This window comes from Roseovarius arcticus, from assembly GCF_006125015.1.
In the GTDB taxonomy this organism is placed as follows: domain Bacteria; phylum Pseudomonadota; class Alphaproteobacteria; order Rhodobacterales; family Rhodobacteraceae; genus Roseovarius; species Roseovarius arcticus.
On record NZ_SZZN01000001.1, the window covers coordinates 1,778,470 to 1,890,550 of the forward strand.

The 112,081-nt window shown below is 61.2% G+C and carries 108 protein-coding genes, 1 tRNA gene, 1 other RNA gene, 2 pseudogenes and 1 riboswitch (2 of these 113 running past the window's edge); of the genes and pseudogenes, 50 read left to right on the top strand and 62 right to left on the bottom strand.

Annotated elements, in window-relative coordinates:
• Positions 1-893: the 5' portion of a sensor histidine kinase gene (locus tag MK6180000_RS08385; RefSeq protein ID WP_138934314.1), read on the bottom strand. Its footprint begins 484 nt before the window's first position; only the first 893 of its 1,377 coding nucleotides appear in the window; it begins with the start codon at positions 891-893; its stop codon lies off the left edge, out of view.
• Positions 880-1,557, bottom strand: coding sequence for a response regulator (locus MK6180000_RS08390; protein ID WP_138934315.1), 678 nt, complete (start codon positions 1,555-1,557; stop codon positions 880-882). Before MK6180000_RS08390 ends, MK6180000_RS08385 begins: the two co-directional genes overlap by 14 nt.
• A gap of 168 nt (positions 1,558-1,725) precedes the next feature.
• Between MK6180000_RS08390 and MK6180000_RS08395 the strand changes: the two genes are divergently transcribed.
• From MK6180000_RS08395 to MK6180000_RS08420, 6 genes are read left to right on the top strand one after another with little or no spacing between them, the layout of a single operon-like run.
• Complete coding sequence (locus MK6180000_RS08395) at positions 1,726-2,286, top strand: HdeD family acid-resistance protein (RefSeq protein WP_138934316.1); 561 nt, start codon at positions 1,726-1,728, stop codon at positions 2,284-2,286.
• 1 nt (position 2,287) lies between these two features.
• Positions 2,288-3,007 (top strand): DUF1003 domain-containing protein, encoded by a 720-nt coding sequence (locus MK6180000_RS08400; RefSeq protein ID WP_171054581.1) that lies wholly within the window; start codon positions 2,288-2,290, stop codon positions 3,005-3,007.
• Positions 2,994-5,582, top strand: a complete 2,589-nt coding sequence (gene mprF / locus MK6180000_RS08405; RefSeq protein WP_138934317.1) for a bifunctional lysylphosphatidylglycerol flippase/synthetase MprF — start codon at positions 2,994-2,996, stop codon at positions 5,580-5,582. Before MK6180000_RS08400 ends, mprF begins: the two co-directional genes overlap by 14 nt.
• A 9-nt stretch (positions 5,583-5,591) precedes the next feature.
• On the top strand, positions 5,592-5,912 hold the full coding sequence (locus MK6180000_RS08410) for a YidH family protein (protein WP_138934318.1): 321 nt from the start codon (positions 5,592-5,594) through the stop codon (positions 5,910-5,912).
• Complete coding sequence (locus tag MK6180000_RS08415) at positions 5,902-6,549, top strand: hypothetical protein (RefSeq protein WP_138934319.1); 648 nt, start codon at positions 5,902-5,904, stop codon at positions 6,547-6,549. The genes MK6180000_RS08410 and MK6180000_RS08415 overlap by 11 nt, the downstream gene beginning before the upstream one ends.
• On the top strand, positions 6,539-7,846 hold the full coding sequence (locus tag MK6180000_RS08420; RefSeq protein ID WP_138934320.1) for a patatin-like phospholipase family protein: 1,308 nt from the start codon (positions 6,539-6,541) through the stop codon (positions 7,844-7,846). Before MK6180000_RS08415 ends, MK6180000_RS08420 begins: the two co-directional genes overlap by 11 nt.
• Here the strand turns inward: MK6180000_RS08420 and MK6180000_RS08425 are convergent.
• Entirely contained in the window at positions 7,808-8,434 is a 627-nt protein-coding gene (locus tag MK6180000_RS08425) for a hypothetical protein (RefSeq protein ID WP_138934321.1), read from the bottom strand. The genes MK6180000_RS08420 and MK6180000_RS08425 overlap by 39 nt on opposite strands.
• Before the next feature lie 268 nt (positions 8,435-8,702).
• Here MK6180000_RS08425 and MK6180000_RS08430 point away from each other — a divergent pair, with 268 nt between their 5' ends.
• The 6 genes from MK6180000_RS08430 (at position 8,703) to MK6180000_RS08455 (ending at position 13,867) form a co-directional block, all read left to right on the top strand.
• Positions 8,703-9,743 (top strand): NAD(P)H-dependent flavin oxidoreductase, encoded by a 1,041-nt coding sequence (locus MK6180000_RS08430; protein WP_138934322.1) that lies wholly within the window; start codon positions 8,703-8,705, stop codon positions 9,741-9,743.
• The gene (locus MK6180000_RS08435) at positions 9,740-10,435 is read left to right on the top strand and encodes a 5-formyltetrahydrofolate cyclo-ligase (protein WP_138934323.1); all 696 of its coding nucleotides are present in this window, start codon (positions 9,740-9,742) and stop codon (positions 10,433-10,435) included. Before MK6180000_RS08430 ends, MK6180000_RS08435 begins: the two co-directional genes overlap by 4 nt.
• A gap of 188 nt (positions 10,436-10,623) precedes the next feature.
• Positions 10,624-11,433 carry a transporter substrate-binding domain-containing protein gene (locus MK6180000_RS08440; protein ID WP_138934324.1) on the top strand — a complete coding sequence of 270 codons (810 nt, stop codon included), beginning with the start codon at positions 10,624-10,626 and terminating at the stop codon, positions 11,431-11,433.
• A gap of 69 nt (positions 11,434-11,502) precedes the next feature.
• The gene (locus MK6180000_RS08445) at positions 11,503-12,246 is read left to right on the top strand and encodes an amino acid ABC transporter permease (RefSeq protein WP_138934325.1); all 744 of its coding nucleotides are present in this window, start codon (positions 11,503-11,505) and stop codon (positions 12,244-12,246) included.
• A 2-nt stretch (positions 12,247-12,248) separates the two neighbouring features.
• Entirely contained in the window at positions 12,249-13,109 is an 861-nt protein-coding gene (locus MK6180000_RS08450; protein ID WP_138934326.1) for an amino acid ABC transporter permease, read from the top strand.
• Positions 13,110-13,120: 11 nt separating this feature from the next.
• Complete coding sequence (locus MK6180000_RS08455; RefSeq protein WP_138934327.1) at positions 13,121-13,867, top strand: amino acid ABC transporter ATP-binding protein; 747 nt, start codon at positions 13,121-13,123, stop codon at positions 13,865-13,867.
• 104 nt (positions 13,868-13,971) lie between these two features.
• On the opposite strand, the gene cobO is transcribed toward MK6180000_RS08455, so the two are convergent.
• Positions 13,972-14,580 carry a cob(I)yrinic acid a,c-diamide adenosyltransferase gene (cobO, locus tag MK6180000_RS08460; protein ID WP_138934328.1) on the bottom strand — a complete coding sequence of 203 codons (609 nt, stop codon included), beginning with the start codon at positions 14,578-14,580 and terminating at the stop codon, positions 13,972-13,974.
• Positions 14,581-14,662: 82 nt separating this feature from the next.
• Positions 14,663-16,255 (bottom strand): ABC transporter substrate-binding protein, encoded by a 1,593-nt coding sequence (locus MK6180000_RS08465; RefSeq protein WP_138934329.1) that lies wholly within the window; start codon positions 16,253-16,255, stop codon positions 14,663-14,665.
• Positions 16,256-16,531: 276 nt separating this feature from the next.
• On the opposite strand from MK6180000_RS08465, the gene MK6180000_RS08470 reads away from it, so the two are divergent.
• The 12 genes and pseudogenes from MK6180000_RS08470 (at position 16,532) to MK6180000_RS08525 (ending at position 26,323) form a co-directional block, all read left to right on the top strand.
• Positions 16,532-16,870 (top strand): P-II family nitrogen regulator, encoded by a 339-nt coding sequence (locus MK6180000_RS08470; RefSeq protein ID WP_138934330.1) that lies wholly within the window; start codon positions 16,532-16,534, stop codon positions 16,868-16,870.
• Positions 16,871-16,911: 41 nt separating this feature from the next.
• Positions 16,912-18,243, top strand: coding sequence for an ammonium transporter (locus MK6180000_RS08475; RefSeq protein WP_138934331.1), 1,332 nt, complete (start codon positions 16,912-16,914; stop codon positions 18,241-18,243).
• 94 nt (positions 18,244-18,337) lie between these two features.
• Positions 18,338-18,690: a transfer-messenger RNA gene (gene ssrA / locus MK6180000_RS08480) on the top strand.
• A 317-nt stretch (positions 18,691-19,007) separates the two neighbouring features.
• A pseudogene (locus MK6180000_RS08485) lies at positions 19,008-19,163 on the top strand (sulfurtransferase); the annotation flags it as partial.
• A 1-nt stretch (position 19,164) separates the two neighbouring features.
• Positions 19,165-20,412 carry a chromate efflux transporter gene (gene chrA, locus MK6180000_RS08490; protein WP_138934332.1) on the top strand — a complete coding sequence of 416 codons (1,248 nt, stop codon included), beginning with the start codon at positions 19,165-19,167 and terminating at the stop codon, positions 20,410-20,412.
• Between the two features lie 68 nt (positions 20,413-20,480).
• Positions 20,481-20,930 (top strand): SspB family protein, encoded by a 450-nt coding sequence (locus tag MK6180000_RS08495; RefSeq protein WP_138934333.1) that lies wholly within the window; start codon positions 20,481-20,483, stop codon positions 20,928-20,930.
• A 73-nt stretch (positions 20,931-21,003) separates the two neighbouring features.
• Positions 21,004-22,407 carry a class II fumarate hydratase gene (fumC, locus tag MK6180000_RS08500; RefSeq protein ID WP_138934334.1) on the top strand — a complete coding sequence of 468 codons (1,404 nt, stop codon included), beginning with the start codon at positions 21,004-21,006 and terminating at the stop codon, positions 22,405-22,407.
• Positions 22,404-22,583, top strand: coding sequence for a DUF4169 family protein (locus MK6180000_RS08505; RefSeq protein WP_138934335.1), 180 nt, complete (start codon positions 22,404-22,406; stop codon positions 22,581-22,583). The genes fumC and MK6180000_RS08505 overlap by 4 nt, the downstream gene beginning before the upstream one ends.
• 7 nt (positions 22,584-22,590) lie before the next feature.
• The gene (locus MK6180000_RS08510) at positions 22,591-22,836 is read left to right on the top strand and encodes a ribbon-helix-helix domain-containing protein (RefSeq protein ID WP_138934336.1); all 246 of its coding nucleotides are present in this window, start codon (positions 22,591-22,593) and stop codon (positions 22,834-22,836) included.
• A 65-nt stretch (positions 22,837-22,901) separates the two neighbouring features.
• Entirely contained in the window at positions 22,902-23,348 is a 447-nt protein-coding gene (locus MK6180000_RS08515; protein WP_171054582.1) for a GNAT family N-acetyltransferase, read from the top strand.
• A gap of 156 nt (positions 23,349-23,504) precedes the next feature.
• Entirely contained in the window at positions 23,505-24,926 is a 1,422-nt protein-coding gene (locus MK6180000_RS08520) for a protein adenylyltransferase SelO (RefSeq protein ID WP_138934337.1), read from the top strand.
• A gap of 149 nt (positions 24,927-25,075) precedes the next feature.
• Positions 25,076-26,323, top strand: coding sequence for a cation:proton antiporter (locus tag MK6180000_RS08525; RefSeq protein WP_138934338.1), 1,248 nt, complete (start codon positions 25,076-25,078; stop codon positions 26,321-26,323).
• A gap of 77 nt (positions 26,324-26,400) precedes the next feature.
• Here MK6180000_RS08525 and MK6180000_RS08530 read toward each other — a convergent pair whose 3' ends face one another.
• A complete protein-coding gene (locus tag MK6180000_RS08530; RefSeq protein ID WP_246040465.1) occupies positions 26,401-27,702 on the bottom strand; it encodes a DEAD/DEAH box helicase in 1,302 nt (433 codons plus the stop codon).
• Positions 27,703-28,123: 421 nt separating this feature from the next.
• Between MK6180000_RS08530 and MK6180000_RS08535 the strand changes: the two genes are divergently transcribed.
• The gene (locus MK6180000_RS08535) at positions 28,124-28,537 is read left to right on the top strand and encodes a Fur family transcriptional regulator (RefSeq protein WP_138934339.1); all 414 of its coding nucleotides are present in this window, start codon (positions 28,124-28,126) and stop codon (positions 28,535-28,537) included.
• A 3-nt stretch (positions 28,538-28,540) separates the two neighbouring features.
• On the opposite strand, the gene MK6180000_RS08540 is transcribed toward MK6180000_RS08535, so the two are convergent.
• Both MK6180000_RS08540 and dksA read right to left on the bottom strand, forming a co-directional pair.
• Positions 28,541-29,677 (bottom strand): FAD-dependent monooxygenase, encoded by a 1,137-nt coding sequence (locus MK6180000_RS08540; protein WP_138936414.1) that lies wholly within the window; start codon positions 29,675-29,677, stop codon positions 28,541-28,543.
• Between the two features lie 74 nt (positions 29,678-29,751).
• Entirely contained in the window at positions 29,752-30,225 is a 474-nt protein-coding gene (dksA, locus tag MK6180000_RS08545; protein WP_138934340.1) for an RNA polymerase-binding protein DksA, read from the bottom strand.
• 143 nt (positions 30,226-30,368) lie between these two features.
• On the opposite strand from dksA, the gene MK6180000_RS08550 reads away from it, so the two are divergent.
• From MK6180000_RS08550 to MK6180000_RS08560, 4 genes are all read left to right on the top strand, one after another.
• Complete coding sequence (locus MK6180000_RS08550) at positions 30,369-31,208, top strand: AAA family ATPase (protein ID WP_138934341.1); 840 nt, start codon at positions 30,369-30,371, stop codon at positions 31,206-31,208.
• A gap of 240 nt (positions 31,209-31,448) precedes the next feature.
• The gene (locus MK6180000_RS08555; protein ID WP_138934342.1) at positions 31,449-32,804 is read left to right on the top strand and encodes a DUF2927 domain-containing protein; all 1,356 of its coding nucleotides are present in this window, start codon (positions 31,449-31,451) and stop codon (positions 32,802-32,804) included.
• Positions 32,805-32,820: 16 nt separating this feature from the next.
• Positions 32,821-32,988: a hypothetical protein gene (locus MK6180000_RS20295; RefSeq protein ID WP_171054583.1), complete on the top strand. Its 168-nt coding sequence runs from the start codon at positions 32,821-32,823 to the stop codon at positions 32,986-32,988.
• A 7-nt stretch (positions 32,989-32,995) separates the two neighbouring features.
• Positions 32,996-34,180 (top strand): vWA domain-containing protein, encoded by a 1,185-nt coding sequence (locus tag MK6180000_RS08560; RefSeq protein WP_138934343.1) that lies wholly within the window; start codon positions 32,996-32,998, stop codon positions 34,178-34,180.
• Positions 34,181-34,240: 60 nt separating this feature from the next.
• Here MK6180000_RS08560 and MK6180000_RS08565 read toward each other — a convergent pair whose 3' ends face one another.
• The 4 genes from MK6180000_RS08565 to MK6180000_RS08580 form a co-directional block, all read right to left on the bottom strand.
• Positions 34,241-35,017: a COG3904 family protein gene (locus MK6180000_RS08565; protein WP_138934344.1), complete on the bottom strand. Its 777-nt coding sequence runs from the start codon at positions 35,015-35,017 to the stop codon at positions 34,241-34,243.
• Positions 35,014-36,324 (bottom strand): hypothetical protein, encoded by a 1,311-nt coding sequence (locus tag MK6180000_RS08570; RefSeq protein WP_138934345.1) that lies wholly within the window; start codon positions 36,322-36,324, stop codon positions 35,014-35,016. The genes MK6180000_RS08565 and MK6180000_RS08570 overlap by 4 nt, the downstream gene beginning before the upstream one ends.
• Before the next feature lie 65 nt (positions 36,325-36,389).
• Positions 36,390-37,121 (bottom strand): maleate cis-trans isomerase family protein, encoded by a 732-nt coding sequence (locus MK6180000_RS08575; protein ID WP_138934346.1) that lies wholly within the window; start codon positions 37,119-37,121, stop codon positions 36,390-36,392.
• Positions 37,121-38,230 carry an anhydro-N-acetylmuramic acid kinase gene (locus MK6180000_RS08580; RefSeq protein ID WP_138934347.1) on the bottom strand — a complete coding sequence of 370 codons (1,110 nt, stop codon included), beginning with the start codon at positions 38,228-38,230 and terminating at the stop codon, positions 37,121-37,123. The genes MK6180000_RS08575 and MK6180000_RS08580 overlap by 1 nt, the downstream gene beginning before the upstream one ends.
• A 63-nt stretch (positions 38,231-38,293) precedes the next feature.
• Here MK6180000_RS08580 and tyrS point away from each other — a divergent pair, with 63 nt between their 5' ends.
• Positions 38,294-39,544 carry a tyrosine--tRNA ligase gene (tyrS, locus tag MK6180000_RS08585; protein WP_138934348.1) on the top strand — a complete coding sequence of 417 codons (1,251 nt, stop codon included), beginning with the start codon at positions 38,294-38,296 and terminating at the stop codon, positions 39,542-39,544.
• 70 nt (positions 39,545-39,614) lie between these two features.
• Here tyrS and aroB read toward each other — a convergent pair whose 3' ends face one another.
• Both aroB and MK6180000_RS08595 read right to left on the bottom strand, forming a co-directional pair.
• A complete protein-coding gene (gene aroB / locus MK6180000_RS08590; RefSeq protein WP_138934349.1) occupies positions 39,615-40,727 on the bottom strand; it encodes a 3-dehydroquinate synthase in 1,113 nt (370 codons plus the stop codon).
• Complete coding sequence (locus MK6180000_RS08595; RefSeq protein ID WP_246040604.1) at positions 40,724-41,230, bottom strand: shikimate kinase; 507 nt, start codon at positions 41,228-41,230, stop codon at positions 40,724-40,726. Before MK6180000_RS08595 ends, aroB begins: the two co-directional genes overlap by 4 nt.
• A 186-nt stretch (positions 41,231-41,416) precedes the next feature.
• Here MK6180000_RS08595 and MK6180000_RS20300 point away from each other — a divergent pair, with 186 nt between their 5' ends.
• The 4 genes from MK6180000_RS20300 to MK6180000_RS08610 all read left to right on the top strand — a co-directional run bounded on the left by MK6180000_RS20300 (position 41,417) and on the right by MK6180000_RS08610 (position 45,538).
• Positions 41,417-41,566: a hypothetical protein gene (locus tag MK6180000_RS20300; RefSeq protein ID WP_171054584.1), complete on the top strand. Its 150-nt coding sequence runs from the start codon at positions 41,417-41,419 to the stop codon at positions 41,564-41,566.
• On the top strand, positions 41,556-43,100 hold the full coding sequence (locus MK6180000_RS08600; protein ID WP_246040467.1) for a hypothetical protein: 1,545 nt from the start codon (positions 41,556-41,558) through the stop codon (positions 43,098-43,100). Before MK6180000_RS20300 ends, MK6180000_RS08600 begins: the two co-directional genes overlap by 11 nt.
• A complete protein-coding gene (locus MK6180000_RS08605; RefSeq protein ID WP_138934350.1) occupies positions 43,097-44,068 on the top strand; it encodes a tyrosine recombinase in 972 nt (323 codons plus the stop codon). The genes MK6180000_RS08600 and MK6180000_RS08605 overlap by 4 nt, the downstream gene beginning before the upstream one ends.
• 162 nt (positions 44,069-44,230) lie before the next feature.
• Positions 44,231-45,538 carry an HlyC/CorC family transporter gene (locus MK6180000_RS08610; RefSeq protein WP_138934351.1) on the top strand — a complete coding sequence of 436 codons (1,308 nt, stop codon included), beginning with the start codon at positions 44,231-44,233 and terminating at the stop codon, positions 45,536-45,538.
• Between the two features lie 14 nt (positions 45,539-45,552).
• On the opposite strand, the gene MK6180000_RS08615 is transcribed toward MK6180000_RS08610, so the two are convergent.
• From MK6180000_RS08615 to MK6180000_RS08625, 3 genes are all read right to left on the bottom strand, one after another.
• Positions 45,553-47,037 carry an inorganic phosphate transporter gene (locus MK6180000_RS08615; protein ID WP_138934352.1) on the bottom strand — a complete coding sequence of 495 codons (1,485 nt, stop codon included), beginning with the start codon at positions 47,035-47,037 and terminating at the stop codon, positions 45,553-45,555.
• 116 nt (positions 47,038-47,153) lie between these two features.
• Positions 47,154-49,574 (bottom strand): GcvT family protein, encoded by a 2,421-nt coding sequence (locus MK6180000_RS08620; protein WP_138934353.1) that lies wholly within the window; start codon positions 49,572-49,574, stop codon positions 47,154-47,156.
• A gap of 122 nt (positions 49,575-49,696) precedes the next feature.
• Positions 49,697-51,034 carry a DUF2254 domain-containing protein gene (locus MK6180000_RS08625; RefSeq protein WP_138934354.1) on the bottom strand — a complete coding sequence of 446 codons (1,338 nt, stop codon included), beginning with the start codon at positions 51,032-51,034 and terminating at the stop codon, positions 49,697-49,699.
• A 148-nt stretch (positions 51,035-51,182) separates the two neighbouring features.
• On the opposite strand from MK6180000_RS08625, the gene MK6180000_RS08630 reads away from it, so the two are divergent.
• A complete protein-coding gene (locus MK6180000_RS08630) occupies positions 51,183-53,591 on the top strand; it encodes a GcvT family protein (protein ID WP_138934355.1) in 2,409 nt (802 codons plus the stop codon).
• Here MK6180000_RS08630 and MK6180000_RS08635 read toward each other — a convergent pair.
• The 3 genes from MK6180000_RS08635 to MK6180000_RS08645 all read right to left on the bottom strand — a co-directional run bounded on the left by MK6180000_RS08635 (position 53,588) and on the right by MK6180000_RS08645 (position 57,118).
• Positions 53,588-54,949: a cytochrome P450 gene (locus MK6180000_RS08635; RefSeq protein WP_138936417.1), complete on the bottom strand. Its 1,362-nt coding sequence runs from the start codon at positions 54,947-54,949 to the stop codon at positions 53,588-53,590. The two genes, MK6180000_RS08630 and MK6180000_RS08635, sit on opposite strands and share 4 nt — an antisense overlap.
• Positions 54,949-56,268, bottom strand: coding sequence for a hypothetical protein (locus MK6180000_RS08640; protein ID WP_246040468.1), 1,320 nt, complete (start codon positions 56,266-56,268; stop codon positions 54,949-54,951). Before MK6180000_RS08640 ends, MK6180000_RS08635 begins: the two co-directional genes overlap by 1 nt.
• A 97-nt stretch (positions 56,269-56,365) precedes the next feature.
• Positions 56,366-57,118: a cytochrome c biogenesis CcdA family protein gene (locus tag MK6180000_RS08645; protein WP_138934356.1), complete on the bottom strand. Its 753-nt coding sequence runs from the start codon at positions 57,116-57,118 to the stop codon at positions 56,366-56,368.
• Between the two features lie 94 nt (positions 57,119-57,212).
• On the opposite strand from MK6180000_RS08645, the gene MK6180000_RS08650 reads away from it, so the two are divergent.
• Positions 57,213-57,434: a sulfurtransferase TusA family protein gene (locus MK6180000_RS08650; protein ID WP_138936419.1), complete on the top strand. Its 222-nt coding sequence runs from the start codon at positions 57,213-57,215 to the stop codon at positions 57,432-57,434.
• Between the two features lie 153 nt (positions 57,435-57,587).
• On the opposite strand, the gene MK6180000_RS08655 is transcribed toward MK6180000_RS08650, so the two are convergent.
• The 6 genes from MK6180000_RS08655 to purC all read right to left on the bottom strand — a co-directional run bounded on the left by MK6180000_RS08655 (position 57,588) and on the right by purC (position 65,806).
• Positions 57,588-60,431, bottom strand: a complete 2,844-nt coding sequence (locus tag MK6180000_RS08655) for an Rne/Rng family ribonuclease (protein ID WP_138934357.1) — start codon at positions 60,429-60,431, stop codon at positions 57,588-57,590.
• A 482-nt stretch (positions 60,432-60,913) separates the two neighbouring features.
• Positions 60,914-62,248, bottom strand: coding sequence for a sigma-54-dependent transcriptional regulator (locus tag MK6180000_RS08660; RefSeq protein ID WP_138934358.1), 1,335 nt, complete (start codon positions 62,246-62,248; stop codon positions 60,914-60,916).
• Positions 62,249-62,254: 6 nt separating this feature from the next.
• Positions 62,255-64,054, bottom strand: coding sequence for a sensor histidine kinase (locus MK6180000_RS08665; RefSeq protein ID WP_138934359.1), 1,800 nt, complete (start codon positions 64,052-64,054; stop codon positions 62,255-62,257).
• Between the two features lie 60 nt (positions 64,055-64,114).
• Positions 64,115-64,783 (bottom strand): phosphoribosylformylglycinamidine synthase subunit PurQ, encoded by a 669-nt coding sequence (gene purQ / locus MK6180000_RS08670; protein WP_138934360.1) that lies wholly within the window; start codon positions 64,781-64,783, stop codon positions 64,115-64,117.
• On the bottom strand, positions 64,783-65,013 hold the full coding sequence (gene purS, locus MK6180000_RS08675; protein ID WP_138934361.1) for a phosphoribosylformylglycinamidine synthase subunit PurS: 231 nt from the start codon (positions 65,011-65,013) through the stop codon (positions 64,783-64,785). The genes purQ and purS overlap by 1 nt, the downstream gene beginning before the upstream one ends.
• A 31-nt stretch (positions 65,014-65,044) precedes the next feature.
• Positions 65,045-65,806: a phosphoribosylaminoimidazolesuccinocarboxamide synthase gene (purC, locus tag MK6180000_RS08680; RefSeq protein ID WP_138936420.1), complete on the bottom strand. Its 762-nt coding sequence runs from the start codon at positions 65,804-65,806 to the stop codon at positions 65,045-65,047.
• Positions 65,807-65,972: 166 nt separating this feature from the next.
• On the opposite strand from purC, the gene MK6180000_RS08685 reads away from it, so the two are divergent.
• Positions 65,973-66,287 (top strand): DUF1476 domain-containing protein, encoded by a 315-nt coding sequence (locus MK6180000_RS08685; protein WP_138934362.1) that lies wholly within the window; start codon positions 65,973-65,975, stop codon positions 66,285-66,287.
• 115 nt (positions 66,288-66,402) lie between these two features.
• Positions 66,403-67,413 (top strand): betaine--homocysteine S-methyltransferase, encoded by a 1,011-nt coding sequence (gene bmt / locus MK6180000_RS08690; protein WP_138934363.1) that lies wholly within the window; start codon positions 66,403-66,405, stop codon positions 67,411-67,413.
• Positions 67,414-67,419: 6 nt separating this feature from the next.
• Here bmt and MK6180000_RS08695 read toward each other — a convergent pair whose 3' ends face one another.
• On the bottom strand, positions 67,420-68,505 hold the full coding sequence (locus MK6180000_RS08695) for a PA0069 family radical SAM protein (RefSeq protein WP_246040469.1): 1,086 nt from the start codon (positions 68,503-68,505) through the stop codon (positions 67,420-67,422).
• Between the two features lie 213 nt (positions 68,506-68,718).
• Between MK6180000_RS08695 and MK6180000_RS08700 the strand changes: the two genes are divergently transcribed.
• Positions 68,719-69,423 carry a corrinoid protein gene (locus tag MK6180000_RS08700; RefSeq protein WP_138934364.1) on the top strand — a complete coding sequence of 235 codons (705 nt, stop codon included), beginning with the start codon at positions 68,719-68,721 and terminating at the stop codon, positions 69,421-69,423.
• Positions 69,424-69,807: 384 nt separating this feature from the next.
• Complete coding sequence (locus tag MK6180000_RS08705; RefSeq protein ID WP_138934365.1) at positions 69,808-70,455, top strand: DUF1638 domain-containing protein; 648 nt, start codon at positions 69,808-69,810, stop codon at positions 70,453-70,455.
• A gap of 85 nt (positions 70,456-70,540) precedes the next feature.
• Here the strand turns inward: MK6180000_RS08705 and grxD are convergent, their stop codons facing one another.
• Together grxD and MK6180000_RS08715 are read right to left on the bottom strand one after the other, a co-directional pair.
• Positions 70,541-70,903, bottom strand: a complete 363-nt coding sequence (grxD, locus tag MK6180000_RS08710) for a Grx4 family monothiol glutaredoxin (RefSeq protein WP_138934366.1) — start codon at positions 70,901-70,903, stop codon at positions 70,541-70,543.
• 64 nt (positions 70,904-70,967) lie between these two features.
• On the bottom strand, positions 70,968-71,204 hold the full coding sequence (locus tag MK6180000_RS08715) for a BolA family protein (RefSeq protein WP_138934367.1): 237 nt from the start codon (positions 71,202-71,204) through the stop codon (positions 70,968-70,970).
• A 187-nt stretch (positions 71,205-71,391) separates the two neighbouring features.
• Between MK6180000_RS08715 and MK6180000_RS08720 the strand changes: the two genes are divergently transcribed.
• The gene (locus tag MK6180000_RS08720; protein WP_138934368.1) at positions 71,392-72,336 is read left to right on the top strand and encodes a glycosyltransferase family 2 protein; all 945 of its coding nucleotides are present in this window, start codon (positions 71,392-71,394) and stop codon (positions 72,334-72,336) included.
• Positions 72,337-72,469: 133 nt separating this feature from the next.
• On the opposite strand, the gene trmB is transcribed toward MK6180000_RS08720, so the two are convergent.
• The 9 genes from trmB to miaB form a co-directional block, all read right to left on the bottom strand.
• Positions 72,470-73,183: a tRNA (guanine(46)-N(7))-methyltransferase TrmB gene (gene trmB / locus MK6180000_RS08725; protein WP_138934369.1), complete on the bottom strand. Its 714-nt coding sequence runs from the start codon at positions 73,181-73,183 to the stop codon at positions 72,470-72,472.
• Between the two features lie 171 nt (positions 73,184-73,354).
• Complete coding sequence (gene metK / locus MK6180000_RS08730; protein ID WP_138934370.1) at positions 73,355-74,536, bottom strand: methionine adenosyltransferase; 1,182 nt, start codon at positions 74,534-74,536, stop codon at positions 73,355-73,357.
• A 6-nt stretch (positions 74,537-74,542) separates the two neighbouring features.
• A riboswitch (SAM-SAH riboswitch) is annotated at positions 74,543-74,590 on the bottom strand.
• A 38-nt stretch (positions 74,591-74,628) separates the two neighbouring features.
• Positions 74,629-76,152, bottom strand: coding sequence for an apolipoprotein N-acyltransferase (gene lnt / locus MK6180000_RS08735; RefSeq protein ID WP_138934371.1), 1,524 nt, complete (start codon positions 76,150-76,152; stop codon positions 74,629-74,631).
• Positions 76,145-77,062, bottom strand: coding sequence for a hemolysin family protein (locus tag MK6180000_RS08740; protein ID WP_425466835.1), 918 nt, complete (start codon positions 77,060-77,062; stop codon positions 76,145-76,147). Before MK6180000_RS08740 ends, lnt begins: the two co-directional genes overlap by 8 nt.
• Before the next feature lie 57 nt (positions 77,063-77,119).
• Positions 77,120-77,608 (bottom strand): rRNA maturation RNase YbeY, encoded by a 489-nt coding sequence (gene ybeY / locus MK6180000_RS08745; RefSeq protein ID WP_138934372.1) that lies wholly within the window; start codon positions 77,606-77,608, stop codon positions 77,120-77,122.
• A 24-nt stretch (positions 77,609-77,632) separates the two neighbouring features.
• Positions 77,633-78,637: a PhoH family protein gene (locus MK6180000_RS08750; protein ID WP_138934373.1), complete on the bottom strand. Its 1,005-nt coding sequence runs from the start codon at positions 78,635-78,637 to the stop codon at positions 77,633-77,635.
• Positions 78,638-78,815: 178 nt separating this feature from the next.
• Positions 78,816-79,115 carry a hypothetical protein gene (locus tag MK6180000_RS08755; RefSeq protein WP_138934374.1) on the bottom strand — a complete coding sequence of 100 codons (300 nt, stop codon included), beginning with the start codon at positions 79,113-79,115 and terminating at the stop codon, positions 78,816-78,818.
• 12 nt (positions 79,116-79,127) lie between these two features.
• Positions 79,128-79,625: an OmpA family protein gene (locus tag MK6180000_RS08760; RefSeq protein ID WP_246040606.1), complete on the bottom strand. Its 498-nt coding sequence runs from the start codon at positions 79,623-79,625 to the stop codon at positions 79,128-79,130.
• Between the two features lie 317 nt (positions 79,626-79,942).
• Positions 79,943-81,265 (bottom strand): tRNA (N6-isopentenyl adenosine(37)-C2)-methylthiotransferase MiaB, encoded by a 1,323-nt coding sequence (gene miaB, locus MK6180000_RS08765; RefSeq protein WP_138934375.1) that lies wholly within the window; start codon positions 81,263-81,265, stop codon positions 79,943-79,945.
• Between the two features lie 112 nt (positions 81,266-81,377).
• Between miaB and MK6180000_RS08770 the strand changes: the two genes are divergently transcribed.
• Positions 81,378-82,247, top strand: coding sequence for a glycosyltransferase family 2 protein (locus MK6180000_RS08770; protein ID WP_138934376.1), 870 nt, complete (start codon positions 81,378-81,380; stop codon positions 82,245-82,247).
• A gap of 44 nt (positions 82,248-82,291) precedes the next feature.
• Here MK6180000_RS08770 and MK6180000_RS08775 read toward each other — a convergent pair whose 3' ends face one another.
• The 3 genes from MK6180000_RS08775 to fabA all read right to left on the bottom strand — a co-directional run bounded on the left by MK6180000_RS08775 (position 82,292) and on the right by fabA (position 84,958).
• Complete coding sequence (locus MK6180000_RS08775) at positions 82,292-83,110, bottom strand: enoyl-ACP reductase FabI (protein ID WP_246040470.1); 819 nt, start codon at positions 83,108-83,110, stop codon at positions 82,292-82,294.
• 6 nt (positions 83,111-83,116) lie between these two features.
• Positions 83,117-84,346 carry a beta-ketoacyl synthase N-terminal-like domain-containing protein gene (locus tag MK6180000_RS08780; RefSeq protein WP_138934377.1) on the bottom strand — a complete coding sequence of 410 codons (1,230 nt, stop codon included), beginning with the start codon at positions 84,344-84,346 and terminating at the stop codon, positions 83,117-83,119.
• Between the two features lie 102 nt (positions 84,347-84,448).
• Positions 84,449-84,958, bottom strand: coding sequence for a bifunctional 3-hydroxydecanoyl-ACP dehydratase/trans-2-decenoyl-ACP isomerase (gene fabA / locus MK6180000_RS08785; protein WP_138934378.1), 510 nt, complete (start codon positions 84,956-84,958; stop codon positions 84,449-84,451).
• Positions 84,959-85,189: 231 nt separating this feature from the next.
• On the opposite strand from fabA, the gene irrA reads away from it, so the two are divergent.
• Together irrA and MK6180000_RS08795 are read left to right on the top strand one after the other, a co-directional pair.
• Positions 85,190-85,627 (top strand): iron response transcriptional regulator IrrA, encoded by a 438-nt coding sequence (gene irrA / locus MK6180000_RS08790; protein ID WP_138934379.1) that lies wholly within the window; start codon positions 85,190-85,192, stop codon positions 85,625-85,627.
• The gene (locus MK6180000_RS08795; RefSeq protein ID WP_138934380.1) at positions 85,627-86,607 is read left to right on the top strand and encodes an NADPH:quinone reductase; all 981 of its coding nucleotides are present in this window, start codon (positions 85,627-85,629) and stop codon (positions 86,605-86,607) included. The genes irrA and MK6180000_RS08795 overlap by 1 nt, the downstream gene beginning before the upstream one ends.
• 53 nt (positions 86,608-86,660) lie before the next feature.
• Here the strand turns inward: MK6180000_RS08795 and MK6180000_RS08800 are convergent, their stop codons facing one another.
• Entirely contained in the window at positions 86,661-87,089 is a 429-nt protein-coding gene (locus tag MK6180000_RS08800; protein WP_138934381.1) for an FKBP-type peptidyl-prolyl cis-trans isomerase, read from the bottom strand.
• Between the two features lie 293 nt (positions 87,090-87,382).
• On the opposite strand from MK6180000_RS08800, the gene MK6180000_RS08805 reads away from it, so the two are divergent.
• Genes MK6180000_RS08805 through MK6180000_RS08820 form a run of 4 tightly spaced genes read left to right on the top strand, consistent with a single transcriptional unit; the run spans position 87,383 to position 91,137 of the window.
• On the top strand, positions 87,383-88,066 hold the full coding sequence (locus MK6180000_RS08805; RefSeq protein WP_138934382.1) for a haloacid dehalogenase type II: 684 nt from the start codon (positions 87,383-87,385) through the stop codon (positions 88,064-88,066).
• Positions 88,066-88,896: an alpha/beta fold hydrolase gene (locus MK6180000_RS08810; RefSeq protein ID WP_138934383.1), complete on the top strand. Its 831-nt coding sequence runs from the start codon at positions 88,066-88,068 to the stop codon at positions 88,894-88,896. The genes MK6180000_RS08805 and MK6180000_RS08810 overlap by 1 nt, the downstream gene beginning before the upstream one ends.
• On the top strand, positions 88,893-89,879 hold the full coding sequence (locus tag MK6180000_RS08815; protein ID WP_138934384.1) for a threonine ammonia-lyase: 987 nt from the start codon (positions 88,893-88,895) through the stop codon (positions 89,877-89,879). The genes MK6180000_RS08810 and MK6180000_RS08815 overlap by 4 nt, the downstream gene beginning before the upstream one ends.
• 31 nt (positions 89,880-89,910) lie before the next feature.
• A complete protein-coding gene (locus MK6180000_RS08820) occupies positions 89,911-91,137 on the top strand; it encodes a mandelate racemase/muconate lactonizing enzyme family protein (RefSeq protein ID WP_138934385.1) in 1,227 nt (408 codons plus the stop codon).
• Here the strand turns inward: MK6180000_RS08820 and MK6180000_RS08825 are convergent.
• The 8 genes from MK6180000_RS08825 to MK6180000_RS08860 all read right to left on the bottom strand — a co-directional run bounded on the left by MK6180000_RS08825 (position 91,134) and on the right by MK6180000_RS08860 (position 98,157).
• Positions 91,134-91,568 (bottom strand): PACE efflux transporter, encoded by a 435-nt coding sequence (locus tag MK6180000_RS08825; RefSeq protein WP_138934386.1) that lies wholly within the window; start codon positions 91,566-91,568, stop codon positions 91,134-91,136. The two genes, MK6180000_RS08820 and MK6180000_RS08825, sit on opposite strands and share 4 nt — an antisense overlap.
• A 65-nt stretch (positions 91,569-91,633) precedes the next feature.
• Positions 91,634-92,563 (bottom strand): AEC family transporter, encoded by a 930-nt coding sequence (locus MK6180000_RS08830; protein WP_138934387.1) that lies wholly within the window; start codon positions 92,561-92,563, stop codon positions 91,634-91,636.
• Positions 92,564-92,567: 4 nt separating this feature from the next.
• Positions 92,568-93,380, bottom strand: a complete 813-nt coding sequence (locus MK6180000_RS08835; protein ID WP_138934388.1) for an MBL fold metallo-hydrolase — start codon at positions 93,378-93,380, stop codon at positions 92,568-92,570.
• Positions 93,380-94,213 carry a TatD family hydrolase gene (locus tag MK6180000_RS08840; RefSeq protein WP_138934389.1) on the bottom strand — a complete coding sequence of 278 codons (834 nt, stop codon included), beginning with the start codon at positions 94,211-94,213 and terminating at the stop codon, positions 93,380-93,382. The genes MK6180000_RS08835 and MK6180000_RS08840 overlap by 1 nt, the downstream gene beginning before the upstream one ends.
• Before the next feature lie 9 nt (positions 94,214-94,222).
• Complete coding sequence (locus tag MK6180000_RS08845) at positions 94,223-95,341, bottom strand: DNA polymerase III subunit delta' (protein WP_138934390.1); 1,119 nt, start codon at positions 95,339-95,341, stop codon at positions 94,223-94,225.
• Positions 95,338-95,973: a dTMP kinase gene (gene tmk, locus MK6180000_RS08850; RefSeq protein WP_138934391.1), complete on the bottom strand. Its 636-nt coding sequence runs from the start codon at positions 95,971-95,973 to the stop codon at positions 95,338-95,340. The genes MK6180000_RS08845 and tmk overlap by 4 nt, the downstream gene beginning before the upstream one ends.
• Positions 95,970-97,151: a D-alanyl-D-alanine carboxypeptidase family protein gene (locus MK6180000_RS08855; protein WP_138934392.1), complete on the bottom strand. Its 1,182-nt coding sequence runs from the start codon at positions 97,149-97,151 to the stop codon at positions 95,970-95,972. The genes tmk and MK6180000_RS08855 overlap by 4 nt, the downstream gene beginning before the upstream one ends.
• Positions 97,152-97,269: 118 nt before the next feature.
• Positions 97,270-98,157 carry an SPOR domain-containing protein gene (locus tag MK6180000_RS08860; RefSeq protein ID WP_246040471.1) on the bottom strand — a complete coding sequence of 296 codons (888 nt, stop codon included), beginning with the start codon at positions 98,155-98,157 and terminating at the stop codon, positions 97,270-97,272.
• 244 nt (positions 98,158-98,401) lie between these two features.
• Here MK6180000_RS08860 and MK6180000_RS08865 point away from each other — a divergent pair.
• Positions 98,402-98,491: transfer RNA gene (locus MK6180000_RS08865), tRNA-Ser, on the top strand.
• Positions 98,492-98,752: 261 nt separating this feature from the next.
• Here MK6180000_RS08865 and MK6180000_RS20640 read toward each other — a convergent pair.
• The 11 genes and pseudogenes from MK6180000_RS20640 to MK6180000_RS08920 form a co-directional block, all read right to left on the bottom strand.
• Positions 98,753-99,250: pseudogene (locus tag MK6180000_RS20640) on the bottom strand (IS66 family transposase); the annotation flags it as partial.
• 95 nt (positions 99,251-99,345) lie between these two features.
• The gene (locus MK6180000_RS08880; protein WP_138934395.1) at positions 99,346-100,653 is read right to left on the bottom strand and encodes an NAD(P)/FAD-dependent oxidoreductase; all 1,308 of its coding nucleotides are present in this window, start codon (positions 100,651-100,653) and stop codon (positions 99,346-99,348) included.
• Positions 100,650-101,678, bottom strand: coding sequence for an ABC transporter ATP-binding protein (locus tag MK6180000_RS08885; protein WP_138934396.1), 1,029 nt, complete (start codon positions 101,676-101,678; stop codon positions 100,650-100,652). The genes MK6180000_RS08880 and MK6180000_RS08885 overlap by 4 nt, the downstream gene beginning before the upstream one ends.
• Complete coding sequence (locus MK6180000_RS08890; RefSeq protein WP_138934397.1) at positions 101,675-102,682, bottom strand: ABC transporter ATP-binding protein; 1,008 nt, start codon at positions 102,680-102,682, stop codon at positions 101,675-101,677. Before MK6180000_RS08890 ends, MK6180000_RS08885 begins: the two co-directional genes overlap by 4 nt.
• A complete protein-coding gene (locus tag MK6180000_RS08895) occupies positions 102,679-103,566 on the bottom strand; it encodes an ABC transporter permease (RefSeq protein WP_212751944.1) in 888 nt (295 codons plus the stop codon). Before MK6180000_RS08895 ends, MK6180000_RS08890 begins: the two co-directional genes overlap by 4 nt.
• Positions 103,566-104,516, bottom strand: coding sequence for an ABC transporter permease (locus tag MK6180000_RS08900; protein ID WP_138934399.1), 951 nt, complete (start codon positions 104,514-104,516; stop codon positions 103,566-103,568). Before MK6180000_RS08900 ends, MK6180000_RS08895 begins: the two co-directional genes overlap by 1 nt.
• Before the next feature lie 60 nt (positions 104,517-104,576).
• Complete coding sequence (locus MK6180000_RS08905; protein WP_138934400.1) at positions 104,577-106,229, bottom strand: peptide ABC transporter substrate-binding protein; 1,653 nt, start codon at positions 106,227-106,229, stop codon at positions 104,577-104,579.
• A gap of 76 nt (positions 106,230-106,305) precedes the next feature.
• Positions 106,306-107,637 carry an NAD(P)/FAD-dependent oxidoreductase gene (locus tag MK6180000_RS08910; RefSeq protein ID WP_138934401.1) on the bottom strand — a complete coding sequence of 444 codons (1,332 nt, stop codon included), beginning with the start codon at positions 107,635-107,637 and terminating at the stop codon, positions 106,306-106,308.
• Entirely contained in the window at positions 107,637-107,762 is a 126-nt protein-coding gene (locus tag MK6180000_RS20865; RefSeq protein WP_281284391.1) for a hypothetical protein, read from the bottom strand. The genes MK6180000_RS08910 and MK6180000_RS20865 overlap by 1 nt, the downstream gene beginning before the upstream one ends.
• Positions 107,759-108,265, bottom strand: coding sequence for a MarR family winged helix-turn-helix transcriptional regulator (locus MK6180000_RS08915; protein WP_246040472.1), 507 nt, complete (start codon positions 108,263-108,265; stop codon positions 107,759-107,761). Before MK6180000_RS08915 ends, MK6180000_RS20865 begins: the two co-directional genes overlap by 4 nt.
• A gap of 74 nt (positions 108,266-108,339) precedes the next feature.
• On the bottom strand, positions 108,340-108,558 hold the full coding sequence (locus MK6180000_RS08920; RefSeq protein ID WP_212751889.1) for a hypothetical protein: 219 nt from the start codon (positions 108,556-108,558) through the stop codon (positions 108,340-108,342).
• Between MK6180000_RS08920 and MK6180000_RS08925 the strand changes: the two genes are divergently transcribed.
• Complete coding sequence (locus MK6180000_RS08925) at positions 108,530-111,043, top strand: cation:proton antiporter (protein WP_138934404.1); 2,514 nt, start codon at positions 108,530-108,532, stop codon at positions 111,041-111,043. The genes MK6180000_RS08920 and MK6180000_RS08925 overlap by 29 nt on opposite strands.
• A gap of 46 nt (positions 111,044-111,089) precedes the next feature.
• Here MK6180000_RS08925 and MK6180000_RS08930 read toward each other — a convergent pair whose 3' ends face one another.
• Positions 111,090-112,081, bottom strand: the 3' portion of a protein-coding gene (locus tag MK6180000_RS08930) for a hypothetical protein (protein WP_138934405.1). The gene runs 370 nt beyond the window's last position; the window shows 992 of its 1,362 coding nt (coding positions 371-1,362); the start codon falls outside the window, past its right edge — the gene reads right to left on this strand; the stop codon is at positions 111,090-111,092.

Sequence of the window (112,081 nt, forward strand, 5' to 3'; positions counted from 1 at the left end):
AGTCGCATGAAGGTGTTAAAAATTGCGCTCATCTGTTCCAGCTCGGCCTGCGTGTCTTCGATTTCGGCGCGCGGGTCGTTGCCTGCATCGACCTGCGCCAATGCCCGCCCCAGCCCCAGATAGGCCCGCGCCAGTGGCGACTTCAGATCATGCGCCACAGCAGCAGCCGTACTGCGCGTTGAGCTCATCAGTTGCGAAAGGCTATCAAGATGGGTGTTCATGCGTCCGGCGATCCGGTCAATCTGGTCGTTATGCGGTGACACAGCAATCCGCGCCGACATATCCCCATCAGACACCCGCTGCAGTGCCTTTTCGAGACGCTCCAGTTTGTGCAGGCTTTCGCGGCTAAGAAGGTACCCCGCGCTAAGCATTGCCAAAACGACGATAAATCCGGTGATCGACAGCGTCCGAAACACCGTGCGATCTGTCAGAAACATCCGGTCCAGCCGCTGGCCAACGACAACCGTGTAGTCATCTACCCGATCGCTCCGATAAAAATAGTCGATGTCGTGCTCATCCGCCGGGGTCTGGCTTGCAATTGGCACCAAATCGAGCGCGCCATGGTGCCAACCATCCGCCTTGGGCCGGGCCAGAATATTACCTGCCACCGACTTGCCATCCGCATCGAACAGGCCAATCGCCCGCTGCCCCTGCGCGGAGAAAGACGCAGCGTTGTCAATCAACTCCATCAAAGGCTCAATTCCTTCGTCGCGATAATCCGCGGCGAACAGGCTCCAACGCGCTTGAATATCCTCGCGCAATTCGCCCGTCATCGTGCGCTCAACATAGCTGTTCGTCAGAAAACCAACCGTTATCAACACAACCAGAAAAACCACCGCCGATTGCAGAACTGCCGTAAACGCAGCGCCTGAGAGGACGTTACCGCGGTCCATGTAGCGAATACCCGGTATTGCGTATCGTGTGGATCAGATGGATGTCGAACGGCTTGTCGATCTTTGCACGCAGGCGGCTCATATGCGTCTCAACCACGGTTGTGTTAGGCTCAAAGTTAAAGTTCCAGACCCGTTCTAGCAACATGGTGCGCGTCACCACGCGGCCCGCATTGCGCATCAGGATTTCCAGCATCGCGAATTCTTTGGCGTGAAGCTCGATCAACGTGCCTTGGCGGGTCGCGGTGCGCGCCAGCAGATCTAGATGCAAGCCATCAACATCCAGCGCTGTCGTCTCGGCAGTGTCCTGTTGGCGCCGCGTGATCGCGACGATCCGCGCCAAAAGCTCGGAGAAATGAAACGGTTTGACAAGATAATCATCGCCCCCTGCCGACAGCCCTTCGACGCGGTCATCCACCTGTCCCATCGCCGTCAGGAACAAGACCGGCAGATCCTTTCCGGCGGCCCTCATCGCCTTGAGCACTGACAGGCCGTCCATACCCGGCATCATCCGGTCCAGAATGGCTATGTCGCAGTCATTATATAGGCAATAGCTCAGCGCATCGCGCCCGTCGGTGACGTGATCAACGCTATGCCCACTCTCGACCAGGCCAGAGGTCAGATAGTCGGCCATTTTCTGATCGTCCTCGGCGAGCAGGATCTTCATAGGTCGCTCCGCTTTTCCTGGAAGGTTAAGCCAAGTGGCTAGCCTACAGCCAGAAAATCCATCAACCTTGCAAAAATGTAAGTTTCAAGAGAGCCCCGTGGGTATTGGAGCGCATAGAAAAACCTGTGAGACTATCGCAATGACAAACAACTATCGGAGGCACTGAAAATGAACATCACAAACAATTCGCCTCAACGCGCGGACCTCGGCACGACCGTATCAAACCGACTAAAAGTCGTGGGCGTCGTCTTTGTCGTGATTGGGGTGCTCGCCATTCTCCTGCCGGCTTGGGCGACACTTGCGGGCGCGCTTCTTGTTGCGTGGATGCTGACGCTTTGGGGCATTGTGGGTCTGTGGTTCGCTTGGGAAATGCGCCCGGCCAAGGAATGGCGCTATGCCGCTGTCGGGTTCGGGATCACCCTTGGGCTGGGCCTGGTATTCCTGCTGTTTCCCGGTATCGGAATTCAGACGCTGACCATCGTAATGATGGTGGTTTTCCTGATGGAAGGCATCGTGTCGATCCTTCTAGGCTTGCGGTTGAGCGGGCAACGGACAAACTGGGGCTGGATGATTTTCAGCGGTGCCTGCTCGCTGATCGTCGGGGCCATAATCCTGTTCGGCTGGCCCGAAACTGCGACTTGGACGCTAGGCATGCTGCTTGGGGTGAATTTCCTGTCGACGGGCATATCTCTTGTCATGCTGGGCAAAGCGGCAAAAGGCACCGTCTGAGATGGCCAAGGCAGCGGCCATTGCCGGCAAAGCGCAGCCTGTCTGCCATATATGCGGTCAGACCTTTCCCGCGTCCAAAATGCGGCCGTGGATCTCGGTGCGGCCGGGTGTGTCGGATCTGATCACGCGTGATGCCCCCGGCTGGTCGGATGGCAAGCTGATCTGCAAGCCCGACCTCATCCGGTTTAGGCGTCAATATGTCGAGCAGCTGCTGGCGGATGAACGCGGCGAACTGGACGAGCTGGACCGTCAGGTAATCGAGAGCTTGGAAGCCGGAGAGTTCGTATCGCGAAATCCCGAAGACGAAATTGAGAAAAAGTCCACCTTTGGCGAGCGCGTCGCAGACAAGGTCGCGGAATTCGGCGGCAGCTGGACGTTTATCATCTCCTTCGCATCGGTTTTGGTCGCTTGGATCACGCTAAACGTTGTCGCGCTTAGTGCCAAACCGTTCGACCCCTACCCGTTCATCCTGCTCAATCTGGTCCTGTCTTGCGTCGCGGCGATGCAGGCTCCTGTCATAATGATGAGCCAGCGCAGGCAGGAAACCAAGGACAGGTTTCGCGCCGAGAACGACTACCGCGTCAATCTGAAGGCCGAGCTGGAGATCCGCCAGCTGCATGAAAAAATCGACCATCAGCTTGCCCATCAATGGGAGAAACTAGCCGAATTGCAGCAGATTCAGATCGAACTGCTAGAGGAGAACGCGGATGGCCGTCGCTGAAAACATACGTCCTAAAGGCTGGCTGGTGCGCATCGTTGAACACCCCGCGTTCAAGATCGCGATCCCGCTCATCGTCGTCGCAATTGCCATTTTCGTCCTGCACGAACTAGCCTCACATGTGAAGTGGATCGACGTTAAGGCAGATCTTGCTGCGGCTTCCCGCGTATCATTGCTGAAGGCGGTCGGCTGCGCAGCGCTCAGTTTTACTGGGATCGCTCTTTATGATGCGCTGGCCGTTCGCTCGGTCGCGCGGGGCAGAGTGCCGCTGCGCATCGCGGCAATGGCCGGGTCCGCAGGCTACGCAGTATCGGGCCTACTGGGTGTGTCCTATCTGACTGGCACCGCGGTTCGCTACCGGGTCTACTCCGCCTTCGGACTGGATCTGGCGCTGATCACAGGCATTATAGCGGTTTCGTGGACGGGATTTCTGTCTGGGCTGGCGCTGGTATTTGGTGCCCTTTTGACCTTCCATCCGACGGGCCTCAGTACCGTGCTGCCGATTTCGCCACATGTCGAGACGGCTATCGGCATCGCAATTTTGATCGTGCTGGCGTCATATCTCATCTGGCTTGCGACAGGCAAACGCAGGCTGAAGGCGGGCGGCTTCAGGCTGGCCTTGCCGAATGCCATCGCGGGGGTGACACTGACCGGTGCGGGCGTTCTGGATCTGACCGGCGCGGCGCTGACGCTCTATGTTCTGATGCCCGGCGATATGGCGCAAAACCTGCCGTATTTCTTCACCATTTTCTTTGGCGCCGTCGGTCTTGGGATGCTCAGCCATTCGCCCGGTGGGCTTGGCGTTTTTGAGGCGACAATCATCGCTGGCTTGGGCGCGGCCGGCCGGTCCGACGTACTGGCCGCGCTTCTTATCTACCGTCTCGTTTACACGATCCTTCCTTTCCTTGTGGCTGTGGCAGGGCTAAGCCTGACGATGGGATTGGCGCGGCGCAATGCGCTGACCGGCAGGGCGCGCGTTGCTTGGAGCGCCTTTCGCCCGCTTGTGCCACCGCTTGCGTCGGGTATCGCGCTGCTGGCTGGTGTCATCCTTTTGGTGTCGGGCAACCTGCCGGCCGAGCAATCACATCTCGGCGTTTTGCGCGATATACTTCCGCTGCCCTTCATCGAGGCCTCGCATCTGATCGGAAGCGTCGTGGGCGTGCTGCTGCTGGTCGTGGCGCGCGGTCTTTACCGCAAACTTTACCGCGCTTGGGTCGCCGCGATGGTCCTGCTTGCTGTCGGTCTGGTCGCATCCCTTCTCAAGGGGCTGGACTGGCAAGAGTCCCTATCGATGCTCGCGACCTTTGCGGTCCTCGGGCTGTTCCGGCCTGCATTCTACCGCGCCGAGGGCGCATCACTTCTTCGCCTCGACGCACAGTGGTTAGTGAGTATCATTGCGCTGTCGGGCGCCGTGTTCTGGATCGGCCTTTTTGCACATTCCCACGTGCCCTATCAAAACGCGCTTTGGTGGGATTTCAGCTGGCATGGGGATGCGCCGCGCTTTCTTCGCGCAAGCCTTGCGGGCGCTGTGGTCCTCAGCGTAATCGCCTTTAACTCGCTGCTCAGCGCAAAGTCCGCGAGAGCGCCAGCGCAGCCGATTCCGGACGTTGTCCGCGCGATCGTCGCGAGTAGCGAGGATACCGAAGCCGGCATCGCGCTGACGGGCGACAAGGCGTTCCTGATCTCAGAGGACAAGTGCGCGTTCGTCGCCTACGCCGACACTGGCCGCTCGCTGATTGCCAACGGTGACCCAATCGGTGACGCGAAATCAGGCAAGCAACTGATCTGGCAACTACGCGAATTGGCAGACCGCCAAGGACGGCGATGCGCCTTTTATTCAGTGTCGCCGGCCTACCTGCCAATCTATCTGGATCTGGGCCTGACAATCCTGAAAATCGGTGAGGTCGCCCGCGTCGATCTGCAAGGTTTCAATCTGGACGGCCCGGCCCGCAAGGATCTGCGCCAGGCCCGCAACCGCGCGGCGCGCGATGGATTTGTGTTTGAGGTCATTCCGGCAGCAGACCTCGCACCCTTGATGGCTGAGTTGCGCGTCATTTCCGATGCCTGGCTCGAGAACAAGCAAGGCGAGGAAAAGGGTTTCTCTCTTGGTGCGTTCGAGGAGGCATATATCGCCAATTTCGACGTCGCCGTGCTGCGCGATCCTACGGGCAGGATCGCGGCCTTCGCTAATCTATTTACGGGTGCCAACCTGCACGAGCTATCGCTGGATTTAATGCGCTACCGGCCAGACGGCCCCGGGTTCGCTATGGATGCGCTTTTTGCCGAACTGATGCTTTGGGGCGCGGCCAAGGGGTATCACCGGTTCTCGCTGGGCGCCGCACCCTTTTCGGGCATCGAAAGCCGCCAGCTTGCACCGATCTGGAACCGTATCGGAGGCTTCGTCTTTGAGCATGGCGAACACTTCTACAATTTCGAAGGGCTGCGCAGCTTTAAGGAGAAATTCAGCCCCGAGTGGACGCCGAACTATCTGGCCTGTCCCGGCGGGCTGGCCGCACCGCAAATCCTTTATGAGGTGAATGTCCTGATTTCGGGCGGTTTTCGCGGGTTAGGAAAATAGGAGCGTGCCATGATCGTCAATTTTGAGACCCACGCATCGAACGAGCGTACTTTCCTCTCTTGGGTGCGAACGGCTGTTGCAATCGTCGGTTTCGGGCTGGCGACAGCCCGGCTGGGCAACCAGCATTCGCCGCTCTGGTCCGAAATCCTGATGCTGGGCGCCGGCGCGGCCGTCATTATTATCGCATGGATCAGGATGCATCACGTGCGCAAGCGGATCGACCACGCAGACCGTCTGCCTGATGACGGAGCGGCAGCAGAGCTATTCTTGCTGCTTTTGATTGTCGCCCTCTTCTTGCTTTTAGGGAGCTTCGCAATCCATGTCACGTAGGACAGCCAAAACCAGTTCTGCGATGCATTCCGGCAGGTCCGTCCTCATCCGGCTGCGCTTCACCATCCTGTTTCTGCTCGCGATGCTGATTGCCAATTTACTGGCCGGCAGCCTTTGGCATGACTTGCCGGGCGAGGTCCTTGCGAACTGGGGAATCGGACATGACACCGTATTTTCAGGCGAGGTGTTTCGCGTGTTCACCGGTATTTTCCTGTCACATGATGCCGACATGCTGGCTCGGCAGCTTGCCTTCGCCGCCGCGGTCATCGGTTATGCCGAATGGACCTACGGAACCGGCACCACCGCCCTTCTATTCTTTGGCCTAGATTTCGCTGGCAGCTTGATGCTTCTCGCATGTGTAGGATGGGCTGAGGGCTGGGTCGATTTGACGGCTATGAACGACGTGGGCATGTCTATCGGTGGATTCGGCCTGATCGGCGTCGCAATTGCGGATTTTCAGCGTAAGTGGTTGCTCTTTTTCGCGATACTGCTCGCGATCGCAGTAAAATATGGGCTGGGGCCTGATGCCCTCGCAGATGGTGGGCATGTACTGGCGCTGCTGCTTGGGTTTGGCGTGAACAGAATTTTGCCGTCTCGGGCACCAATCCGGCTGAGGGGGGGCCGCCATGCGCGATAGGGGCATCACGCCGGGAAAAGCCGTCCCTACCGCAGCAGCGGCAGCCGCGCGGCGCGGGATGCTGCCATCGCTACTAGCATTCCTTGCCCGGTTCATGGCGCCTGCCCGCATTCCCTATTCGCTGGCCGACCTGATGCAAGCAACCGTTCCCGGATACGACAACATCAGATTTTATGCCGACATGTCCCAAGCCGAACTGAACGCGAAACGCCAGCAATTCCTGCCGCAGAGCAGCGGGCCGGATGGACGGGCAAGCTGGCTAGCGCTGTCATCGGGCGGTGCTGGCGGCGCCTTTGGGGCGGGCATTCTCACCGGTTGGTCTGAACGCGGCGACAGGCCCAAGTTTGATCTGGTGACAGGCGTCAGCGCAGGCGCCTTGATCGCACCTTTTGCGTTTATCGGATCGAAAGCTGACAGAGAACTGGCAAGCCTTTTTACGGGCGTGTCCGTCGCCAAACTGAACCACAGCCGGTCGCTGCTGTCCGGCATATTCGGGCAAAGCGCGATTCCTGCCAAACCGCTCAGGACTTTGATTGACGCCCACGTCGACGCCGATCTCATCCAGATAATCGCAGCGCGCCACCGCGCCGGGGCGCGGCTGCTGGTGGTAACGACCAACCTCGATGCACAGCGCAGCGTCGTGTGGGATATCGGTGCCATTGCTTGTTCTGATAGGCCGAACGGGCTGCAACTGATCGGCGATGTGCTGGAGGCGTCCGCCAGCCTTCCCGCGATATTCCCGCCGGTCAAAATTGCGGTGTCTGGGAATGGTAAGGTGTTTGATGAATTGCACGCGGATGGCGGTACTATTCGCCAGATCTACCTTTTGCCAGACGCATTTCTAGATGTCGCCATATCATGCAAAGCACCCCCTGATATCTATTGTATCGTAAATTCCGAACTCGCCCCAAGGTTCAGCGTGGTGCCGCAGCAATCCATTCAGATTGCTGAGCGGGCGTTATCCTCGCTTGAGAAATCAGGCGCGGCGCGCAGTGTCGCAGAGCTAGCCACGTTCGCCCGTCAGGCCAAAGCGACCTTCCGGCTAGCATTCATTGACCGCACAATTCCCGTCGACCGGCGCGTTCCGTTCGATCCCGGTTTCATGCAGCGCGCCTATGCGCTCGGACAGTCCAAGGGGCGCGCGGGAATTTGGGCATTCGGCCCGCCTGTGGGAACGGATCTGTTAGAAGACAACGGGGCAAGGTATCGCTGCCTGATTAAGCGGGCGGCGTCGATGTTACCGCGCAGCGCGGCCTTATCAGAAACCCAGCCATCCGTAGGGGTCGAACATCGGTAATACATTGCGATCAAACACCTCATACCGCGTCAGCGTGTGTGCAGTAACATCCGCGCCGCCCGCTTGCTTGAGAACATCAATGACCATTTCCTCCTCCTCGTCAGACACTTCGACCAGAACCAAAAGCGCGCCCTTCTTGAGTTGTTTCGCCAAAAGATGGGCGTGGTGTTCCCCAATTGCGTGCGCGATCAGGCCCCCGATGCCGGCCCCGACGGCCGCACCTGCTGCGGCGATCAGGGCAGCAAAGGCCAGTGTGCCGCCCGTCGCAACCACCGCGAGCCCCGCGCTGGCACCGCCGATATAGACCGGCATCCCGACAGCCAAACGCTTGTCGTTTTCGATCTCCTGGCGATCCTCGTATATTGGCTGGGGCAGATCATCGTCCTTGGACACGTCGGACGCCGTCTTGAAATGATGGTGCAACTTTCTCTTCACGGCGTCGTGGCTGGCCATCATATTGATCGCCCCGCGCTTGATGCCGCGATCCTCAAGGGTCTGCACCGCAGTCTCAAACAGATCGGCATCATGAAAGCTCGCGACGATCTCACGAACTTCATAGCTATGGATGGAATCGTCGCTGAGTGACATAGGACCAATCCTCTGAAAGAACTTCAACGGTCCGTAGTATACAGCGGTGAGTTGATGCTTTGCTGTCTCAAATCATACATCCATGCAAGTTTCAGACACCGCCGCCAGAACGGCTGACTACGGTCACTGCGCGGCAAATTCCCGGGTTAACCGCACCATACCCCTGCCCTAGGCTGGTAGTTGACCAAGCAGACGTTAAGAAGCACTCTGCACCCATTGCCCGAGGGAAAGAATCCTCTAGCCTGATGGAATCGTCAGGAGGTTCACAATGGCCGCAGACGCAAAGTGCAGAACTATTCATACGCCGCTGTGTTCGTTGCTCGGATGTGACGTTCCTATTTTGCTAGCCGGCATGGGCGGCGTCGCCCGTTGGGAGCTATCGGCAGCTGTGGCAAACGCGGGAGGGTTTCCGTCACTGGGAATGGTCCGCGAAAGCCCTGAACTCATCACATCCGAAGTTACCGCGCTTCGAGCCGCGACAGATCGTCCATTCGCGGTGAACCTGATCCCGGCGGCAACCGACCCCGCGCTGCTGGATGCACAAATTACCCGGTGCCTCGAGCTTGGCGTTACAGCCTTTTCGTTCTTTTGGGATGTGATGCCAAATGTTGTCGGACGCATCAAAAACGAGGGCGCTTTGGTTCTACATCAGGTTGGCACAGCCGATCAGGCCCGCAAGGCCGAAGCCGCCGGCGCCGATGTCATTATCGCCCAAGGGATCGAGGCCGGCGGCCATGTACATGGCCGGATGGGATCATTTGCATTGGCAGAGGCAATCCTGGCGCGGACGAGATTACCAGTCGTTGTGTCAGGGGGCATCTCGACCGGCAGAGGGCTGGCATCGGCGCTCGCGCTTGGGGCGCAAGGCGTTCAATGCGGCACCGCATTTTTGGCTACGAACGAGTCGTTCGCGCATACTGATCACAAGCAGCGCGTCGTCGATGCAGACGGCGATGACACGGTGCTGACGGATGTGTTTGTCCTGAACTGGCCCAAAGGGGCGGCAGTGCGCGTCATAGCCAACAGCGTGACAAGTGCGCTTGATGGCAGGCTTTTGGGCCATGATCCAGACCAACTGCCGCGGGATGTGATCGCTTGGGACGACGATCAGGGGCGCTACCGGTTCAGCACGGATTCGCCGCTGCGCACGACGACCGGTGATCTGGAAGCTATGCCCAATTATGCAGGGCAAGGGGCCGGACTAATCGCGGATGTTGTTCCGGCTGGTGTGCGCATTGAGCAGATAATGCGGCAGGCCTCGTTTTGCCTGAACGGCAAGCCGGAATTTTCAGAAAGGGGCCAACTTTGACCGATGATAAAGCCGAGAAAACGTCAGCGGGTTCCTATGCATCGCCGCCCTGCCTAGCGCATGAAATTGACCCGACCTATTTTGACGCATCAAACGTCGATCCAGAGCAGGCGCGTGACGTCGCACGCTGGCGCAAGGGCAAGCGGGAGGAGCTGAGGGCCGCCCGCAAGACACTTCGCGTCGAAGAACATGCCTCGGTTTCGGCCCGAATAGCAGACGCGTTAGAGAACGTTCTGAGCAGCAAGTTCAATGGTGCAAAAGGGCTTACGCTCTCTATGTACTGGCCCATTAAAGGTGAGCCGGATTTACGCTCCCTCATGGCCAAGCTTCACAGCGCAGGCGTGGTGATCGCGCTGCCGATCGTTGAGATCAAAGCGGCACCGCTCGTCTTTCGCCTCTGGACGCCCGAGACGAAAATGGTCCGGGGCGATTGGAACATTCCCGTTCCGCCCGCTGACGCGAGGATTCTCACCCCGGACATATCGCTGGCGCCCCTCGTCGGCTGGGATGATAAGGCGTACCGGCTGGGCTATGGTGGCGGCTATTTCGACCGGACGCTGGCATCGCTAGACCCGCGGCCGTTCAAGATCGGCATCGGGTATGGATCGGCCAAACTTGCGACGATTTTCCCGCAGCCCCATGACATCGCCATGGACCTGATTTTGACAGAGGACGGTGTCCAGGCCCTATGATGCCAGTGGTCCGCGATATGGCCCAACGCAGCCTAAGGTTTTTGGCGCCAGATGACCCGGATCGTCGTTTGTCTCACGGCGACAACGACAGACTGAATATGGTCTAGACTCGGGTGCGATGAAGCCCCATCGTTCCGCCAACCGGCGCGCTTTGCACAGCCGGACATGAATACCAACAGGAGACCGCAATGAATAATTACATCAAGACTGCAATCGCCGCCGCCGTCGCCGCCGTCATCGGCAGTAGCGCATTTGCCGACACTCTGCAGGACATCAAAGATGCAGGCAAAATCGTTGTCGGCGTCAAGCAGGACTACAAGCCTTGGGGCTACCTTACCTCGGACGGCGAGCTGAAAGGCCTCGAAATTGACCTGGCGCGCGACGTGGCCAAACGCCTCGGCGTCGAAGTTGAGCTGGTGCCTGTCGTCGCATCCAATCGCATGGAATTTCTGCAGCAGGGCCGCATCAACCTGATCATCGCGACCATGGGCGACAATCCCCAGCGCCGCGAAGTCGTCGGCATGATCGAGCCCGCCTATTATGCGGGCGGCACGAACGTGATCGCCCCCAAGGCCGCCGGGCTGAACACTTGGGAGGACCTGCGCGGCAAGGATGTTTGCGCGCTACAAGGCTCCTACTACAACAAGCGGGTGACGCAGCTCTACGGGCCGAACCTCGTGGCATTCGCAGGCATCCCAGAGGTGTCATCGGCGCTGCAAAACGGCAGCTGCGTGGCGTTTCTGTATGACAACACATGGATTGAATCGCAGATTGCCTCAGACGATCAGTGGGCCGATTACGTGATGCCCTTTGAGACCGAGGACCCGCAGGCATGGGCCATTGCCGTCCCGCTGGACGATCTGGATAGCGCCTATGGCAAACAGATGAGCGAGATCGTCACCGATTGGCACAAATCCGGCTACCTGCTAGAGCGCAACGCCGAGAACGGCATCGCCCCCAGCCCCTTCTTGCAGGAGCAGCACGATAAACTGCAATAAACCCAGACCCCGGCCCGGCAGCGATCCTGCCGGGCCAAATCTCCTTAGTTTGATAGGCCGCACACACGCATGGAATTTGCGAATACGTTGATAGATTGGCTGCGGCCTGATTGGTTTTTGAACCTTGTCGTCATCAGTGACGATTATAATCGCGCCCGCTATCTTGCGGGTCTGTGGATGACGGTCAAACTGTCGGTGCTGTCGATCTTCTTTTCCCTGATCATCGGTATTCTTGGCGCTGCTGTTCAGGGTGCACCATCGCGCGCGCTGCGCGTCTTGGTCGGTGCATTCGTCGCGTTTTTTCGGAACACACCGCCGCTGGTGCAGCTCTATTTCTTTTATTTCGCCATCGGCACCATTCTGCGCATCACTGGCGAGAATGGCCTGCCTCAGCCACTGATCAGCAATTTTGGCTGGGCAATTATCGCACTGTCGCTCTTTGCCGGTGCGCTCAATGTCGAGATCTTTCGCGCGGGCATTGAGGCTGTGCCGCGCTCAACTGTCGAGGCGGCCGAAGCGCTCGGATACACCCGCCTGCAAATCTACCGCGACATCGTATTGCCGCTGGCGATCCGCATTTCCCTGCCTGCGCTGGGGACGAACCTGGTCAATCTCGTAAAGACTACGACGCTTGCCTACGCGATTGCCGTGCCTGAGCTGCTATATATCTCGGCCCAGATATGGTCCGAGGATCTGAACGTGCGCGAGATGATGAATGTGCTTCTGGTCTCCTACGTCGGCCTCGTCGCGATCCTCGTGTGGGTACTGCACCGCTGGGAAAAAACGCTGCGCATACCGGGGTACGGAGAATGACGATGCGCCCAACCCCTCCGGTTCGCGGCCATATGGCTGTGCTGCACCTCATGCGTATCCGCAGCGATGCGCTGCCGCTGGCCGACCGGATGCTCAACGTTTGGACATTTGCCGCGCTGATGCTGGCCTTTGCCGCCGTGCTGATCGCGCCCGCTTTTGCCCAAGTCGCCGCACCCGAAAAGCGCAGCATCACCGCGATCTTGCTAGAGTGGACGCCGACGCTAGCAGGCGGTTTTGGCTTTAACGTGCTGATCTCGATCATGTCGATGGCCATCGGCACAATTTTGGGCGTTGGACTTGGCGTGCTGCAAGTGTCGCCTATCAGGCCGATCCGCAGTGTTGCATGGCTGATCACGCAGTTCTTTCGCAACTCGCCTTGGCTGGTGCTGCTATTTTACTGCATCCTCCTGATACCGTTCCAGATCGAAATCTTTGGAACGAAAATCCCCTTCCCCGGCTGGATCAAGGCGGTGATTGGCCTGTCGCTGCCCGTTATGGCCTACATGTCCGAATACATGCGCGGCGCAATCCTCTCTATCCCGACCGGCCAATGGGAATCGGCGGAATCGCTGGGCTTTTCACGCCGCCAAATCATGACGGGGATCATCCTGCCCCAGACTGTGAAACGCGTGCTGCCAAGCTGGATGAACCTCTACGCCGTCCTCACCATGGCGACCCCGCTGGTGTCGATCATCGGCGTGAGCGACGTGATGGCGCTAACGCGCGCGGCCCTCAGCGCCGAAGGGCGCGTCGACCTGCTGATCCCGATGTATCTATATATCCTCAGCTGGTTCTTCATATATTGCTACCCGATCAGCGCGGTAACCCGGCTGCTTGAGCGTAAATATTCGGTAAAACTATGAGCGAGGCCGCCATGACCTGGACCCCTGATCAGCCCATCGTATCATTGCGCGACGTGCGTAAATCCTTTGGCACGGTCGAGGTGCTGAGCGGCATCACCCTCGACGTGATGAAGGGTGAGGTGATCTGCATAATCGGCCCCTCCGGGTCCGGAAAATCGACATTGATCCGCTGCATCAATGCGCTGAATGACATTCAGGCAGGCTCCATCACCGTCGAGGGGCTGGAGGTGAACGATCCCAAGCTGGACAAGCTGTCGCTGCGCAAGAAGGTCGGGATGGTGTTCCAGCAGTACAACCTATTCCCGCACAAAACCGTGCTGCAAAACGTGATGATGGCCCCCATCAAAGTGCTACGCCAGAACCGCGACGAGGTCGAACAGCGCGCCCGCGCTCTGATCGCCAAGGTGCGCCTGAACGGCAAAGAGGATGCATATCCCGGCGAATTATCCGGCGGCCAACAACAGCGCGTCGCTATTGCGCGGTCCCTCGCCATGAACCCCGATGTGATGCTGTTCGACGAGGTGACAGCGGCCCTAGACCCAGAGACGGTCAAGGAAGTGCTGACCACGATCAAGGATCTGGCCGCCGAAGGCATGACCTGCATCCTCGTCACGCACGAGATGGGATTTGCCCGCGAGATTGCCGATTGCGTCTATTTCACCGACCGCGGCGTGATCGTGGAATCCGGCCCACCTGCGACATTCTTTGACAATGCCCAGGACCCGCGCACACAGCAATTCCTCAGCCAGATCCTTTAAGACGTTCCTATCGCACACTGGCCCGGCTCCGATAGCCTTGTTACTATTCAAGCGAGCAACCGTCTGGCTATGCCGCAGCGGTTTCGGCCACCATTGCCTGTGGATCAGTATTCGACGCCTAGTTGGGCCTTCACGCCGTCGTGGAAGGGATGCTTGATCAGGCTCATCTCAGTCACCAAATCGGCGGCCTCGATCAGCTCAGGCTTGGCATTCCGGCCGGTCAGGCAAACGTGGGTCATAGGCGGTTTTTGCGTTAGCAGAAATTGTACAACCTCGTCGATATCCAGATAGTCATAACGCAGCGCAATGTTGATCTCATCCAGCAAAACGAACTGGATGTCGGGGTCCAGAATCTGCTCCTGCGCGATTTTCCAGCCGTTTTGGGCCGCGGCAACGTCGCGTTCGCGGTCCTGCGTCTCCCATGTGAAGCCCTCGCCTGACACAAAGAAGCGGCACTCATCGGCAAAGCGTGTTCGCAAGAACGTTTTTTCGCCAGTTTGCCAATTGCCCTTGATAAATTGCACGACGGCGCAGGGCATACCGTGACCGATGCACCGCATGATCATGCCAAAGCCCGACGACGACTTACCTTTGCCATCGCCGGTATGGACCATAATCAGGCCCTTTTCCTCGGTCTTGTGCTTCATCAAGGCGTCGCGCTGTGCCTTGAGGCGCTTCATCTTTTCGTTGTGGCGGGCGTTTACGTCGTCCATGGGGCGGCCTCCTTGCGCATATTAGCGCTCAGGTTGCACTTGCCACGCGCCGCGTCAATCACGGGGCGCGCGGCAGGCCGCTTTAGGCGAACCACCAGCGGTGATAACCGCGCGCACCGTCCAGTTCCCACACGGCGGCGATGCTGTCTTCGTGCATGACGTTGTCGCGCCGTGCCGACATCCGTTCGCGGAAGAAGGGCACAATCGTGCCGCCATCGTCGCGGCACAGCAACTGCATCTCGGCATACATCTCGGCGCGCAGGGCATCGTCGGTCTCGGCCTTGGCCTTCAGCAACAACTCATTAAAACGCTCGTTTTCCCAGTGGCTCTCGTTCCAGTCGGCGCCGGACTTATAGGCTTGGCTGAACATGATGTCGGGCGTCGGACGCGCCGCCCATGAGACCACGCAGAACGGCTTTTTCAGCCAGACATTCGACCAATAGCCGTCCACCGGCTCTTGATTGACCTTGATGTCGAGGCCGGCAGGCTTGGCCTGTTCTGCAAAGAGGCTGCACATGTTGGTGGCCCCGGACAGGATCGCGTCATTCACCGAAATCTCGACAGACAGACGATCATGGCCTGCCTTTTTCAAATGAAACTTTGCCTTGTCCAAGTCCTGCTCGCGTTGGGGCAGATCAGCATAATAAGGCATGGTGGGCGCGATGGGTTGATCGTTGCCAATCGTGCCGTAGCCAAACAGGATCTTTTCCACGATTTCCTGCCGGTTGATCGAATATTTCAGCGCAAGGCGCACATTCACATCGTCAAACGGGGCAACGTCACAGAACATCGGCATCGTGATATGTGTGCCCGACGGCACATTATCCAGGATAACCCCCGGCGCCTGCGCGAGGCGGCTGGCCGTCTTTAGATCGACGTCTGTGACGGCATCAACGTCGCCGGTCACAATTGCCGCCTGCCGGGCGTTTGGATCATTCAGCACGGTCATCTTGACCTCATCAAACCACGCGCCCTCGTCCGCACGGTGCCAGCCGTCGTGGCGAACAAAATCGGCGCGAATACCGGGCGCGAAATCTGTCACCTTGTAGGGTCCGCAGCCGATGCCATTTGCCCAATCTATGCCGCCATCGGGTTTCGCGGGCTGAACGGTCAAGTGATAGTCTGACAAAAGGTAGGGCAGATCGGCGTTGCCGCTATCCAGTTCAAACACCACAGCGTGATCGCCGTCGGCGCGAATATCTGTAATCCCTTCCATCAAAGGCTTGGCTGCCGATGCGGAGCCTTCGGCGCGGTGGTAATTCATCGATGCAATCACGTCCGCAGACGTCACTTTGCGCCCATCATGGAAGGTAGCGTTTGTCGCCAATTCAAACCGCCACTGGGTTGCGTCGTCCTTTGTCGCCTCCCATGCGGTAGCAAGGTCTGGGCCCAGCTCATTCGTATTGGTGATCTCGGTCAGGTAGGACCGCACCACGTGATTGACTTGGATCATCATAATCGTCTCGGTCGTGGCCGGATCCCAGCCATCGGTCGAGCTGCCATCATGCACGCCCACGCGAAACACACCGCCGCGCCTGGGCGCCGCCATCGCTGGCTTGGCCCAACCAAGCGGCATCGCCGCGCCCAAACCGGCCGCTGCGCCCCCGGCCAGAATCCTGCGGCGGCTGGGTCCTGATTTTGGTGTTTTGCGTGCGGAGGGCTGGGTGCGGGTCATAGTATCATCCTTGGTATTTGCTGCCATTGCAGGTGCAACTTAGTGCCGAGGGGGCGCACGTCCACCGCCTCTTGCAGATGCGCGGACCCGCGGCAGCACTACACGACAAACGACACCTGCCTCATTTTTGGGCGCATCTCAGTGAACGCCTAATTATTAAGCGCTCCCTCATAAATTGCCTGCCGATTTCCCGCCCTCGACTTACGCTGCAGTGCAGAAACGACCAGCCTGCCCGCATGTGCCACGCCAGAGCACGCCTAAAAGGAGAGGACTTTCGTGAGACTGATCATAGCGACGATCAAGCCATTCAAGCTGGACGAGGTGCGCGAAGCGCTGACCGCCGTCGGCGTGCGCGGCATGATGGTGACCGAGACCAAGGGTTTCGGCAATCAATCGGGCCACACTGAGATTTACCGAGGCGCCGAATACGCCGTCAATTACGTGCCCAAAATGAAGCTTGAGATCGCCGTGGCCTCATCCATGGCCGACCAAGTGTGCGAAACAATCATAAAAGTCGCGCGCACAGGCAAGATTGGCGACGGCAAAATTTTCGTGCTGGATCTGGTCCACGCCGCCCGCGTGCGCACCGGTGAGACAGGCGAGGACGCGCTTTGATGTGCGCCGCCCATGACATTTCAATTCAAACGGACGGGACTATGAACAAGACATTCACCAGCAAGCTGGCCCTCGCCGCCGCGTTGATCGCGCTGCCGCAGATTGGCCTTGCCCAAGAGGCGGACACCACGCCGACCAACGCCGATATCGGTTTTATCTTCACCTCCTTCATGTTTCTCGTGTCAGGCTTTCTGGTCTTTTTCATGGCCGCAGGGTTTGCCATGTTGGAGGCAGGCCTCGTACGCGGCAAGAACGTGACGATGCAACTGCTGAAGAACATCTCGCTCTTCGCGCTGGCGTCGATTTTCTACTACATCATCGGCTACAACCTCATGTATCCAGGCGACGGCTGGACGATCACGGGCGTCCTTGGCGCGTTCTCGATGGCGGGACTGGAGCCTGTGGGCCTTGAGGGCGCAGAGCCGGACCTGAGCTATGCATCGGTCGGATCGGACTTTTTCTTTCAGTTGGTGTTCTGCGCCGCGACCGCGTCGATCGTGTCAGGCGCACTGGCCGAGCGGATCAAACTGTGGCCCTTCCTCGCGTTTACCATCGTGCTAACGGCTGTGATCTATCCTGTTCAGGCCAGCTGGAAATGGGGCGGCGGATTCCTTGACGCCATGGGCTTTCAAGATTTCGCCGGCTCGACCGTCGTTCATTCGGTGGGCGGCTGGGCCGCACTTACCGGCGCGATCATCCTCGGCCCGCGTCTGGGCAAATACGCCAAGGACGGGCGCGTCACGCCCTTCCCCGGCTCCAATCTGGCGCTTGCTACACTTGGTACGTTCATCCTGTGGCTGGGTTGGTTCGGCTTTAACGGCGGATCGCAGCTTTATATGGATACCGCAGGCAACGTAGCTGATATCAGCCGCATCTTTGCCAACACCAACGCCGCCGCAGCGGCGGGCGCGGTGGCGACGTTGATCCTGACGCAGCTAATGTACAAGAAGCCTGACCTGACCATGGTGCTGAACGGTGCGCTGGCTGGCCTAGTGTCGATCACCGCCGAGCCGCTGATGCCCACTTTGGGCCAAGCGACGCTGATCGGCGCCGTGGGCGGTATCATCGTGGTCTTCGCAGTGCCAATGCTCGACAAACTGCGTATCGACGATGTGGTTGGCGCGATCCCGGTTCACCTCTTTGCAGGTATCTGGGGCACCATCGCCGTCGTGTTTACCAATGACTCAGCAAGCATCGCGGTGCAGCTCATCTCGATCGGGACAGTTGGTGCGTTCGTTGTGGTCGCATCAGGTGCCGTGTGGCTGGTGATAAAGGCCACCATGGGCCTGCGCGTCACCGAGGAAGCCGAGATGCAAGGCCTCGACATGGCCGAGCTGGGGATGGAAGCCTACCCCGAGTTCAACCGCGCCTAAAGCGGCTTGCTATTGAGAAAATAGCGCCCGGCAGGAATTGCCGGGCGCTATTGCGTAAAGCGCCCTAAAAAATTATCGCACACCCCCTGCGCAGAGGTTTGCAATCGCGCCGCGCCGCGCCTATATTCAAACTGTCTCCTCGGAGACTATGGACATAAACGCGCTCGTAATACGCGGATCGGACCCGGGGGCGGTACCCGGCGACTCCACCAACAACCCTTCATTTGAGGGCGGATCGGGGTCGAAACAGGATCGACGAACGTCTAAAGGGGTATTGCTTTGTTTCGGCTGGGTGCCACCGTATCGGCCCAAAAAGTACAATTGCAAATGACAATCGTGCTCCGGTAGCTCTGGCCGCGTAAGCGGTTCGAGAGATCGAAACCTAAGCCCTTGCGCCTAGCAGCGTAAGGCGGGGTCCGCAGGCACCTGGCAACAGAAGCCTGCACTTTATCCCCCCTTCTTTATTGTCTGCGCGGCGTGTCCATTGACAAGTGCCGAATATTGACAGCTTAGCGCCAGTTAGGGCACAATTAGGCTATGGGGACCGCCGCGACTGCCCCGTGAGGCTTTGGCCCAAATGTCGCATCCTGAACCTGTTTGCTCAGAGGATGCTCATGCCAGCCCCAAATGAAATCACCCCCGCACAACTGCTGCACCTTATCGGCACACCTACCTGCCCCGTCCTGATCGACGTTTGCCTGCCCGGCGACTTCGACGCAGATTCGCGCCTGATCACCGGCGCTGCGCGCCATTCGCACACCGCCGCTGCCGGCCTTCTGGCCCTGCCGATTAGTCTGCCGCGCCAATATCGCAGCGATCACCAGCAGTTGGAGGCGGGAATAGCGCTCTATGATGCGCTATACCGCTGGGCTCGCGACGGTCAGGACGAGGGCCACGACTGGCCCCTCAAAGATGCCTGAGATGCAGGTATCGACACGCGACTTCATCGCCGCCTTCGGGCGCATCGGGCTGCTGTCATTTGGCGGGCCAGCCGCTCAGATATCGCTGATGCAGCAAGAGCTGGTCGAGCGACGCGGTTGGCTGGAGCAGCGCCAGTTCCTCGGCGCACTCAGCTTTTGCATGCTGCTGCCCGGCCCCGAAGCGATGCAGCTGGCCACCTATGCCGGCTGGCGCCTGCGCGGCACGTTAGGCGGCCTGATCGCCGGGCTGCTGTTTGTCGTGCCGGGGGCGGCCATTATCCTCGCGCTGGCGCTCGCCTACGCGTATTGGGGCAACGTGCCGCTGGTGCAGGCGCTGTTCCTAGGGGTCAAGGCCGCCGTCCTCGTGATCGTAGCGCAGGCGCTTTGGCGTTTGTCACGCCGCGCCCTGGCTGGACGCGCGCATTGGGTTATAGCAGCGCTGTCCTTTGCCGCGATCTATGCGGGCTCCGTCCCCTTCCCCACCATCATCGCTGCTGCCGCCCTCTGGGGCATCTGGGCCGCGCGCGGCGATCCGGCGGCGGATGCACCGCCCGCGCGCCCCGGGCAGACGGTGCGCACGCTGCGCACTGTCGCGGTCTGGTCCTCGCTATGGGCCGCGCCAATCGCACTGGCCTATGCGATGGGGGCCACGTTCCTCACCCAGATTGCCGTCTTCTTTAGCACATTGGCGGTCGTCACTTTCGGCGGTGCCTACGCGGTGCTGGCCTACATGACGCAGGCGGTCACGCAGACCCATGGCTGGCTAACCACCGGCCAGATGATCGACGCGCTAGGCTTGGCCGAAACGACGCCCGGCCCCCTGATATTGGTCACGCAATTCGTGGCCATGCTGGCAGGCTTTGCCAAGGGTGGCACGGGTCTGGCGCTATTGGCCGGCGCGCTGACGCTGTGGGTAACGTTCATCCCCTGCTTTTTGTGGATCTTTACCGGCGCGCCCTATCTGGAACGCCTGCTCGCCCAGCCGCGCCTGCGCGGCGCGCTCGCGGCCATATCTGCCGCCGTGGTCGGCGTCATCGCCAATCTGTCGATATGGTTCGCACTGCACGTCCTTTTCGACCAAATCTTGCGCGGTCCGCTGGGTGCATACCCTGTTCCAGCCACGCTCGACGCGATCGCGGCGGCACTGACGGCCCTCGCCGCAATCCTGATGCTGGTCCTGCGCATACCAATGTTGCCTGCGCTGGCATTAATGGCGGCAGCAGGCGCACTATCGCAACTGGCAGTCTAAGTGTGTGCAAGGCCTTTTACTTCCCTTCGAATCCCCTATTGTGATTCGCGACATAACGAGGGCTCAGCATGTCTCGCACGATCGACTACGGCAATCTGATGCACCGGGCCATGCGCGGCCTGATCCAAGAGGTGCTGGAGGACGTTGACGAGCATGGCCTGCCGGGTGCGCACCACTTCTTTATCACCTTCGATACGAACCATCCTGAGGCCGCACTGGCCGACTGGCTAAAGCAGCGCTATCCTGACGAAATGACCGTCGTGATGCAGCACTGGTACGACAATCTAGAGGTCAGCGATGAGGGCTTTGGCATCACACTGAATTTCGGCGATGCGCCCGAAAACCTTTATGTGCCCTACGACGCGATCAAAACCTTCGTTGACCCCTCAGTCGAATTCGGCCTGCGCTTTGAAACGCAGGAAAAGGATGACGACGATGGCGATGATGATGGCGGCAGCGACGACGATGCCAAGCCGAACGCCGATATCGTCAGCCTCGACAGCTTTCGCAAGCACTGACGCCCGCCCTACCGCATTGAAATTCCTGCGCCGTTGAGTCAGACAGAGGCAAACCTGACCAAGGAGCACCCCAATGAGCCGGACCGAAACGACCACCCGCACAGAAACCGACAGCTTTGGCCCCCTAGAGGTGCCCAGCGACAAATATTGGGGCGCGCAGACACAGCGCTCAATCATCAATTTCCCCATCGGGTGGGAGCGGCAGCCCATCGCCATTGTCCGCGCCCTCGGCGTGATCAAGAAGGCCTGCGCGCAGGCCAATCAGGCGTCAGGCAAGCTGGACGATGCCCGCGCGGACGCGATCATTGAGGCCGCGACTGAGGTGATTACCGGCGATCTCGACGACAACTTCCCGCTGGTCGTCTGGCAGACAGGCTCGGGCACGCAGTCCAACATGAACGCCAACGAGGTGATCGCCAATCGCGCGATCGAGATTATGGGCGGCTCTATCGGCTCCAAGGATCCGGTCCATCCGAATGATCACGTCAACATGGGCCAGTCCTCCAACGATACCTTTCCCACGGCCATGCACATTGCCACCGCGATGATGGCCCATGGCGTCACGATCCCCGGCCTTGAGAAGTTGCAGGACGCGCTTGAGGTCAAGGTGAAGAAATGGGCGCATATCATCAAGATCGGGCGCACCCATACTCAGGACGCCACCCCTCTGACGCTGGGCCAGGAATTTTCGGGCTACACCCATCAGGTCGCCATGGGGATCGAGCGCATCCACAACGCGCTGGAGCGGATTTATGAGCTGGCCCAAGGCGGCACAGCCGTTGGCACCGGGCTGAACACCACCAAAGGTTGGGGCGAGACTGTCGCGGCGAATATGGCCGAAATTACCGGCCTGCCCTTTGTCACAGCGCCCAACAAGTTCGAAGCGCTGGCAGCCCACGATGCGATGGTCGAAATCTCGGGCGCACTGCGCGTTGTCGCAGTTAGCCTCTTTAAGATCGCCAACGACATACGTTTCCTCGGCTCCGGCCCCCGCTGCGGTCTGGGCGAGCTGATCCTGCCCGAGAATGAGCCGGGCAGCTCTATCATGCCCGGCAAGGTGAACCCGACGCAGTGCGAGTCGCTGACACAGGTCTGCGCGCATGTGATGGGCAATGACGCCGCCGTCGGCTTTGCCGGATCCCAGGGTCATTTTGAGCTGAACGTCTACAAGCCGATGATGGCCTACAACGTGCTGCAATCTATGCAGCTTTTGGGGGATGCGGCATCTGCGTTCACCGACAATCTGGTGGTTGGACTGGAGGCTGATGAGGCGCGTATCGACAAGCTGATGCGCGAGTCGCTGATGCTGGTCACCGCGCTCGCGCCCGAAATCGGCTATGACAATGCCACCAAGGTCGCCAAAACGGCGCATAAAAACGGCACGACGCTGAAAGAAGAGGCTATAGCGCTAGGGTTCGTCGACGCCGAGACATTCGACCGCGTGGTGCGCCCCGAAGAGATGGTTGGCCCAAAGTGAGCGGGACACCCATCAACCTGAACCGCGCGCGAAAAGATCGCGCGCGGGCCGGGGACAAGGCGCAGGCAGATGAAAATTCAGTCCGCTTTGGCCGAACAAAGGCGCAAAAAGACGCGGAGCGCATTGAAGCTGAACGCTCTGCGCGCCACTTGGACGACGCCAAGCGCGATACATGATGCAGCGATGACCTTGCGCCCGGTAAAACATTCGCTCACCCTTCGCGGGCATCGCACCTCCGTCACGCTGGAGCCTGAGTTCTGGCACGCGTTCCGCGCCATCGCCGCCGAAGGTGCCACTCCGATCAACGCCCTCGCTGCTGAAATAGACGCCGCACGCGGCCCCGATCTGGGCCTCGCGTCGGCCATTCGCCTCCACGTGCTGCGCCACTACCGCGCAGCGGCGGAAAAGCGCGGCGCCTCGGCACCGTGAATGGACAGCAGCGCCCGGCACAGGCATGGTCGGCGCGTTCCCCTGATTGAGAGGCCCGCACGCCCGTGACCGCCCTGACCCTTGCCAAACCGGATGATATTGACCGTATTGTGCCCCTGATCGCGGCCTTTCACGCCGAGATGAACATCGCCCAATCGGATGCTAAACGCCGCGCCGCCGTGCAGCCCCTGCTGGACGGATCGCCCCATGGCGCAATCTACATTGCAGGCCCGGTTCGCGCGCCCATCGGCTATGCGGCCATCAGCTTTGGCTGGTCACTGGAATTTGGCGGGCTCGACGGCATTCTGGACGAAATCTACATCCGCCCCGGCGTGCGCGGCCGCGGCATAGGCTCAGACCTTTTGTCGGCCCTGCCCAAGGCGTTGGCAGGTGCGGGTCTTTGCGCGATGCACCTCGAAGTGTCACGCTCTGACGAAAAATCGCGCGCCTTCTACGAGCGGATGCATTTCGCAGCGCGCGATGGCTTTATCTTGATGTCCCGCGTGATGTAGGGCCAGATGTCGGCCCCATCCCAAAGCATTTGGACCAGGATGAAGGCGCGGTGCGCCGAGCGCCCGCCATTTCTTCTTGCTAAAAATATCCAAATCCCGAACCCCGCATCGCGCGCTACCATTGGCGTCCCGCTCACGCGAGGCTATATGGGACGCATGGATATACAGATACCCTTTGATAACAGTTATGCGCGACTACCTGCGGATTTCTTCGCGCGCCAGGCACCTGCGCCGGTCAGCGCACCTGCGCTGATCTTGGTAAACCGCCCGTTGGCAAGCGAGCTGGGTATTGTGCTTGGCACAGATGCCGAGTTGGCGCAGGTATTTGGCGGCAACGCCCTCCCCCAAGGGGCCGAGCCGATTGCGCAGGTCTATGCGGGCCACCAGTTCGGCGGATTTTCTCCGCAACTCGGCGACGGGCGCGCGGTGCTCTTGGGCGAGGTCGTGGGCCGGGAAAGTCAGCGGCGCGATCTGCAACTCAAAGGGTCCGGCCAGACGCCCTTTTCGCGCGGGGGTGATGGGCGCGCATGGCTGGGACCTGTGCTGCGTGAATACGTTGTCAGCGAGGCGATGCACGCGATGGGGATACCGACCACCCGCGCGCTGGCCGCTGTAACGACGGGCGATATGGTCTATCGCCAAGAGGGCGCGCTGCCTGGCGCGGTGCTGACGCGCGTGGCCGCAAGCCATTTGCGTGTCGGCACGTTCCAGTACTTTGCCGCACACGGCAATGTGGATGCACTGCGCCGCCTGTACGACTATGCCCGCGAGCGGCATTATCCGGACGTTGAGACGCCCGGCGCATTCCTGCGCGCCGTCATAGCGCGGCAGGCCACGTTGGTGGCGCGTTGGCTTGGCATTGGATTTATCCATGGTGTGATGAACACCGATAACACCTCGATTTCTGGCGAGACGATAGACTACGGGCCGTGCGCCTTCGTGGATGCCTATGATGCGCACGCAGTTTATAGCGCGATCGACCGGAACGGGCGCTACGCCTATGACAACCAAGCAAATGTCATTGTCTGGAACATGGCGCAGCTTGCGACCGCGCTGGTGCCGCTGATGCCCGATCAGGACGCCGCAATCGCCGATTTCACCGAGGCCGTTCACGCCATGCCGGACCTGATTGAGGCCGAATGGCTGCGCGTGTTCGGCGCCAAGATCGGCATTGCCGCGCCGCGTGAGGCAGACCGAGCGCTGGTTGTCGACCTTTTGGCGCTAATGCAGACGGATGGCGCTGATTTTACGAACACATTCCGCGCCTTGGCACGTGGAGACGCGGCGCACGAATTCAGCGACCCTGCGGCATTCACCGCATGGGAGGCGCGTTGGAACGCAAGACTGGACGGCGAGAGTGATTGGCGCGCGCACATGGATGCGGCGAATCCCGCCGTTATCCCGCGCAATCACCGCGTTGAGCAGATGATCGCCGCAGCGGTGACCGGGGACTATGCACCTCTGCACCGCCTATTGGGCGTGCTGGCACAACCTTTTGAGTTGCTCGCTGAGGCCGCCGAGTTTGCACGCGTGCCCGCTCCACAAGAGGTAGTGCGCCAAACCTTCTGCGGTACCTGAACGGGCGGCGGCATACTCCCGCCGCACGCCCGTACTACCAAAACAACAGCATTTTCATTGCCAATCAGGCTGATTTTGCGCATGGGTGCCTCTTTGGTCTCAATGCGCACTGCGCGGGCGGTCCTCGCACATCCCCGGAGGGGCCCACCATGACTTTTCTGCAAATCACATCGCTACTGATCGTCCTCGCTGGGGTATTTGGCGCAATCAACTATCTCTTTTTGAGACTGCCGTCGTCGATCGGGATCATGATTGTTGCGCTGGTCGCGTCCTTTGGCCTCTTGGGTCTTGATGCGCTGGTTCCGTCCTTGGGCATCGCAGCCGAGTCGCGCCGCATCGTAACAGGCATCGATTTTTCCGATGCGCTGCTAGAGGGGATGCTGGGCCTTCTGCTCTTTGCCGGGGCACTGCATGTCAAAATGTCGGATCTGCGCGCCGAGTGGCTGCCCGTGCTGCTGATGGCAACCCTCGGCGTCGGCCTCAGCACGCTCGTTATTGGCGCCGGGTTCAGTTGGCTGACGGGTATGCCGCTGCTGATCGCGCTCGTATTTGGCGCGGTTGTGTCGCCAACCGATCCTGTCGCGGTGTTGGGCGTCTTAAGGCAAGCCAACCTGCCCCAGTCGCTAGAGACAAAGATCGCGGGCGAATCGCTGTTCAATGACGGCGTCGGCTATGTCGTCTTTCTGGTTTTGGTCGGGCTGGCCTTTCCATCGGGCGATGACCACGGCGGCGGCCTCGCAGATGCGGCAACGTTGTTTATCCGTGAGGCGGGCGGCGGCGCGGTGCTAGGGATTTCGCTAGGCTGGCTGGTTTTTCGTGTCATGCGCCTGATAGACGACTATGCACTGGAAGTGCTGCTAACGCTGGGCCTTGCCTTCGGCGGATATGAACTGGCGGTTTATCTGCACATCTCAGCGCCAATTATGGCGGTTTGCGCAGGGCTGCTGATCGGCGATGTAGGCGCGAAACAGGGGATGAGCGAAGAGACGCGCGGCTATGTCGATGCCTTCTGGAAGCTGATCGACGAGATACTCAACGCCGTTCTATTCCTGATGATCGGGTTCGAAGTGTTCGCGGTCGTCTTTGAGGCCGACTATCTGGTGGCGGGCGCGATTTCGATCGGAATCGCTTTGTTGGGACGGCTCTCCGCCGTGGCGATCCCTATTGTGCTCTTGCGGCGGTTTAGAACCTTCGATCCCGGCGTTATTCGCATCATGACATGGGGCGGGCTAAAGGGGGGGATTTCGGTCGCCCTTGCACTTAGCCTGCCAACCAGCGAGTGGAGCCCGATCATCCTAACCGCGACCTACATGATCGTCGTCTTTTCGATCATCGTGCAGGGCTTGACTGTCGCGCCGCTGGCGCGCCGCTTAGCGTCCCAGCCCGACTTGCTATAACCTAAATGCAAAGCGCGGCACCCAATTAGGGGCCGCGCTAAGAAACTGCAAGATCCGGAACGACAAGTAAGGTTGCGCTATGCGGCCTGACTACGCGCTCCGCCGCCACCGCGACGCCGGCGCGGGCCGCCCGGGGCAGCAGCGCCGCCGCCGCCCGGCTTGCCGCCGCCGCCGCCGCCACGGCGACGTCCACCACCATTGCCGCCGCCACCGCCACGGGTCTGTTTGGCTTTGGGGTCGGGCAACTCTTCCCACGCACGCCCTGAGGCGATGGGGATCGACAGGCCCATGACCTTTTGGATGTCCTTCAACTCGCCCATTTCGTCTGGCGAGCAGAATGCAATCGCCGCGCCATCCTTGCCCGCACGGGCAGTCCGCCCGATGCGGTGGATGTAGTTTTCAGGCACGTTGGGCAGCTCGAAATTATAGACATGCTTGACGTCCGGTATGTCGAGGCCGCGCGCCGCCACATCCGTCGCAACCAGCACATGGATATGCCCGTCGCGGAACGATTTCAACGCACGCTCGCGCTGGCCCTGGCTCTTGTTGCCATGGATCGCAGCGACCTTGAATCCCGCGCTCTCCAGCTTGCGCGCCAGCTTGTCCGAGCCATGTTTGGTCCGGCCAAAGACCAGTGCCAACTCGCCCTTATGCTTGCCAAGAAGCTCGATCAGCAGATTTGGCTTTTCGGCCTTGGCGATGAAATGCAACGCTTGCGTGACTTTGTCAGCAGCCTTGCCCGGCGGGCTGACTTGAACCTTCTTGGGGTGGGTCAGGTAGCTGGCGGCGATCTCCTCCATCTGCTTGGGCATGGTGGCCGAAAACAGCATTGTCTGCCGCTCTTTGGCCAGTAGCGCCGCGATCTTGCGCAAATCGTGGATGAACCCCATGTCCAGCATCTGATCCGCCTCGTCCAGCACCAGAAAACGTGTGGCATCCAGCCGGATCGCGCGCCGGTCAATCAGATCAAGCAGCCGGCCCGGTGTCGCGACCAAGATATGCGTACCCTTTTCCAGCCGGTTTATCTGCGGATTGATCGAAGAGCCGCCGACGACGACGTTAATCTTCATGGGTGTGTCTTTGACCAGCGGCAACAGAGTCTCGCGGATCTGGTTGGCCAGCTCGCGCGTCGGCGCAAGGATCAGGCTGGTCGCCGTCTTGGGGCGCGGACGCTCGTCCACGGCCATCATCTGGGCGATCAGCGGCAGACCAAAGGCCGCCGTTTTTCCGGTGCCGGTCTGGGCCAGGCCCATCACGTCATTGCCGTCCAGCGCGTAGGGGATCGCGTGCGACTGGATCGGCGTTGGCTCAGTAATGCCCATATTGGCAAGTTTACGCACCAGGACGGGCGGCAAGCCCATTTCTTCAAACAAATTCAATTTCATATCCTTCTGGGCACAGGACGATCCCATGCCGTATGCGGGCCATGATGACCCGTTCTCAGGCGGCAACGTGCCAGCCCTTCCGTGGTTTCCGCCAAAGCCCTGACGCAAGGGCAGAATTGCCCATAGCGCCGATCCGGCGGCTGGCCCCACGCGTGATATTGGGATCAAGTTCGCGGCGTTTCGGTATCATAGGGCGGCCCATGCAGGCGGCCCGGCTGCTCACGCGGCAGGAAACGTCGTTAGCGGCTAGATGGACCCTTGGCACCGCCAAGTCAAGCGGTGTGCCGCGCTTTGCCGCGCGAGAGTGGCACAAACCCTGCGTTAACCGTGCAGATCCCCTCAGCCCGGTCGAACCCGGTGGAAATCTGCCGCATACCGCGCTAGGGATGGGGCGATAGCCACGACGGATAGCGCCATGACCGACACCATCATCGACCGCTGCGAGGCGCGCGGCCTGCGTATGACAGGCCAGCGGCGGATCATCGCCGCCGTTCTGGAGGAGGCGGACGATCATCCGGATGTGGACGAGCTTTATGCACGCGCGTCTGCCCGCGATCCCAAGATTTCGATCGCGACGGTTTATCGCACGGTCAAGTTGTTTGACGAAAGCGGGATACTGGACAAGCTGGAGTTCGGAGACGGCCGTGCGCGTTACGAGGATGCAGAGCGCGGCCATCACGACCACCTGATCGACCTCGACACTGGCGCCGTGATCGAATTCTTCGACCCCGAGATCGAGCGCCTGCAAGAAAAAATCGCGGCGCGGTTGGGATATCGTCTGAAAGGTCACAAGATGGAGCTTTACGGCAAGCCCCTGAAGAAAGAGTGAACGTCAGAGCGACTGGCCCCCCGTCACATCATGCCCATAGATCCAGTCGAACTGGCGCATCATACGGTTTGGCGCAACGGCGCCCCCCAAGCGCAACGCTGTATGCGCGGCAAGACGCAACGGCTTGAAACTCAGATGATATTTCCACGCGTTCCCAGTCGCGGCGCCCACCACGCGCCGCACGCGATCCTGCCGCAATGCTTGGTAAGCCTCAAGGGCGGCAGCAATGTCCGGCGCCGCGGCCAGCGCGGCGGGCAAGGTCCACGCATCCTCCAGCGCCAGTGAGGCGCCTTGCGCCATGAAGGGTAGCGTCGGATGCGCGGCGTCGCCCAAGATGGCAAGCCGCCCTGCCCCCCAAATCGGCGCGACCGGATGGCGAAAGAGGCCCCATTTGCGCACCGTATCGACGCGCCCAAGCAGCGCCTGCGCGGCCGCCCCGAAATCCGCAAACCGAGCGCGCAAATCGCCGGGATCCCCCATTCCGCTCCAACTTTCCTCGGTCCAATCCGCGCGCTCCTCGACGGCGACAAGGTTCATCTGCGTGCCCCCGCGTAAGGGATAGCTGACCAGATGCCGGTGCGGCGCCATATGCACCCGCGCCTCGCCCATGCGGCTGCCATCATGTGGCACCACAGCGCGCCACGCGACCTGCCGGGTAAAAAATGGCGCAAGCGTGCCATTCAGCGCCGCGCGCACCACCGAATGCAGACCATCAGCCCCGATAACCAGATCTGCATCCAGTGCGGCGGGGTCTGCAATATGCTGGCCTAGCCGGATATCCACACCAGCCTCAAGTGCACCGCGATGCAAAATGTCGATCAGATCGGCGCGGTGAATGAACCAATAATCGCGCGCGGCCAGCCGGGTCAGATCCAGCCGAACGACAGGTCCACGACGATAGTCATGCAGCGCGACCGCCTGCGCCTGCGCGCCTGCTCGCCGGACTGCATCGCCCAAGCCGAGGGCACGCAGCACGGCAAATCCATTGGGTGTGATTTGCAGGCCCGCTCCGACCTCAGCGATCTCATCCGCTTGTTCATGCACCGTCACGCCCGCGCCGCGAAGCGCACAGGCGCGCGCCACGGCTAGGCCGCCAATACCGCCGCCGATGATCGCGATGTTGAGGTTCTGCATATCCATAACCCCCAAGATCATACGAAAAACGCCGAAGCAAAAGCCCCGGCGTTTAAAAAATTCCCTGCAGTGCGACCAGCTTAGTCGTCGCGGTGCACTCTCTCGCGGCGCTCGTGCCGCTCTTGCGCCTCCAGCGTCATGGTGGCGATGGGACGCGCATCCAGCCGTTTTAGGCTGATTGGATCGCCGGTCATCTGGCAGTAGCCAAATTCGCCCTCTTCCAGACGGCGCAGCGCCTGATCGATCTTTGACACCAGTTTGCGCTGGCGATCGCGTGTGCGCAACTCCAGCGCGCGGTCTGTTTCTTCACTCGCGCGGTCGGCCACATCGGGGATCGCGCGGGTGCCGTCCTGTAGCGCCTCGATAGTGTCGCGACTGCCTGCTAGCAGATCCTCGCGCCAATCCATCAGTTTCCGCCGGAAATACTCTCTCTGGCGCTCGTTCATGAACGGCTCATCCTCGACGGGCTGGTAATCGTCGGGCAGGAAAATTTCGGCTTTCAAGCTTTGATCCTCTTTATGCTCAAGGTCCAAGGCGTCAGCATACTGTGTCATCTTGTTCCCCTTTTTGCTTGCGTCTACTTCAAGCTGGACCTGTTGTCACTACACAATTCAGGGCGGATTGATCACCCCACCGCGCCGGGCTATCATATACCCTCACGCAGATGAACTTTGATGCCAAAAGGATTGAACCTGTTATGAAATTCGAAGGCACAGACAGCTATGTCGCAACGGACGACCTGACGGTAGCGGTCAATGCCGCCGTCACGCTAGAGCGCCCGCTGCTGGTAAAGGGCGAGCCGGGGACGGGCAAAACGGAACTGGCCCGCCAGATCGCAGCTGCGCTGGATCTACCGATGATTGAGTGGAACGTGAAGTCAACAACTCGCGCTCAGCAAGGTCTCTACGAGTATGACGCTGTCAGCCGCCTGCGCGACAGCCAATTGGGCGATGCGCGCGTGCAAGATATCGCCAACTATATCCGCCCCGGCAAGCTGTGGCAGGCCTTTGATGCTCCGGGCCGCGTTGTCCTGCTGATTGACGAGATCGACAAGGCCGATATCGAGTTCCCGAATGATCTGCTACAGGAACTTGATCGCATGGAATTCTACGTCTACGAGACCCAGCAGACGATCCGCGCCGTGCATCGCCCCATTGTCATCATCACGTCAAACAACGAAAAAGAACTGCCCGACGCATTCCTTCGGCGCTGCTTTTTCCATTACATCCGCTTTCCTGACATGGACACGATGCGCCGCATCGTCGAGGTGCATCACCCCGGCATCAAGGACGCGCTACTGACCACAGCATTGACGCAATTTTATGAAATTCGCGAGCAGCAGGGGCTAAAGAAGAAGCCCTCGACCTCCGAGGTGTTGGATTGGCTCAAGTTGCTTCTGGCCGAAGATCTGACCCCGGCCGACCTGAAAAAGGATGGCGCGAACGCCCTGCCCCGGCTGCACGGCGCTTTGCTGAAAAACGAGCAGGACGTGCACCTGTTCGAGCGTTTGGCATTTATGGCGCGGCGAGGTGGATGAGGCATGCGGCGCGACTACGCAGTTAGCTAAAACTCTTTTGCCACTGCAGCGTCAGATGCACGATTCCCCTCACCTCAGAATGCACCCTTTGCCGCAAATTCGCCCTAAATGCCTCCTACACAATGCCACTCAAGGCGCGAGCCTAGGAATCGGACCCGCTGAGGACGGCGGGCCGTGCCGTTGTGCATCGTTGCGGATGCCGGGGCGCTTTTCCGTCCGGTCCGATTGCAAGGGGCTGCCATGCGCCGACTGATATTCCCGATCTGCCTTGTGCTGGGGGCATGCGCGCCCGGCACGTCGGGTGATGTTCCATCACGCGCCGCAATGCCCGACTTGGGCGCTATGCCAATGATCAAAGTATTTCCAACGCCGCACCCCCCTGCGGCAGCGCGCGCCAATAGCGATATCGCGCGCGATTTCATGGACCTGTCGATGCAGCTGGAATCGGGCCGCGACCTGCCGGTTTTCACTCGCTTTGAGGGGCCGATCACGGTTGCCGTCACAGGCGCCCCGCCGCCCACGCTACAGCCCGATCTGGCACGCCTGCTGCGGCGCCTGCGCAGCGAGGCGGGCATCAATATCACCCAGACATCCGGCCCCGCCAACATCACCATCGAGGCTGTCAGCCGGGCCGATATTCGCGCCGCGCTGCCCCAGGCCGCCTGCTTTGTTGTCCCCAATATATCAAAGCTGAGCGAATACCGCAGCGCCAAGCGCGGCCGCGCCACGGCCTGGAGCGCGCTCTCGACCCGGCGCAGGGCCGCCATCTTTGTCCCAAACGATTCCAGCCCTCAGGAAGTGCGCGATTGCCTGCATGAGGAGTTGGCACAGGCGCTAGGGCCGCTGAACGATCTCTATCGCCTGCCCGATTCGGTTTTCAACGACGACAACGTGCACACGGTGCTAACCGGGTTTGATATGCTGATCCTGCGTGCCTCCTACGCGCCAGAGCTGCGTTCAGGCATGACGCGCAGGCAGGTCGCAGATCGCATTCCCAGCATCCTCGCTAGGCTTAATCCTGCGGGCCAGCGCATCGCACCCCACCCGCTCAGCGCGACGCCGCGGGCGTGGATTCGCGCCATCCAGACAGCACTTGGCCCAAGTGCAGGCAGCGCCCAGCGCCGCGCCGCCGCCGAAAAGGCGCTAAGCATTGCGCAGACAATCGGCTGGACCGATCACCGCCGCGCATTTAGCCATTACGCCATCGGCCGCATCGTTCAAAACACCGATCCCAGCTATGCGCATAGCCATTTTGTCGCCGCCGACGCCTACTACCGCCAGAGCCCCGCCACGTCACTGCACCGCGCTCATACAGCGGTGCAGCTGGCCGCCTACGCCATCAGTCAGGGGCGCGGCGATACCGCGCTGGGTATCCTCGCGCCGCATATCTCGACCGCCGAGCGTCACGAGAACGCGGCCCTTCTGGCCCAGGTTTTAATGATCCGCGCTGAGGCGCTGGAGCTGACAGGCCATGCGTCCGAGGCGCGGCAGGTGCGTATGGACAGCCTTGGCTGGGCGCGTTACGGATACGGCGCGGATTGGGCCGTTCGCGCAAAACTGCGCGAGATTTCGGCGCTTAACCCGCTCAAAGGTTAGCAGAAATGGATAGCTTATGATCGTCATCATCGCGGCCATCGTCGGCGCCATTCTAGGTGCCTTGACCGCGCGACGCCGCAAGGGGCGCACCGCCGACATCCTGCAATACGCCTTTGTATTCGCGCTGGGATTCGCGCTGATCGGGCTTTTTGCCACGATCTTCATCACCCGCGCAGCCCTTTGATCCGGCCATGTTCCTGCCCTTTTTTCAGACGCTGCGCGCTGCGGGTATTCCGGTCAGTCTCCGGGAATATCTAACCTTCCTTGAGGCGATGACCGCCGGCCTCGTCACCTATGACGTCGAGGGGTTTTATTACCTCGCTCGCACCGCGATGGTTAAGGACGAGCGGCACATCGACCGCTTTGACCGCGCTTTCTCCGAAACGTTCAAAGGTCTCGACGCAATCGCGGCCGAAGATGTGCTGAATGCCGTGGACCTGCCCGAGGACTGGCTGCGCAAGATGGCTGAAAAACACCTCAGCGCTGAGGAACGCGCCGAGATTGAGGCGATCGGCGGTTTCGATAAGCTGATGGAGACATTGAAGAAGCGACTGGCCGAGCAGCAGGGCCGCCACCAAGGTGGCAGCAAATGGATCGGGACGGCCGGCACCTCCCCTTTTGGGGCGCATGGCTACAACCCCGAGGGTGTCCGCATCGGGCAGGACAAATCCCGTCACCAACGGGCGGTAAAAGTCTGGGACAAGCGCGAATTCGCAAACTTGGACGGCGATGTTCAACTTGGCACGCGCAATATCAAGATGGCCTTGCGGCGCCTGCGCCAATGGGCGCGCGACGGTGCCCATGACGAGCTTGACCTCGGCAGCACCATCCGCGCCACCGCGCAAAAGGGCTACCTTGACGTCCAGACCCGGCCCGAGCGCCGCAATACTGCAAAGGTGCTTCTCTTTCTCGATGTCGGCGGCTCCATGGATCCCCATATCAAACTGGTGGAGGAGCTGTTCTCGGCCGCCCGCACCGAATTTCGGCAGCTAGAATATTTCTACTTCCACAACTGCCTCTATGAGGGCGTCTGGCGTGACAACCGCCGCAGGTGGAGCGAAAAGATACCCACATGGGACATCCTCAACACCTACGCGTCCGACTACCGCTGCATATTCGTCGGCGACGCAGCCATGTCGCCATACGAGATCGCCTATCCAGGCGGCGCAAACGAGCATTGGAATGAGGAGGCAGGACAGACATGGCTGGACCGTGCCCGCGCTCAATGGCCCTCAAACCTCTGGATCAATCCGGTACCCCAGGCACATTGGCCCTATACCCAATCAACGCAGATGATCACCCAGATCTTCGACGGCCAGATGGTCCCGATGACCCTTGAGGGCCTTGACCGCGGCATGCGCGCGCTCACCCGTTAAGGCGCGCCTATCCATTCTTCTTGCTCTAAAATATCCCCCGCGCGGAGCGCTCTTGCCGCCTCACTCCTCGCCGCCAGTCGTAATCAGGCGATACTCCAGCAACTCCTCCGGCAGCAGCACATAGATATCATCCGGCGCCGTCGCCAGCGCGGGCCGCATCAGACGGATATCGACGTCCATGTCGCCCAGATACTCCATCACCTCGCCTTGCCCGCGCTGGATATCCTCAACTGCCAGAAACGCGGGCAGAACCGTATTCTTGCCAAAATAGTGCTGGTGAACACCCACCTGCGCGCCTTCCCCGGCCCCGCGCTCCACCCCGGCGGCCAGAACATAGGGGCAAGCCGAGAAGCATACGTCGCCTGCCTCCACCACAGTTGAGAGTTCTGCCGCGCGGATGCTGCGCCCTACGCGCAGCGCGTCGCGCACCGATCCGCCGGGGCTATTCAGCGCCACGCGCTCCAGCCCGGCCTCGGCCTCCAGCCGTTCGGCCAGACGCGCGTCATCGCCCGGCGCGATGCTGCCCGTCAGGCGCAGGATGCCTCCATCGCGTACGAATTCCAGCCGACTAGGCATGTCACCGGTGTTGCGGTAAGGGCGCTCCGGCGCTCCGGGGCCGCGCGGCGGCAGAGGTGTGTCGCGGGGCGCATAGCGGCGCGTCTGATCACCGGGCGCCACGGGGCTGTCCATGCCCGGCGCGCCTGACGGCCAGCCAAGGCGCGGCAGCGCACCCAGCACGTCAGATCCGGCTAGGAGCCCTGCCATGACCAGCTGCAATCCCAGCACCGCAAAGAGAACGCGCTTCGCACCCCATGCCTGCTTCGCCTCGTCACTCATGATGCGGCGTCCGCGCCGTTAGTGTGTTTGTCGGCGTTTATGACTGGCGTCATCGGTGGCACCGGGCGGCGCACCTCGTCCATCTCGTGCAGCACCATCATCGCCGCGCGCAGCTCTGACAGCGTCAGCGTCTGCTCGATTCCCACGCCTTCGCGCCCCGACCTGATAGCCGCCTGCGCGACCATCAAGATGAACACCAGCACGGCCGGCAGTAAATCAATGGCAATAGCACCCGCCCATGACGGCGCAAAATTGCCCGCATAACGGATCACTGCATCCGCCGTCGAAATAGGTGTGTAGGTCGTGTCGGCAGGCGGCGGCATCGCCACAACTGTATTGGCGGCGCTGCGCAGCGTATCGGCGCGCTGGCCCAGCACCTCAAGCACGGAGGTAATCGTGCTTTGCTGATCGCCGCGCGCGCTATCGCTGCGCCCGTCCAGTTCTGGCAGCACGACCGACGCGGCCAGATCCTGCGCGGCGCGCGACACCAGCGGCGCAACTGATAGCTGCCGCAGTTGGGTGATCAAGCCTGCCAGCCTAACCGCCTCCTCCGAAAACAGGACCGAGCGCGGCTCGACCGGCCCCGGCTCCACCGTCAGCGCACGCATCCGGCTAAGAATCGCGTTGCCCTCGACAAACGCGCCGTCGACAAGCGGCTGCTGGGTGGCGATCTGCGCCTCCAACCCGCGCAGCTCATCCGCCTTTTGCGATAGCACGCGGAACACGGCGCCGCGCCCGGCAAGGCCGGACAGATCGCCGCTCGCCTCCTGCGCGCTCAGATCCTCGAACGACTGGCGCACGCGGGCCACATCGCGCTCCAGCCCTTGAGCTGACACGGCGATCAGGTTCGCCTGCTCCAATGAGGCCTGATAACTCTGCACCGTCTTGGCCAGATGCTGCTCCACTGCCGCAGACCCGGCCAGCGCGGCCGCATTAAGCCATGATGACATGGCAATGATCGCCAGCGATCCGATTCCCATCGACACCAAAAGGCCGATGCGCGACGCCATAGTGCGCACCGCAGGTAGCAGCCGCATCAGGTAGGACCAGAACACAAAGATGCCAACCGACACGGCGATGGAATAGGACGCAGCGGCAAAGAAACTAAGCGCGCCGTTATCATCCAGCAGGGACGACACGCCCAGATACGTATAGATGCCCGACGCCGTCGCCAGCACCCCAAGGGCCGCGCCGGTGATGCTGTCCAGCCATCGCACATGGCCCTCCAGCTCGGCGGCATAGCGCACGCCTCGCGCCTCAGCTTGTGAAATATGAGGCTGCGTCTTCTGTGCCTTGCTGTCGGTCATGCATTCGTTCCTTTGTCACCTGCCCCTATATGGGGCCGCGCGCCGCTATGGCAAAGTGCGAGCGTTTATCTGTCAAAGAGCAGCCCAGGCCCCCAGCCAACCGCATCTACCCCCGCCAGCCGCAGCATGTGCCACATCAGCGCCTGATTGGACGTAACGACGGGCAGGCCTGACAGCGCCTCGACCTCTTTGATGATCGGGTAAGTCTGCAAATTCGTGCAGCTGGCGAAAAGCGCGTCGATACCCGGGGTATTGGCGGCCTCCAGCAGTGCCGCGCGGGTCGAGGCGGGGTCAATCCGCGCCACACGCCTGTCGTCGCCCTCGGCAAAGCTGACCTCTGCCAGCGTCTCGATCCCATTAGTGGCCAGCAGCGCGCGCATCGGCGCGGTGACGCTGGCGACGTAGGGCGTGACCATGCCAATGTGGCGCGCGCCTAAATGGCCTAACGCGGCAATCACGGCGCTGATCGGATCAGTGACGGCGGCGCTTGGATGTTTGCTGCGCACCTGCGCGGCGACGCGGGCCTGTCCGATAACGGTCGCGCCGGATGTGCAGCCGTAGCCGATCACATCAAGCCCGGCGGGCAGCAGCGCGGCGGCGATGGGCATGTCTGCGTCCATCTGTGCAAGGGTCGCGGGGGTAATCTCGCTTTGCATCGGGATGCGCGTATGCAGCAGTTGCACGTCGCGCCCTGCCAGCACTTGCCGCGCCTCAAACTCCAGCGTCTCATCGGTCGCCAGCACGATCAGGCCCAGCCGCGCGCCCCCGCCAGCGCCATTGTTCGACACGTACTTCATCAGGCAGCCTCTGGCCGGCTTAGCGTTCCACCCGATACCGCGGCGCGAACGCCCGTGGTGTTGGCGCAGGACGTGGGCAGCCCGCGCGCGACCCGCACGGCGAGGTATCCGAACGCCTGCGCCTCCAGCATGTCACCGTCCAGCCCGACATCCTCGACCGGCGCCACATCGCAGTCGAGCGCCGCGCGCAGCATATCCATCATCACCGGATTATGCCGCCCGCCGCCCGTGACCAGCAGGCGGCTGGGTGGCTCGGGGCAATGCTCCATCCCGCGCATGACACCTGCGGCGGACATCGCCGTCAGGGTCGCGGCGGCATCGGCATCGCTGAGCTCGCCTACAAGGCCGATCATGTCGGCAAAGGCATCCCGGTCCAGCGATTTGGGCGGCATCTTGAGAAAATACGCCTCATCGAGGAACATCTCTAGAGCGCCCTCGGCGACTGTACCCGCGCGCGCCAGCCTGCCGCCTTTGTCAAAGGGCAATCCGCACCTGGCCATCATCAAATCATTGATCGGCGCATTTGCCGGCCCGGTGTCAAAGGCAATCAGCGCACCCGCATCCTCGGGGCGTCTGACGCTCGGATCGACCCAAGTCAGATTGCCCACACCGCCCAGATTGAGAAACGCGGTAGGCGTCTGGGCGTCGATATAGCGCGCACAGGCAAAATGAAAAAACGGTGCCAGCGGTGCGCCCTGCCCGCCAAGGCGCACATCGGCGCTGCGAAAATCCCAAACCACCGGCAGCCCCAGCGCACCCGCCAGTTCCGCACCATCGCCCAGTTGGTGCGTACCGCGTCCATGCGGGTCATGCGCCAATGTCTGGCCGTGAAATCCAACAAGATCGGCGTCAAAGCCGCTCAGCGCCTCAATGTGCGCCTGCATAACGACGTCGTGGGCAGCGTCCAGATTGTCGCCCGGCCAACGGCCTAATGCGGCGCTCAGGACCGCCTGCTCGGCCGGCGAATAGGCGCGATAACGGCTTCCGCCATAGCTATGGATGACTTCGCCGTCCGTCTCAATCAGGGCGGCATCGACGCCGTCCAGTGACGTCCCAGACATCGACCCCAGCGCCCATAGGCTGCCACCGTGGTTTTCGGGCCTCAACATGGTCTTTTCCTTTGCCCTATCCGCACCTATACATGCCGCGCAAAGCAATCCGGGACAAGCGCCATGACCTATCACCCCAAATCTGAATTCCTGAACGTGATGGTGTCGCGCGGCTATCTGGCCGATTGCACCGATATGCAGGGGCTGGATGACCAGCTAATGGCGGGCGTTGTGCCAACCTATATCGGCTATGACGCGACCGCCAAATCGCTGCATATTGGCCACCTGCTGAACATCATGATGCTGCGCTGGCTGCAAAAGACGGGGCACAAGCCCATCACCTTGATGGGCGGCGGCACGACCAAAGTCGGCGATCCCAGCTTTCGCTCGGACGAGCGGCCGTTGCTGACGCCAGAGGTCATCGACGATAATATCAGCGGGATGCAGCAGGTTTTCGCACGATACCTGTCATACGGTGACGGCGCGACCGACGCGATAATGGTCAACAATGCTGAATGGCTGGACGGGCTGAACTACCTCGACTTTCTGCGCGACATCGGGCGGCATTTTTCGGTCAACCGTATGCTGTCATTCGAGAGCGTGAAATCACGGCTGGATCGCGAGCAATCACTCAGCTTTCTTGAATTCAACTATATGATCTTGCAAGCCTATGATTTTATGGAGCTTAATCGCCGCTACGGCTGCGCGTTGCAAATGGGCGGCTCGGATCAGTGGGGCAATATCGTCAATGGCATCGACCTGACGCGCCGCGTGATTGACGGACATGTATTTGGCCTGACTTCGCCGCTTCTGACCACATCGGATGGCAAGAAAATGGGCAAATCCGCGGATGGGGCGGTTTGGCTGAACGCCGACATGTGCGCGCCCTACACGTTCTGGCAATTCTGGCGCAACACCACCGATGCCGACACAGGGCGTTTCCTGAAGTTGTATACCGAGTTGCCCCTAGACGAATGTGAGCGGCTAGGCGCGCTGGGGGGCTCTGACATAAATGAGGCCAAGGTTATTTTAGCCAATGAAGTGACGAGGTTAGTACACGGTATTGATGCGGCGAATGCCGCTGAGGCGACGGCACGCGAAGTGTTTGAAAAGGGCGGCGTTGGCGACGACCTTCCGACACTGGTTGTGGAGGCCAGCGAGGCGGCGGAGGGTATATCCATCGTGCAGCTGATCGTCCGCGCCGGGCTGGCAAAGTCCGGCAAAGACGCCAAGCGGTTGATTGCAGAGAACGGCGCGCGGATGAACGACGCCCCGCTGGAGGATGCAGGGCTGATGATCGACACCGCCGCATTGGCGCAGCCGATCAAGCTGAGCGCTGGCAAGAAGCGTCATGCGCTGGTGAAATTGGGTTAAAGCATCACATCCAGTTCCCGCGCCAGGTAACCGGTTTTACGTAATTATCTCTGAGATAAACGGTGCGCGTTTATCGGGATGCAAGCGCGTCCTGCAGGACCGAAAGGACAGCGTCGTGCGGGACGTCTGACGTTACAAACGCCTCGCCGATATCTCGCGCGAGGACGAAATGCAGCTTGCCCTCCTGCACTTTTTTATCCTGCGCCATGAGCGCCAGAAGGGCATTTGCATCCGGCAAATCACCTTCAATATCAGATAGATCTACCTTCATGTTCATGTTCGTCAGATGAGCACGGACACGGCTGGGTGTTTCCTGCGGGCACAGCCCAAGGCGCGCCGAAAGCTCGAACGCCAGCGCACAGCCAATCGCGACGCCCTCACCATGAAGCAGACGACCCGAGTAACCAGTCGCGGCCTCTAGCGCGTGGCCGAAGGTATGACCGAGGTTCAGCAACGCGCGGTCGCCCTGCTCAGTCTCGTCGCGCGCGACGATGTCCGCTTTCATCTGAACAGATCGGGAAACGGCATAGATCCGTGCATCGACATCGCCTGCAGCCATGCTTGGCGCGTGGCCCTCAAGCCAATCAAAGAAGGCAGCATCGCCAAGCAACCCGTACTTTACGACTTCGCCGTAACCTGCCAGAAAGTCACGATTTTTCATCGTCGCCAACATGTCAGTATCCGCCAACACAAGGCTAGGCTGATGAAAGGCGCCGATCAGGTTTTTCCCCCGGCTTGAATTGATGCCTGTTTTGCCACCGACTGAGCTGTCGACCTGCGCCAACAGGCTGGTGGGGATCTGAACAAAGCGCACCCCGCGCCTAAGGATCGCAGCCGCGAATCCAACCAGGTCACCGATCACGCCGCCGCCAAAGGCGATAACAACGTCGCCGCGCTCAATCTGCGCCTCCAGCAGCCATTCCGTCGTCCGCTCCAACTGGACCCAGCATTTTGTGGCCTCGCCGGGTGGTAGCGCGAGCGATGTCAGTTCGATACCGCTTGCAGCGAGTCCTGAGCGCAGGGCATCCAAATGGAGGGCGCCGACCGCCTCATCGGTGACGACAGCCACGCGCGGGCGGCGCAGGAGCGGCGCGATCAGCGTGCCGGACTGCACCAGCAGGCCGGGACCTACAAGCACGTCATATGCGCGCGCACCAAGCGGGACGTGGATGATATTGCTCATATGCTTTCCAATACATGAGGGCGCGCGGCGAGCGCCTCCATCACGCGGGTCGCCATCGTTTCGACGGAGTAACCGGTATGCGAGACGACTTCGATATCGGCCAGCGCATAGATCGGCACGCGGGTCTCGTATAGCTCGCGCAGCGTTGCGCGCGGATCGGGCGTGCGCAGCAGCGGCCGTGTGTCCTTGTTTTTGACCCGGCTCCACAGCAGGGGCAAATCGGCGTTCAGCCAGACCGACACGCCCTTGTCCGCGATGACGGCGCGGTTGCGCTCTTGCAGGAACGCGCCGCCCCCGGTGGACAAAATACTGCACTCTGCCGATAATAAGCGGCTGATCACCTCCGTCTCGCGGCAGCGAAAGAACGCCTCGCCGTCGCGCGCAAAAATCTCAGAGATGCTGCGCGCCGCCGCAGATTCGATTTCGGCGTCGGAATCGCGAAACTGCACGCCCAAACGCGCGGCCAGCGCCTTGCCGACAGCGGTTTTGCCCGCGCCCATCATACCGACCAGCACGACCGTTTTCTTCAAAGATCCAGCCGCGTTTTCGGCCACTTTCGGCACTCCCCCGCCCAAAATGGACAATACGGCATTGAATGACGTGATATTGCCCAAAATGCCAGTTATAAGTTGATCAAAGCGGACAAAACCGCAGGCAAAACCGCAGATAAACCGGCAGGCAGGCTCATCGTGTTTAGACTCATCAAGTGGTTGTTTTACCTCGCAATCCTCGCGTTCATCGCGCTGGTTGGCTACGCGTATCTCGGCCCGTTCTTTGGCGCCGACTTTCGCCCCCCCGAAAGCGAGATTCGCCAGGACATCTTGCTAGATGCGCAGTGATGCGGCGCGGGCTGCGGCGGCGTTAGTCGCACTGGCCATCACGCTACCGGGGCCTATATCGGCCCAAGGCGTCGGCCCAAGGCCGTTATCGGCCATCGACTGGCTGGGCCAGGATTTGCCCGGCGCGGCATCCCTTCCCCAGCGTCCTGCCATCAGCGAGCCGCCCGTGGCAGGCGCAGTGAGCATACCCGACATTGCAATGACACCGCTGGGGGCCGCGACCAGTGGTGCTGTCGGCCTGCTGCCCACTTCCGTCACAGGCCTCCCGGCCCACATGTGGGCCGCGAGTGATGCGCGCGATCTGGACGCGCTTTGGGCGCGCGCGCGCCAGCAGCCACTGCCTGCAATCGGCGCGCTCTACCATACTCTGCTGTTGGCCGAGGCCGATCCGCCGCGCGGCGGCGAGGACGGGTTTTTAGGAACGCGCGTGGCTATGCTGCGCCGCTTTGGCGCGGTTGATCCGGCGCTAGGGCTGCTGGCGCGGGCGGGGCCAAACGTGCCAGCGCTCTTTACGCTATGGTTCGATCTGTCGCTATTGGACGGGGCCGAGGCTGCGGCCTGTACCGCCCTACGCGATGCGCCTGGCCTGATGCGCGATGATGGCGCCAAGATTTATTGCAGCGCCTTGACCGGCGATTGGCGCACGGCTGCGCTCTTGTTTGATACCGGCACTGCGCTGGGAACGATAACAGGCAGCAATGCCACGCTGCTGGCGCAGTTTCTGGATGCCGAACTCGCCGAGGAGGCCGCCGTGCCCCCGCCCAGTGCGGCGCCCACCCCGCTGGAGTTTCGCCTGTTCGAGGCGATTGGCACACCTCTGTCGACGCGCGGCCTTCCGATTGCCTTTGCGATGGCGGATCTGCGCGGCACGGCCGGCTGGCGGGCCGAGATTGAGGCGGCCGAGCGACTGACGCGCGCGGGCGCCCTTGCACCGGGCCGCCTGATGGGTCTCTACACTCGACAGCGTCCTGCCGCGTCAGGCGGCGTCTGGGACCGAGCCAACGCGGTGCAGACGCTGGACGCCGCGCTGGATGCGCGCGACCCAGTGCGCAGCGCCGCCGCACTGATGGCCGCGTGGGCGCATATGCGCAGCGAAGGGTTGGAAGTGCCGTTCGCAGATATCTTTGGCGCGCGCCTTGCCCAGATCGACCTGCCCGCCAAAGCGCAGGCGCTGGCCACCCAGATCCGCCTTTTATCGCCTGACTATGAGGCGGCGGCAGATGGGGCGGGCAGCGACGCCTTTCTGGCTGGTCTGGCGCACGGCAGGCCAGACGCCAAGCTGGCAGCAGACACCACCGAACGCGCTATCGCCGATGCCTTTTCCACGCCGCCCATTCCCGCGCCCGAACATGCCGCGCTGATTGCCGAGGGCAAGCTGGGCGAGGCAATTCTGTCTGCTGCCCTGCAATTCGACCGCGCCGACGACGATCCCGGCGAAATGGCCAGCGCACTGGGTACGCTGCGCGCGGTCGGACTAGAGGATACCGCCCGGCGCGCAGCGTTGCAGGCGCTGATACTGGCGGACGGCGGATGAGCAACGCCGCACACTGGACCGAGGCGTTTCTGGAGGCACAAGCCGCCGAGCAGGGCGCCGCGCGCAACACGCTAGAGGCCTACGCGCGCGATCTGGCTGATTACGGTGCTTGGCTGGTGCGAAAAAAACTAGCGCCGGACACTGCCCAGCAATCAGATATTGAACGCTACCTCGTCGATCTGGAGGCGCAGGGACTAGCCAAATCCACCCGCGCGCGCCGACTGTCGGCGGTCAAGCAGCTCTACCGCTTTGCGTTCGAGGATCGTTTGCGCGCTGACAACCCAGCGATGCAGATCAAGGGGCCGGGCCGCGACGCCCGCCTGCCCAAGACGCTAAGCGAGGAAGAGGTCGACCGCCTGCTGGCTGCCAGCCGCGAGGTGGGGCGCAATGCGCGCGATCGCTGCCGCAACACCTGCCTGATGGAGCTGCTCTACGCCACCGGGATGCGCGTGACCGAGCTGGTGTCGCTGCCTATCGCGGCCGCGCGCGGCAATCCCCAGATGCTGATGATCCGCGGCAAGGGCGGCAAGGAGCGGATGGTGCCCCTGTCGCCCCCGGCCCGCGCAGCCGTGCAGGTGTGGCTAGAAATGCTGGACGCAAGCGCCGAGGCAGACCGAGCCAACGGTAAGGCGCAGTCGCCTTATATGTTCGCCTCATCCGGCAAGGCAGGCCATCTGACACGCCACCGTTTTTATGTGCTGATCAAAGAGTTGGCAGTGCAAGGCGGCGTCAGCCCCGCCAAGGTCACGCCGCACACGCTGCGCCATGCCTTTGCCACGCATCTACTGGCCAATGGCGCCGATCTGATGGCTATTCAGGCGCTGCTGGGCCATGCGGACGTCGCCACGACCGAGATTTACACGCACGTTCTGGATGCCCGCTTGCAAGCCTTGGTGCTGGAACATCACCCCCTGTCGGAGGCAGCGACGCGTAAATCCGCCAACAGCATATCCTCGGACGGCCAGTAGCCGGGGGCAAGCGCAGTCTCATAACTCTGAGCCAAGCCCGCCAAACAGCGGCAGCGGGGTGTCTTGCACCCCCAGATCGATCCACCTCATATACCATGATCTCTTGATCGTGCGCGCCGCGCACCGCATAACGCGTCCTATACAGAAGGACACAGAAGACCAATGGAAGCGATAAGCGAGATATTCGACGCCTCGTTCTGGATCACCGCAGCCGCCATTCTGGCGCTGCTGGTCCTCTCGGGCTTATTCTCGGGTAGTGAGACGGCGCTGACGGCAGCCTCGCGCGGCAAGCTGCGCGCGCGCGCCGACAAGGGCGACAAGGGCGCCGAACGCGCGCTGGTCATAACCGAAGATAACGAGCGGCTGATCGGTTCGGTCCTCTTGGGCAACAATCTGGTGAACATCCTCGCCACATCGCTGGCGACGGCCTTGTTTACCCGGATATTCGGGGAATCGGGCGTGGCGTTAGCGACGATTGTGATGACCCTGCTCGTCCTGATCTTTGCCGAGGTGCTGCCCAAGACATATGCAATCACTAATTCTGAGGTTGCCGCGTCCCGCGTTGCGCCCGCGATCACGATCGTCATTCGCCTCTTCTCGCCGGTCGTGTCGGCTGTCCGGCTTCTTGTGCGTCTTATCCTGCGCCTTTTTGGCGTCAAGACCGATCCCGATGGCCAGATCCTCGCAGTCCGCGAAGAAATCGCCGGCGCTCTTTATCTGGGCCACTCCGAGGGCGTCGTTGAAAAGGAGGATCGCGACCGCATATTGGGCGCGCTGGATCTGGGCCAGCGGGCCGTTGAGGAAATCATGCGCCACCGCAGCGAGATCGAGATGATCAATGCCGGATTGGATCCTGTCGCGATCCTTGATCAGTGCCTGAAATCACCCCATACCCGCCTGCCCGTCTACGTAGACGATCCGGACAATATCATCGGTATTGTCCACGCCAAGGATCTGCTGCGCGCCATGCACAAGCTTGCGCTCGGCGAGGGTGGCAGCACGAATGCGTGGCGCACATTTGACATCACATCGGTGGTGATGAAGCCCTATTTCGTGCCAGAAACGACGACCTTGGACGATCAGATGCGCCAGTTTCTGCGGATGCGTACGCATTTCGCGCTGGTGGTGGACGAATACGGATCGCTTCAGGGCCTTATCACGCTTGAGGATATCCTAGAGGAGATCGTGGGCGAGATCACCGACGAGTTCGACACCGACGCCGAGCATCCCATCAAGCGTGGCGAGGATGGTCAGTACCTAGTCGACGGCGCCATGACGATTCGCGACCTGAACCGCGCCACAGACTGGTCCCTGCCCGATGATGCCGCCAACACCATCGCCGGACTGGTCATTCACGAGGCGCAGATGATCCCGAAGGTGAACCAAGTGTTCAACTTTCACGGCTTCAGGTTCGAAGTGCTGGCACGCAAGGCCAATCGGATTACGCGGCTAAAGATCGGGAAGGTTTGAGGCCCGGTGCCGCCCTAGCCCACGACCGTGTTGATCAGGACAAAGATCACGCCGGACAGAGTGGCTGCTGCAGGCACGGTTATGATCCATGCCGCGATGATGGTCATGAAATGCGAGCGCCGCACCAGCTTGCGGCGACGCCGCTCTTCGGGGGCAAAGGTGGTCTTGTCTGGCATATCCAGCCGCGCCTTGCGAATGCGCCGCTCGGTATCCCATTCGCGAAAAAATCCGACACCAAATACCCCGCCAACAGCGATGTGCGTCGAACTGACGGGCAGGCCCAGCCAGCTGGCTATGATTACCGTGATTGCCGCCGATAATGCGACGCAATAGGCGCGCATCGGGTTCAGCTTGGTGATTTGGCCGCCGACCATGCGGATCAGCTTGGGCCCAAAAAGGAAGAGGCCAAAGGATATACCGAACGCCCCAATCACCATCACCCAGAACGGCAGGCTGACCGCGTCTGTGAAGCTGCCCGATTGCGAAGCCTGCACAATTGCGGCGAGCGGCCCCACCGCATTGGCCACATCATTTGCCCCATGCGCAAAGCTGAGCAGCGCCGCAGATATGACGAGCGGAATTCCGAATAGCACCTTGAGCGATTTGTTCCGATTCTCCAGCCCGTGCGACTGCCGCCGGATCAGGGGAATCATCACCAGCCAGACGGCTACGCCCATCACCGCCCCAATCAGCAGGGCGGAGGGTAAATTGATGTCAATCAGATGCTTCAGCCCCTTCAGCGCCAGATAGGAGGTGAATGCGCCCGCCATGATGCCGACCAATACAGGCACCCAGACACGCGCGGCTGCAATCTTGTCCTCGCGGTAGATGATGCGCGATTTTATCAGCCACAGGAATCCTGCTGCGACTGCCCCGCCCAGTATCGGCGAAATCACCCAACTGGCCGCAATCGCGCCCATGGTTGGCCAGTTGACTGCAGCAAACCCGGCGGCGGCAATGCCTGCCCCCATAACGCCGCCCACCACCGAATGTGTGGTCGATACTGGCGCCCCGATCCACGTCGCAAGGTTAACCCACAGCGCTGCCGACAACAGCGCAGCCATCATCGCCCAGATAAAGACCGAAGCGGTTCCCATGCTTTCGGGCGCTATAATGCCCTTGGCGATGGTCGACACCACGTCGCCGCCCGCAATCAACGCGCCTGCACTCTCGAATATGACGGCAATGGCGATGGCGCCGCCCATCGTCAGCGCATTGGCACCGACTGCGGGGCCCATATTATTGGCCACATCGTTGGCCCCGATGTTCAGCGCCATATACGCGCCCAGACAGGTCGCGATAACGACGATCATCGCATTGCTGCTATGCCCGAAAAACAGCATCGCGGCGATACCGGCCAGCAATACGAACACCAGCGCAATGCCCGGCCCAACCATGGGACGCGCCACATAGGCCGTCGCCACTTCGAGGTTGGAGTAGCGCGCCAGATCGCGGTCCAGCGTATCGAGGTGGCGCGGATCGCCCTGCCCGTCGGTCATGTCAATCATCCCCTTGGTTGGGTGGGACGACTAGCGCCGATGGGGCAACCAAGGCAACCGCACAATTCAAGGTTGGGGAGAAAACCTGCACTATTTCTGCTGCGTGTGGCCCGGAGCTACCCCCGCAAGATCGCCCCGCTTGCATCAAATGGCGGCTCGGCCAAGATCACCGCCTTATGCGGACGGCCCAGTACCATCACCTCGACGCTATCGCCGGGCACCGCGCCCTTCACGTAACCCAGTGCCAGACTCATCCCGACCGAATAACCGTAAGCGCCCGATGTCACGCGCCCGATACCTTTCCCGTCCTTGAAAATCGGCTCGCCCCCGGTCGCGTCAGCGTTTGAGGCAGCGGTATCTGCCTCATCCAGCTGCAGCAGAACCAGCGTTTCGCGCGGGTCCTTTGCCAAGACGCCCGCCACCGCGTCCTTGTGCAGGAAATCCTTGTTCATTTTGACCAGCCCTGCCAGCCCTACCTCTTGCGGCCAATATTCGGGGCTGTATTCGCGCGACCAACTGCCATAGCCCTTTTCGATTCGCAGGCTCATCAGGGCACGGCTACCCACGGGGCCTGCGCCAACCTCGCGCCCCGCCTCCAGCAGCGCGGTATAGAGCTGCACCTGATCGGCGGCGGCGCAGTGCAGCTCCCACCCCAGATCACCGGTAAAGCTGACGCGCAGGGCGAGGCAATCCACCCCGGCCAGTTCGATCCTCTGCGAGCGCATAAAGGGGAAATCAGCTGTCGCGAGCGAGGAGTTTGTCAGCCTTTGCAGCATCTCGCGGGATTTCGGCCCGGCCACGTTAAAGCCGCACATCGCCTCGGTCCGGCTCTCGAACAGAGTGCCGTCCGGCAGCGGGACCATCTGGAAAAAGCGCGCATGATAGCGCTCGGCCATGCCCGATCCGATGATGTAGAACTCATCCTCGCCAGTGCGCGTGACGGTAAAATCGCCGGCGATGCCGCCCCGCACCGAAATCAGCGGCGTCAGGCACGACCGGCCCACCGCCTTTGGCATATTGTTGGCAAAAACGGCGTTCAGCCAACCCTCAGCGCCGGCACCTTTGCAGCGGTATTTGGCAAAGTTCGAGATGTCGATGATGCCCGCCGCCTCGCGCAGCATCCGTGCCTCATCCCCAACGGGCGCCCACCAGTTCTGTCGTGTAAATCCATTGGTATCGACTGTGCCGGGCTGGCCTGCGAACCACAAAGGATGCTCCCACCCGTAGTTGAGGCCAAATACGGCGCCCATCTCCTTTTGCATCGCGTAGGCAGGGCGCACGCGGCAAGGGCGGCCTGCCGCGCGTTCCTCATTGGGGAAGTGGATGGCAAAGCGGTTGGCGTATTGATCGCCCACCTTTGCCTTAGTAAATGCTTTGTCCGCCCAGTCGCCAAACCGCGCCATATCCCATGCAAACATATCGTAGCGCATCTCGCCCTCTACGATCCAGTCGGCGACCATGAGGCCCATGCCAGCGGATTGGGAGAAGCCGGGAATGATGCCGTTGCAGCAGAAATAACCCTTTTTCTCGGGCACAGGGCCGAGGATGACGTTGGCGTCCGGGGTCCAGATCATCGGGCCGTTGATGACCCGCTTGATGCCCGCCGCGCCCACCGCTGGCACGCGCTCAATCGCGCGCATCATGTTGTCCTCGATCCGGTCTAGATCATCCGCGAATAGCTCATGTGCGAAATCCAGTGGCGTGCCCTCTTCGGCCCAAAAGCGCATGTTTTTCTCATAAGCGCCGATCAGCAGGCCCTTGCCCTCTTGGCGCAGGTAATATTCGCCGTCGCGGTCCGCGACCGATGGCAGGCGGCGGTCCATGCCAGCGATCTCGGCAATAGTCTCGGTCACGAAATACTGATGCTCGGTTGGTTGCAGGGGTAGAGTGATCCCCGCCAGCGCCGCCACTTCGCGGCCCCAGAGGCCGGCCGCATTTATCACCCAAGGCGTGTGAATGTTGCCCTTAGGCGTTTCCACCATCCACGTCCCGTCTGGCTGCTGCACGGTGGCCGTGACGGGGGTAAAGCGGTGAATTTCCGCCCCTGCCGCCCGGGCGCCCGCCGCATAGGCGCTCGTCACGCCCGAAGGGTCGACGTTGCCGCCATCGGGTTCCCACATGATGCAGCGAATGCCGTCAAAATTGACCAGCGGATGCAGACGTTCAGCCTCGGCGCGGTCGATTTCGTGAAAGTTCATGCCATAGAGCTTGGCCTTGGCCGCCTGAAGGCGCAGCTGATGTTCGCGCGCTTCGGTTTGAGCCAGATAGAGCGAGCCGGGCTGAAATACACCGCAGCTTTGGCCTGTCTCGGCCTCCAACTGGTTATAGAGCGTCATGGTGTAATGCTGCAGGCGGCTGATGTTGGCGCTGTCGTGCAGCCCGTGGATGTTGGCCGCCGCGTGCCAGGTGCTGCCGCTTGTCAGCTCATCACGCTCCAGCAGCACCACATCGGTCCAGCCCAGCTTGGTCAGGTGATAAAGGATTGAGCATCCGATGACGCCCCCGCCGATCACAACGGCCTGTGCGTGGGTTTTCATCATGCTCTCCTTGATGCGATTCGAGGCCAATTTGGCGACGCCGCGCGCGGCAAACTTGCCTCACCGCGACATACCTCGTCGCAGTGAGGCAAATCGGCGCATTATGACTGTCTATCTGCCACTTAAGTCTGCGTAACGCGCAGTCGCAGCCGCTCACTAACGCTGGCTAGCAGACGCTCGCGGTCGGGGGCGAAATTCATAGATTGCAGCGCACGGCGCAGCGCAGTGTCGGCAAAATGGAATGCCGCGTTCTGAAGCCCCTCGTCGGGGTGGTGCATGAGCCCAGCCAGCGTGGCCTGCAAGCGGTGCTGCACCTCATAAACCTGCGCGCCGTCACGTGTCAGCGCGCCAAAACCGTCATCAAGCAGATCGTTCGGCATCAGTGGTGGCACCCACAGCCGATCTAGATGTGGGCCATCGGGGCCGTCCTTGGCGCTGGCCTCGCCGTCATCTGCCGCGCCAGTAGGCTGATCCTCGCTGGAGTAGCTGGACAGAATGCGCCCTACCCGTGTGATGATATCAATGGCCGTGCCGGGATCGTTGATGCCGGGCGACAGCGCCTTGGATGCAATCTCGCCCATCACGACAAGGCCAAAGCGCGGGTCTTGGTCGTAGTCGCGCAGGTCATTCACGTTGATATGCCCGCGCGCCAGTGACAGAAATTCCTCGCGATCCTCCTCGCTGACATCGCCCTCGAACCATAGCAGCGGTTCGTGCAGGAATACGAAGTGGCCAATCGGCTGAGGCAGGTAAAAGCGGACATCATACCGCTCGGCAACGGTGTTCAGCCCTTCGGGGTAAATGTGCTGGATATAGCCGCTTTGATCCGCATCAATTGGCCTCGCGTCGTCCGGCACTCCGTCACATAACGGGTTTGCCCCAAGGCACGGCGTTTTCAAACGCTCCTGAAAGCGTTGCTTGGTAATCCCCTCGACCTGGCGTGTGGTGTGCAGCAGGCTGCCAAAGGTTTGCAGATGAAGCACCCAGCGCACCAGCGACCACACGACATACGCCAGCACCAACACCGTTAGCCAAAAGATGACCAGCGCATGATCGTCGCCAAAGACGCGCATCTCGCGCAGGACAATCGCCACCAACGCATAAAGATAAGCGCCAATGAAGGCCGCCAGCGTCTTTTGCGTGACGGTGTCCTGCATAATCAGCTGATGCACCCGCGGCGTCCATTGCGAGGCGGAACTGCGGTAGGTCGACACCATCACCGTCATAGAAAAAATTGTCGCCGAGAGCATGGCACTAGCGATGATATCCAGCAGCCGGTCGGCGGACGCGCCCGTCATGATCGACGACATCTTATCCGGCACAATCATCTCGATCAGCTGGGTAAATCCCAGTGATGCGACCGACAGCAGGCCCATGACCAGCACGCGCACCCACAGTTTTTGCGAATAGGCGCGCGCCTTGCGCCACAGGGTCGCGGGGATCAGCAGAATATTATTCATGCATCTGGCATATAGAACGATCAGCGCAGGTTCCAGTGCCGCCCGGCGGGCGCGTGTGGTCTGTTCGCGACAAATCCCGTCGCATGCGCACATGCGCGGCGCCCTCCTAGCACGCCAGATTGGGTTAACAGCGAGAGGGAGCACGTCCATGAAAACCACAACTCAGGCCATCGTCATCGGTGGCGGCGTCGTCGGCTGTAGCGTGCTGTATCACCTGACCAAACTGGGCTGGTCCGACGTTATGCTGCTCGAGCGGTCCGAGCTGACCAGCGGCAGCACCTGGCATGCAGCAGGCGGGTTTCACACCCTGAACGGTGACACCAATATGGCCGCGCTTCAGGGCTACACGATCCGGCTGTACAAGGAGCTGGAGGAGATCACAGGCATGTCCTGTGGCCTGCACCATGTGGGCGGCGTTACACTGGCCGATAATCAGGACCGTTTTGACATGCTGCTGGCCGAGCGGGCCAAGCATCGTTACATGGGCCTCGACACCCATATCGTGACGCCCGAGGAGATCGCGAAAATTGCGCCGGTCACGAATATCGACGGGATTGTCGGCGGCCTCTATGACCCGCTCGACGGGCATCTGGACCCTTCTGGCACCACACACGCCTATGCCAAGGCGGCCCGGATGGGCGGCGCCACGATCGAGACGCACACAATGGTTCGCGAAACGCGCCAGCGCCCCGATGGCAGTTGGGATGTGGTCACCGACAAAGGTACTATCCATACGCAGCACATCGTTAACGCCGGCGGCCTCTGGGCGCGCGAGGTGGCCGCGATGGCAGGCCTCTACCTGCCCCTGCACCCGATGGAGCACCAGTATATAGTTACCGACGACGTCCCCGAGATCGTTGAGCGCGACACCGAGCATCCGCACGTCATGGACCCCGCCGGCGAGAGCTATCTGCGCCAAGAAGGACGCGGCCTCTGCATCGGGTTCTACGAGCAGCCGTGCAAGCCATGGGCCGTGGACGGCACGCCTTGGGACTTTGGCCACGAACTACTGCCCGATAATCTGGACAAGATCGAGGCCAGCATCGAATTCGCCTATCGCCGCTTTCCAGCGCTGGAGCGGGCGGGCGTCAAATCGGTCATTCACGGCCCCTTCACCTTTGCGCCCGACGGCAATCCGCTTGTCGGTCCGGTGCCGGGGTTGCGCGGATACTGGTCGGCATGCGGCGTCATGGCCGGATTTTCCCAAGGCGGCGGCGTCGGACTGATGCTGGCGCAATGGATGACCCAAGGCGAGTGCGAGCGCGACGTATCGGCGATGGATGTCGCCCGCTTTGGCGACTGGATCACACCCGGCTACACTCGGCCCAAGGTCAATGAGAACTACCAAAAACGTTTCTCCGTCAGCTACCCCAATGAGGAATTGCCAGCCGCCCGCCCCTTTCGCACCACCCCCGCGTATGATCTGCTGGACGGCATGGGCGCCGTCTGGGGCGCGCAATTCGGGCTGGAGGTGGCAAACTATTTTGCCGAGGACAGCGAGCCGCGCTACGAGACACCCAGTTTTCGCCACTCGAACGCGTGGGAGGCGACCGCGCGCGAGGTGCGTGCGGTTCGCGGCGCCGTTGGTATCAACGAGGTTCAGAACTTTGGCAAATATCTGGTTACGGGCACAGGCGCGCGCGCGTGGCTGGACCGGATCATGGCCGGCCGCGTGCCTCAGCCGGGGCGCCTATCGCTGACACCGATGTTGTCACCCGCCGGGCGTCTTTTGGGGGATTTCACAATTTCCTGCCTCTCCGAAGACGCGTTCCAGTTGACCGCATCCTACGGTGCGCAGGCTATGCACATGCGCTGGTTCCACCAAAACGAGGCAGACGCCGTGCATATCGAAAACATCAGTGATCGATTGACCGGGTTTCAAATCGCCGGGCCAAAGGCGCGTGATGTGTTGATGGCCTGCACACGGGACGCTGTTGGCGACATGCGCTTTATGGATCTGCGACATGCGGGCGTGGGCATGGCTAACTGCCTGATCCAGCGCGTCAGCTACACAGGCGATCTGGGGTACGAGATTTACTGCGACCCCATGGAGCAGCGCGCGTTGTGGGATACACTGTGGACCGCAGGCAAACCGCACGGAATGCGCCCTTTCGGAATGCGCGCGATGATGTCGCTGCGCCTCGACAAATTCTTTGGCTCATGGGGCGCGGAATTCTCGCCCGATTATACGCCGGGCGAGACAGGCATGGACCGGTTCGTACACTGGTCCAAGGACAGCGATTTCATTGGCCGCAGAGCTGCCGAGGCAGAGCGCAGCGCAGGCGCTGCACGCCAGCTGGTAGCGTTTGAGGTAGAGACGACAGATGCGGATGCCCACGGCTATGAGCCGATCTGGCTGGACGGCGAGGTTCGCGGCTTTGTCACCTCGGGCGGGTACTCGCATCATGCGGGCAAATCCATCGCGCTGGGGCTGATCCCGCGCGAGATGAAAAGTGCAGGCCGCCCCGCGCAGATCGAGATACTGGGCCAGATGTGCGATGCCACGCTAATTACCCAACCGCTCTTTGACGCAGACGGCGCCCGGATGCGGGGTTAACGCGGTGTGATCCTCAGCCAGATGCCGTCCTTGCCCCGCACCGTCAGATGCGCGACGGGCATCGCTGGCCTCTCTGGCAGGGGCTCAAACCGATAGCTGCGCACCAGCATCGACAGCAGCAAAACGCCCTCTATCATGGCAAAGCCTGCGCCGGGACAAACCCGCTGCCCTGCTGAAAATGGCATGAACGCCTCGCGCAGACATTTGCGGCCCGCCTCCGTGCCATAACGTCCCGGGTCAAACGCATCGGGCGCGTCCCAAATCCGCTCGTGCCGGTGCAGGTGCCATGGGCTGAGGACGATCTGGCTGCCGGGCGCAATATCGCGGCCGCGAAATGTCTCGGGGCAGCGGGCCTCGCGCACCATCATTGGCACCGGTGGATAGAGGCGCAATGTCTCGCGAAATACGTCGCGCGTCTGGCTGAGCTTTGACATATGCGAGAATTCGGGCGCGCCGCCGCCAAAGGCCGCCTCGGCCTCAGCCGCGACCTTATCCTGCCAGTCAGGGTACAGCGCCAGCATATACAGCGCCCAGCCAAGCGCCGATGCGCTGGTTTCATGCCCGGCGAGGAAAAAGATCGCAACCTGATCGACCATCTCCTCGGTACCAAAGCATTCGCCGCTTTGCGGATCTGCCGTTCTCATAATCTTGGTCGCCAGATCGTCCGGTGCCTCGCCCGCCTCAATCTGGACCATGCGCTGCGTCGTCAACTGGCGGATGAGATCGCGAATGGCACGGGCCGTGCGCCGTGTGCGGCGACTATGCGGGCGCGGCATCCATGTGGGCAGCGGGATCAGTGCGGCAAGGTTCACCACCGGTTGAGTGCGCTGATGGTCTCGAAACTCGTTAAATACGGCGCTGGCAACCTCGTTCTCGATAGGGATGGAAAATAGTGTCCGAAAAATCACATCGGCGGCCACATGGCTCGCCTCACCCTCGATATCGCGGGCGGTGCCGTCGGCCAGCGGTGCAAGGCGGCGCACAGCGCTCTGCCCGGCCTCCAGCATCGCGGGAAAAATAAGGCGCAGACGCCCGCCCTCAAAGGCCGGATCAATGATGCGCCGCTGGCGCTTCCAAACCTCGCCATTGGTGACGAACACCGAATTTCCCAAAAGCGGCGTCAGGCCCTCACGCACGCGGTCTGATTTTGGGAAATCATCGGGCCGCCCTTTTAGCACGAGATCGACCAGATCTGGCTGGTTGCACAGGTATGAGCGAAAGAACGGCGTGCGAAATTCGGCCATCCAAGCGCGATAAAGGCGCGCAGGCTGGGCCGACAGAATATCCGCGCGGAACAGCTGCAAATACCGCCAGAGCGAGACGCGGCCCGTACGCGAGGGCGGTTTGGGCGGCAGCATCATGGCGCCGTCCCAGTGTATTTGTTCACTGCCCGCTCGATCCGGCTGGCCGAGGGCGCGCGACCTGCATAGCGTTGTCCCAGTGTCATTGGCCCAGCGGTAATGCGGAAATAATCGTAATCACCGGGCCGGTCAAAGGCGCAGAGATACTGGAAATGCAGGCGAAAGAACTTCCACCGCAGCTCGCGCCAGCGCGCAGGGCTAAGCGTCTGGGTGAACGCCGCCGACAAAACCAACGGCCAGCGCTTGCGCGGCGGCGCAACGCCTGAGACCGCCACAGGATCGCACAGCGCAAATGCGCATCCATCACCAGGTGCGCTTACATCCACCCAAGTTAGCGCGCGCGATTGGCTGAGAAATTCCAGATCAGCCCGCAGCCGATATGCGCCGGGCAGGAACGAAACCATCGGCACCACATGCCCCAGCGACAACAGCGAGAGCGCAGGGCCGCTCAAAGGGACGCGCCCATCGCGGATCAGATCCGCAAGGATCGACACCGCCAAATGCGCGCCGGAGGAGTGGCCGACGACGAGCACCTCGTCCGCGCCGCCAGCCAATGCGCCTGCGATTTCATCCGCGAATTCGGCCAGCCGTGCCTCCAGCGCAGGCGGGTTTGCGCCGCCGTGCCGTGCGGAATAGGCGTAGTCATGCATCAGATAGTAGGCATAGAACTTGCCGTCGCGCGCCTTGAACCACCGCAGCACGGCGTACCCGGTAATGAGGCCGAGCATCGCCGACAGCGCTGCGCCGTAGCTGATGAGCGGCGTATAAGCGGGGTCCGGCCATATCGCACGCTCTGCGTGATCGGTGGCAAAGATACCAAGCGACAAAACGGCGGCAAACGCAGCGCAGGCCAACGCGGCTTGCAGCAGTAAAAATCCCACCGGATAGAGCGCTGCAATCACCGGACCTTTGCGCAGGCGCATCAGCCGGAATAGCGCGCCCGTACTGATATATATCCACGCGGTGCGGATCAGTTGCATATAGGTGGCGGCAATCGTGTGGCTCATCGAGTTGCGCACGATGTCGGACCAGACCAGCACGTCGACCTCACTGGCAACCACTGCGCCGTCCATGCGGCTCGCGACGCTCCAGCCATAGCCGCCCCCGGTGCTCTTTGGACTGCCGATGCGTGCAGTCAGGTCCAGATCGTAGCCCGAGATCTCGGCCTGCGCTGCACCTTCCTTGCGGTATAGCTCGCGGTAGCGGCGGGGGTGGATCGGATCGTAGCCAGGGATGTAGAACACGCGCCGCACGGCCACCGGCGAGGCATCGGATAGCGCGGCGGTGGTCGGTCGGGTGGCAGGACAGGGTACCATGGCGCGGGCGGATCCGGGATCAAAACTCTCGCGCTATGCTAGGGGATGATCGGGGCAAGAGTAAGACCCGAAGGTACCGCGCCATGCGCCAAACGCCTCAGCCCAGCACGGCCAGCGCCGGAAACGTCTCGAGCAGCCAGAAGGCAAAGGCGGAAAAGCCGCCCGTCAACATCATGAGGCCAATGGTCCAGAGCAGCAGGCCCATGATTTTCTCGATCCGGTTCATGTGCCGTTTCATCCAGCTCATGAAGCCGGTCAGACGTGGCAGGAACGCGGCGACAAGGATGAAGGGCACGCCCAGCCCGATGGCATAGACCGCCAGCAATGCTGTGCCGCGTGTGACCGATGCCTCACTTGCCGCCAGCGACAGGATCGCGCCCAGTTGCGGGCCGATGCAAGGCGTCCAGCCGAATGCGAAGGCAAGGCCGAGGATGTAGGCACCAAACGCGGTGCCGCCACGATCACCCGCATCCATGCGCATCTCGCGGTCAAGAAACCCAATGCGGATGATGCCCAAAAAATGCAGGCCGAATATCATGACCAAAATGCCCGCGATACCGCTGAGCGTGGACTGGTATTGCAAAAACGCCAGACCAAGCGCCGATGCCGCAGCCCCCAAAAGCAAGAAAATCGTCGACAGTCCCATCACAAAGAACAGCGCAGGCACGACGGCGCTACGGCGATGCGCGCCATTTTTTTCCAGATCCGGTAGGGTCACACCGCTCATATAGGCCAGATAGGGTGGCACAATGGGCAGCACGCATGGGCTGAGGAAGGACAGCGTCCCGGCCAGCAGTGCAACGATCATCGCGGGGATAAGGCCCGCGTCCATGATTTCAATTCCGAACATAGACTTGCCTTAGCGCATCGGGTCGGCGCCGTCACGCGGGCCGAAGTCACAAGTTTGTGGACAGCGCGTGCAAGTGGCTGATACGCCTCGCGCCATGGAAGAAATTGACGCCATCGGCCTGCTGTGCCCCCTGCCCGTTTTGAAGCTGCGCAAGCGCATGTCGCGCCTCGCGCCGGGCGATCAGTTGCGGCTGATCTGCGACGATCCGGCGGCGGCGATTGATGTGCCGCATTTCTGCGCTGAGGCGGGGCATGAGTTGCTATCGGCCCAAGTGGATGCCGGGCGCACCGTCTATTTGGTGCGCAAAGGCGGCTGAGCGCATTTTCTCGAAAAATTACCAAACCGCATTCTACCAAAGGCAGCGCTCAAGCAAAAAGGGCGCGGCTCATCGCAGGCCACGCCCTTTTTAATGCTTAGAACCAGGTTGAAAACAGGCGAACCATGCCGCCTGTCCCAATTGGGCGCCTTTTTAACGGCCTAGTGACCACCAACCCTTGCGCTTGGGCTTTGACGCGTCGGCCTCTGCCTCGGCTGGTGGTGTGGGCTCAGGCGCTGGCTTGGCGGCTGCAGTCGGCTCGGGTGCCGATTGCGGCTCGGGCGCGGGAGGCACCGCAATCTCGGGCGCGATGTCGGCCACTGGCTGCGCAGGTGCAGCGTCGCTCTTGCGAGCGCGCGGCTTGCGGGCCGGTTTTGGCTTGGGCGCGTCCTCGGCGGCAATATCTTCGGCCGAATCTGCGGCTGGCGCTGTCTCGGGACTTGCTGCTGGCGCGTCGGCATCCACCTTCTTGGCCCGCGGTTTGCGAGTGCGCTTTGGCTTCGGCGCGTCCTCGGATGCCGGCTGGGCTGTCTGATCTGGCTCGCCGGCAACTTCTGCCGCGTCGACAACTTCTGTCGCGGCGGCTGGTCGGTCGGCGTCATTGTTATCCGAGGCGGGCTTGCGGCCACGGCTACGCGAACGACGTTTCTTTACTTCGCCGTTATCCGTTGCGTCTGCATGATCGCCGGTTTGCTGGTTGGCGTTAGCATCGGCGTCGCCATCGCTGCTTTCCCCGTTTTCACCGTTCCCATTCTCGCCGTTGCCATTGCCATTCTCGCCATCTTCACGCGATTTGGACGACTTACCCCGACGCCGACGCCGACGGCGCTTCTTCGGCTTGCCGTCCTCGTCCTCGCCATTGCCATTCCCGTTGGCATTGCCGTTCCCGTTACCATTCTCCGCATCGTTCTGGCTGCGGCTTTGCTGGACGTTCTCATCTTCGGCCTCGTCATCGTCACCGGGCCACTCGTCGGGATCAACTTCCGTCTCGGCGTCGATATCATCCATCAGCGAGCTGTCGACAGAAACGACGCGTGCGACTTGCTCGGGCACGGCACGGGTGGCTGTCTTGAACTTTTCCAGTGCAAAATCGGGGCTGATCAGCGACGGGTCGCCCTCAACCCGTACCGACAGGCCATAACGGACCTCGATCTGCGCGATATGCTCGCGTTTTTGGTTCATCAGGAAGTTCGCGATGCCGACGGGTGCGCGCAACAGCACTTCGAGCGAGCGGCCCTTGGTGCCCTCTTCCTCGACCTGGCGCAGGATATTGAGCGCAAGGTTATCGTCGGACCGGATCAGCCCTGTGCCGTGGCACGATGGGCAAGGCTGCGTCGTCGCCTCAATCATACCGGGACGCAGGCGCTGGCGCGACATTTCCATCAGGCCAAAGCCCGAAATGCGGCTGACCTGAATGCGTGCGCGGTCGGTCTTCAGCTTATCCTTCATCCGCTTTTCGACGGCGGCGTTGTTCTTGCGCTCGTCCATGTCGATAAAGTCGATGACGATCAGACCAGCCAGATCGCGCAGGCGCAACTGGCGCGCCACCTCTTCGGCGGCCTCCAGGTTGGTTTTGGTCGCCGTATCCTCGATCGAGCCTTCTTTGGTGGCGCGGCCAGAGTTGACGTCAATGGCGACAAGCGCTTCGGTCACGCCTATCACGATATAGCCACCCGATCTTAGCTGAACGGTCGGGTTGAACATCGAGTTTAGATACGATTCGACTTGGAACCGCGCGAAAAGCGGCATGGTGTCGACGTAATTCTTCACGTTCTTCGCGTGCGACGGCATGATCATCTTCATGAAGTCTTTGGCAATCCGATACCCGCGCTCGCCCTCGACCAAAACCTCGTCAATCTCGCGATTATAGAGGTCGCGGATCGAGCGTTTGATCAGGTCGCCCTCCTCGTAAATCTTGGCGGGCGCGATCGATTTCAGCGTCAGCTCCCGGATCTGCTCCCACATGCGTTGCAGGTACTCGTAGTCGCGCTTGATCTCGGGCTTGGTCCGCTTGGCGCCGGCAGTACGCACGATCAGGCCCGCGCCCTTTGGCACGGCAATCTCGTTGGCGATTTCCTTTAGCTTCTTGCGGTCGGGCGCGTTTGTGATCTTGCGGCTGATGCCGCCGCCACGGGCAGTATTGGGCATCAGGACGCAGTAACGCCCGGCCAGCGACAGATACGTGGTTAGCGCCGCGCCTTTGTTGCCGCGCTCTTCCTTAACGACTTGGACCAGCAGTATCTGGCGGACCTTGACGACTTCTTGGATCTTGTACTTGCGCGGCCGAGGTTTGCGCGGCGGGCGGATATCCTCTTGGGTGTCTTCGTCCGCGACAACTTCGATGCTGTCGTCCTTGTCAGCGGCGTCGGGGCCGTCATCGTCGCCGTCGTCTTCGGTCGACTTGGAACGTGTGCGCGTCCGGGTACGGCGCGGTTTGGGCGCATCGTTATCGTCGTCCGTATCAGCACCAGTCTCGCCGCCAGTCTCGTCGCCCTCAGGCTCTTCCACCGGTGTCTCTGCGACGCGCTCCATAGGGGAACTGCCCTCGTCGTCATTCTCGTCCAGATCGATGGTTTCCATGCCGGACACTTCTGCGCTGGTCACGGCATCATCAGAATCTGCCTTCGCGGCCCTTGAGCGGCCCCGCCCACCGCGCGAGCGGCCCTTGGGCTTGGCGCGCTCTTCTTCCTCGGCCTCCTGGGCTTCGGCATACGCGCGCTCTTCTTCCATCAGCGCCTCACGGTCGGCGACGGGAATCTGATAATAATCGGGGTGAATTTCCGAGAACGCGAGGAAACCGTGACGGTTTCCACCGTAATCGATGAACGCCGCCTGCAGCGACGGCTCGACGCGCGTTACCTTGGCGAGATAGATATTTCCGGCGAGTTGCCGTCTGTTTTCGGATTCAAAGTCAAATTCCTCAACCTTGTTTCCGTCGACCACCACAACACGAGTTTCCTCGGCGTGGGTGGCATCGATAAGCATTTTCTTGGCCATGTTGTCCGTTCGCATCCGGGCACGCGCGCCCGCCCTGGTGGGGCGGCACGATGCAGGGGATGTCTGATTGTGGCGAAGTCAGGCGCGCTGGCAAGGTGACCGCGTGGGCCCCTTGGAGGAGTTTTATCCTGTGTTGCGCGCGTCATCGCGTTGCTTCTCCGGCACCGTGTTCGGGCGCCCATGATATATCCGGTGCGTTCCAAAAAGGGCGGCCCGGCGTTAAGGCGGCCTTTATAAAAAAGGCCTGATCGGTCTGCCCGAACGTGCCGGCAGATGTGCCTACACAAGTGTTCGAAACAGCGAAACTCAAATGAAAGAGCGTATTTTTCAGCGCTCAATCCACACCATCACACTAAAGCGCCGGGGGGAGCGATGACAATGGGCAAAATGCGCCGCGCTGGAATGGCGGCATCAAAATGGGCGCCAATGGGGTGCGTATCCGGCCCGACTGCATGTCCGGGCCGGGTAAAAAACACTACCGTTTAAAGGTAGTCCGACCTTTGAAGCGTATATTTCGCCATCTTTTCATTTAACGTCCGGCGAGGCAGGCACAATTCGTCCATGACGGCGGCGATACTGCCTTTGTGGCGGCGCATGGTGTTGTCGATCAGCATCCGCTCGAACGCCTCGACGTATTCCTTTAGCGGTTTGCCTTCGGTTGTCATCACCGGCTGCATGTCCTGATGATCGCTCATCAGCAGCGAAACGATTGTGCCGGATCCACGCCGCGATTGCAGAACGGCGCGCTCGGCCACGTTAAAGAGCTGGCGCACGTTGCCGGGCCATGGCGCCTGAAGCAATTGCGCGGCCTCCTGCGCGCTGACCTGCGGCGCATCGCAGCCGTAATCATCGGCGAACTGGTCAATAAAGCGGGTGAAGAGCGTCAGAATATCCTCGCCGCGCTGGCGCAGGGGCGGCACGGTGATGCGCAACGACGCAAGGCGATAGAACAGATCGGGGCGCAGTGCGTCCTCTGACGTCTTGCCCTCGTCCTGAAGGTTGCTGATCGCCACCAGCCGCGTTTCGGGCGGTGTGCCCTCCTCGTTCAGATAGGTAAGCAGACGTGCTTGCAGACTATCCCCCAGCGCCTCGATATCCTCTAGAACCAGCGTTCCGCCGCGCGCCTCCTCAACGGCCGGCAGACGGCTATCCTCGGGGTTCATCGGGCCAAACAGGCGCTTGGACAGCTGGTCCTGCTCGAACGCGGCGCACGATACCAAAACGAACTTTTTGCCCGCCCGCGCGCCGACGGCGTGCAGCGCATGAGCGACCAGCGTCTTGCCTGTGCCTGTCTCGCCGTCGATCAGAACGTGGCCGTCGGCCTGCCCCAGATCTAGGATATCCTCCTTGAGCCGCTCCATCACTGGGCTCGACCCGATGAGCTTTTTCATCAGCTGGCCGCCATCCGACAGCTCGCGCCGCAAGGCGCGGTTGTCCAACGTCAGGCGGCGGGCGTGGGTCGCCTTTTTGGCCAGCTCGGTCATGCGATCGGGGTTGAACGGCTTTTCCAGAAAATCATAGGCGCCGACGCGCATTGCCTCGACCGCCATCGGCACGTCGCCGTGACCGGTGATCATGATGACGGGCAACGTACTGTCAGCGCCCATCAGCTTTTTCAGAAACTGCATGCCGTCCATGCCGGGCATACGGATGTCGGTAACCACGATGCCGGGATAATCGGCGCCCAGCTTCTTCAGCGCCTCCTCCGCGCTCGGGAACGTCTCGGTGTCGTAGCCCGACAGGGCCAGCCACTGGCTGATCGACTGGCGCATATCTTTTTCGTCGTCGACGATAGCAATCTTCATCGCGTTGGCCATTCACTATTACTCCGCTGCACGGGTTTCTTCGTTCAATATAGGGAGGCGCATTTCAAATACAGCACCGCCCGTCGCCGCATCGCGCGCGGTCAGTCTACCACCGAGGTCGTTTACGATACCCGAAGAAATGGCAAGGCCCAGCCCGACCCCCTCGCCCGCCTGCTTGGTCGAGTGAAATGGCTCAAACAGCTTGTCGAAATCCTTGAGGCCGGTGCCATTGTCGCGCACCGTCAAAACAGCCATCGTACCGGCCGTCAGAACCAGATCAATCTGAGCCTCGTTCACTGTCTGCGTCGCGTCCAGCGCATTGCGTAGCAGATTGATCATCACCTGCTCAATCCGCACCCGATCACCCATTACCATCACAGGCTCGTCAGGTAGCGTGCGGTTGATCGTAACGCGCCGTTGGCGCAACTGCGGCTCCATCATCGACAGCGACGAGGCGAGCGCATCGCCAATGTTTACAGGCTCGAATGTGTCACCAGAGTGGCGCGCATAGGATTTCAGCTGCTTGGTTATCGCGCCCATGCGCTCGATCAGGTCGTCGATGCGCTGGAACGATGACAGCGTCTCGTCGGGGCGGTTGCGCGTCAGCAAAAGGCGCGCGCCGGCGAGGTAGGTTTTCATCGCCGCCAGAGGCTGGTTCAGCTCATGACTTACGGCGGCAGACATCTCGCCCAATGCCGCTAGTTTTGAGCTCTGCGCGAGGGTCTGTTCGGCCACGGCAAGGTTTTCTTGCACGCGCTCACGCTCGGCGATTTCCCGCTGTAAGCGCAGGTTCAGTGCGCGAAGCTCTGCCGACTCGCGCTGGAAGAGCGCCATGCGGACCGCCGTCTTGCGGTTGAGAAAGTAGAAGGCCAGCGCCAGCAGAATCGCAAACGCCATGATTTCGAGCGCGAGAAAGCCGTTCACCTTTTCGCGGACCGAGTCGAAGGTGGTGAAGTTAGCGATCCGCCAGCCGCGAAACGCCACGCGCCCCTCGACGCGCATCACCGCCTCGCCGCCAAGGTAGGCATCAGCCGGCAGTGTCGTCCAGTCCGCGGTGGCTTGAATAGCCCGCTCCAGCGCACTGCTCACCGGCTTCTCAGATAGCGCTTCGGCCTCGGTCAGGCCGCGCCAGCGCGGCTCGGTCGACAGGATGATGCGCCCTTCGGTGTCTGTGACGACGACGGCATCGGTGATGCCCGCCCACGCCCGCTCGTACTTGTAGAGATCAACGGCGACCATGATGACGCCAATCAGCGCGCCTTGGCTCTCGACCCGGCGGGAATAGTAGAAATCAAAGCGCCCGGTTTCGTGCTGGATAAGAGTAAACACCGTGTCCTTGGAGCGCAGAGCGTCCACATAATAAGGCTGCGTGCGGTGAGATTCGCCTATCGTATTGCGATCAGTCGACGCAACGGTGCGCCCGTCCTTGTCCAGCAGGGTCAGCGATGCGGCACCAATCTCATCAACAAATGAAATCAGGCGCTGCGTTGATTGCGAATAATTGGCCGAATTCAGCGCCGAAATCAGCGCCGGATCGCGCGCCAGAAGTTGCGGCACGATAGCGTTCTGGCGCAACTCGCTCAGCAGGTTGCCCGAATAGAGCACCAATCGCAGCTCAGCCCGGTTGCGGGTATTTTGCGTAAACCGGTCGGTCAGCAGCCGGTTGGTCACAAAGACTACGCCCACGGCCATCGCAGTTAGCACGATCAGCGCCATGCGCACCCGCCAGCTGGTGGTTCCCGCGGCACGCTCGGACGGTGCGCGCCGTGGCTGCGGCGCGGGGGTGGGTCGCGGCGTGTTGGGGTCGGGCGTGCTCATCCGCGCAAACTACGGTGGCGGCGGCACTGCCTCAAGCCCTGATGGGCACGCGGCATGTGTTCAGGCGTGTTCTAGCTGCTTGACGAGGCCGTCGAATATCGCAGCGCCGTCCGTGCCACCGTGGGCCGCCTCTGCCATACGTTCGGGGTGGGGCATCATACCCAGCACCCGGCGGTTTGGCGACAAGATGCCGGCAATATCGTCCGCCGACCCGTTGGGATTGTCACCATAGCGAAATGCGATGCGATCCTCGGCGGTCAATGCGCGCAGCGTCTCGGCATCCGCGTGATAATTGCCGTCATGGTGCGCGATTGGCACGGTGATCGTCTGGCCTGCGTCATAGCTGCAGGTAAACGCGCTGTCGGTGGTCACTACAGTCAGTGGCACAGCGCGGCAGATGTATTTCAGCCCCGCATTGCGCAGCAGCGTGCCGGGCAAAACGCGTGTCTCGGTCAGAATTTGAAACCCATTGCAGACGCCCAAGACGTATCCGCCCCGGTCCGCGTGATCTTTGACCGCGCGGCAGATCGGCGAGTTGGCGGCAATCGCGCCGCAGCGCAGATAATCGCCAAACGAGAACCCGCCGGGTACACCGATCAGATCGACGCCGTCCGGCATCGCGGTATCCTTGTGCCAGACCATGCTGACGCGGGCGCCTGCCCGCTCCAGCGCCACGGCCAGATCCCGATCACAGTTTGAACCGGGGAATACGACAACAGCAGCGTGCATCAGAGGATCTCCACACGGTAGCTTTCGATTACGGTATTGGCCAACAGGCGCTCGCACATGTCCTTGATCGTGGCCTCATCGGTGCCGTCCTTTAGGTCCAGTTCAATCACCTTGCCCTGGCGCACGGAATTAACACCGTCAAAACCCAGCGAGCCGAGCGCATGGCGCACAGCCTCGCCCTGCGGGTCGAGAACGCCGGTTTTAAGCATGATGTGAACGCGGGCTTTCATCGGCGCCATCCTTCGGTCTAGTGGTGCAAAATCAGTTAATCAGTGTGGGCCGCGCCATTGGCGTCGCGCCCTTGGGCAGCACGCCCAGACGCTTTGCGACCTCGGTATAGGCGTCCGTCAGACTGCCCAGATCGCGGCGGAACACGTCTTTGTCCAGCTTTTGACCCGTCTCGATATCCCAAAGGCGGCAACTATCAGGGCTGATCTCGTCTGCGACGATCAGGCGTTGGAAATCGCCGTCATAAACGCGGCCAATCTCAATCTTGAAGTCGATGAGCTTGATCCCGACGCCGTACATGACGCCAGCGAGGAAATCGTTCACGCGCAAAGCCAGCGACAGCATGTCGTCCAGATCCTGCTGTGACGCCCAGCCGAACGCGGCGATATGCTCCTCTGTTACCAGCGGATCGCCTAGCTTGTCATCCTTGAGGCAATACTCGACGATGGGGCGCGGCAATTGAACGCCCTCCTCCATTCCCAAACGCTTGGCCATGGACCCGGCGGCATAGTTGCGCACGATCACTTCCAGTGGAATGATCTCGACCTGGCGGCATAGTTGCTCGCGCATGTTCAGGCGTTTCAGGAAATGCGTCGGCACGCCGATGTTGGCGAGGCCGACCATGAAATACTCGGACAGGATGTTGTTCAGCACACCCTTGCCTTCGATCACGGCCTTTTTTTCGGCGTTAAAGGCGGTGGCGTCGTCCTTGAAATACTGGACAATCGTTCCCGGCTCGGGGCCCTCATAGAGGGTCTTGGCCTTGCCTTCATAGATCTTCTTGCGACGTGCCATAATATCACTGCCTTTGCCTATGGGAATGCATTCCCAATCTGCGATGCGCATTATGTAGATCATGCCCCGCCCTGCCGCAAGCGCGCAGGGGCTACCCTTGCGCAGCGGCCCGCGTGCCGCCATATTTGAGTGCAACGATCCAACGCCACAAGAGGGACAAAAACCAATGAACACTTTTAAAGATCGCGAAAACGCATTCGAGAATAAGTATGCCCATGACGAGGAAATGAAATTCAAGGCCGAGGCGCGCTGCAACAAGCTGCTGGGCCAGTGGGCCGCAGAACTGCTGGGAAAAACCGGCGACGAAGTGACCGCCTATGTGCGCGAGGTCATAAAGGCCGACTTTGAAGAGGCCGGTTTCGAAGATGTGATCCGCAAGGTTGCGGCCGATCTGGGCGACAAGGCTGATCCCGACACGATTCGCGCAAAGCGCGCCGAGTTGATGGCCGCCGCCAAATCGCAGCTGGTAGGCGAAATCTGAAGTTAAGCCGAAAGCTGTCCTGCTTGGCGCGCTGCAAGATCATGACGCAGGTTATGAATTTGCGGTGCGCCGCCTCGCGTGGCACAAGCGGTTAAAACCCTAGTTGGATGATTTGATGAGCAATGCACTTTCCCGGATGATGTCGCATCGCGACTGGATACTCGCTGACGGCGCCACCGGCACAAACCTGTTCAACATGGGGCTAGAGGCCGGCGACGCGCCGGAGTTCTGGAATGACAAGCACCCGGACCGGATCACCAAACTTTACAAAATGGCCGTTGATGCGGGCAGCGACCTGTTTTTGACCAACAGCTTTGGCGGCAACGCATCACGCCTGAAACTGCATGGAGCGCAAAAGCGTGCGCGAGAGTTGTCGCGCATGTCCGCCGAAATCGGGCGCGAGGTCGCCGACACGGCAGGCCGCGAGGTGATCGTCGCAGGCTCTGTCGGGCCAACGGGCGAGATTATGGCACCCATGGGAACCCTGACGCACGAAATCGCTGTCGAAATGTTTCACGAGCAGGCCGAGGGCCTAAAAGAAGGCGGCGCAGACGTATTGTGGCTAGAGACGATTTCGGCGCCAGAGGAATACAAGGCCGCCGCTGAGGCGTTTCGCCTCGCCGATATGCCTTGGGTCGGCACCATGAGCTTTGACACCGCCGGGCGCACCATGATGGGCCTGACCTCGTCCGATATGGCCGATATGGTCGAGACGCTGGATTACAAGCCGCTGGCCTACGGCGCCAATTGCGGTGTTGGCGCGTCGGACCTTTTGCGCACCGTCCTCGGATTTGTCGCCCAAGGGACGGAGCGGCCCATCGTTGCCAAGGGTAATGCCGGTATTCCCAAATTTGTCGACGGGCACATCCACTACGATGGCACGCCTGAACTGATGGCCGAATATGCCTGCCTTGCGCGTGACGCGGGCGCCACGATCATCGGCGGCTGCTGCGGCACTATGGCCGAGCATCTGTCGAAGATGCGCGAAGCGCTGGAGACGCAGCCCCGCGGGCCGCGCCCAACCCTAGACCGCATCACCGAGACGCTGGGCGCGTTTTCATCTGCCATCGACGGCACGGGCGACGATGCCCCGGCCCCGCGCCGAACCAAGCGCCGAGGCGGCTAAGCGCGCTTAAAACAGTGAAAGCTGATCGCCCGCCTCGGCGGGCGGCTTGAATAGATCGCAGCGCAGATCAGGCAACTTACGCGCATAGCCATTGCGGCGCAGCGCCGCGTCAAACCGCTGCGCGATCATTTCAGCGTATGGCCCGGTGCCGCGCATACGCGTGCCGAATGTCGCATCGTAATCCTTGCCGCCTTGCATTGCGCGCACATGGCCCATGACGCGGGCCGCGCGGTCTGGAAAATGCTGCTCCAGCCATTCGCGGAACAGCGGCGCCACCTCAAGCGGCAGGCGCAACATGACCCAGCTTGCGGCGACCGCCCCCGCATCCTTGCCCGCCTTTAACAGCGCCTCTACCTCATGATCGGTCAAACCGGGAATAATAGGCGACGTCATAATGCGCGTATCAATCCCTGCCGCGCTGAGCGCACGGATCGTGGCCAGCCGCCGCTGCGGCGTCGGCGCGCGCGGCTCCAGTTTGCGGGACAGATCCGCGTCCAACGTCGTGACAGAGATACCGACACGCACCAGCCCTTGCCGGGCCATGTCACTCAGAATATCTATGTCCCGCTCAATCAGCGTCCCCTTGGTGACGATGGCGACCGGATGGCGGAAATCACGCAGTACTTTCAGACATTCGCGCATGATCTGGTGCGTTTTTTCAATCGGCTGGTAAGGGTCCGTATTGGTGCCAATCGCGATGGTGCGCGGAGTGTAGGCCCGGTGGCGCAACTCTTGGGCCAGCACCTGAGGCGCCTCGGGCCGCGCAATCAGCCGCGTCTCAAAATCCAGACCGGCGGATAGACCCAGCCAAGCATGAGTGGGCCGGGCAAAGCAATAGATGCACCCATGCTCGCACCCGCGATACGGATTGATCGAGCGATCAAACGGTAGATCGGGCGAGCGGTTGTAGCTTATCACGCGGCGGGGCACCTCGATGGTGGTCTGCGTGCGCAGCGGCGCCTCGTCTGCGTCCGGTGTCCAGCCATCCGCCTCATAACTGCGCTGAACCGGCTCGAATCGGCCTACGTCATTGCTAATTGCGCCGCGTGCGCGTCGCTCCATGCCGAGGGGAAATGTATGATGTTGGCCCATGGTTAATATATAGAACAAAATGGGAACAAAAGCAAGAACGACATAACACAGATGCGTGTGGCGGCCCTTTTACCGCTGAATTGCGCAGGATAAGTCGTTGCAGGTGCTGCCAATGTCGTAATTCGCCAAGTGCGGAGCGCGGGAATTGACGAAACGTCGATAAGATAACACGAAAAGGGGCGGAGCCGCCCCCCATTGCAAGGGGACTACAACATGTCGGACGACCAAGAAGACATCATCCTCGCTGATCTGGACGACGACGAGCTTGTTCAGCAGATGTTCGACGACCTCTACGATGGTCTCAAGGAAGAGATTGAAGAGGGTGTGAATATTCTTCTTGCCCGCAACTGGACCCCGTACGATGTGCTGACCAAGGCGCTGGTCGGCGGCATGACGATCGTTGGCAAGGATTTCCGCGACGGTATCCTGTTTGTCCCCGAAGTGCTGCTGGCGGCGAACGCCATGAAGGGCGGAATGTTCATCCTCAAGCCGCTGCTGGCCGAGACGGGCGCGCCCCGCGTCGGCAAGATGGTAATCGGCACGGTCAAGGGCGACATCCACGACATCGGCAAAAACCTCGTCAGCATGATGATGGAGGGCGCAGGCTTTGAGGTGGTCGATCTGGGCATCAACAACCCGGTCGAAAAATATCTTGAGGCGCTGGAAACAGAAGGCCCTGACATCTTGGGGATGTCTGCCCTGCTGACCACTACGATGCCCTACATGAAGGTCGTCATCGACACGATGATCGAGCAAGGCATCCGAGACAACTATATCGTGCTGGTTGGTGGCGCGCCCCTGAATGAGGAATTCAGCAAGGCCATCGGCGCCGACGCATATTGCCGCGACGCTGCCGTCGCGGTCGAGACGGCCAAAGAATGGGTCGCCCGCAAACATAACTCAGGCGCGCAGGCCTGATAGCCCCTAGCAGCATTGCTGCGGCTGATTAGGATTAGACTAGAACTGGGCCCCATGCGGGCCCGGTTTCACGTTTAAATCCCCAATGATCCCGCGTTTCGCCCCGGTTTGCGAACCGGCTCATGGGGTTACAACGACGCTTCTCTCTGGTGCCACACAAGATTGAGGCAGTGACCAGACACAAGGTTGATGGTGGCAGACTGTCGGCGCAACGGCCGTGCGGAAGGTCGCCGCGCGTGCGGCGCGGCAGTCCTAGCAAGCGGGCCTCATTGGCAAAATTTGACCGCATTGAAGCAAGGATCCAGGGGCGGCATAGCAGCGCATTTACACACCCCAATTTCCGCGCCTATAGTCAGGTCGACACCTCAGGGAGGCTCGCGCATCATGGTTGATTTACCACCCGACGATGTACTGACCCAATCGGGGCTTACCGCTGCGCCCGGTGGACGTATCCTGGTCCTCGCCTGCGGCGCTCTGGCCCGCGAAATCCTAGCGCTGATCCAATTGAACGGCTGGGATCACATGACGCTAGCCTGCCTTCCGGCCAAACTGCACCTTTATCCGGACAAAATCACCGAGGCCGTCGAGGAGGCAGTGCAGAAGCATAGCGCCAATTTCGAGCGCATTTTCGTTGCATATGCCGACTGCGGCACTGGCGGATTGCTAAAGGCCAAATGCGACGAGCTAGGGGTCGAAATGATCGCAGGGCCGCATTGCTACAGCTTTTTCGAGGGGAATGACGCCTTTGGGCGGCACGAGGACGAGATCACGGCCTTCTACCTCACCGATTTCTTGGTCAAGCAGTTCGATGCTTTTGTCTGGCGCCCTATGGGCCTTGATCGCCACCCAGAGCTGCGGGACATGATCTTTGGCAACTATACCAAGCTGGTCTATCAGGCCCAGACCGAAGATCCGGCCCTGAAGGCCAAAGCTGAGGAGTGCGCGCGCCGCCTAGAGCTGGAATTCGAGTATCGCTTTACCGGCTACGGCGATTTGTCTATCGCGCTAAATGACGTCGCGGCCAAAAAATAGGCGCGCCGATATCACGGCACGCCTGTATTCTTGGTTCTAGATATTCAACTCCCACCGCCGCAACCACGCGCAGCGGCAGCCGAATTTACCCGTTAGCTTCGCGGATCTTGTCCGCCGCCGCCTTGTCGAATGTCACGCCGTTTTTCTCCAGCAGCGTGTCCAACTCTCCCGACAGGGTCATCTCTGTGATGATGTCGCAACCGCCCACGAACTCGCCTTTGACGTAGAGCTGCGGGATGGTCGGCCAGTCGGAATATTCCTTGATACCTTGGCGGATTTCCTCATCTGCCAAAACATTCACGTCGCTATAGGGGATGCCCATGAAGTTCAGCACACCCGCCACCCGGCTGGAGAAGCCGCATTGAGGCGTGTCGCGCGTGCCCTTCATGAACAAAACCACATCCGCGCCTTTTACGGCCTCGTCGATACGGGTTTTCGCGTCGGTCATTGTGTCTTCCTCTTCATATACTGCTTGCGATGGCGCCTGCCCCCGCTGAATTTCTGAATGCCGCTTAACCCGGCGCGCGTGTTGTAAGCGCCAGTGCGTGCAACTCGCCTGCCGGGCCGTCCATCTTGCCCTTGAGGGCGGCATAGACGGCGCGCTGCTGCTGAACGCGGTTCATGCCTGCAAAGGACGCATCGACCACCTCGGCGGCGAAATGGGCGCCGTCATTGCCTTGGACCCGGACCTCGGCGTTCGGAAACGCTTGGCGGATCATCGCTTCGATATCGGTGGCGAGTATGGCCATCTGTGCGCTCCTCGGCTTGTCTGCTGTGTGGGATGTAGAGGCCCGGCCGCCCGAGTGCAAGATGCCTGCGCACAAGGTTGCCGCCTTCGCCCGCACGCCAAAGCCGCGCAGAGAGCCGCTCAGACCCGCTTGCGCCCCGCGCGCTGCCACGCCATTCTGCCGCCAATCACATTGGCAGGCAGGCGGCATGGCACACAACATCACTTGGGGCCTCGTCGCCACGATAAAAGCGCCCAGCGAGGCGATTTTGAACTTTGCCGCGCATCATCTGGATATCGGCGCACACCGAATTCACGTGTTTCTGGATGAGGATAGCGAGGGCGCCCGGCGCGCGTTGACCGCGCATCCGCGCTGCACCGTGACGCTGACCGATGATGCTTATTGGGCTCAGCGGCGCACGCGCCCCGAAAAACATCAGGCGCGCCAGACGGTGAACGCTACGCGCGCCTACCGGCGCCGTCCCGGTGTGGACTGGCTGGCCCATATTGATGTGGATGAGTTCTTGTACCCGGAGGCTGGCACCCTTGCCGGTCAACTGGCAACCTTGCCATCGAGTGCCCGCACCGCCCGCATCCGCCCGATTGAAGCGCTAGCATCGACGGACGGCAGCGCCCCCGAATGGTTCAAGGGTTGCCACCCGCGCCAAAGCCATCGTAACACGCAAACCGAAGAAATTTACCCCACTTTCGGTGCACTGCTAAACGGCGGTTTTCTCAGCCATGTGGCGGGCAAAATCTTTGTGCGGACCGGACAGGACGGGATCAGCCTGCGCATTCACAACGCATTTGATGAGAACGGCAAGATTGAGAATGAGCACGATCTGGACCAAACGCACCTCTGCCACTTTCACGCGCCCAGCTGGGACGCATGGCAACGCGCCTATCGCTACCGGCTTGCCGCTGGATCATACCGTCCCGACCTCAAAGGCGCGGCCAGCATACCGACGACGATGAACGCCCTATTCCGCGCGATCGAAGAGGAAGGCGGCGAGGAGGCGCTGCGCAGCTTCTATGATGAGGTTTGCACCGCCACTCCGGCCCTGCGCGCGCGCCTTGACGCGCACGGCTTGCTGCACCGCGCGGCGCTAGACCTCGACGCCAAGCGCGCGCAGCATTTTCCGGATTTTGCCTGAGGTCTGCGCCAACGGCTCCTGCGAATTGTAGAGCGGCGGTAGCAAATGTGGCAGCGGAAGACCCCGGAAAGCAGTCTGCGCGCCACCGGGCGGCAAAGCATCGCGCAAATCCCGCCGAACCAAAGCTGGCATTTTATTGGCGTCGAAATCGCAGATAATGCGGCACGCGGCCCTCGCGCAGCGCCTTTTGCTCATAGCGGGTGGATATCCAGCCATCCCATGGCGCCCGCCAGTCGGCGGGCGCCTCTGCCAGCCATTCAAACCCGCAGCGCGGCACTTCCTCCAGTGTCTGGCGGACGTAATCCTCAATATCGGTCGCAACGCGAAGCTCCGCTCCGGGGCGCATCACACGCGCCAGCGGCTCCAGATGCTCTGGCGTGACGAACCGGCGCCGATGATGCCGGGCCTTGGGCCAAGGATCGGGGTATAGCAGATAGACCCTACCCACCGATGCCTCAGGCAGAACATCCAGCAGATCGCGCGCATCGCCGGGATGCACACGCACATTCGGCGCGCTGACCTTGCGCAATTTAGCCAGCAGCATCGCGACACCGTTCAGATAAGGCTCGCACCCGATGAGGCCCACGTCAGGCTCGGCCACCGCGATATGCGCCAGATGCTCGCCTCCGCCAAAGCCGATCTCGAGCCACAGATCGCGCGTGCCGGGCAGTGCTTTGACATCCAACTCGGTGCGGTCCGGGTTCACGTCCCAGCCGACGGGACCGGGCGACAAGGCGTCCAGATCCTCGTCCAGCAGCACCTCTTGGGTCCGGCGCAGGGCTTTGCCCTTGAACCGTCCGTAAAAATTGCGCCACGGTGCGCCCGATGGATGCCTGTCAATGATCATGGCCGCAGGCTCTACCCCGGTAGGGCAATGCACGCAAGGCTGCCGGTCCCCGGTGCGGCCCGCATCTTGATCTGAGAAGAAATACGTCTGCCAAACGCGGCGCGGCGGCCCCGCGAAAGGGCCGCCGCACTTACGTTATCGTACGCAACTGCGAATTTCAGTGAGCTGCGCTCAGACGGAGGCCAGCAGTTTGTCCACCAGATCGGTGCGTTCCCAGCTGAAGCCGCCATCGGCCTCGGGCGCGCGGCCAAAATGGCCGTATGCCGCGGTGCGCTGATAGATTGCGCGGTTCAGCGACAGGTGCTGGCGGATGCCGCGCGGGCTGAGGTCCATGCACTCGCGCACGGCCTTTTCGATGGCAACGGGATCGACCTCGCCGGTGCCGTGGGTGTCGGCATAAACCGAGAGCGGCTTACTGACGCCGATCGCATAGCTTAGCTGGATGGTGCATTTGTCGGCCATGCCTGCGGCGACGATATTCTTAGCCAGATAGCGCGCGGCATAGGCGGCAGAGCGATCGACCTTCGTCGGGTCTTTGCCGGAAAACGCGCCGCCGCCGTGGGGGGCTGCGCCGCCATAGGTGTCGACGATGATCTTGCGGCCCGTCAGGCCTGCGTCGCCATCGGGTCCGCCGATGACGAACTTGCCTGTTGGGTTCACATGCCACACCGTCTCGTCCGTCAGCCAGCCATCGGGCAACGTTTCGCGGATGTACGGCTCCACCATTGCGCGGATATCATGGCTGGTCAGCGCCTCGTCCAAATGCTGTGTGCTTAGAACAAGGCTGGAGATGCGCACAGGCTTGCCGCCCTCATAGACGACAGACAATTGGCTTTTCGCGTCGGGGCCCAGCTGCGGCTCGGTCCCGTCCTTGCGGACCTCAGCGAGGCGGCGCAGGATTGCGTGGCTGAACTGGATCGGGGCCGGCATCAGCGCCTCGGTCTCGCGCGTGGCATAGCCAAACATAATGCCCTGATCGCCTGCGCCTTCGTCTTTGTTGCCCGTTGCATCGACGCCTTGGGCGATATGCGCGGACTGTTCGTGCAGCAGGTTCGTAACCTCCAGCGTACGCCAGTGAAACTTATCTTGCTCATAGCCGATGTCGCGGACGCAATCGCGCACGACGGTGGACATGCGGTCTTTCCACTCGGTCAGCTTTCCCTGATCCGACAGGCCCACTTCGCCGCCGATGATAACGCGGTTCGTGGTGGCAAAGGTTTCGGCGGCGACGCGCGCCTCCGGCTCCTCGGTCAGGAACGCGTCCAAGATCGCGTCGGAGATCCGGTCGCACACCTTGTCGGGATGCCCTTCCGAGACGGACTCGGAGGTCAGTGTGTAATTCTGTCGTGACATTGAAAACGCTCCATTATGATAACCCGCCGCGCCAGGAAGCCGTTGCGAGGGTGCTGCTGTGACTAGACCGCGCTGCGGCTAAAGGTCAACCGCTATTGGCGCGCTGCCCGCGCGATTTTGCGTCTGTGCAGCCCTGCGGGCACGATAACGGCCAGCAACAGCAGAAACAGCGCGGGCAGATCACCGCTGCGGGAATAAAGCGTCGGGGTGCCCGGCGGCGGCAGGGGGGCGTCCAGGTAGCCAGCCTCGCCCAGCGGGATCTGTGCGGTGATGCGCCCGGCAGCGTCGATCATCGCCGAAACGCCGGTATTGGCCGCGCGGATCATAGGCAGCCCCTGCTCGGCGCTGCGCAGACGTGCCTGCGCCAGGTGCTGATACGGGCCAGATACCTGCCCGAACCAGGCATCGTTGGTGATGAGCAGCAGGAAATCCGCGCGCCCCGGCGCCTCTGCCACATCGCGGGCAAAGACGCCCTCATAACAGATCAGCGGCAGCGCGCGGCCCAGTGCGCCCATGTCGATGACTTGCGGCCCCGGCCCCGCCGAATAGCCATAGCCACCCTGCTGCGCGAGGCCGCGTATACCAAAGCGCGCCAGAAAGTTGCCCATCGGCATGTATTCCCCAAAGGGCACCAGATGATGCTTGTCGTATAGCGCGGCGCGGCGTCCCTGTCCGTCCAGCACGATCAGCGAATTGTAGTAGCGCGCATCGTCCGCGCGCTGCACGCCAAGGACAACAGGCGTGCCGCGCGCGGCGCCTGCAACTTGCGCCAGTACCGCATCTGCTTGGTTCAACATCACAGGTAGCGCAGTTTCGGGCCACACGATCAGATCGGGCGGCGCATCTGCAGCGGTAAACGCCATCTGGCGGTCAAAGTGGAAGGCCATCCATTCGCGGTCCCACTTTTGATTCTGCGGCACATTTGGCTGAACGAGGCGCACGATTGGAGCGTCCTCGGGCATCTCCGGCGCTTGCGCGACGAACGGCCCGGCTGCGTACAGGGCGGCGATAGCGGCCAGCGCCGATGCGCCTAACATCCGGCGGCCCAGCACCAGATGCCATAGCCCTGCCCCCGCGATCAGCATCGCAAAAGTCAGCGGCAGCGCACCACCAATCGCCGCCCAATGCAGCATGGGCGTAAAGATCCAGCCATGCCCCGGCTGCGCCCACGGAAACCCGGTAAAGAGCCAGCCGCGCAGCGCCTCGGACAGCGTGAGCATAGCAGCCCAGACCAGCGCATTGCCCTGAACCGCACGCGCTGCCATCTGCGCGCCCGCCCAGAATAGGGCAAAGCCAACCGAGACGAGGATCAGCGCGAAAGGCGCCATCCAGCCGTGGCGCGGGGCGTCGATCAAAAACGGCTCAACGATCCAGCTAAGCGCGACGGCGAAATACCCGGCCCCGCCTGCAAGCCCGATCCAGCCGGCACGGCGCACGGACCCCGCCGATAGGTGGCACGCAAAAAGGCCCGCAAACGCCAGTACCGACAGCGGCCATAGCGACCAGGGCGCCTGCCCCAGCGCGGCCACCGCACCCAGCGCGAAAACAATGAGCGCGGCGAGCCACAAAGGCCGCCTGCCCAGCCACGCGGCAGGCGCGGCGTCTAAATCAGGCATGTGCCCCGGCGTAGGGAACGCGCACGCGCAGGCGCTTGATCCGGCGCGGATCGGCCTCGATCACTTCGAATACCGTTCCGCCCGGATGCTCGACCACCTCGCCGCGCACCGGGACGCGGCCCAGCAGCATGAAAACCAGCCCGCCCAGCGTGTCGATCTCTTCCTCGTCGACATCATCCACATCGGTCAGCGATTGGCCAATCTGGGCCTCAAACTCCTCCAGCGGGGTCTTGGCCAGCGCGATGTAGCAGCCCGGCTTTTCCTCGGTCCAGTAGTCATCCTCGCCGATGTCATGCTCGTCCTCGATCTCGCCCAGCACCTGCTCGATCAGGTCCTCGATCGTCACAAGGCCGTCGACGCCGCCGTATTCATCAATAACCAGCGCCATATGCCGCCGGTCGCTCTGCATCTTTTGCAACAGCACACCGATCCGCATGGAGGGCGGCACATATAGCAGCGGGCGCAGCATATCTGCCAGCGAGAACGCGTCCTCAGCGTCGCCGTTAAAGCCGTGGCGCAGTGCGAAATCCTTGAGGTGGACGAACCCAATGGGCGTATCCAGCGTGCCCTCATAAACAGGCAGGCGGGTCATGCCGCTGTCGCGAAAGACATGCACCAGCTCGCCTTGGGTGATGGTCGACGGGATGGAGACGATATCAGCCTTGGGGATGGCTACATCCTCGACCACCTTGTCGCGCAAATTAATCAGGCCGCGCGCGCCTCGAGCCTGCGACTCGACAGCATCGTGATCTACGACATCTTCTTGATCACTTGAGGAAAACGCTCCGAAGATGCGCCGGAAAAAGCCGTTGTTCTCCTCGTCCTCCTCAACCCGTTCGAGCTGCGCGCCAAGCGCTGCACTAGAGGAGCTTTCCGACATACTATCGGGATCATCGCGACTGTCTTCCATTTTTCCGTTATCCAAATACATTTACATGCCTGCACGTAGGGGCGCGGGCCTATGAGATCAATATGGGTCAGCTATGCCCAGTTTGCCAAGGATGGCAACCTCGCATGCCTCCATCAGCGTGGCATCGGGGTCACGCACATGGTCATAGCCCAATAGATGCAGCACCGCATGAACGATCAGATGCGCAGTGTGATCGGCCAGCGGTTTTTCGCCCGCCTCCGCCTCGGCGGCGCAGGTGCCATAGGCGATGGCGATATCGCCCAATTCTCGATCATCGCCGGGACGTGGCGGCGCGGGCATATCGCCGGCACGGTCTGCGCCGCGCTCAACACTGGGCCAGCTAAGCACATTTGTCGGTTGCGGTTTGCCGCGGAAATCCTCGTTCAGCGCAGCAATGCGCGCGTCATTGCAGGCCAGCAGGCTAATCTCAAAATCAGCCGAATTAAGCCCCAGATGCGCCAATGTCGCCTCTGCTGCGCGCGTCGCCAGCGCATCGAGGTCCAGCGTGCGCCAGCGGGCCTCTTCGATCATGACGTCAATCAGCATCGGGTGCCCTGCGGTGTGCCTAGCTTAACCATCAGCTTCATACGCCTCGATGATGGCGGCAACCAGCGGGTGACGCACCACATCCTTGGAGGTGAAGTAATTGAACCCGATTTTTGGGATCGTGCTGAGCAACCGCTCGGCGTCATGCAGGCCCGAGGGGACGCCGCGCGGCAGGTCGATCTGGGTGCGGTCCCCGGTCACCACCATACGGCTGCCTTGGCCCAAACGGGTCAGAAACATCTTCATCTGCATAGTCGTGGCATTCTGCGCCTCGTCCAGAACGACGAACGCGCGGGACAGCGTGCGGCCCCGCATAAAGGCCAGCGGAGCGATCTCGATCTTTTTGTCCTCAATCAGCTTGGCCAGCTGCTTGCCCGGCAGAAAATCGTTCAGCGCATCATAGAGCGGCTGCATGTAGGGATCGACCTTGTCCTTCATGTCGCCGGGCAGATAGCCCAGCTTCTCACCCGCCTCGACCGCGGGGCGCGAAAGGATGATCTTGTCCACGTGACCTTCGATGAACATCGAAACGCCAACGGCGACGGCCAGATACGTCTTGCCCGTGCCTGCAGGGCCGATGCCAAAGGCAAGCTCCTTCTCGAAAAGAGACTGCACATAGGCCTTTTGCGCCTCTGTGCGCGGCTCGACTAGCTTCTTGCGGGTCTTGATCTCGACGCGGCCGCCCTTGAACATTTCCAGTTGGTGGTCGACATCAGGCGCTGCGCCGGTGCCGGAGCCCATGCGCAGTTCGCGATCAATATCACCGTCGGTGACTTCTTTGCCACCTTCGAGCCGCAGATAGAGCGATTTCAAAACCTGCACTGCGTCTGCAACCTCTGCCTCGTCGCCATGCACGGCCAGCAGGTTGCCGCGCCGCAGGATTTGCACGCTCAGGGCATTCTCGATCTTGGCCAGATGGCGGTCATGTTCGCCGCACAGGTCGATCAGCAGGATGTTGTCGGGGAATTCGACGGTCTGCTGATGCAGATCGCCGTCTTGGGGGGCGCCGGGCGCGTTCGTGCTGGCCAATAAAGTCTCCGGTATGCGTGAGGTGCGGACGTATCACGGCAATGGTGCCAACTTGGAGCGCTGCGTGCAAGGCGTGATGCGCGTGCTGCGGCGTGAAACCGCGGAAAGTGTCCTGATAAAGGAAAAAGACCGCGCGCCGTGTGGCGCGCGGTCCTGTCCAATTACCTTGCAGGTCCGGTCAGATAGGATCGACGACAGGCGAGCCACCTTTATAGGCGCCAGTCGCCGTATTCGGCGGTGCAGTGCCCGAGCAGACAGGCTTGCCATATTTGTCGAGACGCGCGGACAGATAACCTTCGACGCCGTCGTCGATGATCCAGTGATCGCAGCCATTGGGATCGATCCAGACACCTGCCTTGAGCTGGCTCAGATGTTTGGCGTCGAAACCGCGATCGACAGTCTTGTTCTTTTTGGGCACATCGCAGGCCGCGAGGGCAAGCGCGGCGCACAGAACGGTGACAATTTTAACGCTTTTCATTGATCACTCCCCTCAGCGGATGCAGATGATTTCGACGCGGCGGTTCTGTTGCATTCCGCCTGCCGTCTTGTTGGACGCCTTTGGCATTCGCTCGCCGTAGCCGCGCACATCGGCGATGCGCACACCGCTTTGTTGTGCGAGACGCGCGACCGAATTGGCCCGGCGCAGCGACAGGTTCATGTTGTACTCATCTGAGGCGCGGCTGTCGGTGTGCCCGGTGATGATGTACGAAACAGCACCCGTCTGGCGAAAGAAGTTCACCAGATGCTGGCGTCCGCGCGCATTAATATTCGCGCTGTCAGTGTTGAAAAGCTGATCGCTGTTCATCACGCCGCAGACATTGCCCCGGCGGCAGACCGGAATACCCTGGCGGTTCGTGTGCGGCGACATATAGCCTTCGGTGCCGTCGTCCATGACCCAGTGCTCGCACCCGTCCGGATCAACCCAGATTGTCGGAATATATCTCTCGCCCACAACGGTCTGCTGGGCGATAGCAGCGCCCCCCGTCATAGCGCCCGTCACTGCGACAGCCCCGCCCAAAGTGATGGCAGCGCATGCGCCCATCACCTTGCGGACCGACCTTTTGAGTCTTTCCGTCACTACCAAATTCCTTTTGCTGTTCCCCCATTTGAGAGATGCCGAAAAAGTGCATCCCTCAAACACTTGATATTCATAAGACCTTAGCAGCTTTGCCAGTCTTGTGAAGTATAAATGAGGCGCGAGTCAGCGCTGTGGGGCTAAGTATCGTGGGTCTGGGTAACAGGGCGCACCACATGCTGGGGGTAGGCCCGAAGCGGCGGCATCGTCCGATTCGCGCCCGCACATCCTCAGATCAGTACGCCGCCCAGCGAATTAGTGACCGATTCCGCCACGCGCACGCGCACCATATCGCCGGGCGCGGCGTCCGGCGCGGTGACATGCACCGCGTGCAGATACTGCGACTTGCCCACCATCTGGCCCGGCTGGCGCCCTGCCCGCTCTAGCAGCACGTCTAACTCGCGGCCGACCATGCTCTCTTGGATCTCGCGTTGCTGGCCGGTCAGAAGGGTTTGCAGGCGGTGCAGGCGGTCGCTGGCCTCATCTGCGTCCACTTGCGCGCGCTCTGCGGCGGGGGTGCCGGGGCGGGTAGAGTATTTGAACGAATAGGCCTGACCGTACCGGACCTCCTCGATCAGCTGCAGGGTGGCGCGGAAGTCCTCTTCCGTCTCCTCGGGGAAGCCAACGATGAAATCGCCCGACAGCAGCAGATCGGGCCGCGCGGCGCGAATACGCTCAATCAGGCGGATATAGCTATCGGCGGTATGGCTGCGATTCATCCGTTTCAGGATGCGGTCGCTGCCCGACTGCACCGGCAGATGCAGGTATGGCATCAGCTTGGCGCAATCTCTGTGTGCCTCAATCAGGTCATCGGCCATGTCGTTGGGGTGGCTGGTGGTAAACCTTATGCGTTCCAGGCCGTCCACCTCGGCCAAGGCCCAGATCAGTTGCGCCAGTGTCCAGTCGCCGCCCTTTGGGCCCGCGCCATGGTAGGCATTGACGTTCTGGCCCAGCAAAGTGATCTCGCGCACACCGCGCTCAACCAGATCATTGGCCTCGTCGATGATGCGCTGCGCGGGGCGGCTAAATTCGGCGCCGCGCGTATACGGCACGACGCAAAAGGCGCAGAACTTGTCGCAGCCCTCTTGCACGGTCAAGAACGCCGCTGGTGCGCGCCGGGCCTTGGGGCGGCTTTTCAACAGCTCGAATTTGTCCTCTTCGGGGAAATCTGTGTCCAGCGCGGTGCCGCCTGCGCGCACCTTCGCTTCCATCTCGGGCAGGCGGTGATAGCTTTGCGGGCCGACCACCAGATCGACCAGCGGCTGGCGGCGCATAATCTCGGCGCCCTCGGCCTGCGCGACGCAGCCTGCGACACCGATCTTCAGATCGGGATTGGCATCCTTGAGGCCTCGAAACCGGCCCAGCTCGGAATACACCTTTTCGGCGGCCTTCTCGCGGATGTGGCAGGTATTCAGCAAGATCATGTCGGCTTCGGCGGGCGTTGCCACTTCGGTATAGCCCGCACCGCCCATGGCCTCGGCCATACGCTCGCTGTCATACACGTTCATCTGACATCCATAAGTCTTGATGTAGAGCTTCTTGGGCTCTGCCATGTTCGGCCCTCCGCATATACCGACGTGATGATGGCTGCCTATATCATAGCGGGCACGGCTTGCAATGCGCGGCGAATTGACCGACTTTGTTGGAAAAAGACGAAAGAGCGGAATGCATCATACATCAGTGCAGGATCTATGCGCAAAAGGCGTGGCATCCTTGGCCAAGGGACCTATCGCCGCAATCTTTGCCGAGGATGAGGTAGAGTTGGATACAACCCTGCGCCATCACCTTAGCCTCGGCTTCACCTCTGTCATTGCGTTCATGCCGACCAGTTTCGCACTGCCCGGCGACGTCACGGCCCAAGTGGTCCGCGTCGATCACGACGTCGCGGATGGCGGGCATGTGGAGGCCGTCAATGCGATGATTGCGGCGGCGCCTGCGGGCACGTGGATGTACTACTGCTACAACGCCGAATACCTATTTTATCCGTTCTGCGAGACACGCAGCATCGGCGAAATGCTGACCTATCACGGGGAAGAGCGGCGTGATGCAATGCTTACCTACGTCGTCGACGTATATGCCGGCGATCTGGACAAACATCCCAGTGCCGTCACGCTGGAGGACGCATGGCTGGACAAGTCGGGCTATTATGCCCTCGCCCGCGTGAACGGCGACGAGCACGCGCATCCAAAGGACAGGCAGCTCGATTTTTATGGCGGCCTGCGCTGGCGATATGAAGAGCATATTCCCGCCCCGCGCCGCAACATCGACCGCATAGCGATCTTCCGCACCAAAGATGGGCTGAAGTTGTTGGAGGGCCATGTTTTCAACGATGAGGAATACAACACCTATGCCTGCCCGTGGCATAACAATCTGACCGCCGCCATCGCGTCGTTTCGCACTGCCAAGGCGCTAAAGCGCAATCCCGGCTCGACCTTTGATATCGCCACGTTCAAGTGGCATAACTCGGCCCAGTTCGAGTGGCACTCGCGTCAACTGTTGGATCTGGGCCTGATGGAGCCGGGCCAATGGTTTTGACGCCGTTGGTTTGAGCTAAAAGTACCAGCAGCGCATCGCTCAGATCAAAGGTTGTCCGCCTGCGGCATGCCCAAGACGTGGAAACCGCCATCGACATGGATAATCTCGCCCGTGGTGCAAGCGCCCGCGTCCGAGGCAAGGTATACTGCCGTGCCGCCGACCGCCTCCAGCGTCGCATTTTCGCGCAAGGGCGCGTTCATGCCGGTGTGTTTGTAGGTACGCCGCGCGCCCCCAATGGCGGCGCCGGCCAGCGTCTTCATCGGGCCGGGGGATATAGCGTTGACGCGAATACCGTCGGGGCCAAGGTCATTGGCCAGATAGCGCGTGGCCGACTCAAGTGCGGCTTTGGCCACGCCCATGACGTTGTAGCTGGGCACCACGCGGTTGCTACCCTGATAGGTCAGCGTCAGCAGCGTGCCGCCATTGTCGCGCATCAGCGGATGCGCGCGTCGCGCCACGTCGATAAAGCTATAGCACGAGATATCGAGCGAGTGTTTGAAGTTCGCCCGGCTGGTGTTCAGAATTCGGCCCGTCAATTCTGATTTATCTGAAAAAGCAATGGCATGCACGACGAAGTCAATGCTAGGCCAGCGCTTACCCAGCGCATCAAACGCCGCATCCAGCGAGGCGTCGTCGGTCACATCCACATCAACCATGAAGTCAGACCCGACCGACGCGGCCAACGGCTCCAGCCGCTTGCCGAACGCTTCGCCCTGATAGCTAAACGCCAGTTCCGCGCCCGCAGCATGCATCGCCCTTGCGATGCCCCACGCGATTGAACGGTCATTGGCAACGCCCATGATAAGCCCGCGTTTGCCCTGCATAGGCAGGGTTGCGGTCGGCTGGTCGGGTGTCTGTGTCATGCGCGCCTATCCGTGAAATTTGCTAAGCAGCATCGAGCCGTTGGTGCCGCCGAAGCCGAAAGAGTTGGTCATCACCGTATCAAGGCCTGCGTTATCGACGCGGACCGTCGCAACCTCGGCGGGGTCCAGCGCCGGATCCAGCGTTTCGACATTGATTGATGGGATGATAAAATCGTTCTCCAGCGCCAGCAGGCAATAGATCGCCTCCTGCGCGCCAGTTGCGCCCTGACTGTGGCCCGTCATTGACTTGGTCGAACTGATTGGCGGTGTGGACCCCTGCCCGAAGACGCGGCGCACCGCCTCGACCTCTCCCACGTCGCCGACGGGTGTCGAAGTGCCATGCGCGTTGATATAGCTGACCTTGCGACCCTCGCCCAGCGTGCGCAGCGCGCCGCGCATTGCCCGCTCGCCGCCTTCGCCCGAGGGGGCGACCATGTCGGCACCGTCGGATGTGGCAGCAAAACCAGTGACTTCTGCGTAGATCTTCGCGCCGCGCGCCTCTGCATGCTCCAGCGCCTCCAGCACGAGCATCGCGCCACCGCCGGATATGACAAACCCGTCGCGGCCCGCATCGAACGCGCGCGACGCCTTGTCCGGCGTATCGTTATACTTGGACGACATCGCGCCCATCGCGTCAAAGAGGCAGGACAGCGTCCAGTCCAGCTCCTCACCGCCGCCGCCGAACATCACGTCCTGATGACCCAGCGCGATCTGCTGCGCCGCCATGCCGATACAGTGCAGCGAGGTCGAGCAGGCCGAGGTTATCGAGAAGTTCATGCCCTTGATCTGGTGCGCGGTGGCAAGGTTCGCGCTGACCGTGGACGACATGCATTTTGGCACGGCAAACGGCCCGATCCGCTTCGTAGCGCCAGTTTTCAGCACTGTCTGGTGCGCCGCAAACAGCGCACTGGTCGACGGCCCGCCCGATCCGGCGATGAGGCCGGTCATCGGGTTGATTACGTCCGACGGCTCTAGCCCGGCATCCTTGATGGCCTGCTCCATAGCGATATGAGCATAGGCCGCACCCGGCCCCATAAAGCGCAGAGTTCGCTTGTCTACATGCTCGGACACGTCGAGCTTTATCGCCCCCGCAACCCGGCTGCGAAAGCCGTGTTCGGCCATTTCTTCATTCGCGGTGATGCCGGATCGCCCTGCTTTTAGCGATGCCAACACTTCATCCGCACTGTTGCCAATGGACGAGACGATCCCCATCCCTGTAACGACGACGCGGCGCATGGCGCACTCCCTAGATGTTGCAACTTATCTTTAGGCTAGCGAGGCCAGTGGGCGCAACCCGTTCGCGGCCGCCCCGAGGTGAAGAAGATGGCGGCACGGCGCCTAGCTTTCGCTTAGCGCGACCTTCATGTCCTTGACCATGTAGATTACTTCGCCATCTGCCTCGACGATGCCATCGGCGACGCCCATTGTCAGGCGCCGGGTCTGGATCGCCTTGGTAAAGTCGATCTTGTAGGTCAACATCTTGCGATCCGGACGCACCATACCCGTCAGCTTGACCTCGCCCACACCCAGCGCATAACCGCGTCCCTGCCAGCCGCGCCAACCAAGGTTAAACCCCGTCAGTTGCCACAAGCCATCAAGGCCAAGGCAGCCGGGCATTATCGGATTACCGGGAAAGTGGCAGTCGAAAAACCACAGATCCGGCGTGATATCGAATTCGGCGGTGATGTGGCCCTTGCCATGGGCGCCGCCATCGCCAGAGACGTCCGTAATACGGTCCATCATCAGCATGGGCGGCTCGGGCAGTTGCGCGTTTCCGGGGCCAAATAGCTCGCCTCGGGCGCATTTCAGCAGGTCTTCTTTTGCGAAGTGCGTCGGATAGTCGGCCATTCAGGCGCTCCCCCTCGTGATGGATACAGCGGGGCCCTCTGGTTTTTGCCCCGCGTTGCGCCATATCCTCTAGCATCCGTCTACGCGCGCTTGCAAGCCCGCAGGATCGCCAGGCCCGATGCCCTTGCGGGACGGCTAGCAACGGTAAAAGCCGCATCCGGGGTTTTCATTTGAATTCCCACCGGAAATTGCCGTATAACGGCCCGAATGAGAGTAAGTCGCAGGTAGCACATGACACGCCCAGCATCCCCTCACCTCGCACCCGAGCAGCGCGGCACCGATTGGCTGTCAGGCGCGGGCCTTCGTCCGACGCGGCAGCGCGTCGCGCTGGCCAGCCTGCTGATCGGCGATGGCCAGCACCGCCACGTCACCGCCGAGAGCCTGTTCGCCGATGTCCAAAAATGCGGCGAGAGCGTTTCGCTCGCTACCGTCTACAACACACTGCGCGCCTTTTGCGAGGTTGGCCTGATGCAGGAAGTGTTGGTGGACGGTACGAAATCCTATTTCGATACCAATACACACGACCACCCGCATTTCTACTGGGAGGACGAGTGCCACCTTAGCGACGCGCCCGCCGACCAGCTAGAGATCACGCGCCTGCCCACTGCACCCGATGGCGCAAAAATCGCGTCGGTTGACGTCGTGATCCGTCTGCGCCGTCGCAACTGATGCGCGCCGCATTTTATAGCCGCTTTGGCCCCGCTGCCGACGTGATTGAGCTGGGCGAGGTAGCAACCCCGCAGCCCGGCCCCGGCGAAGTGCGCGTCAAAGTGCTGTATTCGGGCGTGAACCCATCTGATGCCAAGGCGCGCAGCGGCACCCGCCCGGGCGTGACCAAGCCCCCCTACGATCGCGTGATTCCCCATTCCGACGGCTCGGGCATCATCGACGCGGTCGGGGGTGGCGTGGACGCCGCGCGTGTGGGCCAGCCTGTCTGGATCTGGAACGGCGCGTGGCAACGCGCGGATGGAACAGCGGCCGAGTATATCTGCCTGCCTAGCGCGCAGGCCGTGACACTCCCGGAGGGCATAGACCCGCAGATCGGCGCAGTGCTGGGCATTCCCGGCCTGACAGCCGCGCAGACGGTCTTTGGCGGCGGCGACGTGACCGGCCAGACCTTGCTGGTGAGCGGCGGTGCAGGCGCGGTCGGCCATAACGCGGTGCAACTGGCCAAATGGGGCGGCGCGCGTGTCATCGCCACTTGCAACAAGGGCAGCATGGACAGAGTGCGCGGCGCTGGCGCCGATGCGGTGTTTGACTATTCAGACCCCGAGCTTGCGGCCAAGATCACAGACGAATCTGGCGGTATCGACCGCGCGATCGAGGTGGAGTTCGGACCAAACGCGCCGCTTCTGGGCGAAGTAATGAAGCCGCTGGGTACCATTGCCGCCTATGGATCGGGCAAGGATATGACACCCACCCTGCCCTTCGGCGCATTTCTTTTTAAGGCGCTGAAACTTGATATCACGCTGATTTATCTGCTGCCGCAAGGCCCGCGCGACCAGATTATCGCACGCTTGCATGCCGCGCTGACCGAAGGTGCGCTGCGGCCCACTATCGACACTATCTATCCGCTAGAGGACTGTGCAAAGGCGCATGAGGCGGTCATGACGCCGGGCCGTGCCGGGGCGGTCCTGCTAGAAATATAAAAAGGCCCCGAAGTTACCTTCGGAGCCTCTTTGACATTGCCTCTGGCACAGCCTTAGCTGATCGCAACCAGTTCGATATTAAATGTCAGGTCCTTGCCGGCCAGCGCGTGGTTGGCATCCAGTGTAACGTGCTCTTCGGTGACTTCCAGAACCGTTACGGGCAGAACCTGACCGTTTTCTGTCTGCACCTGCAACTGCGTGCCAGCCTCCAGCGGGATATCCGCCGGGATACCCTCGCGCGGTACCTGCTGACGCGCATTGGGGTCGACTTCGCCATAGGCCTGATCGGCGGGCACTTCGACGGTCTTTTTGTCGCCGATGGTCATGCCGGGAATCGCTGTATCGAGGCCGGGAATGATCTGGCCTGAGCCTACTTCGAACGCCAGCGGATCGCGCCCGTCGCTGCTGTCAAAGACGGTGCCGTCGTTCAGCGTGCCAGTGTAGTGGATGTGGACGGTATCGCCCGATTTCACTTCGGTCATGGAAAGACTCCAGTTCTTGTCTGTTGGGGGGGTGAATGGATTGCAAGGCCGCGCCGCGCGCGGGTGCTTGTGCGAATTGCCAAGTGATGTAGCGGCAGCGGGCACGAATTGCAAACACGCTAGGCGGAATTGCCGCACAAGCCGCTCATCACGAGGGATAATTTCTAACGCATCCGGTCTGATCTGGGCCGCCTCTCAGCCTTGCGGCGCGCCTGTACCGATGCAATTGCACCCTTTCGCGGCCTCGCCATCCATGCCAGTCTGATATTGTCCCACCAGCCCCCGGAGCGCCAATGACAATCACCACCTGTATCTTTGACGCATACGGCACCCTGCTGGATGTCGCCGCCGCCGCCCGCACCGCCGCCGCCGAGCCGGGACAGGACAGGCTGGCGGAATGCTGGCCAAACATCGCGCAAAACTGGCGTCTAAAGCAGCTGCACTACACGTGGCTGCGCACCATCATGGACGATCACACCGATTTTTGGGCGGTAACCGGCGACGCGCTGGACTGGGCGATGGAGGCCGAAGGCATTGATGATCCGGCCTTGCGCGCCCGCCTGATGGAGCTCTACCGCGAGCTTGAGGCGTACCCAGAAGTACCCAGCGTTCTGCGCGCGCTCAAGGCGGCGGGGCTCAACACAGCCATCCTATCAAATGGCACACCAGACATGCTGAACGCCGCCGTGGCGTCGGCTGGGATCGGGGATGATCTGGACGATATCCTGTCGGTGGAAATGTGCGGCATCTACAAGCCGTCGCGCGCCGTCTACGATATGGTCGGGCGCCGCTTTGCCTGCGCGCCGGGCGAGGTGCTGTTCGTCTCCTCCAATGGCTGGGATGCGGCCGGGGCCGCGGCTTATGGCTTTAACGTGGCATGGGTGAACCGCGGCGGCGACCCGGTGGAGCGTTTGCCGGGACGCCCTGCGCATATCCTGCCGGACCTCAGCGGCATTCCCGCCCTAGCGGGCGTCTGATGCCGAGGTTTGAAAGCGCGGATGGGCTAAGCCTGCATTTCGTGGACGAGGGCAGCGGCCCCGCGATTCTGTGCCTCGCCGGACTGACGCGCAATGCCGGGGACTTCCGTTTTGTCCTGCCTTTTCTGTCTGGATACCGCGTGATCCGCATGGACTATCGCGGGCGCGGAAAATCGGACTATGCCGATGACATCACGACATATTCGGTCATGCAGGAGGCGGCGGATGCCATCGCCCTGCTAGACCATTTGGGGATTGAGCGCGCCACCATTCTTGGCACGTCGCGCGGCGGGTTGATCGCGATGCTGCTGGCTGCCACGCACCCACAGCGCCTGGCCGGTGCAATCCTCAACGACATTGGACCCGAAATCGCCCCCGGCGGTCTGGACAGGATCATGGAGTACGTGGGCAAGCGGCCTGAATTTGCCGATTACGACGCGGCGGCGGACGGCCTGAAGGCGGCGCAGGAGGCGCGGTTTCCTGGCGTATCGCGCGACCGATGGCGCCTTCATGCCGAGGCGTTGTGGGTGGAGCGCGAGGATGGGCTGGACCTGCGCTATGACCCGCGTCTGCGTGATGCGCTGATAGGACAGGCCGGCGTTGGCCCCGCGCCCGACCTATGGGAGCTGTGGGATGCAGCCGCGCAACTGCCGCTGACGGTGCTACATGGCGAAAACTCTGACCTGCTGAACGCCGATATATTGGCGCGGATGCAGGCCCGCGCGCCTGATATGCGCGCCGTTACAGTGCCAAATAGGGGCCATGTTCCCTTCCTAGACGAAGCCGAGGCGCTGGACGCCGTACTGGCCCATTTGAAAGCCTATACATGAGTGACATTGACATGATCCGCGCCGCCGCCGCGCGGCTGAGGGGACACGCGCGGCGTACGCCGCTGCTGTCGTCTCCGTTCCTTGACCAGATCGCCGGGCGCCGCGTCTGGGTCAAACCGGAATGCCTGCAACACACCGGCAGCTTCAAATATCGTGGCGGGTATGCCGCCGTGTCAGCGCTGGAGGATCGCGCGCGCGCGCGCGGGGTTCTGGCGTTTTCGTCTGGTAATCATGCCCAAGGCGTAGCGCTGGCGGCTGCGCAGCACGGCGTGCCCAGCGTCATCATCATGCCATCCGACGCGCCCGAAATGAAAATCGCCAATACCCGCGCGCTGGGGGCCGAGGTGGTGCTGTACGACCGCGCCGGCGGCACCACCCGCGAAGAGCTGGGTGACGCGATTCAGAACGAGCGGAACCTGACCCTGATCCGCCCCTATGACGAGCCGGAGGTCATCGCAGGACAAGGCACGACCGGGCTGGAGATAGCCGAGGATGCCGCCGAATTCGGGATCGAGCGCGCGGATGTTCTGGTCTGCTGCGGCGGCGGCGGGCTGACCTCTGGCATTGCGCTGGCGCTGGAGGCGGACGCGCCCGGCCTGACCGCGCGCCCCTGCGAGCCGGAAGGTTTCGATGATGCCGCCCGCTCGCTAGCCACGGGGACGATCCAGCGCAACGCCCGCACGTCCGGCGGGCTGTGCGACGCGATCATCACACCGCAGCCGGGTGATATTACCTTTCCCATCATGCAGCGTTTGTGTGGCCCCGGCCTTGTGGTCAGCGACGAGGAAGTTTTGCGCGCTATGGCCCTTGCGTGGGGCCGCCTCAAACTGGTGGTCGAGCCCGGCGGCGCTGTGGCATTGGCGGCCGCGCTGTTTCATACGGGCCAATCAGGCGGGGGTGACGTGATCGCCGTCATCTCGGGCGGCAATGTCGACGCAGGTATTTTTCAACGCAGCCTGACCAGCTACGGCACGCTGGATTAGCATACATTCGGACACCACGGAGACCCTGCTCATGCGCCTATCAACCGTCGACATCATCGTCACCTCGCCCCCTGCCCCCGGCTGGGGCGGACGCTACTGGATCCTTGTCAAGGTGCGCACTGATACTGGGCTGATCGGCTGGGGGGAATGCTACGCCGCATCTGTCGGCCCCGAGGCGATGCGCGCCGTGATTGAGGACGTGTTCGAGCGGCACATGGCGGGCGAGAACCCCGAGAACATCGAGATGATGTTCCGCCGCGTCTATTCCTCGGGCTTTACCCAGAGGCCTGACCTGACGGTGATAGGCGCGTTTTCTGGGCTGGAAATTGCCTGCTGGGATATCTTGGGCAAGGCGCGAAATCGCCCGGTTCATGCCCTGCTGGGCGGGCGCATGAACGAACGTATCCGGGCCTACAGCTACCTCTACCCCCTTCCCCACCATGACGAGGATCAGTTCTGGTCGTCCCCCGAGATGGCCGCCGAAAGCGCGGCGGAGTTGGTGGACGAGGGTTACACAGCGGTCAAGTTTGACCCCGCCGGGCCCTACACACTGCGCGGCGGGCACATGCCGTCGATGATGGATATTGACCAGTCGGTCGCCTTCTGTGCCGCAATACGCGAAGCAGTGGGCAGGCGCGCCGATCTGCTATTTGGCACACACGGCCAGTTCACGACCGCCGGCGCGATCCGCCTGGGCCACGCCATCGCACCCTACGATCCGCTGTGGTATGAGGAGCCTGTTCCACCCGATAATGTTGCCGCAATGGCGCGCGTTGCGGCGGCCACTGGCCTTAGCATTGCCACAGGCGAGCGGCTGTGTACCAAGGCCGAATTCGCACCAGTCCTGCGCGAGGGCGCGGCTAGCATCCTGCAACCCGCACTGGGGCGTGCCGGCGGCATATGGGAGTGCAAGAAGATCGCGGCCATGGCCGAGGTCTACAACGCGCAAATCGCGCCACACCTTTATGCGGGGCCCATTGAATGGGCAGCCAACGTGCAACTTGCCGCATCAATCCCGAACCTCTTGATGGCCGAGACTATCGATACAGATTTCCACCGCGACCTGATCCGGGACAGCATCCGCATCGAGAACGGCTATATCACCGTGCCCGACACACCCGGCCTTGGCATCGAAGTTGACGAAGATTTGGCCCGCGCGCACCCTTGGCGCGGCGAGGGGCTACATCTGGAAATGGCGGAAGCGCCTTGCAATTATCACGGCCCCAACCGCTTCTTGGGCGGCGCGCCAAGGGATTAATGCGCGGACTTGGTGGCCTGATCCGGAATTGGAAACAAGATATCGTAAATCCAGTTATAGGCGAACGCGTAGACGAGGTAGAACAGCGCAAAAGAGAGATCCATCCAGAACGCCTGAATGAGGCTGATCCCCAAATACCACGCGATGAAGGGCAACAGCACCACAAGCAGGCCAAGCTCGAACAGGATCGAATGGATCACGCGTAGGCCAATCCCCTTACGGGTGTGGCCCATGCGGGCCTGCGTCATCCGGTCGAACATCAGGTTGTAAAGATAGGTCCAGCACGTCGCCAACGTCGCGCTGACCACGGCGACCATGCCAATATCATGCATTGGCATGCCAAACGCCCAGCCGCCAACCGGAATCACAATAGCAAGGCCCAGCACCTCGAATAGAACCGCATGACGGATACGGTCGGCAGTGGTACGCATCGCAGTTTCCTAGATAAGATTGCGGCACCAGCCCTAGCGCCGTGATGACGTGGCTGCAACCGGCGCTAGGGCAACAGGCCCAGCCAAATCCACGCAGTCAGGATGGACAGCGCCGTGGCGATAAGCACCGCTGATGCGGCAACGCGGCGCGCGACGCCGTACATGTTGGCAAATATATAGGCATTGACCCCCGGCGCCATCGCGCCCGTGATGACCGCACTGCGCATCGCATTATCCGGCAGGCTGAACAGCATCCCAAGGGCAAACGTAATCGCCGGATGCACGCACAGGGCAATGACGCAAACCATTGCGATCACCCGCAAATCGCCCTCTGGTCGGTACTGCACCAGCACGCCGCCAAGGCCGAATAGCGCAGCAGGCAGCGCCGCGCGCGCGATCAGGTCCAGCCCGCTTTGCAAGGGGCCAGGCACTGCCAGACCCGACATATTGACGATCACGCCAAGCAATATCCCCAAGATCAGTGCATTGCTAAACATTGCTGTCAGCACCTTGCGCGCCACAGCAAAGGGCGCCACGCCGCGTGCGCGCGTGATCTCCATCGCGGTAATACCCACGGCGTAGCAAAAGGGCGAGTGCAGCGCGATGATGGCAAAGTTTGCCTCAAGGGCGCTGGCGCCATACGCCCGCTCAGTGATCGGCAAGCCCATGAGGACAGAGTTGGAGAAAAGACAGCAAAAGCCGATGGCAATCGCTTCTTCCCAGCTGCGACCAAAGATCAGCCGCGCGCCAAACGTGCCGAGGGTGAAGCCCGCCAGCGCACCTGCATAGAAGCTAAACAGCAGCGGCGCGTTGAAATTATCGCCCAGATCCAGCTGGGAAATGGCGGTGAAAAGCAGGCATGGAATGGCGAAGTTTTGCGTGAATTGGATCAGTCCGTCGACACCGCTTTGGGCGAACCAGCCCAGCCAGACGACCAGATAGCCTGCGCCGATGACGACGAAAACCGGCAGGACCACGTCAAGCAGCGCGCTCATCTCGTCAAATCTCGACCGTGAGGGTCATGCCGTCATAGGCCACATCGACGCCCGCAGGCATCTCGGCCAGCAGCGTGCGGTAGTCCATGTCGGTGTGCATGTTGGTGATGATACCGCGCTGCGGGGCCGCACGCGCGATCCACTCAAGGCTGCGTTCCAGATGGATATGAGTCGGATGCGGCGTACGGCGCAGCGCATCAAGAATCCAGATATCGAGGCCCTGTACCATTTCCCAGCACTCCGGCCCCATGTCCGCGACATCGGGCAGGTAGGCGACGTCGCCAATTCGAAATCCCAGCGCGTCGATGGCACCGTGATTGACCTGAAATGGCGACAGCGTGATTGATCCGCCTGCGCCGGTGATCGTCACATCGCCGTCAATCGTGTTCATGTCCAGAATTGGCGGATAGCTGGACCCTTTGATCTGAACAAACGCGTAGTCGAACCGCGACTCCAGCGCCGCGCGCGTGTTGGGATCGGCCCACACTGGCAGGCGTCCGGGCATGTTAAACACCACGATGCGCAGATCATCCAGCCCGTGGCAGTGATCGGCATGACTATGCGTGAACACCACAGCATCCAGCGTGCCGACCCCTTGGCGCAGCAGTTGTTGGCGCATGTCGGGTGACGCGTCAATCAGCACGCGGGTCAGTCCACCATCCGCGCCCTCCTGCTCGATCAGGACGGAGCAGCGCGTGCGCCTGTTGCGCGGCTCGTTCGGGTCGCAATTGCCCCAATTGCCACCGGGAGTGTCGGCAAGGCGAGGCACCCCCCCGGACGAGCCGCATCCGAGAATGATGAAACGGCGCGTCGCCATTAGCCCTGCCCCCGGGTCTGTGCAGCATCATATGCCGCGACTTTGGAGAACAGCCTGTCAAAGTTCGCCTGCGTTTGCGCAGCAAAATCCGGCCAATCCATGCCCATCGTCTCGGCGCCCTTTTTCGCGGTATGCGCGGTATAGGCAGGCTCGTTCCGGCGGCCTCGGTGGGGAGGTGGGGCAAGGTAGGGCGCATCCGTTTCCACCAGTATCCGGTCGCGCGGTGCGGCGGCAAAGATGTCGCGCAACTCGCTGCTTTTGGGAAAGGCGGTGATGCCCGACATGCTGAGGTAGAAGCCCAGATCCAGCGCGCGGCGCGCCAATTCGGCGCCAGAGCTAAAGCAATGCATGACGCACGAATACGCGCCATTGCGGTATTCCTCGGCCAGAATTCGCGCCATGTCATCGTCGGCGTCGCGCGCGTGGATGATCAGTGGCAGGCCCGTCTGGCGCGCCGCCGCGATATGAATGCGAAGGGAGGTTTTCTGAACCTCGGCGCTGTCGGCAGTATAGTGATAATCCAGCCCAGTCTCGCCGATGCCGACGAATTTGGGATGATCCGCCAGCGCAATCAGCTCGTCCACGGTTACCAGCGGCTCGTCAGCCGCGCTCATCGGGTGGGTGCCGGCGGCGTAGAAGACCGGGCCATGCGCCTCGGCTATTGCGCGCACGGCAGGTTCCTGCCGCAGTTTGGTGCAAATCGTAACCATCCGCGTGACGCCCGCTGCCACCGCGCGTTCGATCACCTGCGGTAATTCCTCGCCAAAGTCGGGGAAATCGAGGTGGCAGTGGCTGTCGGTTATCTGGACCCGATGGGTGTCGTCGCCTGTCATGCTGGCCCTTCAGGCGGGCTGCCCCGCCGCCGTTTTTTGTATTCTGAACACGGTATCTAGGACGAGTGCGGCAGGGTCAAGGTTGACCGCCCGTCCATGGCGCATCCGTGCGCCAACGTCCTGTGCGCAGTCGGCCCAGCCTCGCGCCGCTGCCAGATCGGGCGCCACATGGGCCAGCATGCGCGCCTCACCGGGCGCACCCTCTGGGCTGGGTGTGGTCCCTGTCGCGCCAGTGGCGGCCATCCGGCCTAGCAGCAGCTCCATCAGCCAGATCAGCAGATCAAGACGGTCCGCCGCGCCCCGCTGCGCTGCCGCATTCGCCAGTGCCAGCGCTCGGGGGCGGTCAATATTGGGTAAATCCGCAAAGAGTTGGACCAACTCAGAGTAAAGAGCCAGCCCGCCCAGATTGATCAGGCGCGCCGCCTCGCCAACCGACCCGCCAGAGAGAGCCGCGAGCGCGGGAATATCATCCCCCTGCTCAATCCCCGCCTGTACCAGCGCATCGGCCATATCCTGCGCGCTCAGCGGCGGCAGGCGCAACTCGCGGCAGCGCGACCGAATAGTCGGCAAAAGGCCAGAGGGCTGGTGGCTGATCAGGAAAAAGGTTGTGCGCGCAGGCGGCTCCTCCAGCATTTTCAGCAGGGAGTTGGCGGCTTGCACGTTCATCTCGTCTGCGCTGTCGATTAGGACCGCACGCCGCCCACCATCGGTACTGGAAAGCGACAGAAAGTTGTGCAAACTGCGCACATCCTCGGCGCGGATAACATCGCGCAAGCGCTTGGTATCGTCGTTCAACTTGCGTGTGATATGGTACATCTGCGGCTCGGACCGGGCCAAGAGGCGCCGCGCAACCGGGTGATCCGGCGCTATACCCAAGCTGTCTGGCGTGTCCGCACCGAACATGCCGCCGCCATCGTCGTGGGCCAGTAAAAATCGCGCGGCGCGCCATGCGAACGTCGCCTTGCCCACACCGCGAGGGCCGGTGATCATCCACGCGTGATGCAGGCGGCCGCTGTTGAACGCGTCCAGAAACGCCGCCTCGGCCGCGCCCTGCCCGATCAGGCGCTGCGTCTCGCGCGGATGCGGCGCGCCCTCAATGCAATCAGGTTGCGGGGTGTCGTCGGTCATCCCATCCGCTCCGCCACAGTGGCTTGCACGTCTGCCGCCACCGCATCCACATCGCGCGCGCCATTTATGACGCGAATACGTTGCGGAAATTCGGCAGCGAGCGCCAAGAAGCCCTGCCGCATCTGAGCCTGCAAATCCCCACCAAACGCCTCAAATCTGTCCTCGCCTCCGCCACCTGCGGCGACACGGGCAACAGCGCGGGCCAGCCCTGCGCTAGCGTCCATGTCGATGAGGATGGTCAGATCAGGCTCCTGCCCAATCATCAGATCGTGCAGCGCGTCCACCTGCGCGCGTAGGCCCGCACCGCGCAGACCTTGATACATACGTGTGCTGTCGGCAAAGCGGTCGCAAATCACGGTACGGCCAGCGGCCAGCGCGGGGCGCACCGTGCGCTCCAGATGGTCGCGGCGGGCTGCGGTAAAGAGCAGCAATTCAGTCTCGGGCGACCAGCGGTCAGGTGCGCCGTTCAGCACCAATGCGCGTATTTCCTCGGCGCCCGGGCTGCCCCCCGGCTCGCGCGTCAGGATCGCGTCATGGCCGCCAGCCTGCAAATGGGCGTGCAGCATCCGCGCCTGCGTGGACTTGCCCGACCCGTCGATCCCTTCAAAGCTGACAAAGAGGCCAGCGCTCACAGCGCCCCCTCAGGCCCCTGTTGCAGCCGCTTGAGCAATAGGCCCGACACCGTTTGCAGCCGCGTGACGAACCCGCCGCGCGCCACATCTGCCCCTGCCAGCAGCGGCACGCGCGTCTCAGGCATCCCCTCGGGGGCGACGACCAGTTCGGCGACTTGCGTGCCCGCAGCAATGGGCGCCTGAAGCGGGCCGGTGTAGATCACTTCGGCTTTGATCTGATCGCCGCCCAGAACGGGCAGCAGCATGGTCAGATCGGCGCCCGTAACGAGGCCGACAGTGGCCGCATCGCCCATCCACACCTCGGCCTGCGCGACATCGGTCCCGGCAGTCACCAGCGTGTTTTCGGCAAATTGGCGAAAGGCCCAGTTGACGATCGCCTCCGATTCCTCGGCGCGGGCCTGCGCAGTGGTCAGACCAGACAGGACAAACAGAACGCGCCTGTCGTCCTGTTTGGCCGATCCGACGAGGCCGTAACCCGCCGCCTGAGTATGCCCTGTTTTCAGCCCATCCGCACCAATACCAAGGTTCAGTAGCGGATTGCGGTTTTGCGTGTTCTGCGGCGCGCGGCCATCGAAGGCGAACTCAGTCTCAGCGAACATCGGATAGAATTGCGGGAAATCGGCAATGATATGACGCGACACAAGCGCCAGATCACGCATGCTCATCCGGTGATTTTCTGCGGGCCATCCGTTGGAATTGGCAAAGGTCGAGTTTGTCATGCCCATCTGCTGCGCGCGCGTCGTCATAAATCGGGCAAAGCCGGCCTCAGTCCCATCGGGGCTGAGCGCCTCGGCGATGACAGCGCAGGCATCATTTCCCGACAGCACGATGATGCCGCGCAAGAGATCCTCGACCGAAACCCTGTCTGTCGTATCAAGGAACATGGTTGAGCCGCCATAGCTCATCGCGTGGCGCGAAACCGGCAGCTTTTCATCCAGCGACAGGCGTCCGTCGCGGATCGCCTCAAACGTTACATAGAGCGTCATCAGCTTGGACATCGAAGCCGGCGGCAGCGGCTGATCTGCGTTTTTACTCAGCAGAACCGTTCCGGTCCCCATATCGACGACATAGGCGGCTTTGGCTGCCGTCTCAAAGGCGGCGGCGGGCAGCGCGAGGCAAACGATTGCCAGCGCCGCGCAGGCGGCCCTGAGTTGAGTGAATGTGCGGGCTGTGGGCATAGCTTTGCGTCGCGCTCCGTCTGTTGTGTGCAGTCTGTGGTGGTCGGTTCACGGTGGTCGGTTCACGGTGGTCGGTTTGTATTAGGCAGTTCGGCCCGCCCGTCAGGCGGGACCGATATTAGTTTTTGACGGCATAGGCATCGTCAAACCCGACGCCCTTGATCTTTTTCAGCAGCGCGGCCTGTTCGGACGCGGATCCTGCGGGGCCGACGATGACGCGCCAGAACGTCTTGCCCTGGCTGCCCTCCTCGCGGACGCTTGGAACCATGCCTGCCTGGCGCATCGCGGTCGCAGTATTCTCGGCGTTCTGCTCAACCGAGAAGATGCCGATCTGAATATATGGCTGGTCCAATGATGACGCCTTTGGCGCCGGCGCAGGTGCGGCGGCCACGACCTGTTCGGGCTGCGGCGTACCAGTAGCGGACGGGCGCGTGGCGTCTGCCGCCTCAATGGCGGCGGCTGCAGCACCCTCAACCGCGTCAAGGCTGCTTGTCTCGATCGCACCGGGCGTTAGCGTCTCGGCGCCGTCCTCGGACGCGTCAGCGGGCGCCTCCTCGCGGCGAAGGGCAGTCACGTTTAGCTGCGCCGGAGCGCCGGCGAGCATCCCCAGCGCGGCAGCCGCGTCGGACGATACCTGAAATGCGGGTCCGGGCGTGGCCCGCTCGCGTCGAAAAAGCGCGCCAATGACGAATTTCGAATTGGCAGTATTGCGGATGATAACCCGCTCGGGATCCGTAACGTCCGGATGCGCAACCCAAACCCCGCCCAGCGATGGGCGCCCGTCCCACAATCCCTTATCGGTGACCTGAAAGACGCTTGGCGCCTCAACGTCGCGCTCAACCAGCCGGACCGACGATGCGTCGCCAGAGACCGATGCGGCATCAGACTTGGCCTTGAACAGGCCGCCGCCTTCCGTGCCTTCGCATCCTGCCAACGCCAGAATTGCCGCGCCGCCAAGCGCCGCCTTGCGCCAAAATTGCGCATCACCGTCCATCGAAAAATCCATGCTTCGCCCCTCGCCTGTTCGCCAGATCAACACCTGCCGCATATGGGCCGGTCCGGATCGGCCGCATTTCGCCTGCCACCGCAGTCTGTGCCGCGTGCGCGCACTCTAGCTGCCGTATCCAGCCAAGAAAAGCGTCCAGTGCCAATTCGGCGGATTTCCCCTGCCACGCCACAAGTCCAACTGCGGAAAAATTGCGAATGAGGTACTTTTAGAATCGCGGCAAGACGCCTACACACACCACGTCGGAGGAGTGGCAGAGTGGTCGAATGCACCGGTCTTGAAAACCGACGAGGGTGTAAGTCCTCCGTGGGTTCGAATCCCACCTCCTCCGCCAGAGCCCAATTCCTTCAAGAGCGGCGCCTAAGTCAGCATTTGGATTAGTTCGCTGGCCCCGCTGTTGGAATTAGGATGCGCTCACTTGTGACGTCCGCTTGATCCGGATCTTAATAGTGACCGCGTCAGCAGTACAAGATCGGTTTCGTCGCTCAAACAGTAAGCGTCCGGTGTGACCGCCTTATATCGTGGTTTTCCATGGCAGCAGATCGCCGACGCGGTTGATCTTGTAGTCGGGGATGCGGGCAAAGGTGTCGGCTAGTCAGCCATGCGGATCAACACCATTCAGTTTGGCGGTTTCAATCAATGTGTAGGCGATTGAGGCAGCGTTGCCTTCGATCTGCAAACTCACGAGGAGGTAGTCCTTCCGGCCAATAGCGATTGAGCGCATAGCCTGCTCGGCCGTGTCGTTGTCCAACTCCAGTATGCCGTGCTCAAGGTAGGGTCTGAGCCGTGCCATGCGCGTCTGTGCGTGTCTGATGGCATCCGCCAGTGGCGACTTTTAGGAGATGCTGGACAACTGGGCGCGCAGCCAAGCTTCCAGCTCCTCGAAGATCGGTTTTGTCATTGCCTGCCTGAGTTGAGCACGGCGTTCGGGCGGTGATTCAAGCGCCTCCTTATAAACTGCGTAGAGTTGCGCGATGCGGTCGATAGCTTCATTGGCGATTGCCGGGCCTTGGAACCTATGGATATCGACCAACCTGCGCCTGGAATGCGCGCTGCAGGCAACCTCACGGATATCGCCCGAGCGGTTGAGGTCTTCAAAGCCGGCGTCTCGCGCGCGCCAACCTTAGATCCCGTCGCTGTCTCTTGGTATTGCTCACGCCCCTCACCGGGCCAATCGACAAGCTACGGCTACCAAGGCCGCGAAGGCTGACCATCGCGCCATTCATCCCATCGATCGCGCAACTCGTAGGCGCGTAAGGCTAGCTGCGGCGCTATGGCCATATAGCTTGGTGCCTGCGCCAAAGGCTCCAACGGCAGAGCCAGATCTGCCTCGGGCACGTCATTGGCCCAATCGGTCAGCACTTGCCCTACTGTCCAGCCTGTCGGCACACCGCGCCCGGACAGGCCTGTAACGGCGATGGCCCCCTCGCCCAGATGATAGAGGCGCGGGATGGTGTTGCGTTGCATATCCAGCTCGCCGGTCCATAGACACTCCCACTGAAGCCGCTTCGGCAGGCTGGGGTGATGAAAGCGCAGACGGCTATCCAGCAAGCGCAGCATTCTTGACCGGCTACCGAACATGCGCGGAAACATTGAGGCGACGATCCGGCCATATGCGTCGCGCTTGTAGACAAGAATATTGCCGCGGCCGTCATGGGCCGTGACATTTTGCGGCAAAACCTCAGTCGCGTTCGGCATGGGCCGCGTCGCGCCCACCATTACACGCATGATGCGAAAGGTTCGGTCCAGTCCCGGCCACCCTCCTTGCGTATAGGCGCCAGTGGCAAAGATCACTTTATCAGCCATCACCGTGCCGCCCGGCGTCGCAACGCGCCATCTGGCACCGTCCCGCTGCGCCCCGGTGACGGGCGAGCGGGTGTGGATGCGCGCGCCATGTCCCTGCGCCGCACGGGCAAGACCGCGCGAGAGGCCCATTGGGTTCAGATGCGCACCGCCCGGATGCACCCAGCCACCGAACTGGCCATGCATGCCAGTGATGGCGCGCACCTCGTCTGCATCAGCGAGCCGGGTGGATTGTCCGGCAGCGTTGTAATCGTCACGCTTCTGCGCCATCGCCGCCAGTCGCCCCCGGGTCGAGGCGCACATGACATAGCCGTTTTGCACCCATTCACATTCGATGTCGTAGGAGGCTACGATCTGTGCAATCTGGTCAGCCGCGCTTAGCTGAAGCCCGATCACCGCGTCGCCGCGCCGGGCACCCAGCATCTCGATTACACCGCTCAGGCTGTGATGGTGGAATGTCGGCGTGCAGTGTCCCGCATTGCGCCCCGATCCGCCAAAGCCGACTTCGTCCGCCTCTAGAACGACAACAGACCGGCCCTCTTTGGACAGGTTTAGCGCCGTGTGAAGGCCACAATAGCCAGCACCTATGATGCAGATTTCTGCCTCGACCGCGCTGTCCAGTGGCTGCGCCTCGTCGGCCGGGGGGGCCGTGCGCGGCCACAGAACGTCGGAAATGGGGGAAAAGCGGGTCATGCAGTGTCACGCGTGGGCACGCTTTGCTGCGTGGCAGAGGCAAGGGTCAAATCATCGCGAATGCACGCGGTCTTGTGCCCCGGCGCAACCTCGCGCAGCGCAGGCAGATCAGCGGCACAGGCATCCAGCGCATAGAGGCAACGCGTGCGAAATGGACACCCCGAGGGCGGATTGACGGCGCTTGGAATGTCGCCTTTCAGAACGATACGCTTGGCACGATCCCGGGCCTCGGGCGTGGGCGCGGCCGATAGCAATGCCTCGGTATAGGGGTGCTGGGGCGCCGAAAATAGAGCGCGGGTTGGGGCCAGCTCGACGATGCGGCCCAGATACATGACGGCGACGAAATCCGACACATGCCCCACCACAGCCAGATCGTGTGTGATGAATAGCATGGTCAGTTGCATGTCCCGCTGCAGCTTGGCGAACAGGTTTAGCACCTGGGCCTGAACCGACACGTCAAGGGCCGATACCACCTCGTCCGCCATGATAAAATCGGGGTGCACCATCAGGGCGCGGGCGATGCCAATGCGCTGGCGTTGCCCCCCCGAGAACTCGTGTGGGAAGCGGTCGATATAGGCTGCGGGCAGACCGACACGCTCCAGCATTTCGGCGGCGCGGTCGCGGCGCGCAGCGCGGCTTAGGTCGCGCTCATGAAAGCGAAGCGGCACGCCCAGCGTCTCATTCACGCTCATCCGAGGGTTGAGGCTGCTGAAAGGATCTTGAAACACCATCTGCATCCGGCGGCGCAGTGCCTTCATTTCGTCCTTGGATGCTGACGCTAAATCCATGCCGTCAAATTTGATCGTCCCGGAGGTTGGGCTGTCCAGCCCCATGACGGCGCGACCGAATGTCGATTTGCCTGACCCCGACTCGCCAACGAGGCCCAGAACCGAGCGGTGTGGGATGTCGATGGTAATGCCGTCTACGGCCTTGACCCAAAGGCTGGGGCGTCCAAAAAGACCAGCGCGCAGCGGGAAATGCTGCTTGAGGTCGATGGTCTGGATCAGGGGGGTATTTTCGCTCATCCATTTGCCTCCGACAGTTCCTGCCAGCGTTTGCAGCGCACCATGTGCCCGCGTCCGGCATCCTCCAGCGGCACTGGGGGCACGTCGCACAGCCCCTCGCGCACATGGCGGCATCGCGGGTGGAACGAGCATCCCACCGGCAGGTTCGCTGGATCGGGCACAAATCCGTCGATGGTCTGCAATTCGCCTTGCTTCAAGCCAGCTGTTTGCAGCTTCGGCACCGCGCTCATCAGGCCGCTGGTGTATGGCATCAGAGGGCGGCCAAGAACGGTATCCGTCTCGCCCTCTTCGACCATTTCGCCGGCATACATCACGATGGTGCGGTCGGCGACGTCGGCGACGACACCAAAATCATGGGTGATGAACAGCATCGCCATGCCAGTGTCAGCTTGCAGGCGGCGCAGCAGGTCAATGATCTGCGCCTGAACTGTCACGTCCAGCGCTGTCGTCGGCTCGTCCGCTATCAGGATGTCGGGCTCCAGCGCCAGCGCGATGGCGATCATAATGCGCTGGCGCATTCCACCCGACAGCTCGTGCGGATATGTCCCCAGCCGCGCGGCGGCGTCGGGGATGCCGACCTGCTCAATCAGTTCGACCGCGCGGGCGCGGGCCGCCTTGCGCGTCATACGGCGGTGGCTGCGGATCGCCTCAACAATCTGGGCGCCAACGGTGTGAACCGGGTTCAGCGATGTCAGCGGCTCCTGAAAGATCATCGCAATTCTGTCGCCGCGCACGCGGCGCATGCGCGATTCCGGCAATGTCAGCAAATCTGCGTCACCCTTCCCATGCAGGATAATGCGCCCGCCTGTGACCGATTGCGGCGGCGGTGGCAGAAGACCCATGATGCCAAGGCTGGTCACCGATTTTCCCGACCCCGACTCGCCCACCAGTGCCAGCGTCTTGCCCGCCTCCAGCGTGAAGTTGACGCCGCGAACGACGGTCACAACCTTGCCTTCGGACCTGAACCCGATGCTCAAATCCTCCACTGTCAGGAGCGCGTTCATGGCAGATCACTCCTTGCATCCAGCGCGTCGCGCAGCCCGTCACCGATAAAATTAAAGCTGGTAACGGCCATCGTAATCGCCACCCCCGGCACCAGCGCCAGCCATGGTGCGGTATCCAGATATTGCTGCGCGTTGTTCAGCATGTTGCCCCAGCTGGGCATCGGCGGCTGGATGCCATAGCCGAGAAAGCTGACATAGGCCTCAATCAGGATTGCGCGCGCGACAGTCAGCGTGGCGGCGACGATGATGGGACCAATGATGTTCGGCAACAGCTCGCGGAACATGATCCAGCTGTGCGATGCGCCGCTGATACGCGCGGCGGTCACAAAATCACGCTCGCGAAGCGACCGAATTTCCGCCGAGACAATGCGCGCGATCTCCATCCAGCTAGTTGCGGCGATGATAAGAGTGATCATCAGCGCACTCGGCTCCAAAAACGCGGCAAGCGTCAGCAGCAGGAATATCTGCGGAAAGCACAGAACTGAATCGGTAAAGCGCATAAGAATGGTGCCTGTCACCTTGCCAAAATAGCCCGCAACCAATCCTATGACGGCGCCAAACAGTGTCGACAGGACCATCGCGGCCACGCCCACCATCAGCGACACACGGCCGGCCATAAAGAGGCGCGCAGCCAGATCGCGCCCCATCTCATCCGTGCCAAGGATGTATGTCTCCGTCCCCGGCGGCTTGAACCGGTCAATGATGTGGATCTCGAGCATGCCGTGCGGCAGCAGCCATGGTCCGGCGACGCATAGGGCCGCGATGACGCTAATCATTACCAGCCCTGTGATTGCCAGCCTGTGGCGCACGAACCGGCGCACTCCGCGTGATGAAGTCCAAGGGCCATGCTTTGCGCTTGCTACGGGGGTTGCTACATTCGCCATCATTCCAACCTCACCCTTGGATCGACACTTGCCACCAGAATGTCGGCGACCAAATTGCCCAGCAGAACAAAGATCGCCGTGAACATCAGCACACCCATGATGACCGGGTAGTCGTTGTAGCCAAGACTATCGAGAAAGAGGCGCCCGATGCCTGGCCATGTGAAGACCGTCTCTGTCACCAACGCGCCCGACAGCAGCGTCGGCAGCTGAATGCCTGCCAGCGTGATCATCGGGATCAGCGCGTTGCGCAGAATATGCACATATAGGACACGGGGGCGGGTCAGACCCTTGGCCCGTGCAGTGCGCACAAAATCCTGGCCGATAACGTCCAGCATGGACGAGCGCATATAGCGCGACCAGATGGCAACATTGACCAGCGCCAGAACGGCGGACGGCATGATAAGGTGGCGCGCATAGTCCAGCACGCTTTCGTCGCCGATTGAATACATGTTGCCTGACGGCAGCCAGCCCAGCTTTAGCGAAAAGACATAAATCGCGACGAGGCCGAACCAGAATGTCGGGATCGACAGCGCGATCATTGCGCCAACGGTGGCCAGATAGTCGAAGGCGGAGTAGCGCCGCGTCGCGCCCAGCACGCCCACCAGCGTCCCAAGCCCGACCGACAGGATGGTAGAGCTGATGACCAGCAGCAGCGTAGCAAAGAGGTGGCCCATAATGATGTCGAGCACGGCCCGGCCATCGCGAAAACTGTGCCCCCAATCGCCAATAACCAGCCCCGTGAACCAATCAAACCATTGCACCGGCAGTGGCCTGTTCAGGCCCATCCGCTCGGCTATTTTGGCAAGCTCGACTTGGCTCATGCCCGGAGACAGGGCAAATTGAGATAACGGCCCGCCGGGGGCGAGGTGCAGGATGGTGAAGCCCAAAATCGACACCAGAAAAAGCAACAGCAGGCTGTGGCCCAGTCGGTGCAAAATAAATCTCAGCATGGCCGCCTCTCCCGTGATAGTCGGCCCGCCGAATTTCGGCGGGCCGGCGGTTCAGTCAGGTTAGCTCCAGCGCCACTGCCCTACATTCCATGTCTCGATCCGTACGTTCACGTTTGCCATGAACCCTTCAAGGTCGGATTTGTGACCGCGCAGGTTGGCATACTGAAAGATCGGCAGGAATGGTCGATCCTCGTGGACCAGCATCTGGATCTCGTCATAGACCACCTTGCGCTCTTCCGGCACAAAGAGGCTTCCGCCCTTCTTCAGCAGTTCGTCCACCTTGTCGTTGTGATATTGCCATGTGTTTTGGCCGGCGCCGCCCTGTGCGCTAATGCCGTCAGAGGACAGATAGTTTGACACGTCGGGATCGGGGCCAGTGGTATAGTTGATGCCAACCATGACGCTGTCAAATTGTGACATCATCCAGTATTCGCCCCACATGACGGCTGGCGGCAGATTCGAGATCTGCATGTCGACGCCGATCGACGCATAGGTCTGCTGAATAAATTGCTGCGCCTGCTCGCGAACGCTATTGCCTGCGGTCGTTGAGTTCTTAAACGACAGACGTACGCCATCCTTTTCGCGGATCCCGTCCGCGCCCGGCATCCATCCCGCCGCATCCAAGACTTCGGCGGCTTTGGCCACGTCGTATTCTGCGACCGGCAGGTCCTGATTGTAGTAAAACGACTCCTTGGGCAGAAAACTCTCGGTTGACTGGGGGATGCCGTAGTAGATCGCCTCGACGATGGAATTGCGGTCCAGCGCCAGCGATAGCGCACGGCGCACCTCGGGGTCTTTGAATTGCGGCGCTTCGGTGTTGAAGCTGATCGACTCTACTGTCGCCGACGGCATTTTGACGACCGTGCGGCCCTCGATCTGCTGCGCCTGCTCGTAGCGGTCGGGCTGGATGCCCTGAAGGCCAATCACGTCAATATCGCCGGTACGGAACTGCGTATAAAGTACAGTCATGTCCGGTATATAGCGAAAGATAGCCTTTTCCAGATAGGGTCCATCGCCGAAATATTCCGTATTGGCATTCAACAAGATGTAATTGCCCGCCACCCGTTCGCCGAACTTAAACGCTCCAGTACCAACTGGATCGTTGCGGAAATCGGTCTGATTGGGGTCCTCAGCGCCGCCAAGTATGTGTTCAGGCACCATAAATGTCCAAGACAAGATCGCCGGATAGGGCGCGAAAGGCGATTCCATTTCCCATGTCAGTTCGTGATCGTTCACGATCTGGATGTTGCGCACCAGTTCATGGCCGGTGCGGCGCATGGCACCAAAATTCGGGTCCTGCTGAAGCTCGATGGTGAATTTCACGTCTTTGGCGGAAAACGGCTCGCCGTCGTGCCACGTCACGTCGTCGCGTAGCTTTATTCGCCAATTCAAGCCGTCCTCGGAGATGCCTCCATTTTCGACTGTAGGCACCTCGGTAACCAAAGCGGGCTGGAACTTGCCCTCTGGATCGACGGTAAAGAGCGGATCGAAAATATTGAAATGGATGCCTTCGTCGACCTCGATATGGGGCATGTGGGGATGCATCACCGTTGGCTCTTGCGAGAAACCGATGATGACCTGGCCGGATGCGTCCTGCGCCGACAGCCGCCGGGCTGACAGGCCCGACATCATCAGCGTTATGCCAGCCGTGCCCGTCTGCAGCAGTCTGCGGCGGTTGATGCCTGCGCCCTTGGGGCCATTTTCGCTATTCATGTCATCTCTCCTTGTTGCTGGTTTTTATGTCTTTTCTTTTTTCAGTCAGTGTCAGTGAGGATCAGTTTGCCGAAGTTTAGTATCCAAGTTGCGGCGCGACCCGGCTGCCGTCTGTGAAACGTGAAAACCGGAATTCATGCGGATCGACCCGCGGTGTGCGACCCAGCACGATATCTGCCATCAGCCCGCCCGCCGCCGGCCCAATACCAAACCCGTGCCCTGAAAACCCACTTGCGATGTGCAGGCCGGGCACAGAATCTACCGCCGATATGACTGGGATCGCGTCGGGCGTGACGTCAATGCAGCCGGCCCATGTCTGGGCTACGGTGGCGTTTTTCAGCGCGGGAAACGCAGCACCGACTCTCGCCATCAGCGAATTCAGCATGCGCGGCGAAGGCGCGGGATCAAACACGCGCTCGCGCTCGAACGGGGTCACATCGCCTTCGCCCCAAGATTTTGCGCGGCGCGCCTCATGAAAAAACCGGCCCGACAGGCGGAAATGCAGATCACGGTGCTGCATTTTCAGCGCGCGCAGGTATCTTGTTGCGTAGCGAAAGGAGTTTGGCACGATTTCAACGGTGTTCCCCGACCCGGCTGAGATGCTGTATCCGCCATCGTCGCGTTTGCGCATCGCGTAATTGGTCGTCCATATTGCCTGCTCTGGCCCGCCTTCTACCGGATCTGTGCGCAACACGTGGCTTACGACGCCCAGCGACGGCAGGTCGATGCCCAAATTGCCCAAAAACAGGTTCGACCACATTCCGCCCGCAACAACGACAGAGGTGCACGCAATCCGGCCCCGTTCGGTCACCACGCCGGTGATGCTGCCGCCCTCGGTCTCGACGCAGCGCACGGCGCAATTCGTCAGGATATGCGCGCCCTTGTCGCGTGCGGCCTCGGCAATGGCGGGCGCGGCTTTCTGCGGCTCCGCCCGGCCATCCTCAGGAGTGTAGAGAGCGCCGACACCTTGCAAATTGGCGTCTGGGAACATCTGCTGCATTTCGGCGGGCCGCAGCATGCGGGCCTGCATCTGGTACGGCAACAGATGGTCCTTCCACCTGTTGTAGCCTTCGAATGTCGCCTCGTCTTCGCAGACAAAGCAAATGCCGGCCGGCCGATATCCGGTATCGCGCCCCGTGCGGCTGTCAAGGTCGCGCCAAAGGCGGATAGCCTCGGCCATCAGCGGGACCTCGCGCGGATCGCGGCGTGATATACGCACCCAGCCCCAATTGCGGCTTGATTGCTCATGCGCGATGCCGCCCTTTTCGCAGATGGCCACACGCTGGCCGGCCTCGGCCAATTCCAGCGCAGTCGCGCACCCTATGATGCCGCCGCCAATAACTACGACATCCACAGATTGCGGCAGATCGGTATCGCCTTCGACGTGAATGGGTGTAGGGCCGGGCATCAGGAATATCGCTCCGGCGCATATTCAGCGATAACGCGGTACATCTCAGAATGAGCACAGCCGGGATGGATGGCGGCGCTGGCGCGCCTGCTGGCACCAGAATTCAATGCGACCTTATCGGTCATTTTGCTCGCTCCTCCCTGATCTTGCGATAAATGTTCCGCGTGATCCGCATCAGCGCGTCGCGGTCATCTTGCGGCACAAAGGCGAAAAACTCATCCGACTGCGTCTTGACTATGCCGCGCACCTTTTCTGCCAGCACATGCCCGGATGGCGTGATATAGAGACCGAACGCGCGCCGCTCGCCGGGTGTTTCTCGCTTTATAATCAGCTTGTTGCGGACCAGTTGAGTGATAATCCGACTTGTACTAGGTCTGTCGCGTAATGTGGCCTCTGCAATCGCGGAGGCCCGTATTCCCGGGTGCGAGTCGATCAAAAGCAGCGCTGTGATCTTGCCAGTACCGCGCGCGACCTCCAAGTTTGCCAGCCGCGAGTCCAAGTCAGTAGAGAGCACATAGCTCGCCGATCGGACGTAGAAACTGAGCAGGTCGTCGAGGCAGTCAAGATCTTCAACGTCGAGAGACGCCAAACTGCCATTCGCAATCTTGTCTAGGTTCCGCTCGCGCATGAACATCTCCTCGGCAATAGGTTAACGCCAAGTCAGTTGCGATTCGCAACAATTGTTTTCTCAAACTAAAATTGTCAGTTGCGGCGGCGCTGGGTTGTCCCCGCTGGCAACAGGCAGTCGTCCCCTTCATGGACCCCGCGGCGGTCAATAGGGATATCGGCCGGAAGGAAGGGGAAATAGTCGGCGCAGGTTACCGCTTTTATTTCCATCATTTTCTGCTCTGCCCAGTCTGTCCTCGCGCCGTGAATCTGGTATTCAAGTTTCATGGACATCATTCTAATCACAACGATCATCGCATCGCTCTTTCTGCTGATCGGCGCAGCCGAGCCGTTGGCCAGCCGTCTGCGCCTTCCTTATGCGGTGATTATTGCGTGCCTCGGCATCCTCGTAGGTGTCGCTGCGACATTTTTCCTGCGCACCGAACTGACCGACGCGCTTAATCCGGTGGCGACGGCGATTCTGGCGTTGCCGATCAGATCCAATGTGTTTTTGTATGTCTTCCTCCCAACCCTCGTCTTTCAGGTCACGCTGGGATTGAACTTGCGGCGCATGGTCGACGACTGGGTGCCGATACTGGTGCTGGCAGTGGTTGCCGTTTTTGTCGCAACCTTTGTTGTTGGGTATGCGCTGGCGTTTGCAAGTGCGTTGACGCTATCGGCGGCGCTGCTTGTGGGGGCTATCGTTTCGACCACCGACCCTTCGGCTGTCGTAAGCATCTTTCGCTCGATCTCGGCTCCTCGCCGTCTGGCGAGGATCATCGAGGGCGAAAGCCTGCTGAACGATGCCGCTGCCATCGCGTTGGCCGCGCTCTTTATGGAGTATGTGAAGGCCGGCGTACCAGACCCGTCAGTCCAAGGCGCGCTGGCGCAATTCCCAATTTTGCTTGTCGGGGGCGTTGTGGTCGGCTGGATCGCGGCGCGGGTCGCGATCTGGGTCATGGCGCTGTTCGCGCGGTATGAGATGGCTGTGGTTTCGGTGTCGATTGCCCTGCCCTACCTTGCCTACATCATCGCCGAGCAGAGCGTGGGTGCATCCGGCGTCATCGCCGTCGTCGTCGCCGCGATGACCCTACAGCTTGCCGGGTCAGGACAGTTGCCGCCAGCCACGTGGCAAAATCTGCGCGAGGTGTGGGATTTGCTGGCGCATTGGGCCGGAGCGCTGATCTTTATTCTTGCGGCTCTACTGATCCCTCGCATGCTTGAGACGGTGCAACTGCTAGATCTGGGCCTCATCATAGTGGTGGTGCTGGCTGCCATCGCCGCGCGGGCGATCATCCTCTATGGGCTACTGCCGCTTCTTACGTTGTTGCGCCTGTCGCCAATGGTCGAGAGGCCGTACCGCGTCGCAATTCTATGGGGCGGCCTGCGCGGGGCCGTCACGCTATCACTGGCATTGGCCGTGACTGAAAGCTCTCTCATACCGGCCGACGTAAAAAGACAGGTCGCGGTCCTCGCCACCGGATTCGTCCTGTTCACGCTACTGGTGCAAGGTACAACACTGCGCTGGGTGATCCGCTGGCTGGGATTGGACAAACTCTCGCCGCTCGACAATGCGCTTTACAATCAGGTGATTGCGGTCGCCCTACAGACTGTCCGGGAAGATCTGGCAAAGGTCACCGAAAACTATGAACTGACAAAGGAAACCGTACGTTCCGAGGCCAAAAGGTTCGGGGAGCGTCTGGAATTGGCGGTGAAATCTGCCGAGGTCGACACAGAAATACTGGATCGCGATCGCGTCACTCTGGGCCTGATTGCGTTGGCCAGCGCTGAGCGCGATACTATTCTCGCCCGTTTTCGCGACCGGACCATTTCGTCGACGCTGTCCGACCGGATGCTGTCTGGCGCGGACGCATTGATCGAAGGGGCGCGGTTTGGCGGGCGCACTGGTTATAAAAAAATGGCCAGCCGTAGCCTTGGGTTCAGCCCGTGGTTGCGGCCAGCGATCTTCCTGCACAATCGCCTGCGGTTCTCTATCCCACTGGCCCAGATCACCGCGACCCGGTTTGGCCTTCTCTTGGCGCAGCGGCTGATCCTGCGCGATTTGCACGGGTTCATTGACGGGCGCATCCGGCGCATTCACGGACGCCGCGTGGCGGAGGTGCTGCACGAAATGCTGGACCGCCGCATTGAGCAGGTCAAACAGGCGCTCGACGGGCTACGCCTGCAGTATCCGGGCTATGCCGAAGAGATGGAGCGCCGTTTCATTCACCGGACCGCCCTGCGTCTGGAAGAGCGTGAGTATGACACACTGCTCGAAGACGGGTTGATCGGCGAAGAGGTCCACAATGCACTTACCCTAGATGTGGCCTCGCGCCGCGACCGCGCCGAAGCGACCCCGTTGCTGGATCTGACATTGCAAAAAGCCGAATTGGTGCGCCAGTTCCCGCTATTTTCGGACATGGACGAGGCTGTCCTAAACAGAATGGCGCGCGGCCTTGTCACCCGCTACGTCAATCCCGGTGAGCGTATCCTGAATCGCGACGGTGTATCGCGTAACGTCTATTTCGTGGCCTCCGGCGCGGTCGAGCTGGACGTGGCGGGCCAAAGCTGGCGTTTGGGGCGCGGTGAAATGTTCGGACAGATGGGCGTGCTGATGCGAAACCCGCAACGCGCAGAGGTCCGCGCCATCGCGCCCTCAACGCTTCTTGTTCTGGATGAAGGTCGGTTTTTGCGCCTTCTGAAGCGAAGCAAGGTCGTTCAATCAGCGGTCCGCGAAAGCGCAGTCCGGCGCGGGATTCCGACCGAACAACTCATGGCGGATATCGACGCCGCCAGCTGAATGATCGTGCTTAGCCACGACAGGGCGAGCCATACAGCGAGCGCTTTTACTGGGATATTTCAAGCCCGGCTTTTTGCCATGCTGCGACCGCACGGTCGAGGATTGATTTATCGAAACACCAAGCCCGAAGATGAGGCAGTATAACTTGCTCAAAATCCGGAAGCACCTCCAGCAGCTGCGCCTTTTCAAGCTGCGCGGCAACCATCTGATCTAATTCGACAAGAAACCAAAGCCTGTAGCAATGGTAATAGAACGTACCGGGAAGCGGGGCCACCAGCGTCTCCGCAAGCGCTTCCTTGGGCCCGCGGGTCATCGCAAGGCAAATCGCTTTGGGTATGTGATACCATCCCGGCTGCAGCGGATTGTGCGCAATCGCCTTGTTCAGCAGAGGCATCGCGACGCTCCAGTTAGCCCGCACGCAATAGCAAATCCCAAGCATGGCGAACATATCTGGGTGACCAGGGTTTAGGGACAGTGCCTGCTGCGCTTCTGCTTCGAATTGATCGAATTCCCTGCGGTGGAACTGCACGATAGCCAGCGCCTTATGGGCCGCCGCGTTCTCTGGATCATGTAGCACCGCGAGGTTGGCCTCATGCAAAGCTTGATCCAGCAACGCGACGTTGGTGTTTTCGGCAAACCACATCCGGTATTGATCGACCGTCGTCAGAGCCAAGACCGCATGTGCATCAGACGATGTCGGATCGCTTTCCAGAGCCTTGCGCACACCCTCCTGGATCTCTTTTCGATCTTCCTCACTCAACTGGACCGAGAATTGGTAGTACCGCGAGATCCAGCTATACGTTTGCCATTTCAGTGACGGGGATAATTGCGCACTTCGGCGTGCGTACAGTCCCAAGGGACCGAACCGATCCGCGATCCATGTGGCGATAGCCAGCGACATCTCATTTTGCAGGACATACATGGCCTCTGGGGTCGCTGAACGACTGAAATGCTGCGTTAGAATTATCTCGGCAGACGAGGCGTCAACCAGATTGATCGTGATATTGACCATTTCATTGTCTATCCGAAAACTACCCT

Bases quoted from the DNA above. Each gene is read 5' to 3' on its own strand.
- MK6180000_RS08610 (WP_138934351.1), top strand. From the start codon at position 44,231: ATGGAAGCGATAAGCGAGATATTCGACGCCTCGTTCTGGATCACCGCA.
- MK6180000_RS08575 (WP_138934346.1), bottom strand. From the start codon at position 37,121: ATGAAGTACGTGTCGAACAATGGCGCTGGCGGGGGCGCGCGGCTGGGC.
- MK6180000_RS08825 (WP_138934386.1), bottom strand. From the start codon at position 91,568: ATGCGTACCACTGCCGACCGTATCCGTCATGCGGTTCTATTCGAGGTG.
- MK6180000_RS08560 (WP_138934343.1), top strand. From the start codon at position 32,996: ATGTTCCTGCCCTTTTTTCAGACGCTGCGCGCTGCGGGTATTCCGGTC.
- miaB (WP_138934375.1), bottom strand. From the start codon at position 81,265: ATGGCAGAGCCCAAGAAGCTCTACATCAAGACTTATGGATGTCAGATG.
- MK6180000_RS08700 (WP_138934364.1), top strand. From the start codon at position 68,719: ATGTCGGACGACCAAGAAGACATCATCCTCGCTGATCTGGACGACGAC.
- MK6180000_RS08455 (WP_138934327.1), top strand. From the start codon at position 13,121: ATGACCTGGACCCCTGATCAGCCCATCGTATCATTGCGCGACGTGCGT.
- MK6180000_RS08775 (WP_246040470.1), bottom strand. From the start codon at position 83,110: ATGACACAGACACCCGACCAGCCGACCGCAACCCTGCCTATGCAGGGC.
- MK6180000_RS08595 (WP_246040604.1), bottom strand. From the start codon at position 41,230: ATGATGGGCGCGGGCAAAACCGCTGTCGGCAAGGCGCTGGCCGCGCGT.
- MK6180000_RS08420 (WP_138934320.1), top strand. From the start codon at position 6,539: ATGCGCGATAGGGGCATCACGCCGGGAAAAGCCGTCCCTACCGCAGCA.
- dksA (WP_138934340.1), bottom strand. From the start codon at position 30,225: ATGACACAGTATGCTGACGCCTTGGACCTTGAGCATAAAGAGGATCAA.
- tyrS (WP_138934348.1), top strand. From the start codon at position 38,294: ATGACCTATCACCCCAAATCTGAATTCCTGAACGTGATGGTGTCGCGC.
- MK6180000_RS08820 (WP_138934385.1), top strand. From the start codon at position 89,911: ATGCGCCTATCAACCGTCGACATCATCGTCACCTCGCCCCCTGCCCCC.
- MK6180000_RS08780 (WP_138934377.1), bottom strand. From the start codon at position 84,346: ATGCGCCGCGTCGTCGTTACAGGGATGGGGATCGTCTCGTCCATTGGC.
- metK (WP_138934370.1), bottom strand. From the start codon at position 74,536: ATGTCACGACAGAATTACACACTGACCTCCGAGTCCGTCTCGGAAGGG.
- MK6180000_RS08895 (WP_212751944.1), bottom strand. From the start codon at position 103,566: ATGGCGAATGTAGCAACCCCCGTAGCAAGCGCAAAGCATGGCCCTTGG.
- MK6180000_RS08915 (WP_246040472.1), bottom strand. From the start codon at position 108,265: ATGCGCGAGCGGAACCTAGACAAGATTGCGAATGGCAGTTTGGCGTCT.
- MK6180000_RS08580 (WP_138934347.1), bottom strand. From the start codon at position 38,230: ATGTTGAGGCCCGAAAACCACGGTGGCAGCCTATGGGCGCTGGGGTCG.
- purC (WP_138936420.1), bottom strand. From the start codon at position 65,806: ATGGCACGTCGCAAGAAGATCTATGAAGGCAAGGCCAAGACCCTCTAT.
- lnt (WP_138934371.1), bottom strand. From the start codon at position 76,152: ATGCCTGATTTAGACGCCGCGCCTGCCGCGTGGCTGGGCAGGCGGCCT.
- MK6180000_RS08525 (WP_138934338.1), top strand. From the start codon at position 25,076: ATGACTTTTCTGCAAATCACATCGCTACTGATCGTCCTCGCTGGGGTA.
- MK6180000_RS08570 (WP_138934345.1), bottom strand. From the start codon at position 36,324: ATGACCGACAGCAAGGCACAGAAGACGCAGCCTCATATTTCACAAGCT.
- MK6180000_RS08885 (WP_138934396.1), bottom strand. From the start codon at position 101,678: ATGAGCGAAAATACCCCCCTGATCCAGACCATCGACCTCAAGCAGCAT.
- MK6180000_RS08685 (WP_138934362.1), top strand. From the start codon at position 65,973: ATGAACACTTTTAAAGATCGCGAAAACGCATTCGAGAATAAGTATGCC.
- MK6180000_RS08880 (WP_138934395.1), bottom strand. From the start codon at position 100,653: ATGACCCGCTTTTCCCCCATTTCCGACGTTCTGTGGCCGCGCACGGCC.
- trmB (WP_138934369.1), bottom strand. From the start codon at position 73,183: ATGATCATTGACAGGCATCCATCGGGCGCACCGTGGCGCAATTTTTAC.
- MK6180000_RS20295 (WP_171054583.1), top strand. From the start codon at position 32,821: ATGATCGTCATCATCGCGGCCATCGTCGGCGCCATTCTAGGTGCCTTG.
- MK6180000_RS08565 (WP_138934344.1), bottom strand. From the start codon at position 35,017: ATGAGTGACGAGGCGAAGCAGGCATGGGGTGCGAAGCGCGTTCTCTTT.
- purQ (WP_138934360.1), bottom strand. From the start codon at position 64,783: ATGCACGCTGCTGTTGTCGTATTCCCCGGTTCAAACTGTGATCGGGAT.
- MK6180000_RS08655 (WP_138934357.1), bottom strand. From the start codon at position 60,431: ATGGCCAAGAAAATGCTTATCGATGCCACCCACGCCGAGGAAACTCGT.
- MK6180000_RS08410 (WP_138934318.1), top strand. From the start codon at position 5,592: ATGATCGTCAATTTTGAGACCCACGCATCGAACGAGCGTACTTTCCTC.
- chrA (WP_138934332.1), top strand. From the start codon at position 19,165: ATGCAGGTATCGACACGCGACTTCATCGCCGCCTTCGGGCGCATCGGG.
- MK6180000_RS08755 (WP_138934374.1), bottom strand. From the start codon at position 79,115: ATGAAAAGCGTTAAAATTGTCACCGTTCTGTGCGCCGCGCTTGCCCTC.
- irrA (WP_138934379.1), top strand. From the start codon at position 85,190: ATGACACGCCCAGCATCCCCTCACCTCGCACCCGAGCAGCGCGGCACC.
- fumC (WP_138934334.1), top strand. From the start codon at position 21,004: ATGAGCCGGACCGAAACGACCACCCGCACAGAAACCGACAGCTTTGGC.
- cobO (WP_138934328.1), bottom strand. From the start codon at position 14,580: ATGGACGACGTAAACGCCCGCCACAACGAAAAGATGAAGCGCCTCAAG.
- MK6180000_RS08430 (WP_138934322.1), top strand. From the start codon at position 8,703: ATGGCCGCAGACGCAAAGTGCAGAACTATTCATACGCCGCTGTGTTCG.
- purS (WP_138934361.1), bottom strand. From the start codon at position 65,013: ATGAAAGCCCGCGTTCACATCATGCTTAAAACCGGCGTTCTCGACCCG.
- MK6180000_RS08555 (WP_138934342.1), top strand. From the start codon at position 31,449: ATGCGCCGACTGATATTCCCGATCTGCCTTGTGCTGGGGGCATGCGCG.
- MK6180000_RS08660 (WP_138934358.1), bottom strand. From the start codon at position 62,248: ATGGCCAACGCGATGAAGATTGCTATCGTCGACGACGAAAAAGATATG.
- MK6180000_RS08640 (WP_246040468.1), bottom strand. From the start codon at position 56,268: ATGGTACCCTGTCCTGCCACCCGACCGACCACCGCCGCGCTATCCGAT.
- MK6180000_RS08635 (WP_138936417.1), bottom strand. From the start codon at position 54,949: ATGCTGCCGCCCAAACCGCCCTCGCGTACGGGCCGCGTCTCGCTCTGG.
- ybeY (WP_138934372.1), bottom strand. From the start codon at position 77,608: ATGCTGATTGACGTCATGATCGAAGAGGCCCGCTGGCGCACGCTGGAC.
- MK6180000_RS08395 (WP_138934316.1), top strand. From the start codon at position 1,726: ATGAACATCACAAACAATTCGCCTCAACGCGCGGACCTCGGCACGACC.
- grxD (WP_138934366.1), bottom strand. From the start codon at position 70,903: ATGACCGACGCGAAAACCCGTATCGACGAGGCCGTAAAAGGCGCGGAT.
- MK6180000_RS08540 (WP_138936414.1), bottom strand. From the start codon at position 29,677: ATGGATATGCAGAACCTCAACATCGCGATCATCGGCGGCGGTATTGGC.
- MK6180000_RS08625 (WP_138934354.1), bottom strand. From the start codon at position 51,034: ATGAATAATATTCTGCTGATCCCCGCGACCCTGTGGCGCAAGGCGCGC.
- MK6180000_RS08550 (WP_138934341.1), top strand. From the start codon at position 30,369: ATGAAATTCGAAGGCACAGACAGCTATGTCGCAACGGACGACCTGACG.
- MK6180000_RS08630 (WP_138934355.1), top strand. From the start codon at position 51,183: ATGAAAACCACAACTCAGGCCATCGTCATCGGTGGCGGCGTCGTCGGC.
- MK6180000_RS08835 (WP_138934388.1), bottom strand. From the start codon at position 93,380: ATGGCGACGCGCCGTTTCATCATTCTCGGATGCGGCTCGTCCGGGGGG.
- MK6180000_RS08425 (WP_138934321.1), bottom strand. From the start codon at position 8,434: ATGTCACTCAGCGACGATTCCATCCATAGCTATGAAGTTCGTGAGATC.
- MK6180000_RS08855 (WP_138934392.1), bottom strand. From the start codon at position 97,151: ATGCCCACAGCCCGCACATTCACTCAACTCAGGGCCGCCTGCGCGGCG.
- MK6180000_RS08715 (WP_138934367.1), bottom strand. From the start codon at position 71,204: ATGGCCATACTCGCCACCGATATCGAAGCGATGATCCGCCAAGCGTTT.
- MK6180000_RS08760 (WP_246040606.1), bottom strand. From the start codon at position 79,625: ATGACGGGGGGCGCTGCTATCGCCCAGCAGACCGTTGTGGGCGAGAGA.
- MK6180000_RS08900 (WP_138934399.1), bottom strand. From the start codon at position 104,516: ATGCTGAGATTTATTTTGCACCGACTGGGCCACAGCCTGCTGTTGCTT.
- MK6180000_RS08645 (WP_138934356.1), bottom strand. From the start codon at position 57,118: ATGTTCGGAATTGAAATCATGGACGCGGGCCTTATCCCCGCGATGATC.
- MK6180000_RS08600 (WP_246040467.1), top strand. From the start codon at position 41,556: ATGCGCAGTGATGCGGCGCGGGCTGCGGCGGCGTTAGTCGCACTGGCC.
- MK6180000_RS08770 (WP_138934376.1), top strand. From the start codon at position 81,378: ATGCATCATACATCAGTGCAGGATCTATGCGCAAAAGGCGTGGCATCC.
- MK6180000_RS08400 (WP_171054581.1), top strand. From the start codon at position 2,288: ATGGCCAAGGCAGCGGCCATTGCCGGCAAAGCGCAGCCTGTCTGCCAT.
- MK6180000_RS08795 (WP_138934380.1), top strand. From the start codon at position 85,627: ATGCGCGCCGCATTTTATAGCCGCTTTGGCCCCGCTGCCGACGTGATT.
- MK6180000_RS08905 (WP_138934400.1), bottom strand. From the start codon at position 106,229: ATGAATAGCGAAAATGGCCCCAAGGGCGCAGGCATCAACCGCCGCAGA.
- MK6180000_RS08605 (WP_138934350.1), top strand. From the start codon at position 43,097: ATGAGCAACGCCGCACACTGGACCGAGGCGTTTCTGGAGGCACAAGCC.
- MK6180000_RS08415 (WP_138934319.1), top strand. From the start codon at position 5,902: ATGTCACGTAGGACAGCCAAAACCAGTTCTGCGATGCATTCCGGCAGG.
- MK6180000_RS08535 (WP_138934339.1), top strand. From the start codon at position 28,124: ATGACCGACACCATCATCGACCGCTGCGAGGCGCGCGGCCTGCGTATG.
- MK6180000_RS08845 (WP_138934390.1), bottom strand. From the start codon at position 95,341: ATGACCGACGACACCCCGCAACCTGATTGCATTGAGGGCGCGCCGCAT.
- MK6180000_RS08810 (WP_138934383.1), top strand. From the start codon at position 88,066: ATGCCGAGGTTTGAAAGCGCGGATGGGCTAAGCCTGCATTTCGTGGAC.
- MK6180000_RS08925 (WP_138934404.1), top strand. From the start codon at position 108,530: ATGGACATCATTCTAATCACAACGATCATCGCATCGCTCTTTCTGCTG.
- MK6180000_RS08465 (WP_138934329.1), bottom strand. From the start codon at position 16,255: ATGACCCGCACCCAGCCCTCCGCACGCAAAACACCAAAATCAGGACCC.
- MK6180000_RS08445 (WP_138934325.1), top strand. From the start codon at position 11,503: ATGGAATTTGCGAATACGTTGATAGATTGGCTGCGGCCTGATTGGTTT.
- MK6180000_RS08475 (WP_138934331.1), top strand. From the start codon at position 16,912: ATGAACAAGACATTCACCAGCAAGCTGGCCCTCGCCGCCGCGTTGATC.
- MK6180000_RS08510 (WP_138934336.1), top strand. From the start codon at position 22,591: ATGACCTTGCGCCCGGTAAAACATTCGCTCACCCTTCGCGGGCATCGC.
- aroB (WP_138934349.1), bottom strand. From the start codon at position 40,727: ATGAGCAATATCATCCACGTCCCGCTTGGTGCGCGCGCATATGACGTG.
- bmt (WP_138934363.1), top strand. From the start codon at position 66,403: ATGAGCAATGCACTTTCCCGGATGATGTCGCATCGCGACTGGATACTC.
- MK6180000_RS08890 (WP_138934397.1), bottom strand. From the start codon at position 102,682: ATGAACGCGCTCCTGACAGTGGAGGATTTGAGCATCGGGTTCAGGTCC.
- MK6180000_RS08720 (WP_138934368.1), top strand. From the start codon at position 71,392: ATGGCACACAACATCACTTGGGGCCTCGTCGCCACGATAAAAGCGCCC.
- MK6180000_RS08910 (WP_138934401.1), bottom strand. From the start codon at position 107,637: ATGCCCGGCCCTACACCCATTCACGTCGAAGGCGATACCGATCTGCCG.
- MK6180000_RS08665 (WP_138934359.1), bottom strand. From the start codon at position 64,054: ATGAGCACGCCCGACCCCAACACGCCGCGACCCACCCCCGCGCCGCAG.
- MK6180000_RS08805 (WP_138934382.1), top strand. From the start codon at position 87,383: ATGACAATCACCACCTGTATCTTTGACGCATACGGCACCCTGCTGGAT.
- MK6180000_RS08440 (WP_138934324.1), top strand. From the start codon at position 10,624: ATGAATAATTACATCAAGACTGCAATCGCCGCCGCCGTCGCCGCCGTC.
- MK6180000_RS08650 (WP_138936419.1), top strand. From the start codon at position 57,213: ATGGAAGAAATTGACGCCATCGGCCTGCTGTGCCCCCTGCCCGTTTTG.
- MK6180000_RS08740 (WP_425466835.1), bottom strand. From the start codon at position 77,062: ATGGAAGACAGTCGCGATGATCCCGATAGTATGTCGGAAAGCTCCTCT.
- MK6180000_RS08695 (WP_246040469.1), bottom strand. From the start codon at position 68,505: ATGGGCCAACATCATACATTTCCCCTCGGCATGGAGCGACGCGCACGC.
- MK6180000_RS20865 (WP_281284391.1), bottom strand. From the start codon at position 107,762: ATGACCGATAAGGTCGCATTGAATTCTGGTGCCAGCAGGCGCGCCAGC.
- MK6180000_RS08705 (WP_138934365.1), top strand. From the start codon at position 69,808: ATGGTTGATTTACCACCCGACGATGTACTGACCCAATCGGGGCTTACC.
- MK6180000_RS08830 (WP_138934387.1), bottom strand. From the start codon at position 92,563: ATGAGCGCGCTGCTTGACGTGGTCCTGCCGGTTTTCGTCGTCATCGGC.
- MK6180000_RS08840 (WP_138934389.1), bottom strand. From the start codon at position 94,213: ATGACAGGCGACGACACCCATCGGGTCCAGATAACCGACAGCCACTGC.
- MK6180000_RS08860 (WP_246040471.1), bottom strand. From the start codon at position 98,157: ATGGATTTTTCGATGGACGGTGATGCGCAATTTTGGCGCAAGGCGGCG.
- MK6180000_RS08620 (WP_138934353.1), bottom strand. From the start codon at position 49,574: ATGAAAACCCACGCACAGGCCGTTGTGATCGGCGGGGGCGTCATCGGA.
- MK6180000_RS08520 (WP_138934337.1), top strand. From the start codon at position 23,505: ATGGATATACAGATACCCTTTGATAACAGTTATGCGCGACTACCTGCG.
- MK6180000_RS08800 (WP_138934381.1), bottom strand. From the start codon at position 87,089: ATGACCGAAGTGAAATCGGGCGATACCGTCCACATCCACTACACTGGC.
- MK6180000_RS08450 (WP_138934326.1), top strand. From the start codon at position 12,249: ATGCGCCCAACCCCTCCGGTTCGCGGCCATATGGCTGTGCTGCACCTC.
- MK6180000_RS08815 (WP_138934384.1), top strand. From the start codon at position 88,893: ATGAGTGACATTGACATGATCCGCGCCGCCGCCGCGCGGCTGAGGGGA.
- MK6180000_RS08615 (WP_138934352.1), bottom strand. From the start codon at position 47,037: ATGACCGACGGGCAGGGCGATCCGCGCCACCTCGATACGCTGGACCGC.
- mprF (WP_138934317.1), top strand. From the start codon at position 2,994: ATGGCCGTCGCTGAAAACATACGTCCTAAAGGCTGGCTGGTGCGCATC.
- fabA (WP_138934378.1), bottom strand. From the start codon at position 84,958: ATGGCCGACTATCCGACGCACTTCGCAAAAGAAGACCTGCTGAAATGC.
- MK6180000_RS08390 (WP_138934315.1), bottom strand. From the start codon at position 1,557: ATGAAGATCCTGCTCGCCGAGGACGATCAGAAAATGGCCGACTATCTG.
- MK6180000_RS08920 (WP_212751889.1), bottom strand. From the start codon at position 108,558: ATGATCGTTGTGATTAGAATGATGTCCATGAAACTTGAATACCAGATT.
- MK6180000_RS08495 (WP_138934333.1), top strand. From the start codon at position 20,481: ATGTCTCGCACGATCGACTACGGCAATCTGATGCACCGGGCCATGCGC.